Origin of the sequence: Streptomyces sp. NPDC021115 (assembly GCF_044333065.1) — a bacterium.
Classification (GTDB): Bacteria; Actinomycetota; Actinomycetes; order Streptomycetales; family Streptomycetaceae; genus Streptomyces.
In genome coordinates this window covers 113449-226751 of the sequence record NZ_JBIRQF010000007.1, presented here as the reverse complement: position 1 = coordinate 226751, position 113303 = coordinate 113449, and the positions used below count along the sequence as shown (strand labels likewise).

At 71.1% G+C, this 113303-nt stretch carries 104 protein-coding genes, 1 tRNA gene and 2 pseudogenes (2 of these 107 only partly in view); 52 read left to right on the top strand and 55 right to left on the bottom strand.

Annotated features, from left to right (window positions below; translation table 11 throughout):
* The 6 genes from prcA to arc all read right to left on the bottom strand — a co-directional run.
* On the bottom strand, nt 1-700 hold the 5' portion of the coding sequence (prcA, locus tag ACH4TL_RS23410) for a proteasome subunit alpha (RefSeq protein ID WP_398317334.1). 83 nt of this gene lie to the left of the window's left edge; 700 of the gene's 783 nt are visible here — the first part of the coding sequence; it begins with the start codon at nt 698-700; the stop codon falls past the left edge of the window.
* 54 nt (nt 701-754) lie between these two features.
* Entirely contained in the window at nt 755-1600 is an 846-nt protein-coding gene (prcB, locus tag ACH4TL_RS23405) for a proteasome subunit beta (protein WP_398317331.1), read from the bottom strand.
* Nucleotides 1552-2064: an endonuclease VII domain-containing protein gene (locus ACH4TL_RS23400; RefSeq protein WP_398317328.1), complete on the bottom strand. Its 513-nt coding sequence runs from the start codon at nt 2062-2064 to the stop codon at nt 1552-1554. Before ACH4TL_RS23400 ends, prcB begins: the two co-directional genes overlap by 49 nt.
* Nucleotides 2065-2187: 123 nt before the next feature.
* The gene (locus tag ACH4TL_RS23395) at nt 2188-2406 is read right to left on the bottom strand and encodes a ubiquitin-like protein Pup (protein ID WP_055553398.1); all 219 of its coding nucleotides are present in this window, start codon (nt 2404-2406) and stop codon (nt 2188-2190) included.
* Between the two features lie 135 nt (nt 2407-2541).
* Nucleotides 2542-4053 (bottom strand): depupylase/deamidase Dop, encoded by a 1512-nt coding sequence (dop, locus tag ACH4TL_RS23390; RefSeq protein WP_398317323.1) that lies wholly within the window; start codon nt 4051-4053, stop codon nt 2542-2544.
* Between the two features lie 268 nt (nt 4054-4321).
* On the bottom strand, nt 4322-6088 hold the full coding sequence (arc, locus tag ACH4TL_RS23385) for a proteasome ATPase (RefSeq protein WP_398317320.1): 1767 nt from the start codon (nt 6086-6088) through the stop codon (nt 4322-4324).
* 257 nt (nt 6089-6345) lie between these two features.
* Between arc and ACH4TL_RS23380 the strand changes: the two genes are divergently transcribed.
* A complete protein-coding gene (locus ACH4TL_RS23380; protein WP_055553393.1) occupies nt 6346-6636 on the top strand; it encodes a ferredoxin in 291 nt (96 codons plus the stop codon).
* 41 nt (nt 6637-6677) lie between these two features.
* Here ACH4TL_RS23380 and ACH4TL_RS23375 read toward each other — a convergent pair whose 3' ends face one another.
* From ACH4TL_RS23375 to ACH4TL_RS23365, 3 genes are all read right to left on the bottom strand, one after another.
* Entirely contained in the window at nt 6678-7265 is a 588-nt protein-coding gene (locus tag ACH4TL_RS23375; protein WP_398317316.1) for a hypothetical protein, read from the bottom strand.
* A 150-nt stretch (nt 7266-7415) separates the two neighbouring features.
* Nucleotides 7416-8339, bottom strand: a complete 924-nt coding sequence (locus ACH4TL_RS23370; RefSeq protein WP_398317313.1) for a tRNA (adenine-N1)-methyltransferase — start codon at nt 8337-8339, stop codon at nt 7416-7418.
* Between the two features lie 67 nt (nt 8340-8406).
* The gene (locus ACH4TL_RS23365; RefSeq protein WP_398317310.1) at nt 8407-9651 is read right to left on the bottom strand and encodes a site-2 protease family protein; all 1245 of its coding nucleotides are present in this window, start codon (nt 9649-9651) and stop codon (nt 8407-8409) included.
* A 128-nt stretch (nt 9652-9779) separates the two neighbouring features.
* Between ACH4TL_RS23365 and ACH4TL_RS23360 the strand changes: the two genes are divergently transcribed.
* Both ACH4TL_RS23360 and ACH4TL_RS23355 read left to right on the top strand, forming a co-directional pair.
* On the top strand, nt 9780-10673 hold the full coding sequence (locus ACH4TL_RS23360; RefSeq protein WP_398317307.1) for a RecB family exonuclease: 894 nt from the start codon (nt 9780-9782) through the stop codon (nt 10671-10673).
* Between the two features lie 13 nt (nt 10674-10686).
* Nucleotides 10687-11358 carry a response regulator transcription factor gene (locus tag ACH4TL_RS23355; protein ID WP_009719179.1) on the top strand — a complete coding sequence of 224 codons (672 nt, stop codon included), beginning with the start codon at nt 10687-10689 and terminating at the stop codon, nt 11356-11358.
* A gap of 95 nt (nt 11359-11453) precedes the next feature.
* On the opposite strand, the gene ACH4TL_RS23350 is transcribed toward ACH4TL_RS23355, so the two are convergent.
* Nucleotides 11454-12824 (bottom strand): FAD-dependent oxidoreductase, encoded by a 1371-nt coding sequence (locus ACH4TL_RS23350; RefSeq protein WP_398317304.1) that lies wholly within the window; start codon nt 12822-12824, stop codon nt 11454-11456.
* A 151-nt stretch (nt 12825-12975) separates the two neighbouring features.
* On the opposite strand from ACH4TL_RS23350, the gene ACH4TL_RS23345 reads away from it, so the two are divergent.
* Together ACH4TL_RS23345 and ACH4TL_RS23340 are read left to right on the top strand one after the other, a co-directional pair.
* Nucleotides 12976-13950, top strand: a complete 975-nt coding sequence (locus ACH4TL_RS23345) for a helix-turn-helix domain-containing protein (protein WP_398317301.1) — start codon at nt 12976-12978, stop codon at nt 13948-13950.
* A gap of 93 nt (nt 13951-14043) precedes the next feature.
* A complete protein-coding gene (locus ACH4TL_RS23340) occupies nt 14044-14325 on the top strand; it encodes a nitrate- and nitrite sensing domain-containing protein (protein WP_398317298.1) in 282 nt (93 codons plus the stop codon).
* A gap of 289 nt (nt 14326-14614) precedes the next feature.
* Here the strand turns inward: ACH4TL_RS23340 and ACH4TL_RS23335 are convergent, their stop codons facing one another.
* From ACH4TL_RS23335 to metH, 4 genes are all read right to left on the bottom strand, one after another.
* Nucleotides 14615-16210, bottom strand: coding sequence for an ABC transporter substrate-binding protein (locus ACH4TL_RS23335; protein ID WP_398317295.1), 1596 nt, complete (start codon nt 16208-16210; stop codon nt 14615-14617).
* 56 nt (nt 16211-16266) lie between these two features.
* Nucleotides 16267-17871 (bottom strand): ABC transporter substrate-binding protein, encoded by a 1605-nt coding sequence (locus ACH4TL_RS23330; RefSeq protein ID WP_398317292.1) that lies wholly within the window; start codon nt 17869-17871, stop codon nt 16267-16269.
* A 339-nt stretch (nt 17872-18210) separates the two neighbouring features.
* Complete coding sequence (locus ACH4TL_RS23325; protein ID WP_398317289.1) at nt 18211-18912, bottom strand: HAD family hydrolase; 702 nt, start codon at nt 18910-18912, stop codon at nt 18211-18213.
* A gap of 128 nt (nt 18913-19040) precedes the next feature.
* On the bottom strand, nt 19041-22544 hold the full coding sequence (metH, locus tag ACH4TL_RS23320) for a methionine synthase (protein ID WP_398317286.1): 3504 nt from the start codon (nt 22542-22544) through the stop codon (nt 19041-19043).
* Nucleotides 22545-22780: 236 nt separating this feature from the next.
* Here metH and ACH4TL_RS23315 point away from each other — a divergent pair, with 236 nt between their 5' ends.
* The 6 genes from ACH4TL_RS23315 to ACH4TL_RS23290 all read left to right on the top strand — a co-directional run bounded on the left by ACH4TL_RS23315 (nt 22781) and on the right by ACH4TL_RS23290 (nt 29476).
* On the top strand, nt 22781-23545 hold the full coding sequence (locus ACH4TL_RS23315; RefSeq protein WP_398317283.1) for an IclR family transcriptional regulator: 765 nt from the start codon (nt 22781-22783) through the stop codon (nt 23543-23545).
* A gap of 368 nt (nt 23546-23913) precedes the next feature.
* The gene (locus ACH4TL_RS23310) at nt 23914-24708 is read left to right on the top strand and encodes an MIP/aquaporin family protein (RefSeq protein ID WP_398317280.1); all 795 of its coding nucleotides are present in this window, start codon (nt 23914-23916) and stop codon (nt 24706-24708) included.
* Between the two features lie 37 nt (nt 24709-24745).
* Nucleotides 24746-26293, top strand: coding sequence for a glycerol kinase GlpK (gene glpK, locus ACH4TL_RS23305; protein WP_398317277.1), 1548 nt, complete (start codon nt 24746-24748; stop codon nt 26291-26293).
* A 5-nt stretch (nt 26294-26298) separates the two neighbouring features.
* Entirely contained in the window at nt 26299-27909 is a 1611-nt protein-coding gene (locus ACH4TL_RS23300; RefSeq protein ID WP_398317274.1) for an FAD-dependent oxidoreductase, read from the top strand.
* Nucleotides 27910-28211: 302 nt separating this feature from the next.
* On the top strand, nt 28212-28682 hold the full coding sequence (locus tag ACH4TL_RS23295; protein ID WP_398317271.1) for a hypothetical protein: 471 nt from the start codon (nt 28212-28214) through the stop codon (nt 28680-28682).
* Between the two features lie 122 nt (nt 28683-28804).
* Nucleotides 28805-29476, top strand: coding sequence for a FadR/GntR family transcriptional regulator (locus ACH4TL_RS23290; protein WP_398317268.1), 672 nt, complete (start codon nt 28805-28807; stop codon nt 29474-29476).
* 400 nt (nt 29477-29876) lie between these two features.
* On the opposite strand, the gene ACH4TL_RS23285 is transcribed toward ACH4TL_RS23290, so the two are convergent.
* From ACH4TL_RS23285 to ACH4TL_RS23255, 7 genes are all read right to left on the bottom strand, one after another.
* Nucleotides 29877-30725: an amidohydrolase family protein gene (locus tag ACH4TL_RS23285; protein ID WP_398317756.1), complete on the bottom strand. Its 849-nt coding sequence runs from the start codon at nt 30723-30725 to the stop codon at nt 29877-29879.
* Nucleotides 30726-30754: 29 nt separating this feature from the next.
* Nucleotides 30755-31750: an aldo/keto reductase gene (locus ACH4TL_RS23280; protein ID WP_398317265.1), complete on the bottom strand. Its 996-nt coding sequence runs from the start codon at nt 31748-31750 to the stop codon at nt 30755-30757.
* Between the two features lie 55 nt (nt 31751-31805).
* Entirely contained in the window at nt 31806-32846 is a 1041-nt protein-coding gene (locus ACH4TL_RS23275) for an ABC transporter permease (RefSeq protein ID WP_398317262.1), read from the bottom strand.
* On the bottom strand, nt 32843-34453 hold the full coding sequence (locus ACH4TL_RS23270; protein ID WP_398317259.1) for a sugar ABC transporter ATP-binding protein: 1611 nt from the start codon (nt 34451-34453) through the stop codon (nt 32843-32845). The genes ACH4TL_RS23275 and ACH4TL_RS23270 overlap by 4 nt, the downstream gene beginning before the upstream one ends.
* Nucleotides 34454-34455: 2 nt before the next feature.
* Nucleotides 34456-35490, bottom strand: a complete 1035-nt coding sequence (locus ACH4TL_RS23265) for a sugar ABC transporter substrate-binding protein (protein WP_398317256.1) — start codon at nt 35488-35490, stop codon at nt 34456-34458.
* Between the two features lie 91 nt (nt 35491-35581).
* Nucleotides 35582-36373, bottom strand: coding sequence for an SDR family NAD(P)-dependent oxidoreductase (locus ACH4TL_RS23260; RefSeq protein WP_398317253.1), 792 nt, complete (start codon nt 36371-36373; stop codon nt 35582-35584).
* Nucleotides 36370-37767 (bottom strand): enolase C-terminal domain-like protein, encoded by a 1398-nt coding sequence (locus ACH4TL_RS23255; protein WP_398317753.1) that lies wholly within the window; start codon nt 37765-37767, stop codon nt 36370-36372. Before ACH4TL_RS23255 ends, ACH4TL_RS23260 begins: the two co-directional genes overlap by 4 nt.
* 257 nt (nt 37768-38024) lie before the next feature.
* Here ACH4TL_RS23255 and ACH4TL_RS23250 point away from each other — a divergent pair, with 257 nt between their 5' ends.
* On the top strand, nt 38025-39131 hold the full coding sequence (locus tag ACH4TL_RS23250) for a PAC2 family protein (protein ID WP_398317250.1): 1107 nt from the start codon (nt 38025-38027) through the stop codon (nt 39129-39131).
* 626 nt (nt 39132-39757) lie between these two features.
* Here ACH4TL_RS23250 and mshC read toward each other — a convergent pair.
* From mshC to ACH4TL_RS23230, 4 genes are all read right to left on the bottom strand, one after another.
* Nucleotides 39758-40987, bottom strand: a complete 1230-nt coding sequence (mshC, locus tag ACH4TL_RS23245; protein WP_398317247.1) for a cysteine--1-D-myo-inosityl 2-amino-2-deoxy-alpha-D-glucopyranoside ligase — start codon at nt 40985-40987, stop codon at nt 39758-39760.
* A 178-nt stretch (nt 40988-41165) separates the two neighbouring features.
* Nucleotides 41166-42023, bottom strand: coding sequence for an SCO1664 family protein (locus ACH4TL_RS23240; protein ID WP_398317244.1), 858 nt, complete (start codon nt 42021-42023; stop codon nt 41166-41168).
* Nucleotides 41987-42577: a DUF3090 domain-containing protein gene (locus ACH4TL_RS23235; protein ID WP_398317241.1), complete on the bottom strand. Its 591-nt coding sequence runs from the start codon at nt 42575-42577 to the stop codon at nt 41987-41989. Before ACH4TL_RS23235 ends, ACH4TL_RS23240 begins: the two co-directional genes overlap by 37 nt.
* Before the next feature lie 101 nt (nt 42578-42678).
* Nucleotides 42679-43374 carry a histidine phosphatase family protein gene (locus ACH4TL_RS23230; protein WP_398317239.1) on the bottom strand — a complete coding sequence of 232 codons (696 nt, stop codon included), beginning with the start codon at nt 43372-43374 and terminating at the stop codon, nt 42679-42681.
* Nucleotides 43375-43493: 119 nt separating this feature from the next.
* Here ACH4TL_RS23230 and corA point away from each other — a divergent pair, with 119 nt between their 5' ends.
* Nucleotides 43494-44486: a magnesium/cobalt transporter CorA gene (gene corA / locus ACH4TL_RS23225; protein WP_398317236.1), complete on the top strand. Its 993-nt coding sequence runs from the start codon at nt 43494-43496 to the stop codon at nt 44484-44486.
* A gap of 54 nt (nt 44487-44540) precedes the next feature.
* On the opposite strand, the gene ACH4TL_RS23220 is transcribed toward corA, so the two are convergent.
* Both ACH4TL_RS23220 and ACH4TL_RS23215 read right to left on the bottom strand, forming a co-directional pair.
* Complete coding sequence (locus tag ACH4TL_RS23220) at nt 44541-45341, bottom strand: ferritin-like domain-containing protein (protein WP_398317233.1); 801 nt, start codon at nt 45339-45341, stop codon at nt 44541-44543.
* Between the two features lie 222 nt (nt 45342-45563).
* On the bottom strand, nt 45564-46613 hold the full coding sequence (locus ACH4TL_RS23215) for an LLM class F420-dependent oxidoreductase (RefSeq protein WP_398317750.1): 1050 nt from the start codon (nt 46611-46613) through the stop codon (nt 45564-45566).
* Nucleotides 46614-46761: 148 nt separating this feature from the next.
* Here ACH4TL_RS23215 and ACH4TL_RS23210 point away from each other — a divergent pair, with 148 nt between their 5' ends.
* Together ACH4TL_RS23210 and ACH4TL_RS23205 are read left to right on the top strand one after the other, a co-directional pair.
* Complete coding sequence (locus ACH4TL_RS23210; RefSeq protein WP_398317230.1) at nt 46762-47742, top strand: aldo/keto reductase; 981 nt, start codon at nt 46762-46764, stop codon at nt 47740-47742.
* Complete coding sequence (locus ACH4TL_RS23205) at nt 47739-50066, top strand: helix-hairpin-helix domain-containing protein (protein WP_398317227.1); 2328 nt, start codon at nt 47739-47741, stop codon at nt 50064-50066. The genes ACH4TL_RS23210 and ACH4TL_RS23205 overlap by 4 nt, the downstream gene beginning before the upstream one ends.
* A gap of 90 nt (nt 50067-50156) precedes the next feature.
* Here the strand turns inward: ACH4TL_RS23205 and ACH4TL_RS23200 are convergent, their stop codons facing one another.
* Nucleotides 50157-50834, bottom strand: a complete 678-nt coding sequence (locus ACH4TL_RS23200; RefSeq protein WP_398317225.1) for a hypothetical protein — start codon at nt 50832-50834, stop codon at nt 50157-50159.
* 47 nt (nt 50835-50881) lie between these two features.
* Between ACH4TL_RS23200 and ACH4TL_RS23195 the strand changes: the two genes are divergently transcribed.
* Entirely contained in the window at nt 50882-51070 is a 189-nt protein-coding gene (locus tag ACH4TL_RS23195) for a DUF5703 family protein (RefSeq protein WP_079152252.1), read from the top strand.
* A gap of 97 nt (nt 51071-51167) precedes the next feature.
* Here ACH4TL_RS23195 and ACH4TL_RS23190 read toward each other — a convergent pair whose 3' ends face one another.
* Nucleotides 51168-52046, bottom strand: coding sequence for a chaplin (locus tag ACH4TL_RS23190; RefSeq protein ID WP_398317222.1), 879 nt, complete (start codon nt 52044-52046; stop codon nt 51168-51170).
* A 371-nt stretch (nt 52047-52417) separates the two neighbouring features.
* Nucleotides 52418-53758 (bottom strand): M20/M25/M40 family metallo-hydrolase, encoded by a 1341-nt coding sequence (locus ACH4TL_RS23185; RefSeq protein ID WP_398317219.1) that lies wholly within the window; start codon nt 53756-53758, stop codon nt 52418-52420.
* Nucleotides 53759-53997: 239 nt separating this feature from the next.
* Here ACH4TL_RS23185 and ACH4TL_RS23180 point away from each other — a divergent pair.
* Nucleotides 53998-54085: transfer RNA gene (locus tag ACH4TL_RS23180), tRNA-Leu, on the top strand.
* Nucleotides 54086-54173: 88 nt separating this feature from the next.
* Here the strand turns inward: ACH4TL_RS23180 and ACH4TL_RS23175 are convergent.
* Both ACH4TL_RS23175 and ACH4TL_RS23170 read right to left on the bottom strand, forming a co-directional pair.
* Nucleotides 54174-55370 carry a tyrosine-type recombinase/integrase gene (locus tag ACH4TL_RS23175; RefSeq protein ID WP_398317216.1) on the bottom strand — a complete coding sequence of 399 codons (1197 nt, stop codon included), beginning with the start codon at nt 55368-55370 and terminating at the stop codon, nt 54174-54176.
* A gap of 92 nt (nt 55371-55462) precedes the next feature.
* Entirely contained in the window at nt 55463-56014 is a 552-nt protein-coding gene (locus tag ACH4TL_RS23170) for a hypothetical protein (protein ID WP_398317213.1), read from the bottom strand.
* A gap of 127 nt (nt 56015-56141) precedes the next feature.
* On the opposite strand from ACH4TL_RS23170, the gene ACH4TL_RS23165 reads away from it, so the two are divergent.
* The 6 genes from ACH4TL_RS23165 (at nt 56142) to ACH4TL_RS23140 (ending at nt 61007) form a co-directional block, all read left to right on the top strand.
* The gene (locus tag ACH4TL_RS23165; protein ID WP_398317210.1) at nt 56142-56312 is read left to right on the top strand and encodes a helix-turn-helix domain-containing protein; all 171 of its coding nucleotides are present in this window, start codon (nt 56142-56144) and stop codon (nt 56310-56312) included.
* Complete coding sequence (locus ACH4TL_RS23160) at nt 56309-56833, top strand: hypothetical protein (protein ID WP_398317207.1); 525 nt, start codon at nt 56309-56311, stop codon at nt 56831-56833. Before ACH4TL_RS23165 ends, ACH4TL_RS23160 begins: the two co-directional genes overlap by 4 nt.
* A 292-nt stretch (nt 56834-57125) precedes the next feature.
* Nucleotides 57126-57392, top strand: a complete 267-nt coding sequence (locus ACH4TL_RS23155; RefSeq protein ID WP_398317204.1) for a helix-turn-helix domain-containing protein — start codon at nt 57126-57128, stop codon at nt 57390-57392.
* A 45-nt stretch (nt 57393-57437) separates the two neighbouring features.
* Complete coding sequence (locus tag ACH4TL_RS23150; protein ID WP_398317201.1) at nt 57438-58343, top strand: hypothetical protein; 906 nt, start codon at nt 57438-57440, stop codon at nt 58341-58343.
* Between the two features lie 509 nt (nt 58344-58852).
* Nucleotides 58853-59578, top strand: a complete 726-nt coding sequence (locus tag ACH4TL_RS23145) for a hypothetical protein (protein WP_398317198.1) — start codon at nt 58853-58855, stop codon at nt 59576-59578.
* An 82-nt stretch (nt 59579-59660) separates the two neighbouring features.
* Nucleotides 59661-61007 (top strand): DUF3987 domain-containing protein, encoded by a 1347-nt coding sequence (locus ACH4TL_RS23140; RefSeq protein WP_398317195.1) that lies wholly within the window; start codon nt 59661-59663, stop codon nt 61005-61007.
* A gap of 72 nt (nt 61008-61079) precedes the next feature.
* On the opposite strand, the gene ACH4TL_RS23135 is transcribed toward ACH4TL_RS23140, so the two are convergent.
* Entirely contained in the window at nt 61080-62435 is a 1356-nt protein-coding gene (locus ACH4TL_RS23135; RefSeq protein WP_398317192.1) for a tol-pal system YbgF family protein, read from the bottom strand.
* A gap of 165 nt (nt 62436-62600) precedes the next feature.
* Here ACH4TL_RS23135 and ACH4TL_RS23130 point away from each other — a divergent pair, with 165 nt between their 5' ends.
* The 5 genes from ACH4TL_RS23130 (at nt 62601) to ACH4TL_RS23110 (ending at nt 65159) form a co-directional block, all read left to right on the top strand.
* Nucleotides 62601-62879 (top strand): hypothetical protein, encoded by a 279-nt coding sequence (locus tag ACH4TL_RS23130; RefSeq protein ID WP_398317189.1) that lies wholly within the window; start codon nt 62601-62603, stop codon nt 62877-62879.
* Nucleotides 62876-63016 (top strand): hypothetical protein, encoded by a 141-nt coding sequence (locus ACH4TL_RS23125; RefSeq protein WP_398317186.1) that lies wholly within the window; start codon nt 62876-62878, stop codon nt 63014-63016. Before ACH4TL_RS23130 ends, ACH4TL_RS23125 begins: the two co-directional genes overlap by 4 nt.
* Nucleotides 63017-63173: 157 nt before the next feature.
* Nucleotides 63174-63434, top strand: a complete 261-nt coding sequence (locus ACH4TL_RS23120; protein WP_398317183.1) for a hypothetical protein — start codon at nt 63174-63176, stop codon at nt 63432-63434.
* A gap of 283 nt (nt 63435-63717) precedes the next feature.
* Nucleotides 63718-64173 (top strand): NUDIX domain-containing protein, encoded by a 456-nt coding sequence (locus ACH4TL_RS23115; RefSeq protein ID WP_398317747.1) that lies wholly within the window; start codon nt 63718-63720, stop codon nt 64171-64173.
* A 59-nt stretch (nt 64174-64232) separates the two neighbouring features.
* A complete protein-coding gene (locus ACH4TL_RS23110; RefSeq protein ID WP_398317180.1) occupies nt 64233-65159 on the top strand; it encodes a hypothetical protein in 927 nt (308 codons plus the stop codon).
* Nucleotides 65160-65506: 347 nt separating this feature from the next.
* Here the strand turns inward: ACH4TL_RS23110 and ACH4TL_RS23105 are convergent, their stop codons facing one another.
* Nucleotides 65507-66328: a CDP-alcohol phosphatidyltransferase family protein gene (locus ACH4TL_RS23105; protein ID WP_398317177.1), complete on the bottom strand. Its 822-nt coding sequence runs from the start codon at nt 66326-66328 to the stop codon at nt 65507-65509.
* A gap of 182 nt (nt 66329-66510) precedes the next feature.
* Between ACH4TL_RS23105 and ACH4TL_RS23100 the strand changes: the two genes are divergently transcribed.
* The 5 genes and pseudogenes from ACH4TL_RS23100 to ACH4TL_RS23080 all read left to right on the top strand — a co-directional run.
* Nucleotides 66511-67491, top strand: a complete 981-nt coding sequence (locus ACH4TL_RS23100) for a zinc-binding alcohol dehydrogenase (protein ID WP_398317174.1) — start codon at nt 66511-66513, stop codon at nt 67489-67491.
* A 105-nt stretch (nt 67492-67596) separates the two neighbouring features.
* Nucleotides 67597-67995: a 6-pyruvoyl trahydropterin synthase family protein gene (locus ACH4TL_RS23095; protein ID WP_398317171.1), complete on the top strand. Its 399-nt coding sequence runs from the start codon at nt 67597-67599 to the stop codon at nt 67993-67995.
* Nucleotides 67992-69149: a glycosyltransferase family 4 protein gene (locus ACH4TL_RS23090; protein WP_398317168.1), complete on the top strand. Its 1158-nt coding sequence runs from the start codon at nt 67992-67994 to the stop codon at nt 69147-69149. The genes ACH4TL_RS23095 and ACH4TL_RS23090 overlap by 4 nt, the downstream gene beginning before the upstream one ends.
* Nucleotides 69146-70003 (top strand): class I SAM-dependent methyltransferase, encoded by an 858-nt coding sequence (locus tag ACH4TL_RS23085; protein ID WP_398317165.1) that lies wholly within the window; start codon nt 69146-69148, stop codon nt 70001-70003. The genes ACH4TL_RS23090 and ACH4TL_RS23085 overlap by 4 nt, the downstream gene beginning before the upstream one ends.
* Nucleotides 70000-70989, top strand: a pseudogene (locus tag ACH4TL_RS23080) (lysylphosphatidylglycerol synthase transmembrane domain-containing protein); the annotation flags it as partial. The gene ACH4TL_RS23085 and the pseudogene ACH4TL_RS23080, both read left to right, overlap by 4 nt.
* Before the next feature lie 162 nt (nt 70990-71151).
* Here ACH4TL_RS23080 and ACH4TL_RS23075 read toward each other — a convergent pair.
* Nucleotides 71152-71793, bottom strand: a pseudogene (locus tag ACH4TL_RS23075) (RibD family protein); the annotation flags it as partial.
* Nucleotides 71790-72581 (bottom strand): creatininase family protein, encoded by a 792-nt coding sequence (locus ACH4TL_RS23070; protein ID WP_398317162.1) that lies wholly within the window; start codon nt 72579-72581, stop codon nt 71790-71792. The pseudogene ACH4TL_RS23075 and the gene ACH4TL_RS23070, both read right to left, overlap by 4 nt.
* Before the next feature lie 121 nt (nt 72582-72702).
* Here ACH4TL_RS23070 and ribA point away from each other — a divergent pair, with 121 nt between their 5' ends.
* From ribA to ACH4TL_RS23050, 4 genes are all read left to right on the top strand, one after another.
* The gene (ribA, locus tag ACH4TL_RS23065) at nt 72703-73380 is read left to right on the top strand and encodes a GTP cyclohydrolase II (protein WP_009719142.1); all 678 of its coding nucleotides are present in this window, start codon (nt 72703-72705) and stop codon (nt 73378-73380) included.
* Nucleotides 73381-73497: 117 nt separating this feature from the next.
* Nucleotides 73498-74070, top strand: coding sequence for a 2Fe-2S iron-sulfur cluster-binding protein (locus ACH4TL_RS23060; RefSeq protein WP_398317158.1), 573 nt, complete (start codon nt 73498-73500; stop codon nt 74068-74070).
* Nucleotides 74067-75071, top strand: coding sequence for an FAD binding domain-containing protein (locus ACH4TL_RS23055; RefSeq protein ID WP_398317155.1), 1005 nt, complete (start codon nt 74067-74069; stop codon nt 75069-75071). The genes ACH4TL_RS23060 and ACH4TL_RS23055 overlap by 4 nt, the downstream gene beginning before the upstream one ends.
* Nucleotides 75068-77197 carry a xanthine dehydrogenase family protein molybdopterin-binding subunit gene (locus ACH4TL_RS23050; RefSeq protein ID WP_398317152.1) on the top strand — a complete coding sequence of 710 codons (2130 nt, stop codon included), beginning with the start codon at nt 75068-75070 and terminating at the stop codon, nt 77195-77197. Before ACH4TL_RS23055 ends, ACH4TL_RS23050 begins: the two co-directional genes overlap by 4 nt.
* 7 nt (nt 77198-77204) lie before the next feature.
* On the opposite strand, the gene ACH4TL_RS23045 is transcribed toward ACH4TL_RS23050, so the two are convergent.
* The gene (locus ACH4TL_RS23045; RefSeq protein WP_398317149.1) at nt 77205-78041 is read right to left on the bottom strand and encodes an NmrA family transcriptional regulator; all 837 of its coding nucleotides are present in this window, start codon (nt 78039-78041) and stop codon (nt 77205-77207) included.
* Nucleotides 78042-78133: 92 nt separating this feature from the next.
* On the opposite strand from ACH4TL_RS23045, the gene ACH4TL_RS23040 reads away from it, so the two are divergent.
* Complete coding sequence (locus ACH4TL_RS23040; protein WP_398317146.1) at nt 78134-79084, top strand: AraC family transcriptional regulator; 951 nt, start codon at nt 78134-78136, stop codon at nt 79082-79084.
* Here the strand turns inward: ACH4TL_RS23040 and ACH4TL_RS23035 are convergent.
* The gene (locus ACH4TL_RS23035; protein ID WP_398317143.1) at nt 79035-80234 is read right to left on the bottom strand and encodes a glycosyltransferase; all 1200 of its coding nucleotides are present in this window, start codon (nt 80232-80234) and stop codon (nt 79035-79037) included. The genes ACH4TL_RS23040 and ACH4TL_RS23035 overlap by 50 nt on opposite strands.
* Before the next feature lie 302 nt (nt 80235-80536).
* On the opposite strand from ACH4TL_RS23035, the gene ACH4TL_RS23030 reads away from it, so the two are divergent.
* Complete coding sequence (locus ACH4TL_RS23030) at nt 80537-82471, top strand: glycosyltransferase family 2 protein (RefSeq protein ID WP_398317140.1); 1935 nt, start codon at nt 80537-80539, stop codon at nt 82469-82471.
* A gap of 38 nt (nt 82472-82509) precedes the next feature.
* Here ACH4TL_RS23030 and ACH4TL_RS23025 read toward each other — a convergent pair whose 3' ends face one another.
* The 4 genes from ACH4TL_RS23025 to ACH4TL_RS23010 all read right to left on the bottom strand — a co-directional run bounded on the left by ACH4TL_RS23025 (nt 82510) and on the right by ACH4TL_RS23010 (nt 86834).
* Complete coding sequence (locus tag ACH4TL_RS23025) at nt 82510-83577, bottom strand: glycoside hydrolase family 6 protein (protein WP_398317137.1); 1068 nt, start codon at nt 83575-83577, stop codon at nt 82510-82512.
* A gap of 31 nt (nt 83578-83608) precedes the next feature.
* The gene (locus tag ACH4TL_RS23020; RefSeq protein ID WP_398317134.1) at nt 83609-84328 is read right to left on the bottom strand and encodes a cytochrome b/b6 domain-containing protein; all 720 of its coding nucleotides are present in this window, start codon (nt 84326-84328) and stop codon (nt 83609-83611) included.
* A complete protein-coding gene (locus tag ACH4TL_RS23015) occupies nt 84312-85064 on the bottom strand; it encodes a molybdopterin-dependent oxidoreductase (protein WP_398317131.1) in 753 nt (250 codons plus the stop codon). Before ACH4TL_RS23015 ends, ACH4TL_RS23020 begins: the two co-directional genes overlap by 17 nt.
* A 114-nt stretch (nt 85065-85178) precedes the next feature.
* A complete protein-coding gene (locus ACH4TL_RS23010) occupies nt 85179-86834 on the bottom strand; it encodes an FAD-binding dehydrogenase (RefSeq protein ID WP_398317128.1) in 1656 nt (551 codons plus the stop codon).
* Nucleotides 86835-87104: 270 nt separating this feature from the next.
* Here ACH4TL_RS23010 and ACH4TL_RS23005 point away from each other — a divergent pair, with 270 nt between their 5' ends.
* The 4 genes from ACH4TL_RS23005 to ACH4TL_RS22990 are packed head-to-tail and all read left to right on the top strand — an operon-like array spanning nt 87105 to nt 89160.
* On the top strand, nt 87105-87866 hold the full coding sequence (locus ACH4TL_RS23005) for a hypothetical protein (RefSeq protein ID WP_398317125.1): 762 nt from the start codon (nt 87105-87107) through the stop codon (nt 87864-87866).
* 28 nt (nt 87867-87894) lie between these two features.
* Complete coding sequence (locus ACH4TL_RS23000; protein WP_398317122.1) at nt 87895-88431, top strand: NUDIX domain-containing protein; 537 nt, start codon at nt 87895-87897, stop codon at nt 88429-88431.
* 40 nt (nt 88432-88471) lie between these two features.
* The gene (locus tag ACH4TL_RS22995) at nt 88472-88852 is read left to right on the top strand and encodes a YidH family protein (protein ID WP_398317744.1); all 381 of its coding nucleotides are present in this window, start codon (nt 88472-88474) and stop codon (nt 88850-88852) included.
* Nucleotides 88849-89160 carry a DUF202 domain-containing protein gene (locus ACH4TL_RS22990; RefSeq protein WP_398317119.1) on the top strand — a complete coding sequence of 104 codons (312 nt, stop codon included), beginning with the start codon at nt 88849-88851 and terminating at the stop codon, nt 89158-89160. Before ACH4TL_RS22995 ends, ACH4TL_RS22990 begins: the two co-directional genes overlap by 4 nt.
* A 25-nt stretch (nt 89161-89185) precedes the next feature.
* On the opposite strand, the gene ACH4TL_RS22985 is transcribed toward ACH4TL_RS22990, so the two are convergent.
* Both ACH4TL_RS22985 and ACH4TL_RS22980 read right to left on the bottom strand, forming a co-directional pair.
* Nucleotides 89186-90112 (bottom strand): NADP-dependent oxidoreductase, encoded by a 927-nt coding sequence (locus tag ACH4TL_RS22985; protein ID WP_398317116.1) that lies wholly within the window; start codon nt 90110-90112, stop codon nt 89186-89188.
* A 118-nt stretch (nt 90113-90230) separates the two neighbouring features.
* On the bottom strand, nt 90231-90896 hold the full coding sequence (locus ACH4TL_RS22980; RefSeq protein ID WP_398317113.1) for an NADPH-dependent F420 reductase: 666 nt from the start codon (nt 90894-90896) through the stop codon (nt 90231-90233).
* A gap of 123 nt (nt 90897-91019) precedes the next feature.
* On the opposite strand from ACH4TL_RS22980, the gene ACH4TL_RS22975 reads away from it, so the two are divergent.
* The 3 genes from ACH4TL_RS22975 to ACH4TL_RS22965 are packed head-to-tail and all read left to right on the top strand — an operon-like array spanning nt 91020 to nt 93770.
* Nucleotides 91020-91475, top strand: coding sequence for a winged helix-turn-helix transcriptional regulator (locus ACH4TL_RS22975; RefSeq protein WP_398317110.1), 456 nt, complete (start codon nt 91020-91022; stop codon nt 91473-91475).
* 49 nt (nt 91476-91524) lie between these two features.
* Nucleotides 91525-92547, top strand: coding sequence for a phosphotransferase family protein (locus ACH4TL_RS22970; RefSeq protein WP_398317107.1), 1023 nt, complete (start codon nt 91525-91527; stop codon nt 92545-92547).
* Nucleotides 92548-92555: 8 nt separating this feature from the next.
* Entirely contained in the window at nt 92556-93770 is a 1215-nt protein-coding gene (locus ACH4TL_RS22965; protein WP_398317104.1) for an acyl-CoA dehydrogenase family protein, read from the top strand.
* Nucleotides 93771-93935: 165 nt separating this feature from the next.
* Here ACH4TL_RS22965 and ACH4TL_RS22960 read toward each other — a convergent pair whose 3' ends face one another.
* The 5 genes from ACH4TL_RS22960 to ACH4TL_RS22940 all read right to left on the bottom strand — a co-directional run bounded on the left by ACH4TL_RS22960 (nt 93936) and on the right by ACH4TL_RS22940 (nt 101155).
* Entirely contained in the window at nt 93936-94538 is a 603-nt protein-coding gene (locus ACH4TL_RS22960) for a TetR/AcrR family transcriptional regulator (RefSeq protein ID WP_398317741.1), read from the bottom strand.
* Nucleotides 94539-94555: 17 nt separating this feature from the next.
* Nucleotides 94556-96199, bottom strand: coding sequence for a class I adenylate-forming enzyme family protein (locus ACH4TL_RS22955; protein WP_398317101.1), 1644 nt, complete (start codon nt 96197-96199; stop codon nt 94556-94558).
* Nucleotides 96196-96972: an SDR family oxidoreductase gene (locus tag ACH4TL_RS22950; RefSeq protein WP_398317098.1), complete on the bottom strand. Its 777-nt coding sequence runs from the start codon at nt 96970-96972 to the stop codon at nt 96196-96198. Before ACH4TL_RS22950 ends, ACH4TL_RS22955 begins: the two co-directional genes overlap by 4 nt.
* Nucleotides 96973-97138: 166 nt before the next feature.
* Nucleotides 97139-98191, bottom strand: a complete 1053-nt coding sequence (locus ACH4TL_RS22945) for a LysR family transcriptional regulator (RefSeq protein ID WP_398317095.1) — start codon at nt 98189-98191, stop codon at nt 97139-97141.
* Nucleotides 98192-98332: 141 nt separating this feature from the next.
* Nucleotides 98333-101155 carry a penicillin acylase family protein gene (locus tag ACH4TL_RS22940; protein WP_398317092.1) on the bottom strand — a complete coding sequence of 941 codons (2823 nt, stop codon included), beginning with the start codon at nt 101153-101155 and terminating at the stop codon, nt 98333-98335.
* Nucleotides 101156-101342: 187 nt separating this feature from the next.
* Here ACH4TL_RS22940 and ACH4TL_RS22935 point away from each other — a divergent pair, with 187 nt between their 5' ends.
* Both ACH4TL_RS22935 and ACH4TL_RS22930 read left to right on the top strand, forming a co-directional pair.
* Complete coding sequence (locus ACH4TL_RS22935) at nt 101343-101957, top strand: hypothetical protein (RefSeq protein ID WP_398317089.1); 615 nt, start codon at nt 101343-101345, stop codon at nt 101955-101957.
* A 170-nt stretch (nt 101958-102127) separates the two neighbouring features.
* On the top strand, nt 102128-102589 hold the full coding sequence (locus tag ACH4TL_RS22930) for a MaoC family dehydratase (RefSeq protein WP_398317086.1): 462 nt from the start codon (nt 102128-102130) through the stop codon (nt 102587-102589).
* 18 nt (nt 102590-102607) lie between these two features.
* On the opposite strand, the gene ACH4TL_RS22925 is transcribed toward ACH4TL_RS22930, so the two are convergent.
* Nucleotides 102608-103234, bottom strand: a complete 627-nt coding sequence (locus ACH4TL_RS22925) for a TetR/AcrR family transcriptional regulator (protein ID WP_398317083.1) — start codon at nt 103232-103234, stop codon at nt 102608-102610.
* 82 nt (nt 103235-103316) lie between these two features.
* Between ACH4TL_RS22925 and ACH4TL_RS22920 the strand changes: the two genes are divergently transcribed.
* Nucleotides 103317-103835 (top strand): DUF402 domain-containing protein, encoded by a 519-nt coding sequence (locus ACH4TL_RS22920; RefSeq protein ID WP_398317080.1) that lies wholly within the window; start codon nt 103317-103319, stop codon nt 103833-103835.
* Nucleotides 103836-103862: 27 nt separating this feature from the next.
* On the opposite strand, the gene ACH4TL_RS22915 is transcribed toward ACH4TL_RS22920, so the two are convergent.
* From ACH4TL_RS22915 to ACH4TL_RS22895, 5 genes are all read right to left on the bottom strand, one after another.
* Complete coding sequence (locus tag ACH4TL_RS22915) at nt 103863-104957, bottom strand: Zn-dependent alcohol dehydrogenase (protein ID WP_398317077.1); 1095 nt, start codon at nt 104955-104957, stop codon at nt 103863-103865.
* Nucleotides 104954-106282, bottom strand: a complete 1329-nt coding sequence (locus tag ACH4TL_RS22910; protein ID WP_398317074.1) for an MFS transporter — start codon at nt 106280-106282, stop codon at nt 104954-104956. The genes ACH4TL_RS22915 and ACH4TL_RS22910 overlap by 4 nt, the downstream gene beginning before the upstream one ends.
* A gap of 3 nt (nt 106283-106285) precedes the next feature.
* A complete protein-coding gene (locus tag ACH4TL_RS22905; RefSeq protein WP_398317071.1) occupies nt 106286-107731 on the bottom strand; it encodes a CitMHS family transporter in 1446 nt (481 codons plus the stop codon).
* Between the two features lie 119 nt (nt 107732-107850).
* A complete protein-coding gene (locus ACH4TL_RS22900) occupies nt 107851-110106 on the bottom strand; it encodes a molybdopterin oxidoreductase family protein (protein WP_398317068.1) in 2256 nt (751 codons plus the stop codon).
* Nucleotides 110107-110217: 111 nt separating this feature from the next.
* Nucleotides 110218-110862, bottom strand: a complete 645-nt coding sequence (locus ACH4TL_RS22895) for a TetR family transcriptional regulator (protein WP_398317065.1) — start codon at nt 110860-110862, stop codon at nt 110218-110220.
* 77 nt (nt 110863-110939) lie between these two features.
* Between ACH4TL_RS22895 and hmgA the strand changes: the two genes are divergently transcribed.
* From hmgA to ACH4TL_RS22880, 3 genes are all read left to right on the top strand, one after another.
* Nucleotides 110940-112286 carry a homogentisate 1,2-dioxygenase gene (gene hmgA / locus ACH4TL_RS22890; protein ID WP_398317062.1) on the top strand — a complete coding sequence of 449 codons (1347 nt, stop codon included), beginning with the start codon at nt 110940-110942 and terminating at the stop codon, nt 112284-112286.
* A gap of 63 nt (nt 112287-112349) precedes the next feature.
* Nucleotides 112350-113099: a GntR family transcriptional regulator gene (locus ACH4TL_RS22885; RefSeq protein ID WP_398317059.1), complete on the top strand. Its 750-nt coding sequence runs from the start codon at nt 112350-112352 to the stop codon at nt 113097-113099.
* A 106-nt stretch (nt 113100-113205) separates the two neighbouring features.
* Nucleotides 113206-113303 carry the beginning of a type ISP restriction/modification enzyme gene (locus ACH4TL_RS22880; protein WP_398317738.1) on the top strand. Its footprint extends 1069 nt past the window's final position, so only the first 98 of its 1167 coding nucleotides appear in the window; it begins with the start codon at nt 113206-113208; the stop codon falls past the right edge of the window.

Genomic DNA, 113303 nt, shown 5'->3' with positions numbered 1-113303 from the left:
CGGCACCCTCCAGGAGACGGGCCAGCTGACGGCCCAGGACCCGCTTGAACTTCCGCGCCTGAGGCCGCTTGCGGTCCAGGACCGCGACCTCAAGCTGCTCGGCGGTGAGGCTGCGCTCCCCGCCGTTGTTGTCCCGGGCGAGCGAGTCGACAGCCAGCTTGAGGGCCTCGGCCAGCGTCATACCGTCCCGGTGACGCTGGTCGAGATAGCTGCTGATCTGGTCGGCGTTGCCACCGACGGCGACCGAGCCGTGCTCGTCCACGATGGAACCGTCGTGCGGCAGCCGGTAGATCTGGTCGTCGGCCGGACCCTCGCCGACCTCCGCGACGATCAGCTCGACCTCGTACGGCTTCTCGGCGGCGCTGGAGAAGATCGTGCCCAGCGTCTGTGCGTAGACATTGGCGAGGCCACGGGCCGTGACATCGTCGCGATCATAGGTATAGCCGCGCAGATCGGCATAGCGGACGCCGCCGATGCGCAGATTCTCGAATTCGTTGTACTTGCCGACCGCCGCGAAGGCGATCCGGTCATAGATCTCGCTGACCTTGTGCAGCGCACGGGACGGATTCTCGGCGACAAAGAGGATGCCGTCGGAATACTGGAGCACGACCACGCTGCGGCCGCGCGCGATGCCCTTGCGGGCGTATTCCGCGCGGTCGGCCATGGCCTGCTGGGGCGATACATAGAACGGCGTCGTCACCGGTTATCCGTCCCTCTCTGTCATTGGCGAATGCATTCCGGGTCAATCGTCCCCTCAGAGCAGGGCGGCGCGCGGGCCGTCCGGCTCTTCGAGCCGCCGCTCGTGGACGGCGCGGACGATGTCGGCCACCTCTGCCTCGGTGAACCTCTTGAAGCCGTCCTCGGTGATGACCGTGACGATGGGATAGATGCGCCGGGCCAGATCGGGGCCGCCGGTCGCCGAGTCGTCGTCCGCGGCGTCGTACAGCGCCTGGATCACGGTGGTGGCGGCCTGCTCCTCCGTCAGGTCCTCGCGGTAGAGCTTCTTGAGCGCACCACGGGCGAACGTCGAGCCGGAGCCGATGGTCGCGAAGCCGCGCTCCTCCGAACGCCCGCCGGTCACGTCGTAGGAGAAGATGCGGCCCTTGTCGCGGTCGACGTCATACCCCGCGAAGAGCGGGACGACGGCCAGGCCCTGCATCGCCATGCCGAGATTGCCGCGGATCATGGTCGACAGCCGGTTGGCCTTGCCCTCCAGCGAGAGGACGGTGCCCTCGACCTTCTCGAAGTGCTCCAGCTCCAGCTGGAAGAGCTTGACCATCTCCACGGCGATACCGGCCGTGCCCGCGATGCCGACGGCCGAGTACTCGTCCGCCGGGAAGACCTTCTCGATGTCGCGCTGCGCGATGACGTTCCCCATGGTCGCGCGGCGGTCACCGGCGAGCGCCACCCCGCCGGCGAACGTCGCCGCCACGATCGTCGTGCCATGCGGTGCCTCGACGGCGCCCTGCACCGGGGGAAGCGGGCGGCTCCCCGGAAGCAGCCCGGGCTGATGGGCACCGAGGAAGTCCATGAACGACGAGGAGCCGGGTGTCAGGAAGGCAGCTGGTAGACGCCCGGTGCTACGAGTGTTGGCTTCCACACGTTTCCTTCCAGATATGCGGCGGCACGCCGTATGGCATCCGCTCGGTCCTTGAACTGCCCCAATGCCGCATTGCAGCTGAAGCAGAGTACGCCACGGACCCTACCCGTCCCGTGGTCGTGATCCACATGTGCGGCCGGGGCGGCAAGGCATATGCAGCAGACGCCTTGCTGCTCGACCACCAGCACGTCCAACTCCGTCGGCGTGAGGCCGTACTTGCGCTTGAAATAGCTGACTCGGTTCCGCTCCGCCCTGCACTCACGGCAATAGCTCGCCCAGCCGTCCGACGAGGACTTGTTGCGCTCCCACTCGGAGTGCGGCTTTACCTCTTCGCACTGCGGACACCGCTTGTGTCCCGGCGGGACCGGAACCTTCTCCCGGACCCTCTTGCCCTTGGCCTCCTGGCGTTGCCGGTAGTACTCGGCGGAGCACTCCCGGCAGTACGCCTGGAGACCATCGGGCATGGATTTGTTGCTTGCGAAGGCAGTCCGCGGCAGGGCCTGCTTGCAACGCGAACAGCGCCTCGCTTCCGCCTCTTCGTTCACTTCGAGCGACCCCGCGATCTCACCTTGCAATCGAAGGCAAAATCACTCGCCACCCTTCTGAACGAAGGACCTCACGAAATCCTCGGCGTTCTCTTCGAGCACATCATCGATTTCGTCGAGAACGGAATCAACGTCGTCCGAGAGCTTTTCCTGCCGCTCCTTGAGATCCTCCGCGGCCTGCGCGTCCTGCGCCTGCTCCTCGACCTCCTCGGTCGTGCGCGACGCCTTCTGCTGACCGCCGCCGGTGTCCTTGGTCGCCATGTCCCTCACCCCGCTCGGTTCGCCCGCTGATTCGATCGGTCTCAAGATCAGACCCTACAAGCAGGGTCCGACATCGGCCTCCCACTCGCTACAACGCGCGGAGGCCACCACGATGATTCCCGGTCGGAGCCCCTTTCAGCCTCCGGACAGCACCCGGACCAGGTCCTCGGCCGTGCGGCAGCGGTCCAGGAGCTCCTTGACGTGGTTGCGGGTGCCCCGGAGGGGCTCCAGCGTGGGGACCCGTTGCAGAGAGTCACGACCCGGGAGGTCGAAGATCACCGAGTCCCAGGAGGCCGCGGCCACGTCGTCCGCGTACTGCTCCAGGCAGCGGCCGCGGAAGTAGGCTCGGGTGTCCTCCGGGGGCTTGTTCTGGGCCCGGGCCACATCGGAGTCGTCCAGCAGCCGCTTCATCTTGCCGCGGGCCGCCAGCCGGTTGTACAGGCCCTTCTCCGGGCGTACGTCGGCGTACTGGAGGTCCACCAGATGGAGCCGTGCGGCGTCCCACTCCAGGCTGTCGCGCCTGCGGTAGCCCTCCAGCAGCTCGCGCTTGGCCACCCAGTCCAGCTCGCCGGACAGGGACATCGGATCGCGCTCCAGCCGGTTGAGTACGTCCTCCCAGCGGGTCAGCACGTCCCGGGTCTGCTCGTCGGCGTCCGCTCCGAAGCGGTCCTCGACGTACTTGCGGGCCAGCTCGAAGTACTCCATCTGGAGCTGTACGGCGGTCAGCGTGCGGCCGCTGCGCAGCGTGACCAGACGCTGGAGCGTCGGGTCGTGGGAGACCTGGTGCAGCGTGCGGACGGGCTGGTCGACGGCCAGGTCGACGGCGATGAAGCCGTCCTCGATCATCGACAGCACCAGCGAGGTGGTGCCGAGCTTGAGGTAGGTCGACAGCTCGGAGAGGTTGGCGTCGCCGATGATCACATGGAGCCGGCGGTACTTCTCGGCGTCGGCGTGCGGCTCGTCGCGCGTGTTGATGATGGGCCGCTTGAGGGTGGTCTCCAGACCCACCTCGACTTCGAAGTAGTCGGCCCGCTGGCTGATCTGGAAGCCGTGCTCGTGCCCGTCCTGGCCGATGCCGACGCGCCCGGCGCCGGTGACGACCTGGCGGGAGACGAAGAACGGCGTCAGATGGCGCACGATGTCCGAGAACGGGGTCTCCCGCTTCATCAGGTAGTTCTCGTGCGTGCCGTAGGACGCGCCCTTGTTGTCGGTGTTGTTCTTGTACAGGTGGATGGGCTGGGCGCCGGGCAGCTCGGCGGCGCGCATCGCGGCCTCGGCCATGATGCGCTCGCCCGCCTTGTCCCAGAGGACCGCGTCCCGCGGGTTGGTGACCTCGGGGGCGGAGTACTCGGGGTGGGCGTGGTCGACGTAGAGCCGCGCTCCGTTGGTGAGAATGACATTGGCCAGGCCGATGTCCTCGTCCGTGAGCTGGCTGGCGTCCGCGGACTCGCGCGCGAGGTCGAAGCCGCGGGCGTCCCGGAGCGGGTTCTCCTCCTCGAAGTCCCAGCGGGCGCGGCGCGCCCGGTGCATCGCCGCCGCGTAGGCGTTGACGACCTGGGATGAGGTGAGCATGGCATTGGCGTTCGGGTGCCCCGGGACGGAGATCCCGTACTCCGTCTCGATGCCCATTACGCGCCGTACGGTCATGCGGCCCTCCTTGCCCGGCGCGGCCCCAGGCCGGGGCCCGCGCTCAAGTACCGCTCCGCTTCCGGTCCCGTACCGGAACCGGCCCCCGAGCCGCCGTGCCGCGGGATCACTGCGGTACCGATGAGCCTAAAACGGCTGTGCGGTGCTGCGGAGATCATGACAGTCATTGCTCCGGTGGGGCTCGTAGGACTCATACGATGAATGCCGTCCGAAAAGCGCATCCGGCTGCGGATGCCCCGTCCAGGACATCCGCAGCCGGACAGCGGTGTTACAGGTACTGACCGGTGTTCGCCACCGTGTCGATGGAGCGTCCCGTGTCCGCGCCCTGCTTTCCGGTGACGAGGGTGCGGATGAAGACGATCCGCTCGCCCTTCTTACCGGAGATGCGGGCCCAGTCGTCCGGGTTCGTGGTGTTGGGCAGGTCCTCGTTCTCCTTGAACTCGTCCACGCAGGCGGCGAGCAGATGGGAGACCCGAAGGCCCTTCTGGTTGTGGTCGAGGAATGCCTTGATGGCCATCTTCTTGGCCCGGTCCACAATGTTCTGGATCATGGCGCCGGAATTGAAGTCCTTGAAGTAGAGGACTTCCTTGTCACCATTGGCGTAGGTGACCTCCAGGAAGCGGTTCTCCTCGGATTCCGCGTACATCTGCTCGACGACCGACTGGATCATGCCGGCGACGGCCGCCTTCGCGGAGCCGCTGTGCTCGGCGAGGTCGTCCGTGTGGACCGGCAGGCTGGCGGTCAGGTACTTCGAGAAGATGTCCTTGGCGGCCTCCGCGTCCGGACGCTCGATCTTGATCTTCACGTCGAGGCGGCCGGGGCGCAGGATGGCCGGGTCGATCATGTCCTCGCGGTTCGAGGCGCCGATGACGATGACGTTCTCCAGGCCCTCGACACCGTCGATCTCGGAGAGCAGCTGCGGGACGATGGTGTTCTCCACGTCCGAGCTGACTCCGGAGCCGCGGGTGCGGAACAGGGAGTCCATCTCGTCGAAGAAGACGATGACCGGTGTGCCCTCGCTGGCCTTCTCCCGGGCCCGCTGGAAGACCAGCCGGATGTGCCGCTCGGTCTCACCGACGTACTTGTTCAGCAGCTCGGGGCCCTTGATGTTGAGGAAGAAGCTCTTCCCCGCGGGCTTGCCGGTGACTTCGGCGACCTTCTTGGCAAGGGAGTTGGCGACGGCCTTCGCGATCAGCGTCTTGCCGCAGCCGGGCGGGCCGTACAGCAGCACGCCCTTGGGCGGCCGCAGTTCGTGCTCCTTGAACAGGTCGGGGTAGAGGTACGGAAGCTCGACCGCGTCCCGGATCAGCTCGATCTGGTTTCCCAGGCCGCCGATCTTGGTGTAGTCGATGTCGGGGACCTCTTCGAGGACGAGCTCCTCGACCTCGCTCTTGGGCACGACCTCGTAGACGTAGCCGGAGCGGGGCTCCAGCAGCAGGGCGTCACCGGGGCGGATGGTGGTGGCGAGCAGCGGCTCGGCGAGCCGCACCACGCGCTCCTCGTCGGTGTGCCCGATCACCAGGGCCCGCTCACCGTCCTCAAGGACCTCCTTGAGGGTGACGATGTCCCCGGCGCGCTCGAACTCCATGGCCTCGACCACGTTGAGCGCCTCGTTGAGCATGACCTCCTGGCCCTTCTGGAGGTCATCGAGCTCGACGCTTGGGCTGACATTCACGCGGAGTTTACGGCCTCCGGTGAAGATGTCGGCTGTGCCGTCCTCGTTCGCCTGCAGAAAGGCACCGAAACCGGCCGGCGGCTGGGCGAGCCGGTCGACCTCCTCCTTGAGGGCCACGATCTGGTCGCGGGCCTCACGGAGGGTGTTCGCGAGCCGCTCGTTCTGGGCGGAGACTCCCGCCAGATTGGTCTGCAGCTCGACGATCCGCTCTTCGAGAATCCTCGTGTGACGCGGAGAGTCGGCGAGCTTGCGGCGCAGGACGGCGATTTCCTGCTCGAGATAGGCAACCTGGCCGGCGGGGTCGTCAGACCCCCGCCCCGGCCGGATGCCGCGGTTGATGTCGTCGTCGTGGGCTGCCACGGTCCTCACCTCCTCCAAGGGGAGCTGGACGCTTCCTGACCCTACCTGGGCCGGTGCGGGTTGAAACCCCTAGATCACAAACCCGGTCGGCGTGTGTCCGATCTTCACCCTTGCGCACTCCCTCACGCCAGGTGAATACCCACCCAACAACATCGGAAAGCGAGCGGTTGTATCGTCGACCCGGTCAACACCCGCCAGGGCTGGCGATATTTAGTCAATGTTGAATCGCGTATCGAGGGAACGGCAGGCGAAGCACCGTGCGGAACGAGGAGCTCGGCGATCTTGAAGTCTGGATTGACCAGGACCTGTGCACGGGGGATGGGATCTGTGCCCAGTACGCGCCCGAGGTCTTCGAACTCGACATCGACGGTCTAGCCTACGTCAAGAGCGCCGACGACGAGCTTCTCCAGGACAAGGGCGCGACGACCAAGGTGCCGCTGCCGCTGCTCACAGAGGTCGTGGACTCGGCCAAGGAGTGCCCGGGCGACTGCATCCATGTGCGCCGCGCCGCGGACAAGGTCGAGGTGTACGGCCCGGACGCCGAGTAGGGTCCGCGCGCCGGGGCACGCCCGGAGCGCTGGGTGACCGGTCAGACACTCCCCGGGACGGGCAGCGCCTTCAGTACGAACTCGCCGTCCTTCCACTGCCAGTTGACCTTGCGCTGGAGGTCCGGGCAGCACCGCGGGACCTTGGTGGTGGAGTAGCCCAGCAAAGTGGCCGAAACCATCGTTCCGCGCACCGCGAAATCCGTGACACTCATCCCCTCCTTCGGGTCGACGAATGTCGCCACGATCCGGGGGGCCGCACCCTCGCGGGCCGGCTGCGCGAGCACGTAGACGCCGCTGGGCGGGTTGCCGGCCGCGGTGCGGCAGCGTACGACGGCGACGGTTTCCGGCCGCCCGTCGCCGTCCAGGTCGGCGGAGGCGCGGTCCACCACGCCGGGCTCGGCCCGGCCGCAGTCCATCGGGTAGTGCGCGGTGCGCGGGTCGGGCGCCTGTGTCGCCTGGAGGCCGCCGGTGCGGTGGGCGGAGAGGGTGGTGGGAGCCGGTCCCGCCTTGGCGTCGGCGGGCTGGAAGGCCGACGCGCCCGCGACGACGGCGGCTACTGCGGCCGCGGTCGCGATCCAGTGCACCGGACGGGGGTGGGTGTGCGCGAGATCCGGGCCCAGAGACTGCACGCGGGACGACTCCATGAGATGACTGAGGGTGGCTGCGGCGGAGGGGGTGCTCCGCATCGTGCCACATCTCACACCGGCGCGGCCACCGCCCCGCACGGGGGAAGTCGGTGGCCGCGCCGAGTCGTTGACGGTCCGGTGGGGGTGCCGGGGCTAGCCGGTGGCGGCGCCGGTGTCCTTGCCGGTGTCCTTGCCGCTGCCGTAGCCGGGGTAGTCGTCGCCGTACGCGCCCTTGGCGGGGCGGCGGCGGCGCAGCGGGGGCTCGACGCCGTCGGCGAGGCGGCGGGCCGTGAGCAGGAAGCCGGTGTGGCCGATCATCCGGTGGTCGGGGCGTACCGCCAGGCCCTCGACGTGCCAGGTGCGGACCATGGTCTCCCAGGCCGACGGCTCGTTGAAGGTGCCGTGCTCGCGGATGGACTCCACGGTGCGGGCGAGCTGGGTGGTGGTGGCGACGTAGGCGCACAGGATGCCGCCGGGCACGAGCGCCTTGGAGACCGCTTCCAGGCATTCCCAGGGGGCGAGCATGTCGAGGATGACGCGGTCGACGTCGGTGTCGGACAGGTTGTCCTGGAGGTCGCCGACGGTCAGCCGCCAGGCGGGGTGGGGGGCGCCGAAGTAGCGCTCGACGTTCTGGGAGGCGATGTCGGCGAAGTCGGCCCGGCGCTCGTAGGAGTGCAGCATGCCCTGGTCGCCGATGGCCCGCAGCAGGAAGGTGGAGAGCGAGCCGGAGCCGACGCCCGCCTCGACGACGCGTGCGCCGGGGAAGATGTCGGCCATCGCCAGGATCTGCCCCGCGTCCTTGGGGTAGACCACGGCGGCACCGCGTGGCATGGACAGGACATAGTCGGGGAGCAGGGGGCGCAGCGCGAGGTACGCGACGTTTCCCGTGGTGCGCACGACAGTCCCCTCGGGGGCGCCGATCAGCTCGTCATGGGGGAAGGAACCCTTGTGGGTGTGGAAATTCTTCCCGGCTTCGAGCGTGAACGTGTAGTGGCGTCCCTTGGGGTCGGTGAGCTGGACCTGGTCCCCGACCTGGAAGGGCCCGCGACGGCGGGCGGCACCGGTCGGTTCGGACATGTGAACAGCCTACCGGGACCGGGAGCCTGCCCGGGACGGCGGGCCTCGGGGGCCCGCGGGCGTCGGCTCATGCGGTGGGGGTTCGGGCCATGGCGTTGACGAAGGCGCGCTCGACGTCCGCCGTGGAGAGCACGCCGTAGATCTCGCCCGTCTCCTCGACCACCAGGTATTCGGTCGCGGGGGTGGCGCGCAGGGTGTCCAGCAGCTCCTCGCCGGTCAGCTCGGCGGAGACCCGCATGCCGTCCTTGAGGTCCTGGGCGAGGCCGCTGACCGCGACCCAGGGGCGCCGGTGCTCGGGGACGCCGACGATGGCCGCCTCCCGTACGACGGCGGTCGGCGCGCCGTGGCCGTCCACCACGACCAGGGCGCGGGCTCCCGCCTCGTTGGCCCGGCGCAGCGCCTCGGACAGCGGGGTGTCGGCCGCGACGGGCACGGCGCGCCGGGTGAGGTTGCGGGCGCGCAGGTCCGGCAGGCGCTCCCGCAGCCGGGCCATGCGCAGGCTGTTTCCGGCGCCGGTCCAGATGATCGCGGCGAGTATGGCGGCGAGCAGCGCGTCGGTGAGCGAGTCGACGCTGCCGAAGTCCTTGGGTTCGCCGCCGAGGCCGCCGGCCTGGGTGAGCAGGGGCAGCCCGACCAGGACGGCGACGGCGAGCGCCCGGCCGGTCCAGGCGGCGGCGACGGTGCCCGCCATGGGCTTGCCGCTGATCTTCCAGACGACGGCGCGCAGCATCCGTCCGCCGTCCAGCGGGAGGCCGGGCAGCAGGTTGAAGGCGGCCACGATGAGGTTGGAGATCATCAGCCCGGCGAGCAGCACCCCGGGTACGGAGTCGGGGTCCACGACGAGCATGCCGAGGTAGAAGACCCCGGAGAGGATCAGGGAGAGCAGCGGGCCGACGAAGGCGAGGACGAATTCCCGGCCGGGGGTCTCGGACTCCTTCTCGATCTCCGAGACGCCGCCGAAGAACTGGAGCTGGATGCGGCGCACGGGCAGCTTGAAGCGCAGTGCGGCCACGGTGTGCGCCAGCTCGTGCACCAGGACGGAGGCGTAGAAGGCGACCGCGAAGAAGAGCGACACCAGATAGCGGGCGGCGCCCAGCTCCGGCAGGATCCGCTCCAGCTGGCCGCCGAAGACCCAGGTGATGAGGGCGGCCACCAGGAACCAGCTGGGCGAGACGTAGACGGGTACGCCGAAGGGGCGCCCCATGAGGATGCCGCCGCCGGCCTCGGGTGGGCGGCGCGGCTTGTCCGCCTCGGGCTCGGTCGTGCGGTCCGCTCCCCCGTCGCCGGACTGCCGCTGCCCGCTGTTGTCCACGGTGTCCCCTCGTCGGACGCGTCGGTCGCGTCCTGTTTTGATACGGTCCCCACGATCATGCAGTGCGAGGGGCTCGGACGTCGATGGTATGCGTCCGGCTGTCGGTGGCGGGTCGTAGGGTCTTCGCCATGGGAATCACCTCAGGGCAGCCCGAACGGGCGGACGGGGCACCGCAGTCCGGCACCTCCGCGTCGCTGTCGCCGTCGCGTGCGGCGGACTTCATGCGATGCCCCTTGCTGTACCGCTTCCGGGTGATCGACAAACTGCCGGAGAAGCCGAGCGCCGCCGCGACCCGGGGCACGGTGGTGCACGCGGTGCTGGAGCGGCTCTTCGACGCGCCCGCCGCCGAGCGCACCGCGCGGCGGGCCAGGGCGATGGTGCCGGGCGAGTGGGAGCGGCTGGTGGCGGCCAAGCCGGAGCTGGCGGAGCTGTTCCGCCAGGAGGACGGCGAGGAGTCCCCTGAGCGGCTGGCCGAGTGGCTGCTGGAGGCCGAGCGGCTGGTGGAGGGGTGGTTCTCGCTGGAGGACCCGACGCGTCTGGAGCCGGCCGAGCGGGAGCTGTTCGTGGAGACGGCGCTGGAGTCGGGGCTGACGCTGCGCGGGATCATCGACCGGGTGGACGTCGCGCCGGCCGGGGACGTGCGGATCGTCGACTACAAGACGGGGAAGGCGCCCGCGCCGCAGTATTCGGGCGAGGCGCTGTTCCAGATGAAGTTCTACGCGCTGGTGCTGTGGCGGCTGCGCGGCAGGGTGCCGCGGCGGCTCCAGCTGGTCTATCTGGGCAGTGGCGATGTGCTGACGTACGACCCGGAGGAGCGGGATCTGCTCGGGGTGGAGCGCAAGGTGCTGGCCCTGTGGGAGGCGATCCGGCTGGCGACGGAGACGGGGGACTTCCTGCCGCGCCGTACCAAGCTGTGCGGCTGGTGCGACCACCAGGCGCGCTGTCCGGAATTCGGGGGTACTCCCCCGCCGTATCCGCTGCCCGTCGTCCCGGCCCAGTCCGGCAGAATGGACGCGGTCTAGCGAAGGAGATCCCGTGGCGATCCGCGTCCTACTGGTCGATGATCAACCGCTGCTGCGCACCGGTTTCCGGATGATCCTGGAGGCGGAGCAGGATCTGGCGGTCGTCGGTGAGGCGGGGGACGGCCTGCAGGCCCTCGACCAGGTGCGGGCGCTCCAGCCCGATGTGGTGCTGATGGACATCCGGATGCCGCGGATGGACGGAGTGGAGGCGACCCGGCAGATCACCGGCCCGGGGCGGGACGGTCCGGCGAAGGTGCTGGTGCTGACGACCTTCGATCTCGACGAGTATGTGGTGGAGGCGCTGCGCGCCGGGGCCAGCGGCTTTCTGCTGAAGGACGCCCCGGCGACCGAGCTGGTGCAGGCCATCCGGGTGGTGGCGGCGGGTGAGGCGATGCTGGCGCCGAGCATCACGCGGCGGCTGCTCGACAAGTACGCGGGGCATCTGCCCTCGGGTGAGGAGCCGGTTCCGGACACCCTGCACACGCTCACCGAGCGCGAGGTCGAGGTGCTGAAGCTGGTGGCCCGGGGGCTGTCGAACGCGGAGATCGCGGCGGATCTGTTCGTCAGCGAGACGACGGTCAAGACGCATGTGGGCCATGTGCTGACCAAGCTGGGGCTGCGGGACCGGGTGCAGGCCGCGGTGTACGCGTACGAGAGCGGGCTGGTCCGCCCCGGCGCGCAGTAGCCGGGAGACGTACGCCGGGGCGGGGGCGGAGCCGGCGGGCGAGACGTACGGCCCGCCCGCCGGCTTCTTGGCTCAGCTCCGGCCCGTCGTGCCCGTCACCGTGCGGCACCCACCGGAGCGGCGGCCGCGGCCGTGCCCTGTCCGCGTCCCGCCCGGACGGCCCGCAGCAGCGTACGGGGACGGAGGAATATCTTCGTCGGGGAGAGCATGTGCGTGACCTCCAGGAAGCTCCGGTGCACCACCGGGTCGGTCACCGACGCCCGGAGGATGAGGTCGCTGAACCGGGAGGCGGCCCGGAAGCCCCGTGGCCGCGGCTCGGTGACGTGCGGCAGCCTCAGATCGTTGAGGGCGGACGTCTGCCACGCACTGTCCACGACGGCGTTGGCCTCCTTGAAGTACGACCAGGCCGGGCTCCGCCCCGACCGCCCGGATTCGAGGTAGTCCGCCAGGCATGAGGCGTGCATCGCCGCGGAGGACATGCCCTGGCCGTAGACGGGGTTGAACGAGGCGAGACTGTCACCGACCGCGATGAGTCCGGCGGGGAGCCGGTCCATGCGGTGGAAGTCGCGCCGCCGGTTGTCCGGGTGCCGGTAGGTGACCGGCGCCCCGAGGGGCTCGCCCTGCTCGGCCAATTGGCGAAACGGTTCCGCTGAGTCTTCTCGGCACCGGACGAGGAATTCCTCCACGCTCCGTCCGGGACGGTCGTCCGCGTACCCGGCCACCAGGGCGATCCACCGGTCACCCTCGACCCGGCCCAGGGTCGCCAGCCGCATCCGGCCGTCCGGCCAGGTGTCCAGGGACTGTGCCAGCGTCGCGCTCCCCGGTTCGGTGAGGCGGAACAGCGCGGTGGTGTAACCGAGGTCCACCTGCATGCGCCGCATGCGCGGCTCCGGCCAGCCGCCCTCCTTCAGCCAGGCCCCGATCCGGGTGCCGCGGCCGGTCGCGTCGACCACCAGGTCGGCGCCGAGGAGGGTCTCGTCGGCCGCTCCTCCGCCGGGGCCGATGTACCGTACCCCGCTCACCCGGTCGCCGGTGAAGGCGAGCCCGCGCGCGCTGCCGTTGACCAGGCGCAGCTTGTCCAGCGCCAACACCCTGCGGCGAATGTGGGCCTCCAGGAAGGGCCGGGTGGCGCTGATCATCTTTACGCCGCCGACCAGCACCTTGAGCCTCCCGCCGAGATAGCAGTGCACGTCGTCCCCGGTGTCCGCGAGTGCGGCGCCGCCGGCGACGAGTTCCGCGGAGAGGCCGGGGAACCAGTGGTCGATGCGCCTGCGGCCCGCATCCAGCAGGGCGTGCATCTGGGTGCCCTGCGGAACGCCGGGTCGCGGTCCGTCATCGCCTCCGAAGTCGCCCGAGGGGGCGATGTCATCGCGTTCGAAGACAACCACCTCGTCCGCGTGATCACTGAGTACCCGGGCGGCCAGCAGCCCCGAGATGCTGCCCCCGAGTACGACGGCCCTGCGCATGTCCACCTCCTGTTCACAGCCCCCGGACAGGGAGCGGCAGAGAACATATTGACGAGGTATCAAGAAGCGGAATCGACCATCCGCGCACCTGGTATGTACATTTCGGCATCGCTCACGACCAAAATCGATCACCGCAAGGACGGTGCCATCCATGAGCCTGTCCCCAAAGTCCATGAAGCCCGGGGCCGTCGGCGGCGTGCCGCACGATGTCGATGCCTGGCGGGGAATGCTGCACGAGTGCTTCGTCGAACTGGACGCGGTCCCGATCGGCGACACCGGGAACAACGGCGGCTACACGGGCTGGGCTCACCAGCTCGACCTGGGATTCCTCACCCTGACCGACGTCGGCTCCGACCCGGTGCGTGTCGTGCGCGCCCCCCGGATGCTCTCTCGCGACCAGGACGACTTCTATCTGCTGTCGATTGCCCAGGAGACCAGTTCGTGCCTCAACGGAAACACGCGGTCCCAGCTGCGTCGCGGGGACGCGGTCCTGCTCGACAGCACGTCTCCGTTCCAGCTCAGTGCCGAAGGCTTCGCCCATCACCTCGTTCTGATGGTGCCCCGGGCGGACCTCGGACGGTTCGTACCGGTCAGCTGGGACCGCATCGGACGCCGCATCGACGCCGAGAACCCGCTTCTGCGTGTTCTGCGGGCCACGATCGAGGAGATCCGCGCGGGCAGCGAGCGATTCGGCGCGGACACCCTCCCCGCTCTGGGGCACACCGTACGCGAGCTCATGTTCTCCGTACTGCGGTCCGACGAGGGTGAGGACCACACCGAGGTCAACGGCATCCTCGGGCACCAGGCCCAACTGCTGCGCATGCGCGACTTCATACGACGTCACCTCGACGAGCCGTCCCTCTCGGCGAAGACGGTGGCGGCGGCCTTCCGGGTCTCCGTGCGCTACGTCGAGATCGTCTTCCGGGAAAGTGGCACATCACCGGCCAGGTACATCCGTGAGACCCGGCTGGAGGAGGCCCGCAAGACCTTGGCCAGCCCTCACCAGCGGAAGTGTCCGATCGCAGCGGTCGCCAGGTCGGTCGGAATCGAGAACCCGACCGTCTTCGCCCGCATGTTCCGCCACTTCTACGACCTCACCCCCAGCGAGTACCGGAAGTCTCAGTAGGCCCGGCGGACGGTTCGCCGAGAACGGGAGGCATCTCGTCCGACGGTCAACGGGTTCTCTCAGGCACTGAACCCGCGTCAGACCGTGCGCGACGTGAAAAGAGTGGGAGTCAAGAGCGAGACCGCGATGGTGGCGCTGCAGGAGGAGCGCCGGCTGTCGATGGACTACGTCGCCCAGTCCGGCTCGGACCGTGGGACGCTCGACCGGCAACGCGCCGGCACCGACCGGAAACTCGCCGCGATGCGCGAGTCCGCAGCACCGGTGGTCGCACACAACCCGCCCGATCTCAAACGGATCTTCGGGAAGATCAGCAAGCGGGTCGGCGAGTTCCTCGCCGCAGCGCCACGACAGGCACCGGCTGCCGCACCGTCATGAGAACCGCGGAACGCCGTTCGTCGTAGCGGTCAACCGCTTCGACGGAGTCTGTGGCTTCGACAGCGGCCAGATACGCCAAGCCCTCGACCTCGACCCGCACATACCCGTGGTCATGGGCGACGCACGCTCCCGCGAGGCGTGCAAACTCGCCGTCACGACCCTCATCGAACACGCCATGGCGGGCCGGTCACCGGTCACGCGCTGAGCGGCCCGGGGGCCGGGGCGGGCGGGTCGGATGACCACGCCCGCCCCGGCCCCCATGGGCCTCCGCGCCGCGAGGCGCCGGGCGTCAGTCGGTGGGCGACTTCTTGATCTCCCAGAAGCGGAAGACGGTCGAGGCGTCCAGGGTCCACTGGAGTCCGGAGATGGACTCCTGGGCGACCGCGTACTGCTTGCCCTGCCACAGCGGCAGCATGGGCACATCGTCGGCGACGAGGTTCTGGATCTTCTGGAAGTCGCCGACGGTGGCCGCGCGGCTGGGCTGGCCCGCGGTGGCCGGGATGAGCTGCCCGGTGAGCTGCGCCGAGGTGTAGTGGTTGGCCAGCACGTTGCCGGAGCCGAAGAACGGGGCGACGAAGTTGTCCGGGTCCGGGTAGTCGGGCACCCAGCCCTTGACGTAGACGGGGTAGTCGCCCGCGGCCACGCCCTTCTCGTAGGTGGCGACGTCGGTGCTCTTCACGTCGACGTCGAAGAGCCCGCTGGCGTTGAGCTGCTTGGCGATCTCCTGGAGGCCGGGCACGGTGCCGGGGCCATAGCGGATCGGGGTGCCCCACAGGGTGAGCTTGACCTTGCCGGTGATCCCCTCCTCGCGGAGCGCCTGCTTGGCCTTCTCGGGCTGCGGCCGGTCGCCGTACTTGTCGAAGAAGGCCGTGTTGTGGCCGGTGATCCCGGCGGGGACGACCGAGTACAGCGGCTCGGCGGTGCGCTTGTAGACGTCCCGGACGAGGGTGGAGCGGTCGATGAGGTACGCCATGGCCTTGCGCACGCCGAGCTTTCCGGCGACCGGGTCCTCCATGTTGAAGACCAGGTGCTGGACCTCGGCGCCGGTGCCCTCGACGACGTTGAGGTTCTTGCCGCCGCTGAGGGACTCGGCCTGGAGGTCGGCCAGGTCCTTCATGGCCAGCCCGCGGTAGGCCAGGTCCACGTCGCCGTTCTGGACGGCGTCCTTCAGCTGCTGCTGCTTGCCCTGGAAGAACTTCAGGGTCATCCCGGTGTTCTGGGCCTCGGCGGGGCCCTGGTAGTCGCCGTTGACCGAGAAGTCGGCCTCCTTCTTGCTGAAGGAGTCCAGCTTGTAGACGCCGGAGCCGATGGCCTTGTTGTCGGTGCGCAGCTTGTCGGCCGGGTATTCGGCGTGGTCCACGATGGATCCGGCGCCGGAGGCGATCTTCTGCGGGAAGGTGGCGTCCGGGGTCTTCAGGTTGAAGACGACGGTCCGCTCGTCCGGGGTCTTGATGTTCCCGATGCTGGAGAGCATCACCGCCGGGCCGTTCTCGTCGTTGATCCGCAGGGTGCGCTCGAAGGAGAACTTGACGTCCTCGGAGGTGAGCGGGTCTCCGTTGGAGAACTTCAGGTCGTTCCGCAGGGTGCAGGTGAAGACCTGGCTGGAGTTGTCCTTGAAGCCGCACTTCTCCGCCGCCTCCGGCTGCGGGGTGGTGCCGCCCTTGGGGAAGCTCAGCAGAGACTGGAACACGTTGTTGAACAACAGCCAGGAGCCGGGGTCGTACCCGGATGCCGGATCGGTGGCCAGCACCTCGTCCGACATGCCCATGACGACGTGCTCACCGCTGCCCGCGGCGTCCCCGTCCTCGCTCCCACAGCCGGTGAGCAGGGCGGCGGCAAGTCCCGCTCCGAGCGGGGCTGCCAGCCACTGGTCACGTTTCCTCACGGGTCGTTTCCTCACAGTTTGGTCGTCTCGTATTCCGGCCCCCGTCTGGCGTTGCGTCAGCTGTCAGCTCCCCGGCCCAGCTCCCAGAGCTGGAGCATGGTCGAGGAGTCGAATGCGTATTCGGCCCCGGTGATGTTTTCTCGGGCCGCCACATAGGTGTTCCCCTGCCACAGCGGCAGATAGGGCACATCGTCGGCGACGGTGTTCTGGATGGCCTGGAAGTCTCCGGAAGCGCGGGCGCGCTGGCTCTCCTGCCGGGTCCGCGGGATCAGCTGGTCCTGCACGGTGCTGTCGCGGTAGGGCGAGCCCAGGAAGTTGTCCTTGGTCAGGAAGGGCGCGACGTAGTTGTCCGGGTCCGGGAAGTCCGGCAGCCACCCCATGCCGTAGGCGGCGTACGCGCGCTTGGGGAGGTTGGGGCGGAACTCGGTCCAGCGGACGCCCTTGATCCTGACCTGGAACAGGCCGCTGCGGTTGAGCTGGTTCCGCAGCTCCTTGAACTCCTGCGCGGTCTCCGGCCCGTAGTGGTCGGTCGTGTACGTCAGGGTCAGCTTCACCGGGGTGCTGATCCCGGCGTTGCGCAGGGCGCTGCGGGCCGCGTCGGGGTCGGGGTCGCCGTACTCGTTGTAGAACGAGTTGGTGTGCGAGGTGACGTTGTTCGGGATGAGCGAGTAGAGCGGCTCGGCGGTCCGCTTGTAGACGTCCCGTACCAGTGCCTGCCGGTCCACCAGATGGGCGATGGCCTGGCGCACGGCCTTGTTCTTCACCGCCGGGTTGCCGGTGTCGAAGACGAGGTAGCGGATGCCCTGGCCGGAGGACTCGAAGAGCCGGACGCCCTTGACCTCGCCCTTGTTCAGCTTGTCGATCTGGCCGGGCGAGAAGCCGCGGTGCACCGCGTCGATGTCGCCCTTGGCCAGCGCCTTCTCCATGGCAGACGCGGAGTCGAAGAACCGCATCTCGACCTTGTCACTGTCCGGCTCCACGTCGCCCTGGTAGTGCGGGTTCCTGGTGAAGCGCACCTTCACCAGGCGGTTGTTCCGCACCTCGGTCTTCGCCTGGTACGGGCCCGAGCCGATGAGGCTGAAGCCCTTGCGCAGCGCGTTCGCCCGGTAGTCCTCGCTGTCCAGGATGGCCGCGGCCGGGGTGGTGAGCTTGGACGGGAAGGTCGCGTCGGGCGCGCGGAGGTGGATGACGACCTCGCGGGAGGTCGGGGTCTCCACCTTGTCCACGCCCGAGAGCAGGGAGACGGGGCCGTTGCGGTCCTTGATGCGCAGCATCCGGTCGAGGGAGAACTTGACGTCCTCGGAGGTGAGCGCGTGGCCGTCGGAGAACTTCAGCCCGCTGCGCAGGGTGCAGCGGTACTGCTCGCTCTGCCGGTCCTGGAAGCCGCATTTCTGGGCGGCGTCGGGTATCGGCTCGGTTCCGGAGCGGGGCAGCCGCATCAGCGTCTGGAAGGCGTTGTGGAGCACGCTCCACGAGGCGAAGTCGTATGCCTGGGCGGGGTCCAGCGGGGCGGGTGCCGCCTTGGACGCCTCGATCCGGTCCGTACTCCCCAGGACGATGGCGCCGTCGCCGGAACCCGAACCGTCGGATCCACCGCATGCGGTGAGCGCTGACGTCAGTAGGCCCGCCACGGCCGGCAGCGCGAGCGACTTGCGCTTCATTGTCGGGAGTCTCCCTGCGATCGATCAACCACTCGCGACGAGATTAGTCCGCAGCGCCAGCCATGCTCGGACACAACGAAGTTGAGGCGTTATCACGCACCGATAACGGATAAGGTCCGCCCGATATCCGAACGCGGTCGCGTTTCGTACGGCATGTCATCAATCCGGACACAAGGGCTCGCCCACATCGCATCAAACGGGACGCCCAGCAGATACCCACCCGATCTGTCGACGGCATATGCAGTGATAAACATCACGCCCGAAATGCCGCTGCCGACACACAAAAACGGGGAGCGCGTTATTCAGTCTGCAATTTACAGACATACGCTCAGTGTGCGATCAGTGCATTCCTGTGACGAGTCCGCGCAGAAATGGAAGATCGACTTCTTCCAGCGATCCGACGACCGTACGGCCCGCCGCGGGCTCGATCGGAACGATGGAGGGCACCGCCACCACCCGGCACCCGGCCGCCTCGGCGGCGGTCACCCCGGTCGCGGTGTCCTCGATGACCACGCACCGCGCCGGTTCGGCGGCGAGCCCCGCGGCGGCGAACAGATACGGGTCGGGGTGCGGCTTGGTACGGCCGATCTCGTCGCCCGCGACCGTCAGGGCGAAGTTCTCCGGCCCGATCGACCGCAGCAGCCGGTCCATGACCCGCCGGTGCGAGGCGGAGACCAGGGCGGTCGGCACCCCGTGCGCGGCCAGTTCGGTGAGCAGCCGCCGCGCTCCGGGCAGCATGGGCACGGTGCCGTCGAGCAGCTCGGTGAAGCGGCTGTTCAGCAGGCCGGACAGTTCAGCGAGCGCGATGTCGGCGCCGGTGGCCTCGATGAGGAACGAGGCGCTGCGGGCCATCGGGCCGCCGACCACCACCTCGCGGTACTCCTCGGCGAGGGCGTGGCCCAGCTCGGCGAAGATGGACACCTCCGCGTCCCACCAGATGTCCTCGGTGTCCACCAGGGTGCCGTCCATGTCGAGCAGGACCGCCTGGAGGGCGGAGCCTCCGGCCGAACGGGTGGCGACGGCGGGGATGCTGCTGGTCATCCAAACACCTCCGGATACGGGGCACGAAGGCCGGCCCCCTTCCACGATGTGGAAGACGACCGGCCTCTACCGGATCGACCAGTCTACGACGCGGCGCGCCGCGGCGCCTCCTGTCGTGCGCCCGACGATTACCGGGCGTTGAAGTACTTGGCCTCCGGGTGATGGATGACGATCGCGTCGGTCGACTGCTCGGGGTGCAGCTGGAACTCCTCGGAGAGCTTGACCCCGATGCGCTCCGGCTCCAGCAGCTCGGCGATCTTCGCCCGGTCCTCCAGGTCGGGGCAGGCGCCGTAGCCGAGCGAGAAGCGCGCGCCGCGGTACTTCAGCGCGAACATGTCCTCGATGTCACCGGGGTCCTCCCCCGCGTAGCCCAGCTCGGCCCGGACCCGGGCGTGCCAGTACTCGGCCAGCGCCTCGGCGAGCTGCACGGACAGCCCGTGCAGCTCCAGGTAGTCGCGGTAGGAGTTGTCGGCGAACAGCTCGGCGGTGGCCTCGCCGATCTTCGAGCCGACGGTGACCACCTGGAGGCCGACCACATCGGTCTCGCCGGACTCCTCGGGCCGGAAGAAGTCCGCCAGGCACAGCCGGCGGCCGCGGCGCTGGCGCGGGAAGGTGAAGCGGGTGCGCTCGCTGCCGTCCTCGTTGAGCAGGACGAGGTCGTCGCCCTTGGAGACGCAGGGGAAGTAGCCGTAGACCACGGCGGCCTCCAGCAGGTTCTCCGTGCGCAGCTTGTCCAGCCAGCCGCGCAGCCGCGGGCGGCCCTCGGACTCCACCAGCTCCGCGTAGCTCGGGCCGTCGCCGGTGCGGGCCTCCTTGAGCCCCCACTGGCCCTTGAACAGCGCGCCCTCGTCCAGCCAGGAGGCGTAGTCGACCTGCTGGATGCCCTTGACGACGCGGGTGCCCCAGAAGGGCGGCTCGGGCACCGGGTTGTCGGTGGCCACGTCGGAGCGCGACGGGCCCTCCGGCTCCGGGTCGCTGAGCGCGGTGTCCCGCTTGGGTACGCGGCGCTGCTTGAGGGCGGGCAGCTCCGCGCCGGGGACGCCGCGCTTGACGGCGATGAGGGCGTCCATGAGCCGCAGCCCCTCGAAGGCGTCGCGGGCGTAGCGGACCTCGCCCTCGTAGATCTCGTGGAGGTCCTGTTCGACGTAGGCGCGGGTGAGGGCGGCGCCGCCGAGGATGACGGGGTAGTCGGCGGCCAGGCTGCGCTGGTTCAGCTCCTCCAGGTTCTCCTTCATGATCACCGTGGACTTCACCAGCAGCCCCGACATGCCGATGACGTCGGCGCGGTGCTCCTTGGCGGCCTCCAGGATCGCGGAGACCGGCTGCTTGATGCCGAGGTTGACGACGTTGTAGCCGTTGTTGGAGAGGATGATGTCGACGAGGTTCTTGCCGATGTCGTGGACGTCGCCGCGGACGGTGGCGAGCACGATGGTGCCCTTGCCCTCGTCGTCCGACTTCTCCATGTGCGGCTCCAGATGGGCCACCGCGGTCTTCATCACCTCGGCGGACTGGAGGACGAACGGCAGCTGCATCTGGCCGGAGCCGAAGAGTTCGCCGACGACCTTCATGCCCTCCAGCAGCGTCTCGTTGACGATGTCGAGGGCGGGCCGCTCGGTGAGGGCTTCGTCGAGGTCGGCTTCCAGGCCGTTGCGCTCACCGTCGATGATGCGCCGCTGGAGGCGCTCGTCGAGCGGCAGGGCGGCCAGCTCCTCGGCCTTGCCCGCCTTGAGGGACTTGGCGGTGGCGCCCTCGAAGAGCGCCATCAGCTTCTGGAGCGGGTCGTACCCTTCCGCGCGCCGGTCGTAGATCAGGTCCAGGGCCGTGGTGACCTGCTCCTCGTCGAACCGCGCGATCGGCAGGATCTTGCTCGCGTGCACGATCGCCGAGTCCAGACCGGCCTTGACGCATTCGTCCAGGAAGACGGAGTTGAGCAGGATGCGGGCGGCCGGGTTGAGCCCGAAGGAGATGTTCGACAGGCCGAGGGTGGTCTGCACGTCCGGGTGGCGGCGCTTGAGCTCGCGGATCGCCTCGATGGTGGCGATGCCGTCCTTGCGGGACTCCTCCTGCCCGGTGCAGATGGTGAAGGTGAGGCAGTCGATGAGGATGTCGGACTCGTGGATGCCCCAGTTGCCGGTCAGGTCGTCGATGATCCGCTCGGCGATCTCGACCTTGTTCTCCGGGGTGCGGGCCTGGCCCTCCTCGTCGATGGTCAGCGCGATCAGCGCGGCGCCGTGCTCCTGGGCCAGCCGGGTGACCTTGGCGAAGCGGGAGTCGGGACCGTCGCCGTCCTCGTAGTTGACCGAGTTGATGACCGCGCGGCCACCCAGCTTCTCCAGGCCCGCCTGGATGACGTCCACCTCGGTGGAGTCCAGCACGATGGGCAGGGTGGAGGCGGTGGCGAAGCGCCCGGCCAGCTCCTCCATGTCGGCGACGCCGTCGCGGCCGACGTAGTCGACGCACAGGTCGAGCAGGTGGGCGCCCTCGCGGATCTGCTCGCGGGCCAGCTCCACGCAGTCGTCCCAGCGGCCGTCCAGCATGGCCTCGCGGAACTTCTTGGAGCCGTTGGCGTTCGTCCGCTCGCCGATGGCCAGGTACGAGGTGTCCTGGCGGAACGGCACCGTCTGGTACAGCGAGGCGGCGCCCGGCTCGGGGCGCGGCTCGCGCACGGTCGGGGTCAGGTCGCGGACCCGCTCGACGAGCTGGCGCAGATGCTCGGGCGTGGTGCCGCAGCAGCCGCCGACCAGGGACATCCCGTACTCGCGGACGAAGGTCTCCTGGGCGTCGGCCAGCTCGCCCGGGGTGAGCGGGTAGTGGGCGCCGTCCTTGCCGAGGACGGGCAGGCCCGCGTTCGGCATGCAGGACAGGGGGACGCGGGCGTGGCGGGCGAGGTAGCGCAGGTGCTCGCTCATCTCGGCCGGGCCGGTCGCGCAGTTGAGGCCGATCATGTCGATGCCGAGCGGCTCCAGGGCGGTCAGCGCCGCGCCGATCTCGGAGCCCAGCAGCATGGTGCCGGTGGTCTCGACGGTGACCGAGCAGATGACCGGGAGGCTGACGCCGGTGGCGTCCAGCGCGCGGCGGGCGCCGAGGACGGCGGCCTTGGTCTGGAGCAGGTCCTGGGTGGTCTCGACCAGGAGGGCGTCCGCACCGCCGGCGATCATGCCTTCGGCGTTCTGCTGGTAGGCGTCGCGCAGCGTGGTGTACGGGGCGTGGCCGAGGGTGGGGAGCTTGGTGCCGGGGCCCATCGAGCCGAGCACCCAGCGGGGGCGCCCGTCGGCGGCGAACTCGTCGGCCACCTCGCGGGCGATCCGGACGCCCGCCTCGGACAGCTCGTAGACCCGCTCGGGGATGTCGTACTCGCCCAGCGCGGCGTGGTTGGCGCCGAAGGTGTTCGTCTCCACACAGTCCACGCCGGCCGCGAAGTACTCCTCGTGGACCGAGCGGACGATGTCGGGGCGGGTGATGTTGAGGATTTCGTTGCAGCCCTCGAGCTGCTGGAAGTCGTCGAGACTGGGGTCCTGCGCCTGGAGCATCGTGCCCATCGCGCCGTCGGCGACCACGACGCGGGAGGCAAGTGCCTCGCGAAGGGCGTCGACTCGGGCGGCGGATGCGGACGATGACGTGTGCGAGGCCATGGATGTGCTCCCTGGAGTGCGACGGCTGTCGGCTTTGCGCCCTCGGTTCGGCAAGGGCGCACCAGGCCAGCCTAGCTGCCGGGGGCAAGAGGGAGGGGGCCGTCCCATCTGCCGGACCGAGATCGTCCGGTCGGCCGCGGCCGACTCGTGATCATTTACGTTTGGCTCTGTGTACCGCGGAGTCGACATGGACCGATAGTGTTCAGCATTGTCGAACCGCAGTCAGGAGGTTGGCGATGGCACGGAACATCCAGTCGTTGGAGCGGGCTGCCGCGATGCTACGCCTGCTCGCCGGGGGCGAGCGACGGCTGGGACTGTCCGACATCGCCTCCACCCTCGGACTGGCCAAGGGGACCGCCCACGGCATCCTGCGCACCCTCCAGCAGGAGGGGTTCGTCGAACAGGACGAGAACTCGGGCCGCTATCAGCTGGGCGCCGAGCTGCTGCGTCTCGGCAACAGCTATCTGGACGTCCACGAGCTGCGCGCCCGCGCCCTGGTGTGGACGGACGACCTGGCGCGCTCCAGCGGCGAGAGCGTCTACCTCGGGGTGCTGCACCAGCAGGGCGTGCTCATCGTCCACCATGTCTTCCGCCCCGACGACAGCCGTCAGGTGCTGGAGGTCGGCGCCATGCAGCCGCTGCACTCCACCGCCCTGGGCAAGGTGCTGTCCGCGTACGACCCGGTGGCGCACAGCGAGGCGGCGGAGGGCGAGCGGAAGCCGTTCACCAAGCGCACGGTGACCGAGGAGGACGCGTTCGAGGGCGTCCTGGCGCTCACCCGGGCGCGCGGCTGGGGCTCGGACGTGGAGGAGACCTGGGAGGGCGTCGCCTCGGTCGCGGCCCCGGTGCACGACCGGCGGCGGCTGCCGGTGGGGGCGGTGGGGATCACCGGCGCGGTGGAGCGGGTGTGCGAGGACGGGGAGCTGCGCTCCGAGCTGATCGCCGCCGTGCGGGACTGCGCGCGGGCGGTCTCCCGCGATCTGGGCGCCGGGCGCTTCTGACCCCGGGCCCGCGTCCCCGGACCGCCCCGGCCGCTCCCCGGCCGCCGGCCCCGCCTCCGGCCTGCGGCGGGAGCGGGGCCCGGACCGGGAATCCGTGCAGGACTGTGACCCTGACCAGGACCTTTGGCCAGGTCTATGGTCCTTCATCACGGTTTCACATCCTCCCGAGTTTTCCTCCACCCGACCCTTGACGGGGTCTTCGCCGTGAAGAAAACTGCCGTTCATCGGTCGGCATTGTCGAACACCTGACGACAATATTCGCTATGGTGGACTCGCCGCGGGCCGACCAACGCCCTCCCACGAGGGCGCGGATCCCCGGCGGGACCGGGGGTTCGCCTTCCCCTGGACGAAGGACAAAGGAGTCGCGGGTGTCCAGCTCCGACATCTTCATCGGCGAGACCATCGGTACCGCCGTGCTCACCCTGCTCGGCTGCGGTGTCGTCGCAGGCGTTCTCTTGAAGCGATCCAAGGCGTTCGACGCGGGATGGCTGGCGATCACCTTCGGGTGGGGCTTCGCCGTCCTCGCGGGCGCGTACATATCGGGGCCGCTCTCCGGCGCGCACCTGAACCCCGCGGTGACCATCGGTATCGCCATCAAGGGCGGTATCGAGTGGGGCGACGTACCCATCTACTTCCTCGGGCAGATCACCGGCGCCATCCTCGGCGCGGTGCTGATGTGGCTCGCGTACGCGGGTCACTTCCAGGCGCATCTCACGGACCACGAGCTGGTCGGCGGTCCGGGTGCCCAGGAAACGAAGAAGGCCGACGCCGCCCAGGCGGGTGACGCGGGCCCGGTGCTGGGGGTCTTCTCCACCGGCCCGGAGATCCGCAACACGGTGCAGAACCTGGCCACCGAGGTCATCGCCACCACCGTGCTGGTCCTCGCCATCCTCACCCAGGGCCTGAACGGCGAGGGCAAGGGTCTCGGCGTGATCGGCGCCCTGATCACCTCCCTGGTCGTGGTCGGCATCGGCCTCTCGCTCGGCGGCCCGACCGGCTACGCCATCAACCCGGTACGTGACCTGGGCCCGCGCATCGTGCACGCCCTCCTGCCGCTGCCCAACAAGGGCGGGTCGGACTGGGGCTACGCCTGGATCCCCGTCGTCGGCCCGCTCCTCGGCGGAGCGCTCGCCGGCGGCATCTACGAGATCGCCTTCGCCTAGCCCCCACCCCCTCGGACTCGCAGGAGAGCAATCCACCATGACCGACACCCACACCACGAGCGCCTCCTCCCACGGACACGGTCCGTTCATCGCCGCCATCGACCAGGGCACCACGTCCAGTCGCTGCATCGTCTTCGACCGGGACGGGCGCATCGTCTCGGTCGACCAGAAGGAGCACGAACAGATTTTCCCCAAGCCGGGCTGGGTCGAACACAATGCGGCCGAGATCTGGCAGAACGTGCAGGAGGTCGTGACCGGCGCGATCACCAAGGCCGAGATCACCTCAGCCGACGTCAAGGCGATCGGCATCACCAACCAGCGCGAGACCACCCTGCTGTGGGACAAGAACACCGGCGAGCCGGTGCACAACGCGCTTGTCTGGCAGGACACCCGCACCGACGCGCTCTGCCGGGAGCTGGGCCGCAACGTCGGCCAGGACCGCTTCCGCCGCGAGACGGGCCTCCCCCTGGCGTCCTACTTCGCCGGGCCCAAGATCCGCTGGCTGCTCGACAACGTCGAGGGGCTGCGCGAGCGCGCCGAGGCCGGTGACCTGCTCTTCGGCACCATGGACTCCTGGGTCATCTGGAACCTCACCGGCGGGGTCAACGGCGGCGTGCACGTCACCGACGTCACCAACGCCTCCCGCACGATGCTGATGAACCTGCACACCCTCGACTGGGACCCCAAGATCCTGACGTCGATGGACATCCCGGCCGCCGTGCTGCCGGAGATCCGCTCCTCCGCCGAGGTCTACGGGCACACCGCCGACGGCATCCTCGCGGGCGTGCCCGTCGCCTCCGCGCTCGGCGACCAGCAGGCGGCCCTGTTCGGCCAGACCTGCTTCGGTGAGGGCGAGGCCAAGTCCACGTACGGCACCGGCACCTTCCTGCTGATGAACACCGCCGACAAGCCGGTCAACTCCTACAACGGCCTGCTGACCACCGTCGGCTACCGGATCGGCGACCAGAAGCCGGTGTACGCCCTGGAGGGCTCCATCGCGGTCACCGGTTCGCTGGTGCAGTGGATGCGCGACCAGATGGGGCTGATCAACAGCGCCGCCGAGATCGAGACCCTGGCCAGCTCGGTGGACGACAACGGCGGCGCGTACTTCGTGCCCGCGTTCTCCGGTCTGTTCGCCCCGTACTGGCGTGACGACGCGCGCGGCGTGATCGCGGGCCTGACCCGTTACGTCACCAAGGCGCACATCGCGCGGGCCGTGCTGGAGGCCACCGCCTGGCAGACCCGCGAGATCGTCGACGCGATGACCAAGGACTCCGGCGTCGAGCTGACCGCGCTCAAGGTCGACGGCGGTATGACCTCCAACAACCTGCTGATGCAGACCCTCTCGGACGCCCTCGACGCACCCGTGGTGCGCCCGATGGTCGCCGAGACCACCTGCCTCGGCGCCGCCTACGCCGCCGGCCTGGCCGTCGGCTTCTGGCCGGACACCGACGCGCTGCGCGCCAACTGGCGCCGGGCCGCCGAGTGGACCCCCCGTATGGACGCGGACGTACGGGACCGCGAGTACAAGAACTGGCTCAAGGCCGTGCAGCGGACCATGGGCTGGATCGAGGACGAGGAGTAATCTCAATGACCCCCCTGCAGAGCGTTCCTTCCCTCGGGACGCACCCGGCTGCCGGTTCGCACCCGACCCGCGCCGAAACCCGGGAACAGCTGTCCAAGGCTTCGTACGACCTCCTGGTGATCGGCGGCGGCATCCTGGGCATCACCACTGCCTGGCACGCCGCGCAGTCCGGACTGCGGGTGGCCATGGTGGACGCCGGCGACTTCGCCGGCGCCACCTCCTCCGCCTCCTCCAAGCTGCTCCACGGCGGCCTGCGCTACCTCCAGACCGGCGCGGTCAAGCTCGTCGCCGAGAACCACTTCGAGCGGCGCGCCGTCTCGCGCAGCGTCGCACCGCACCTGTCCAACCCGCTCACCTTCTACCTGCCCGTCTACAAGGGCGGCCCGCACGGTGCGGCCAAGCTGGGCGCGGGCGTCTTCGCGTACTCGGCGCTGTCCGCGTTCCGCGACGGCGTCGGCCATGTGATCAACGCCGAGAAGGCCGCGCGGGACGTCCCGGAGCTGCGCACCGAGGGGCTGCGGGCCGTCGCCGTGTACGGCGACGGGCAGATGAACGACAGCCGCATGGCGCTGATGACGGTCCGGGCCGCGGTCGACGCGGGCGCCACCGTCCTCAACCACGCCGAGGTCACCGGGCTGCGCAAGACCGACGGCCGGGTCACCGGTGCGGAGCTGAGGGACCGTACCGACGGCACCGAGTTCGGCGTCGACGCCCGGCTGGTGCTCAACGCCACCGGCCCCTGGGTGGACCACCTGCGCCGGATGGAGGACCCGAACGCGGCGCCGTCCATCCGCCTCTCCAAGGGCGCGCACCTGGTCCTCAAGCGCACCTCCCCCTGGCGGGCCGCGCTGGCCACGCCCATCGACAAGTACCGCATCACCTTCGCCCTCCCCTGGGAGGACATGCTGCTGCTCGGTACGACCGACGAGCCGTACGAGGGCGATCCGGCCGATGTCGCGGTCAACGACGCGGACATCACCCAGATCCTGGACGAGGCCGCCTTCTCCATCCGCGACCAGCAGCTCTCCCGCGACCTGATCACCTACTCGTTCGCGGGGCTGCGGGTGCTGCCGGGTGGTCCCGGCGACACCGCCAAGGCCAAGCGGGAGACGGTGGTCACCGAGGGCAAGGGCGGCATGCTCTCCATAGCCGGCGGCAAGTGGACCACCTTCCGCCACATCGGCCGCACCGTGATGAGCAAGCTCGCCCAGCTGCCGGGCCGTCCGCTCGCGGACGACATGGAGCCGGTCAAGCAGCTGCCCAAGCACATGCCGCTGCCCGGCCTCGCCAATCCGCACGCGGTCGCCCACCGGCTGCTGGTGGACGGCGGTACGCCCGGCCCGCGCATGGCCGCGGACACCGCGCGCCACCTGGCGACCCACTACGGTTCGCTCTCCTTCGACATCGCGCGGCTGGCGAGCGGCGACGCGGCGCTCGCCGAGCGGATCCACCCGGACGCGCCGGAGATCTGGGCGCAGGTCGTCTACGCCCGTGACCACGAGTGGGCGCAGACGGCGGACGACGTGCTGCGGCGCCGCACCACGCTGACGATCCGCGGGCTGGACGACGACGCCATCCGCGGGCGGGTCGAGGAGCTGCTGGCCAAGCGCGGCTGAGGCCCCCCGCTCCTGCCCCTGCCCCTGCCCCTGCGGACGGCCGGGTGAGAAGAAACGTCTTCTCACCCGGCCGTCCGGCTGTTGAGGGGCTGCTGGTGGGCTGTTGAGCGACTGTTGTGCGCTGCTGACGGGCCGAACGCGAAACTTACTCAACAGTTAAAAAGTTGCGGAATCACTCTTGCCTTCTTCGGCTGCGCGCGCATCAATGGCTTCCGCCGCCCGCGCATGACGGTCAGTCAGGAAGTGCGGGCGCACCCCCCACGAGCCCACCGCTCACTTCCCCCACCCCGGAAGGCAGTCCCATGAGACGCATGAAGCTCGGGATCGGCACGGCAATGGGAACAGCAGCACTGGCGGCCGGCGCGCTCGCGCTGGCGCCGAGCGCGGTCGCGGTCACCCCGACCACCGCGACCCTGACGGCCGACTGCGGAACCTACGGTTCTGGTCTGGCGACGCTGACGGCCACGCAGAGCGGCACCGCCGCGACCATCACCCTCTCCTCGGGGGCCATCAAGGCGCCGATCGACGTACCGGCGGGCGCGGTCAGCTCGACCCTGACGCTGTCGAAGAACGGCTCCGGCACCACGACGTTCACCGGCAACTCCAACCCGGCCATCAAGACCGGCGCCGATGTGACCACCGGCCCGCTCAAGGGCACCGTGGCCGCGGGCGACGTACTGGAGGCCAAGTCGCTCAAGCTGGTGATCTTCGGCCTGATCACGGTCAACTGCACGGCCACGTCGGCCCAGTCCCCGGGCCCCTTCACCTTCTGAGTCCGCTCGGCGAAAGCCGACAGCGAAACTTACAGCGGACCGGCGGCGTCCCCCGAAGACGCCGCCGGTCCGCGCGCGTCATAATGGACCCATACATCGGATGTTTGACCCGGAGGTCCATCATGGCGGTCACCGACGAGGCGATCGAAAAAATCAAGGGCATGATCGTCTCGGGTGCGCTTCGCCCGGGTGACCGGCTTCCCAAGGAGAGCGAGCTGGCCGCGGATCTGGGCCTGTCCCGCAATTCGCTGCGCGAGGCCGTCCGAGCGCTGTCCCTGATCCGCATCCTCGACGTACGGCAGGGCGACGGTACGTACGTCACCAGCCTCGACCCCCAGCTGCTGCTGGAGGCGCTGAGCTTCGTCGTGGACTTCCACCGGGACGACACCGTCCTGGAGTTCCTGGCCGTGCGCCGCATCCTGGAGCCGGCCGCGACGGCGCAGGCGTGCAGCCGGATCAGCGACGCCGAGCTGGACGCGCTCGGCGTCCAGCTGGACGCGCTGGGGCAGACGCCGTCGGTGGAGGAACTGGTCGCCTGCGACCTCGAATTCCACCGCGGGATCGTCCGGGCATCGGGCAACTCGGTGCTCTGCTCCCTCCTCGACGGGCTCTCCGGTCCTACGACCCGCGCGCGGGTCTGGCGCGGTCTCACCCAGGAGGACGCGGTCAGCCGCACGCTCCACGAGCACCGGGCGATCCTGGGCGCGCTGCGGGACCGGGACGCGGAGGCGGCGCGGTCGTGGGCGACGGTGCACGTCGCGAGCGTGGAGCAGTGGCTGCGGTCGACGCTCTGACGCCCCGGGGCTCGCCCCCGGACCCCCGACCCGGGGTCGAGGGGTCGGCCGGGCCGGGTAGAGGTCCGTACCCGGCCCCCGGCCCGGGTACCGGGGACCAGCCGTGCTGGGACTGCCGGGGCCGGTAGGAGGCCCGCGTCCCGCAGCGCGGGCTGCGGGGGCTCCGCCCCGGACTCCGGGTCCGAGGACCGGCCTCGTTGGAAGCGCGGGGGTCGGGGCGGCCGTGTGGCGGGGCACAGCCGCGCCGGGGCTCGGCCCGGGCCCGTCAGCCCACGGCTGAGGAACGGCCGTACTCGGCCACCTCGCTCGCCGGGCGAAGGCCCGTCGGGGCGCAGCCTCGGACCCCGTCAGCCCGAAGCTGGGGAAGGGGCGGGCTTGGCCGCGTCGCGGGGTGGGGGCGTCAGACGTCCAGGCCGTAGGTTCGGGTGGCGGTGGTGGCGAAGACCGCGGCGCGTTCGGGGGTGGTCAGGTCGGCGGTCGCCTGGTCGGCCAGGGCCACGACGTCGGCGTACGTCGCGGCCAGTTCGCACACCGGCCAGTCCGAGCCGAACAGCACCCGGTCCGGGCCGAACGCCTCCAGGACGTGGTGGGCGTACGGCAGCACCTGTTCCGGTTTCCAGGTCGACCAGTCGGCCTCGGTGACCAGCCCGGAGAGCTTGCAGTCGACGTTCGGCAGCGCGGCCAGTCGCGTCAGGAGGCCGGTCCATGGCTCGCGGTCGCCACTCGCGATCGGCGGCTTCGCCGCGTGGTCGAGGACGAAGCGCACCTCCGGCAGCTCCCGTACCGCGGCGATCGCGGCGGGGAGCTCGCGCGGGGTGACCAGCAGGTCGTAGACGAGCCCGGCGTCGGCCGCGGCGGCGAGGCCGCGGCGTACGTCGGGGCGGGCCAGCCAGTCCGGGTCCGGCTCGTCCTGCACCTGGTGGCGCAGCCCCACCAGCCGGTCCCCGCCCGGGCCCGCGGCCAGGGCGGCGAGGACCGCGGACAGCTCGGGGTCGGTGAGGTCGGCCCAGCCGACGACGCCCGCGATGCGGTCGGAGGCACCCGCCAGGGCGAGGAGTTCACGCGTCTCGTCGTACGAGGAGCTGGACTGGACGACGACGGTGGCGCCGATGCCATGGGCGTCCAGGTGCGGCAGCAGGTCCGCGGCGGTGACGGTGCGGGCGATGGGGTCGGCCCAGGGGCCGTCCATCCACGGCTGCGGCCTGCGGGACAGGTCCCACAGGTGGTGGTGGGCGTCGATTCGGCTCAGCGGCACGGAAGTTCCTCGGGATCGGGGCGTCAGATCGGCAGCGGGATGTCGTCGTCGAGCAGGCCGCGCTCGACCAGCGCGTGCCACAGCTCGTCGGGGATGTCGTGGCCGAACATCTCGGCGTTGTCCCGCACCTCGGCCGGGGAGGCGCAGCCGACGACGGCGGCGGCCACGGACGGGTGGCCGAAGGGGAAGCGGAGGGCGGCGGCCCGCAGCGGCACCCCGAACTCGGCGCAGACGGCGGCGAGCCGGCGGGCCCGCTCGGCGATCTCGGCGGGCGCCTCCTCGTAGTTGTAGCGCGCGCCGGGGCGGGGGTCGGCGAGCAGCCCGGAGTTGTAGACGCCGCCGACCACCACAGAGGTGCCGCGCCGCTCGCACACCGGGAGCAGGTCGTCGTAGGCGGTGCGCTCCAGCAGGGTCCAGCGCCCGGCGCACAGGACGACGTCCACGTCGAGGTCGGCGACGAAGCGGGCGAGGATGTCGCTGTAGTTCATGCCGAAGCCGATGGCGCGGACGAGCTTCTGGTCGCGCAGTTCGGCGAGGGCGGGGAAGGCCGTCTCGTACACCTCGCGGATGTGGTTCTCCGGGTCGTGGACGTAGACGATGTCGAGGGCGTCGACCCCGAGGCGTTCCAGGGAGGACTCCAGGGAGGCGCGGATGCCGTCCCGGGTGAAGTCCCATTCGCGGACCCGGTCGGGGGTGTCGGCGAACCCGTCCGGCTGGGCGGGCTCGCCGGGTGCCCGGTCCCGCAGCCGCCGCCCCACCTTGGTGGAGAGGGTGTACGCGGCTCGGTCGCGCCCGGCGAGCGCGCGGCCCAGCCGCTCCTCGGAGAGGCCGACGCCGTAGTGCGGGGCGGTGTCGAGGTAGGTGCAGCCGAGTTCCAGGGCGGTGTGGACGGTCGCCAGGGCGCGTTCCTCGGGCACCGCGGCGTACAGATTGGCCAGCGGGGCGCAGCCGAGCCCGAGGGGTGGTACGTGGACGCCCGAGCGCCCCAGTTCGCGCGGTCCGCGCGGTACCTGCGCCATGATTTCTCGCCTCTGTTCCTGTCTGTGCTGTTCCTGGGTGGTGTCAGTGGTGGTGTCAGTCCTGCTTCTCGCCGCTCGCGTAGCGGGAGATGATCAGCGCGACGATGATGATGGAGCCGTTGATGAACTGGTTCCACAGTGGCGGAACGCCGCCGAGGGTCATGACATTGACGACTAATTGCAGCGTAAGCACACCCGTGAGGGCTCCGAAGAGCGTGCCGCGGCCGCCCTTGAGGCTGATGCCGCCGATGACCGCGGCGGCGAAGACCTGGAAGATCCAGCCGTTGCCCTGGGTCGCGGCGACCGAGCCGTAGTGGCCGGTGTAGAGGATTCCGGCGAAGGCGGCCAGGACGCCGCCGACGCTGAGCACGATCCAGGTGATGCGGTCGACGCGGATACCGGCGGCGCGCGCCGCCTCGGGGTTGCCGCCGATCGCGTACAGGGCGCGGCCGTGGCGCAGATAGCCCAGCGCGAGGCCGCCGATCGCGTACAGGCCCAGGCACAGCCAGACGGCGGCGGGCGCGCCCAGCCAGTCGGCCTTGCCGAGGTAGCGGAACGACTCGGGCACGTTGACGATGGACTGGCCCTCGGCGATGCCGACCTGGAGCCCGCGCAGCATGGTGAGCATGCCCAGGGTCGCGATGAAGCCGTTGACGCGCAGCTTGAGCATCAGGAAGCCGTTGGCCGCGCCGATGAGGGCGCCGACCGCCAGGCACAGCGGTATGGCGGTCCATACGGGCAGCAGCCCGAGCCCTTCGAAGCGTGCGCCGTGTGAGGGCAGCACCAGCCAGAGGGCGATCACGGGCGCCACGGCGATGGTGGACTCCAGGGAGAGGTCCATCCGCCCGCTGATCAGGATCAGCGCCTCGCCCAGCACCAGCAGCCCCAGCTCGGTGGACTGCTGGACGACGCCGATCAGGTTGTCCTCGGTGAGGAAGGCGGGCGAGACGATGAAGCCGATCACGCCCAGTACGAAGATCACCGGGACCAGGGACAGATCGCGCCAGCGGGCGATGTCGATCCGCGGACGGTTCCGGTCCCCCGCCGCCCCGTCCGCCACCGCCTCGGCGGGCTGCTGCCGTGCGGTACCGATCATGTCTGTGGTCCTCCCGTGCGGTCTTCGGTTCCCCCGGCCGTGCCGTGCGTGTCCGGTTCCGTCATGCCTTCCATCGCGGCGACCAGCTGGCGGTCGCTCCAGCCGCTGCCGAACTCGGCGACGACGCGCCCGTGGAAGAACGCCAGGACCCGGTCGCAGACCCTGAGGTCGTCCAGCTCGTCGGAGACGATCAGCGCGCCGCTCCCGGCCGCCGCGACGTCCCGTACGACGCCGAGCAGCGCGTCCTTGGACTTGACGTCCACCCCGGCGGTCGGCCGGATCGCGACCAGCACGCTCGGTTCGCGGGCCAGCGCCCGCGCGATGACGACCTTCTGCTGATTGCCGCCGGACAGGCCCGAGACGGGCTGCGAAGGGCCCGAGGTCTTGATGTCGAGCGAGGTGATCATGCGCTGGGCGAACGCGCGGGTACGGGACGGCAGCACCGTGCCGTACGGCCCGAGCTGGTCGGTGACGGTCAGCGTGGCGTTCTCGGCGACGCTGCGGCCCAGGACGAGCCCCTGGTCGTGGCGGTCCTCCGGGACGTAGCCGATGCCCGCGTCGATGGCGTGCGGCACGCTGCCGGGACGTACCGGTCTGCCCCGTACGGAGACCCGGCCGCCGCCCGGCTTGCGCAGGCCCACCAGGGTCTCGCCGATCGCCGTGTTGCCGCTGGCGGTCGCCCCGGCCAGGCCCAGCACCTCGCCGGGCCGCACCACCAGGTCCAGCGGCGCGAACTCGTCCTCCAGGGTGAGCCCTTCGGTGCGCAGCACCGGCTCGCCGCCCAGGTCGGCCTTCCTGGCCGTCACGGGCGCGCGGACGGGGGCGCGGACCGCGGCCCGGGAGTCGCCCCCGGGGGCGCGCTCGCCGTCGCCGGTCATGGCCGCGACCAGGTCCTCCTTGGGCAGGTCGGCGACCGGGGCGGTCAGCACGTGCCGGGCGTCGCGGAAGACGGTGACGGTGTCGCAGAGGTCGTAGACCTCCTGGAGGTGGTGCGAGATGAACAGGAACGCGACGCCCTGCCCGCGCAGTTCGAGCAGCTTGGTGAAGAGCCGGTCGATGCCGCCCGCGTCGAGCTGTGCGGTGGGCTCGTCGAGGATGATCAGCCGGGCGCCGAAGGACAGGGCGCGGGCGATCTCCACGAACTGCCGCTGCTCGACGCCGAGGTCCTTCGCCCGGGTGCGCGGGTCCACGTCCACCCCGTACTCCCCCAGCAGCTCCCGGGCCGCCTCGCGCAGCGCGTGCCAGCGGATGCGGCCGGTGCCCTGGAAGCGGCCGAGGTACAGGTTCTCGGCGACCGTCAGATGCGGGACCACCATCGACTTCTGGTAGACACAGGCGACCCGGCGCTGCCAGGCCGCGGTGTCTCCGAAGCCGGGGGCGGGTTCGCCGGAGAAGGTCACCTCGCCCTCGTCCGGGCGTTCCATGCCGGTGAGGACGGACACCAGCGTGGACTTGCCCGCCCCGTTGCGCCCGACGAGGGCGTGGGCCTCCCCGGGGCGCACGGCCAGGTGGGCGTGGTCCAGGGCGACGGTCGGCCCGAAGCGTTTGACGATGCCCTGCGCGCGGACCACGGTGGGCGGCCCCGCCGCCGGTTCTGCCTGTGTCATCGCTACTTCTTTTCGAGCTGGTTGGCCCACAGCTTCGGGTCGTCGACGTTCTCCTTGGTGACCAGGGGCGCCGGAAGCTGGTCCTCCAGACCGTTCGGGATCTTGACGATCTTCGAGCCGTGGTTGGTCGGTCCGGGCTTGAACTTCTCGCCGTTGAGCGCCGCCTTGGCGTAGTTCAGGGCCCACTGGGCGTAGAGGTCGGCGGGCTGGGAGAGGGTCGCGTCGATCTTCCCGGCGCGGATCGCGTCCAGCTCCTCCGGTATGCCGTCGTTGGAGATGATGGTGATGTGGCCGTCCTGGCCCGCGGGCTTGAGCAGCTTCTTCTGCTCCAGCAGCGCCAGGGTGGACTGGAGGAAGGCGCCGCCCGCCTGCATGTAGATGCCGTCGATGTCGCGGTGCTGGGCCAGCAGGCTCTGGAGCTTGGCGGAGGCGACGTCGCCCTTCCAGTCGGTGGGCAGCTCGTGCACCTTGATTCCGGGGTACTTCTTCTTCATGCACGAGGCGAACGCCTGGGACCGGTCCCGGCCGTTGATCGAGCTGAGGTCGCCCTGGAGTTCGGCGACCCGGCCCTTGCCGCCGAGCTGACGGCCGAGGTATTCGCACGCCTTGGTGCCGTACGCCCGGTTGTCGGCCCGCACCACCATGTAGATCTTGCCGGAGTCGGGGCGGGTGTCCACGCTGACGACGGGGATCTTCTTCTCCTCCAGCTGCTCCAGGGTGGAGGAGACGGCCCCGGTGTCCTGGGGGGCCATGACGATCGCCTTGGCGCCCTGGTCGGTGAACGCCTGGACGTTGGAGACGAGCTTGGAGATGTCGTTCTGCGAGTTGGACAGGGGCAGCGCGGAGACCGTGCCCTTGTCGATGCCCTTCTCTAAGTACTGCTGGTAGGAGTTCCAGAAGTCGGTGTCGGTGCGCGGCATGTCGATACCGACCTTGCCGCCGCCGGAGCCGTTGCTCTCACGGTTGCAGCCGGCCAGCCCGGCGACGGCGAGCAGCACGGCGCAGGCCGCGGCTCCGGTGGTGCGGAGTCTCGTCATCGAGTCCCGTCCTCAGTCGAATGGTGCGACGTGCGTGGTGCGGGCGCGCGGTGGTGCGGCAGCGCCGCGTGGTGCTCGGGTGGCATGGTGCTCAGGTGACGGGGCGCAGGCGCAGCCCCTGCATTCCGCCGTCGACGGCCAGCGCGGTGCCGGTGACGGCCGCGGCGGCGGGGCTCGCCAGATACGCGACGGCCGCGGCGACCTCCTCGGCGGACACCAGCCGCCCGGTGGGCTGGCGGGCCTCCAGGGCGGCGCGTTCGGCCGCCGGGTCGGCAGCCTGGCCGAGCAGCCGCCCCACCCAGGGGGTGTCGACGGTGCCGGGGTTGACGCAGTTGACGCGGATGCCCTCGCGTACGTGGTCGGCGGCCATGGCGAGGGTCAGCGACAGCACCGCGCCCTTGCTCGCGCTGTACGCGGCGCGCTGCGGCAGTCCGGCGGTGGCCGCGATCGAGCACGTGTGGGTGATGGAGACGGCGCCGGGCCGGTCGGCCGCCGCGGCGCGCAGATGCGGCAGCGCGGCCCGCGCGGTGCGCACCAGGCCCAGCACGTTGACGTCCAGCAGCCGGTGCCACTCCTCGTCGGAGTTGTCCTCTACGGTGCCGATCGCGCCGATGCCCGCGTTGCCGACGACGGTGTGCAGGGTGCCGAATTCGGCCACCACCGCCTCCACCGCGGTCCGTACGCCCTCGCCGGAGGTGACGTCGGTCTTGACCGGCAGGGTGCCGGACGGGGCGCCCGACGGGTCCCGGTCCAGCACGGCGACGCGCGCGCCGCGGTCGCGCAGCGTGGCGGCGATGGCGGCGCCGATGCCCGAGGCGCCGCCGGTGACGAGCGCGGTCAGCCCTTCGAAGTCGCCGGTGGGGCTCTCGCCGGTGGGGCTCAAGAGGTCTCCTCCTGTCGTGCGGACTGCGGTGCGGTGTTCTGTGGTGCGGTGTTCTGCGGTGCCGTGTTCTGCGGTGTGGCGTTCCGGGCCTGCCATTCGGGCCCGTCGGGGTAGCGGTAGGCGGCGATCGACTCGGGGAGCATCCGGGCGGAGAAGCCCGGGGCGGCCGGTGCGCGGTAGCGGCCCGCCTCGATCACAACCGGATCGGCGAAGTGTTCGTGGAGGTGGTCGACGTACTCGATGACGCGGTCGTCCCAGCTGCCGGAGACGGCCACGAAGTCGAACATGGCCAGATGCTGGACCAGTTCGCACAGCCCGACGCCGCCCGCGTGCGGGCAGACCGGCACCCCGTGCTTGGCGGCGAGCAGCAGGATCGCCAGGTTCTCGTTGACCCCGGCGACGCGGGCGGCGTCGATCTGCACGAAGTCGACGGCTTCGGCCTGAAGCAGCTGTTTGAAGACGACCCGGTTGGCGACATGCTCACCGGTGGCGACCTTGACCGGCTGTCCGGCGCGGATGGCGGCGTGGCCGAGGACGTCGTCCGGGCTGGTCGGCTCCTCGATCCAGTGCGGGTCGTACGGCGCCAGGGCGCGCAGCCAGCGCAGCGCGTCCGCGACGTCCCAGCGCTGGTTGGCGTCGACGGCTATCCGGATGTCCGGGCCGACCGCCTCGCGGGCCAGCCGCATCCGTCTCAGGTCCTCGTCGAGGTCGCCGCCGACCTTGAGCTTGATCTGATCGAAGCCCTCGGCGACCGCCTCCTGCGCCAGCTTGATCATTTTCTCGTCGGAGTAGCCGAGCCAGCCCGCCGAGGTGGTGTACGCGGGGTAGCCGCGCTCGCGCAGCAGCGCGGCGCGCTCGGCGCGGCCGGGCTCGGCGGCGCGCAGGAGGGCCAGCGCCTCGTCGCGGGTGAGGGCGTCGCTGAGGTAGCGGTAGTCGACGAGGTCGGCCAGCTCCTCGGGCGACATGTCGGCCAGGAACTGCCACAGCGGCTTTCCGGCGTGCCGGGAGGCGAGGTCCCAGGCGGCGTTCACCACCGCCCCGGCCGCCATATGCATGACGCCCTTCTCCGGGCCGAGCCAGCGCAGCTGGGAGTCATGGGTGAGGTCGCGGTAGAGGTCGGCGAGACCGGCCGCGGTGAACGGGGCGGGGCGGCCGACGACCTGCGGGCGCAGGGAGCGGATGGCGGCGGCGGTCACGTCGTTGCCGCGGCCGATGGTGAAGACGAAGCCGTGCCCTTCCGCTCCGGCGGCGGTGGTGTCGTCGGCGTCCGTACGGAGCACCACATAGGCAGCGGAGTAGTCGGGGTCCGGATTCATCGCGTCCGAGCCGTCGAGCTGCTCCGAGGTGGGAAACCGGATGTCATGGACCTCGAACTCAGTGACGGTCGGGCGCAGACTCAATGGGGACTCCCTGAACGACGCGCGTTAGAACATCGGACCTTTGACGATGATCCGATGTATAGCGCTGACATGGGGGTCTCGTCCAGAGGTGTGCCGGAACTTTCGGGAAACAGGTCGGATGAATGAGTGTGGGTTGCGATACGGGGGCTGCGTCGGAGGCCCCCTGAAGCCGTAGGCTTGGGGCGCACGCAACAAGAACTGCAACCGGGGGCGGCGCCAACCCGTTCGCCCCGGTCGGAAGGAGGCGCTGGGTGATCGAGCTTGAGGGGGTTCCCGAGCTGATCGACCCGGTCATGATCTGTGCCTTCGAGGGCTGGAACGACGCCGGAGACGCCGCCTCCACCGCGGTCGGGCACCTGGACCGGGAGTGGAAGGGCGAGGTCTTCGCCTCTCTCGACGCCGAGGACTACTACGACTTCCAGGTGAACCGGCCCACCGTCGCGCTGGACAACGGGGTCCGCAAGATCACCTGGCCGACCACCCGGCTCTCCGTGGTCCGCGCGGAGAACGGCGAGAAGACCCGCGACCTGGTGCTGGTGCGCGGGATCGAGCCGAGCATGCGGTGGCGGTCGTTCTGCAACGAGATCCTCGGCTACGCCCATGAGTTGGGCGTCGAGATGGTCGTCGTCCTCGGGGCGCTGCTCGGCGACACCCCGCACACCCGGCCGGTGCCGGTCAGCGGCGTCACCTCCGACCCGGACCTGGCCCGCAGCCTCGACCTCGAGGAGACCCGCTACGAGGGCCCGACCGGCATCGTCGGCATCCTCCAGGAGGCGTGCACCCACGCCGGTGTGCCCGCGGTGAGCCTCTGGGCGGCCGTCCCGCACTACGTGTCCCAGCCGCCGAACCCGAAGGCGACCCTGGCCCTGCTGAACCGCCTCGAGGACCTGATCAGCGTCCGTATCCCGCTCGGCGAGCTGACCGAGGACGCGCGGGCCTGGCAGCTGGGCGTGGACCAACTCGCCTCGGAGGACAGCGAGGTCGCCGAGTACGTCCAGTCGCTGGAGGAGGCCCGGGACACGGCGGAGCTGCCGGAGGCGTCGGGCGAGGCGATCGCCCGCGAATTCGAGCGCTATCTGCGCCGCCGGGACGGCTCCCCCGGTACGCCGGGCGGCCACGCGACGGAGACGGGCACCGGCGGCGTGGCCGACGCGCGCGAGGGTGGCGCCCCCTACCTCCGCGACCCGGGCACCGGTCACCCCCGCCCGCGGAAGGCATCAGCGAAGGACGACGAGGGCGGCGACGACGCCTCCCCCGGTGACGAGCCCGGCGGCAGCGAGGCGGACGCCGGGAGCGGCGGCAGCGGGGGAAGCGCTGAGAGCAGCGACGCGGAGGACCGCCCGGACGACCAGGGCTGAGCGGCGGGGCGGTGGCGGGGTCTCTCCCCGGCCCCGCCCCTTCCCGAAACCGGGGCCGCGCCCCGGACCCCGCGCAGCGGAAGCGGACGGGTGACGGCTCGTGCGTGCCGACGGCCCGCTCCGGGCGCTCCGTGGAGGTGGTGGACGCGAGTCGGTTCCAGCGAAGTGCGCGGGCTCGCCCCGGAGGGCAGGTCGTGCCGGTCTCGGCCCAGGCGAGCTGGGACGCCGTGCTCGGAGCGCGGCCCGAGGCGGCTCCCCCGCGTCCCCGAGCCCGGCCCGGGGTCCAAGGCCGAAGCAGTCGGCCCGGGTTCGCGGTGGCCACCGGAATCGGAGTGCGGAGGCCAGCAGAGCCTGGCCGGGGCACGAGCCCGGCGGGCCGGGCGCGCCTGACGTCGAGACCGCGGAGGCGGCGGCCCGGTGTCCGAATGGGCTCGGCCCGGCCCAGTCCCTCGCGCGGGCTCCGTGCCGCTGACGCCGTGGCCGTCACGGGGCGCCGTGGCCGTCATAGGGCGGTGCGGCCGTCACAGGGCGGTACGGGACGCACTGCCACGTACGGGCGCCCGCGGCGCCCCAGGCGCACACCCCTCGAACCCGGGGCGGAGCACCGGGTTCGAGGAGGGGCTTGGCTACAGGGCTACGCCCAGGAGGGCGTCCACCGCTCGGGTCGCCAGGCCCGGGGCGCCCTCGTCCTCACCGCCGGTCGCGGACTGGGCCTCGGCCCAGCGGTCGACGGCGGCCAGGGCGGCGGGCGAGTCGAGGTCGTTCGCCAGGGCCTCGCGCACCTCCTCGACCAGGGCGTCCGCCGACGGCCCGTCCGGGCGGGAGACGGCGGCGCGCCAGCGGGCGAGGCGGGCCTCGGCGTCGCGCAGGACGCCGTCGGTCCACTCCCAGTCGGAGCGGTAGTGGTGGGCCAGCAGGGCGAGCCGGATGGCTGCCGGGTCGACGCCGTCGCGCCGCAGCGCGGAGACGAAGACCAGGTTGCCCTTGGACTTGGACATCTTCTCGCCGTCCAGCCCGACCATCCCGGCGTGCACGTACGACTGCGCGAACGGCCGCTCGCCGGTGAGGACCTGGGCGTGCGAGGCGCCCATCTCGTGGTGCGGGAAGGCGAGATCGGAGCCGCCGCCCTGGACGTCGAAGCCCATGCCGAGGTGGTCGAGGGCGATGGCGACGCATTCGATGTGCCAGCCGGGGCGGCCGGGGCCGAGCGAGCCGCCGTCCCAACTCGGCTCGCCCTCACGGGCGGCGACCCACAGCATCGGGTCGAGCGGGTTCTTCTTGCCCGGGCGCTCCGGGTCGCCGCCGCGCTCGGCGGACAGCAGCCGCATGGCCTCGGCGTCGAGACGGCTGACCGAGCCGAAGGCGGGGTCGGACTCCACGGAGAAGTAGATGTCGCCCTCGACCTCGTACGCCGCGCCCGCGTCCCGCAGCCGCTCGACGAGCGGAACGATCCCCGGTATGGACTCGACGGCACCGATGTAGTGGCGCGGGGGCAGCATCCGCAGGGCCGTCATGTCCTCGCGGAAGAGGGCCGTCTCGCGCTCGGCGAGGACGGTCCAGTCGTCGCCGTTGGCCACGGCCCGCTCCAGCAGCGGATCGTCGATGTCGGTGACGTTCTGGACGTAGTGGACCTGGCGCTTGGTGTCGAGCCACACGCGCTGAACGAGGTCGAACGCGTTATAGGTCGCCGCATGACCCATGTGGGTCGCGTCGTACGGCGTGATGCCGCAGACGTAGATGCGGGCGACGGGACCGGGGGTCAGGGTGACGAGTCCCCCGGTCGCGGTGTCGTGGATCCTCAGGTCGCGGCCACTGCCAGGCAGGGCGGGAACCTCAGAAGCGGGCCAGGCATACATGCAATGAGCGTAACCGGATGCCAGTTCCGGATACGAACCGGACCGGCCCTGCTGACCGTTTGTTGGCCGGATAGACGGTCTTGCGCAGACGCCCGTGAGCTGCTTAGTCGCCGTCCCGTAAGCCTTCGGGCAGCCATCGGGCAGCCATCGGCTCAGACCGGCGGCTCAGACCGGCGGCTCAGACCGGCGGCCAGGGAATGGCGGGCCACTGGCCGCTGGGCGCGGGGTGCGTCCCGGTCCGCAACAGCGCCGCCACCCGGGCCCGCAGCGCCTCGATCTCAGCGCCGGTGATCAGCTTCGCCAGCCGGGCGCACAGCGGGCCGTCGTCGGCGAGCTGGTCGGCCAGGCGGCGCAGCACTTCCAGCACATCGTCCGGCAGCGGCTCCCCGGCCCATCCCCACAGCAGGGTGCGCAGCTTGTCCTCGGCGTTGAAGGTCACACCGTGATCAATCGCATAGAGGCGGCCGCCGGCGGCGGGCAGCAGGTGGCCGCCCTTGCGGTCGCCGTTGTTGATCACCGCGTCGAGTACGGCCAGCCGCCGCAGCCGTACGTCGTCGGCGTGCACCAGCAGCGCGGTGCGGCCCTCGTCGACCTCAGCGAAGCCGACCGCCTTCCAGCCGGGGCCCGGCTCGTCGCCCTCGACGAGGGCCAGCAGCTCGCCCCCGTCGGCATCGGGGTCATCGGAGCCGTCGCCGTCGGCCACCTCGACCCACAGCTGGCACATGCCCTGCCCGTACGGCCCGTCGCGCAGCACGGTGGGCGGGACCAGGCCCCACCCCGTGGCCTCGGAGATCTCGTACGCCGCGACCTCGCGCTGGGCGAGCGTGCCGTCCGGGAAGTCCCACAGCGGCCGCTCACCGGCCACCGGCTTGTAGACGCACGGGGCGCTGTGGCCCTCGTACTCGACCGTGCAGTAGAGCACCGCGTTGGACGCCTCCCGGACCCGGCCGCGCACCGTCAGCTCGCCCAGGGCCAGCAGCTCGGACGGCTCGGGGGGCGTCAGGTGTCGCGGCGGTATCCGTTCTGGCGCGGACATACGTGTCCTTCCGGGTCGAGCGGCAGGCTGCACAGCGGGCAGGGCGGCCGACCCGCGTTGACGACGTCGAGCGCCCGCTTGGCGAAGGCGCGCGCCTGGGTGCCGGTGAGCCGCACCCGCAGCATGGGCGGCCCGTTCACGTCGTCCTGGAGGAGCCGTTCCTCGGCCTCGGCCAGGTCCTCCTCGGACTCGGCCTCCAGCTCGACGAGCGCCTGCGCCTCCACGATCATGCGCTGTTCTTCGCCGTCCCAGGCGAGGGCCATGGTGCCGACGCGGAACTCCTCTTCGACGGGGGCGTCGAGGGGCGCGGTGTCGCTGAGTTCGGAGGGTGCGACGGCCGGTACAGGGGCGTTGCCGCCGGTGCGCCGCACCACCTCGTCCAGCAGCTCGTCTATCCGCTCGGCAAGCGCCGCGACCTGGGTCTTCTCCAGCGCCACACTGGTGGTCCTGCCACCCGCTGACGCCTGGAGGAAAAAGGTACGGCGGCCAGGCAGCCCGACCGTACCGGCGACGAATCGGTCCGGCGGGTCATAGAGGAACACCTGACGGGACAACGTCCTGCTCCATTTGCGTCGACTGGTCGGCTGGTTGACTACTTAGGTCGCGGCTGCCGCGGCGCGGCCGCGCCGCGGGACCACCCTACTGCGCCCGGAGATCATGGTGCCCCCGCGTCACCGCCGACCGCGGCGTCCCCGCCGCGGTCGGCGGGGGCGTCCTCCCGGGGCGCGAGCCCCGCGAAGTCGCCGGTGTCGCCCAGCCGTACGACGAAGGGGCGGGCCGGGGTGTAGCGGATGGCGGTGACCGAGCAGGGCTCGACGGAGATCCGCTGGAAGAGGTCGAGGTGGAGGCCGAGCGCGTCCGCGACGATCGCCTTGATGATGTCGCCGTGCGAGCACATCAGGTAGAGCGCGTCGGCGCCGTGCTCCTGCTCGATCCGGGCGTTCCAGTCGCGCACCGCGTCGACCGCGCGGGCCTGCATGGCGCGCATGGACTCGCCCCCGGGGAAGGCGGCGGCTGACGGGTGCTGCTGGACGATGTTCATCAGCGGTTCATCGGCCAGCTCGGCGAGTTTGCGGCCCGACCAGTCGCCGTAGTGGCACTCCCCGATGCGCTCCTCGGTGTGCGTCGGCAGGTCGGGGCGGGCGGCGAGGAGCGGCGCCAGGGTCTCCTGGCAGCGCTGGAGCGGGCTGGTGACGGCGGCGGCGAGCGGCAGCCGGGCGAGCCGCCCGGGGAGTTCCGCGGCCTGCGCGTTGCCGCGCTCGTCGAGGGCGACTCCGGGGGTCCAGCCCGCGAGGACGCCGGCCGTGTTCGCGGTGGACCGGCCGTGCCGGACGAGGATCAGCGTGGGCATGCCTGCCAGCCTACGGCCCCTCCGGGCCCGCTCAGGGAGGGTGTGTGCCCGGCTTGTGCGCTTCTCCCGCCGGTGCCCGCGGGCGCCCGCTCGTGCGCTTCTTACCCGGGCGAGGCACAATGCCCCGCGTGATCGTGGATTGTGCCATCTACCAGGACGGGTGCCGCACCGAAGGGCCCGCCGACTTCTCCGACGCCCTCGACCAGGCGCGGCTGGCCGGGGACTCCTTCCTCTGGATCGGGCTGCACGAGCCGTCGGAGAAGGAGTTCGAGCTGGTCACCAGCGAGTTCGGGCTGCATCCGCTGGCCGTGGAGGACGCGCTGACCGCGCACCAGCGGCCCAAGCTGGAGATCTATGACGACTCGCTGTTCCTGGTGCTCAAGCCGGTCCAGTACGAGGAGAAGGCCGGGACCGTCACCGCCGGTGAGCTGATGGTGTTCGTCGGTGACTCCTTCGTGGTGACCGTGCGGCACGGCGGGGCCAATCCGCTCAGCTCGGTGCGGGAGCGGCTGGAGAACACCCCCGAGGTGCTGGCGCACGGCCCGACGGCGGTGATGTACGCGGTCGCCGACGCGGTCGTGGACCACTACCTGGACGTCGCGGACGCCCTCCACGAGGATCTGGACGAGCTGGAGACCGAGGTGTTCGCGCCGGACGGCAGCGGGGGCCAGAACACGGCGGGCCGGATCTACGCCTTCAAGCGCGAGGTCCTCGAATTCCGGCGCGCGACGGGCCCGTTGGCGGAGCCGATGACGCGGCTCGCGGGGGCCGGGGTGCCGTTCGTCCACGAGGGGTCGCGGCCGTTCTTCCGCGACGTCAGCGACCATCTGACCCGGGTCAACGAGCATGTGGAGGGCCTGGACCGGCTGCTGTCGGACATCCTCTCGGCCCATCTGGCGCAGATGGGGGTGCGGCAGAACGACGACATGCGGAAGATCTCGGCGTGGGCGGCGATGGCGGCCGTGCCGACGCTGATCGCCGGGATCTACGGCATGAACTTCAAGCACATGTGGGAGCTGCACCAGCCGTGGGGGTATCCGGCGGCGGTGGCGCTGATGGCCGGGGTGATCGGGCTGCTGTACCGCATGTTCAAGCGCCGCGGCTGGCTCTGACCGGGCCCCGGTGGGCCCGCGCGGCCTGACGGTCCTGTGGCGGGGGGGCTCGGGTCAGGCGAACTCGGGCTCCTCCGGGGTGGCCGTCTCCGTACCGCCGCCCAGCGCGTCCCGCCGCTCGGGCATCCGCAGCGTCACCATGCGGCGCCAGCCGCCCAGCCGCTCGTACCCGTACCCGGCCTTGATGCCCGCCGTCAGCACCGCGGACTTCCGCTTCGGCCAGCCGAGGATGCGCGCCATGCGCGCCATCACGGCGAGGCTGACGCACCGGTGGACCTCCATTTCGACGAGCGCGCACTCACGCAGCGCCCGCTGGATGGTCCGGCCGTATCCGGCGGCGGCCAGCCGCAGCAACTCCTCGTGGCAGTAGGCGAGGTGGTTCTCCTCGTCCTTGGAGATCATCGTGACCGCCCGGCCGACCTCGGGATGGTCGCCGAAGCAGCCGCGCAACATGGCCATCTGCGCGGCGGCGCGCTGCTCGGTGACGCGGCTGTGGGCGAGGTAGACGACGATGTCGTGCTCGGTGAGCGGTTCGTCGCGGCGCAGCTTCTCGTGGGCGAGGCCGACGCCGCGGGCCTCCAGCAGCACCGTGTAGTCCGTCGCGCGCGGCACCTCCACCGGCTCCAGGCCGCGCTTGCGGAGCAGGGCGTTGAAGATCCGGCCGTGCTTGTCCTCGTCCGCGCCATGGCGGGCGATCTTGGGCGCGAGGTCGCGTCGGCTGTCGGGCACGAGCGCGGCGATCCGGCCGTTCTCCCAGCCGCCCTGCGCCTCGCCGCTGGCCGCGATGGAGCAGAACAGCCGGAACGACTCGTCGTTGCCGAGGATCTCCTGGAAGACACTTTTCGCCGAGAGCACCACTGCCCCACCTCCGTTAAAAAGTGAAATGCCGGGTATCGGAAGTGGCAACAGCTGGGGTGTTCGGCTCATCCGTACGAGGGAATCACGAGCGAATACGGAGGGTCCCGCCGGACGCGTAACCCGTGCGGCGCGGAGGCGTTGTGCTCGATGACGGCCGTGGCGGGGAAGACCCCCGAGCCCCCACCACGGCCGCGGAACCCTCCGCGTACGCACCCGCTGCTAGGCGAGCCCGGCGCGCTCCAGCGCCTCGACACCGGCGCGCAGCCCGGCCACCCGCTCCTCCAGCGTGAAGCCCGCGGGGCTGAGCGACAGGGTGGTGACCCCGGCCTCGGCGTACGCCTTCATCCGCTCGGCGACGCGCTCGACCGGGCCGAGCAGCGTGGTGGAGTCGATCAGCTCGTGCGGGACGGCGGCGGCAGCGCCCTCCTTGTCCCCGGCCAGGTACTTCTCCTGGATCTCGGCGGCCTCCTTCTCGTACCCCATGCGCTGCGCGAGCTTGTTGTAGAAGTTCTGCTTGGCGCTGCCCATGCCGCCCACGTAGAGCGCGGTGTACGGGCGGAACTGGTCGGCCAGCGCGCGGACGTCCTCGCCGACCGCGAGCGGGACGGTGGGCACCAGGTCGAAGCCGTCGAGGGTCTTGCCCGCCTTCTCCCGGCCCGCCCGCAGCGGGGCGAGTGTGGTGGCCTCGGCGTGCTCGGGGGCGAAGAAGACCACCAGCGCGCCGTCGGCGATCTCGCCGGTCTGCTCCAGGTTCTTCGGGCCGATGGCCGCGATGTAGAGCGGGATGTACTCGCGCACCGGGTGCACGGTGAGCTTGATGGGCTTGCCGGGGCCGCCGGGCAGCGGCAGCGTCCAGTTCGCGCCCTCGTGGGTCAGCCGCTCGCGCGACATCGCCTTGCGGATGATCTCGACGTACTCGCGGGTGCGGGCGAGCGGCTTGTCGAACCGCACCCCGTACCAGCCCTCCGAGACCTGCGGCCCCGAGACGCCGAGGCCGAGGCGGAAGCGGCCGCCGGAGAGGGAGTCGAGGGTGGCGGCGGTCATCGCCGTCATCGCGGGCGTACGGGCCGGGATCTGGAAGATGGCGGAGCCGACGTCGATGCGCTCGGTCTGCGCGGCGACCCACGAGAGCACGGTGGCGGCATCCGATCCGTACGCCTCCGCGGCCCAGCAGACCGCGTAGCCGAGCCGGTCGGCCTCGCGGGCGACCGCGAGGTTGTCCGCGTCCATCCCGGCGCCCCAGTAGCCGAGGTTGATTCCGAGCCGCATACCCATGCCGCACCGCCTTACTGATCAGTAACGTCGCTGTTCCGGGGACTCTAGCGCGCGGACCCCCGGTACGTCAGGGGTGGGTTATCCACAGGCTGACACGGCCCGCTTTCCGGCCAGTAATCTCGATGTTCATGGAGCGACGTACATGGAGCTAAGGCACCTGGGCCGCACCGGCCTGCGCGTATCCCGGCTCGGGCTCGGCACGCTCACCTGGGGGCGGGACACCGGCGAACACGAGGCGGCGGACCAGCTCAAGGCGTTCTGGGAGGCGGGCGGCACCCTGGTCGACACCGCCGATGTGTACGCGGACGGGGAGGCGGAGTATCTGCTGGGGCGGCTGCTGGAGGGGCTGGTCCCGCGGCGCGATCTCCAGATCGCCACCAAGGCGGGCAGCGTCCCCGACCCCGACCGCCGCTTCGACGGCTCCCGCGGCCATCTCCTGGCTGCCCTGGACGCCTCGCTGGAGCGGCTCGGCACGGACCATGTCGACCTGTGGCAGGTGCACGCCTTCGACCCCGTCACCCCGCTCGAGGAGACCCTTCAGGCGCTCGACATAGCCGTCAGCAGCGGGCGGGCGCGGTATGTCGGCGTGTCCAACTTCTGCGGCTGGCAGCTCGCCAAGGCCGCCACCTGGCAGCTGGCCTCCTCCGGTGCCCACACCCGGCTGGCCAGCACCCAGATGGAGTATTCGCTGCTCCAGCGCGGCGTCGAGCGCGAGGTGCTGCCCGCCGCCCTCGACCTCGGCATCGGGCTGCTGCCGTCGTCGCCGCTGGGGCGTGGCGTGCTGACCGGAAAGTACCGCCACATGACGCCCTCCGACTCCCGAGGCGCCTCCGAACTCGCCGCCTTCGTCGCCCCGTACCTCGACGAGGAGGCGAGCCGGATCGTCGACGCCGTGGCCATAGCCGCCGACGGCCTGGCCACCAGCGCCCTGCACATCGCCCTCGCCTGGGTGCGCGACCGCCCGGGAGTGACCGCGCCCATCGTGGGCGCGCGCAACGCCCAGCAGTTGCGCGCGGCGCTGTCGGTGGAGGCCCTTAGTCTTCCGGACGAGATCTGCCAGGCGCTCGACGATGTGTCGGCGCCCGTGCACCGCTATCCCGATCAGGACTGGAGCACGCTGTGACGACCGACCACCTCGCCGGCGACCCCCCGCCCGAGGAGGCCAAGGCGACCCCGCAGGCGCCCGCCGCCGACGGCGCGTCAGACGCCGCCGACGCGCCGGGGGGTTCGGCTCCGGCCGACGCCACGGGGACCGACGCGCGCGCCGAGGCGGAGGGCCCGGCTGCATCTGGCGCCCCCGGGCAGCCGCCCGCCGGAGCCGCTACGGCGGCCGTGGAACGCGCCGTAGCCGAAGCGGTGCAGCCCGACGCCGACAGCGCCGCCTCCGAGGCGGAGCCCGATGCCGCCGGGCCCGGCGCGCATGCCGCCGCCGGAGCCGGGGCACCGGCCGCGGAGGGCGCTGCGGCAGGACGTGTCGGGGGCGGCGCCGCAGGGGCGGGGCCCGGCTCCTCCGCGTCTGGCTCTCCCGGAGCGTCGGGGGGCGGGCGGTCGGCGGCGGCTGAGGCGTTGGCGGCTGCCGTGCGGGCCGTGGAGAGTGGCGAGCGGTCGGCGGCTTCGTTCTTCAACGAGCCCCGACCGGCGCCCGCCCGGCCGCAGCCGGCCGCCGCCCCCGCGCGGGAAGCTGCCCGGCCCGTTCCCGCACCGGCGCGGCCCGCGGCGGTGGGGGTCGGCGGGGTCCGGGAGGTGCTGGCGGCCGGTGGGGCGCCCGAGGCGCTGGCCGTGCCGGTCGCCGAGACCCTGGGCGAGCGCGCCGCCGAGGCGCTGCGGGAAGACCCCTGGCAGCTGCTCGCCGTCCCCGGGGTACGCCCCGAGCAGGCCGATGGGTTCGCCCGCGCCCTGCTGGGGCCGGAGTGCGGGCCGGGCGACGAGCGGCGTTCGCAGGCGCTCACCGGGTGGCTGCTGGAGCGCGCCGCGCTCGAAGGGCACACCGCGCTGGAGTCCTCCGCACTGCGCGCCGCCCTCGCCAAGGTGTCCGTGCCGGACCCGGACGAGGCGCTGCGGGCGGCCATCTCGGGCGGCGGGGTGCTGGTCTTCCAGGACGCCCTGGAGACGCCCGCCGGGGCTGCCGCGCCTGCCGCGTCCGGCGGCGAGGACGACGAGCAGCCGGTCCGGATGCTGCTGGGGCTCGACCGCTACGCGCTCGCGGAGGAGAGCCTGGCGGACGGGTTCGCCCGGCTGATCAGCACCTTCGCCGATGTACAGAGGGACGAGCCGGACTGGGAGGCGGCTGCCGCCGCCGCGCCGTCCCCCTCCGCAGCGGAGCTGATCCGTACCGTCGCGGCGCACGGCCTGGTCACGCACAGCGGCGGGGAGGCGGCCCGCGCGGAACCGGCGGCGCTGGTCGCCGCCGCGCAGTCGTCGGGGCTGCGGGTGTGCGCCGCCGCGCACAGCGAGGACGGCAGGCGGCGGCTGGCCGCCGAGGTCGGCGCCGACGTGGCCGTCACCGTCGCCGGGCTGCTGTCCGGCGGCGAGGGCCCGGGGCGCGACGAGGACGGCGCGCTGGCGGTCGACCTGATCGCCGTGTTGGACGCGCCCCAACTGGACGTGGAGACGGCGGCCGTCCTCGTCGAATCCCTGCCGGACGGCGTCCGGCTGGTGCTCAGCGGGGACCCCGGCGTGCTGTGGTCGGCCGGGCCCGGCCGGGTCTTCGCGGATCTGGTGGCGTCCCGCCGCTGCCCGCAGGTCGTCTCCCGTACGCCCGACCCGGGGCCGATCGGCGAGCTGGTCTCGGGCATCGGCATCGGTGAGCTGAACCAGGTGGAGGCGCCGGGCAAGGAGGTCGTGATCGTCCCTGTGCGCGACGCGGGCGAGGCCGTGCACCGGACGGTGCAGCTGGTCGCGGACTCGGTGCCGCGCGCGATCGGCGTGCCGCCGGAGCAGACGCAGGTGATCACGCCGGGCCATGGCGGCGCGGCCGGGACGCGGGCCCTCAACGCGGCGCTGAAGGAGCGGCTGAACCCCGGCCCCGGCCGGTTCGCCGGTTTCGACCCGGGCGACCGCGTCGCGTACACCCCGGCGCCGGGCCGTGCCCTCCCGGGCACGGTGGTGTCGGCGGACGCCGAGGGGCTGCGGCTGGACTGCGCGGGTGCGCCGGTCGTGGTGGAGCGGGAGCAGGTCGGCGACCTGGTGCGGCACGGGTGGGCCCTCACCGCGCATCAGGCGGCCGGAATGCGCTGGCCCGCAGCGGTCGTGGTGCTGCCGGGAGACGCGGCCGCCGGGCTGACCCGGGCGTGGGTCTACACCGCCTTCAGCCGGGGCGAGCGGCATCTGTCCGTGGTGCACGGCGCGGAGGCGGCGCTGCCACGGGCGGTCGCGGAGATCCCGTTCAAGGACCGCACCACACGCCTGCGGTCCCTGCTCCAGGGCCAGGACCAGCCCATGGGGTGACGTGCGCGTCCACGGGGTGACGGGCGAGACGGGCCCTCGGGCCGCGGGGAGCGCGGCCGGAGGGCCCGGGGTGCGGCGGTGCGGCCGGGTTCAGCTCCCCGGGCCCAGCACCTCGAGATCCTCCTCGTCCTCGTCGTCCAGCTCCTCGTCGAAGACCGAGCTGACGTCGAAGCGGCACACGATCTGCTCGGGGTCGGCCTGGTCGAACGGGGCGGACAGCCACTCGCCCGGCTCGGCGGGCTCTTCGAGGGCCGAGACCCAGAGCGTCGAGTCGCCCTCCTCCAGGCCGAACTCCTTGTGCCGGGAGGCGATCTCGTCCGGCTCGAACTCGCCGAACACCACGCCGAGGGCGGCGTGGACGCTTTCCCCGGCACCGGCCGTCCCGCCGCCCAGGCGGCCGCTCCCGGTGTCGAGGTCCGGGTCGAGGTCGACGATGCGCTGGGCCTGCGACAGCAGCCGCTGCGGTTCGACGACCGCGTAGTCCCGGCGGATCAGCACGCTGAGCGCGCTGGGTTCGTCGGGTCCCGCATAGGCGGGCAGGCTGTCGTCGCCCGGGATCTCGAAGGGCGTGACCTCGTCGTAGGTGTCGTAGAGCAGTTCGTCGTAGACCTCGGCTGCCGCCGCCAGTTCGTTGAATGCGGCGTAAACGGCCGGGTCGCCTTCCCCCGACCGGCGTTCGACGGCGTCGAGGTGACGGTCCAGTGCGGCTTTCACCGCTTCAGCGGCGGCGCGTACCTCGGCAGCGGATGGCTGCGCAGCATCAGACATAGTGCAGACGCTATCCGTACCAGGGCAGTTCCCGCACAATAGATGCGATGCCGGAATACGAATTCTGCGACGTGTATGTGCCACGCGGGGTGTCCCGCAACGCCACTACCCGCCTGCTCACCGACCATGCCGAATACGGACACTGGGAGTTGGATCGACTGAGACTCAACCCCGACGGCAGCCGAAGAGTGAGGCTGCGGCGTCGAATCATCCGCCAGCTCCGCGCCACCTGGTGACGCACAGCGGGCCCCGCACGAGGCGGGGCCCGCTGCGATCGGACCGGATCTGGCCGCATCCGACCAGGTCAGGCCGGGTCAGCCGGAGTGGGCGGGGTCAGCGCCGCGCGGTACGCGCCCGGCGGTAGAGCACCGTGCCCGCGAGCAGCATGCCCGCGGCGGCCGGAATGGCCAGTTCCACCGGTCCGGCACCGGTGTGGGCGAGCTGCTCGCTGCCCGTGAGGTGGGAGCCGCCGAGGTTCGCGGCCGCACCGGCGCCGTGCGATCCGTTCTGGCCCTGACCGTTGCCATGGTTGCCGTTGTGGCCGTTGTTGCCGGGGGTGTCATCGCCCGGGTTGTTCGGCTGACCGGGGTTGCCGGGGTTACCCGGCTGACCCGGGTTACCGGGGTTGCCAGGGGTGCCGGGGTTCCCAGGATTCCCGGGGTTTCCCGGGTTGCCGGGGTTCCCAGGGTTGCCCGGGTTACCTGGATTCCCGGGGTTTCCCGGGTTACCAGGATTCCCCGGGGTCTCCGGCACGGCCTCGACCAGGCCGGGGCAGTTGCCCCCACCGCTGTTCCCGGCGGCGATCACCCCGATGCTGTTCCCGCACACATTGACCGGAACGTGCACCGGGACCTGGACGTTGTTGCCGGAGCCGACCCCCGGAGAGGTCTGGGTGCTGCCCTCGGCGGAGGAGCTCCCCGCCTGCGAGCCGCTGCCGGACGAACTGCCGGAGCCGCTGGAGCTGCCGGAGCCCGCCTGCGCACCGCTGCCGCAGTGGGCGTCGTTGAGGACCCCGAGGACGTTCACGGTGTTTCCGCACAGGGTCACCGGCACGTGCACCGGGACCTGGATGTTGTTGCCCGACACGACCCCGGGCGAGTTCCCGGCGCTGCCGTTCGCCCCCGAGTCCGCGTGTGCGTAGCCCCCGGTCACGGCCAGCATGCCGCTCGCCGCCGCTACGGTGATCAGGCTCTTTTTCGCAACCTGTCGCATAACTCTTCGCTCCCCTGCCTGTGGCCCGGCCGGAACGCGTGCGGGCGGTGTCCGCCCGCACCCCCATGCCCGGACGGCCCCGGAGCGTGTGCCTCACGCTCCGGGCCGCCGGGATCACGTTCCGGTGGACCGTGACTCGACGTCACGTGATCGATGCGGTAGTCGCCGAAGGCCGGGGTTCAACGTCCCGCCCCCTTTTCGGCTTGGCGGCCCGGTCACGAGCCGCACACCCCATGTAACGAGGAGGGAGCAATCAAGCTATCAAGCTACGACAGCATTCACCCTTTGTGATGCATTCGGTATGTGTGAACGATTAGGCCATTCAAGGCACTCCTCAGCGCGCCTCCCAGGGATCCCAGAGATCCGGGGGATCAGCACGCGTCGAGGAACCGGTCCAGGACCCGCACACCGAACTTCAGCCCGTCCACCGGCACCCGCTCGTCCACCCCGTGGAACATCCCGGCGAAGTCCAGCTCCGGGGGCAGCTGAAGCGGCGCGAAACCGAAGCAGCGGATGCCGAGGTCGTCGAAGGACTTGGCGTCCGTACCGCCGGAGAGGCAGTACGGCACGGCCCGCGCGATCGGGTCCTCGGCCTTGAGCGCCGTCTGCATGGCCTCGACCAGCGCCCCGTCGAAGCTCGTCTCCAGCGCCTTGTCCGCGTGCACGTCCTCGCGCTTGACCCGCGGGCCGAGGATGCGGTCGAGGTCGGCCAGGAACTCGTCCTCAAGACCCGGCAGGAAGCGGCCGTCCACATGGGCCGTCGCGTGCCCGGGGATGACGTTGACCTTGTACCCGGCGCCGAGCATGGTCGGCGCGGCGGTGTTCTGGAGCGTCGCCCCGATGAGCTTCGCGATGCCGCCGAGCTTGGCCAGCGTCTCGTCCATGTTCTCCGGGTCGAGCGGGGTGCCGAGCGCGTCGGACAGCTCGTCCAGGAAGGACCGTACGGTCTTGGTCACCCGGATCGGGAACTTGTGCCGACCGAGCCGCCCGACGGCCTCCGACAGCTCGGTGATCGCGTTGTCGTTGTTGGTCATCGAGCCGTGGCCCGCGGTGCCGTCCACCGTGAGCCGCATCCAGTGCATGCCCTTCTGGGCGGTCTCGATCAGATACAGCCGCAGGTCCTCGTTGACGGTGAAGGAGAAGCCGCCGACCTCGCCGATCGCCTCCGTCACGCCCTCGAACACCTCGGGGTGCTCGTTGACCAGGTGCCGCGCCCCGAACACGCCGCCCGCCTCCTCGTCGGCGAGGAAGGCGAGCACGATGTCGCGCGGGGGCTTGCGGCCGGTGCGCAGCCGCTCCCGTACGACCGCGAGCGTCATCGCGTCCATGTCCTTCATGTCCACCGCGCCCCGGCCCCAGACGCAGCCGTCGGCGATCTCGCCGGAGAAGGGGTGGTGAGTCCAGTCCTCGGCGTTGGCCGGTACGACGTCGGTGTGACCGTGGATGAGCAGCGCGGGCCGGGACGGGTCCTCGCCCTCGATACGGGCCACGGTCGAGGCGCGGCCCTTCCGCGATTCGAAGATCTGCGGTTCGAGCCCCACCTCGGCGAGTTTCTCGGCGACGTACTCGGCGGCGGCCCGCTCGCCGGGTCCTGAGTGGTCGGGGCCGTAGTTGCTGGTATCGATCCGGATCAGATCACGGCACAGATCGACGACCTCGTCCTCGCCTGTGACCGTTCCGGCTTTCGTCCCGCCCGCTTGCGACGCACTCACGCTGCCTCCTCATCGTTCTCTGCCCCCGGGCCGGGTCCACCCGGACCCGACCCACCGCGGGGCTGTTCCGCCATCCTCCACCTCCCGACGCCGCAGCCCAAGGCCGCAATACCACCGTCATGCCCCCGTCACACTGCGAGGGACCGGCCACCGCGGCCGTCCACGTGATCGAGCACGCTCTGATGTTTGCTATGGTTTTCCACGTCGGAACGGCCGCGGGCCGCACCGGCAGACACCTGGTCCGGGTGGCGGAATGGCAGACGCGCTAGCTTGAGGTGCTAGTGCCCTTTATCGGGCGTGGGGGTTCAAGTCCCCCCTCGGACACCAGCTAAGACCCCTGTTAATCAGGGGTTTCTTGCTTTTCTGGGCTGTGGCGTGACCAACCACGTGACCAACGGCCCAGCGAATCCCCAGGTCAGACCAGGGACGACAGGCCGAGTCGGCCCGCACCGGAGGCGGCCAGTCGGCGCGCTCCGTCCTTACGAGAGTGGCCGTACCGGGCCATGGTGTAGCCCGGCGAGTGATGCCGGACGTTGGCGGAGACCTCTACGGGGTTCTCCCCGGCCTCCAGATCGTTCGTGACCTTGCTGTGCCGCCAGTCGTGAATGCGGAAGTCCTCCGGCAGCTTTAAACGGGTGCGCAGGGTGCGCCAGCGCGCAGAGACCTTCTCGGGGTCCTGCGGTCTTCCTGCCTCGCCCCGGTAGAGCTTGAAGCCGTCACGGGCGAAGACAAGGTCATGGTCCACCCACCCGGCCCCGAGCCGTTCGCGCTCGGCGTCCTGGCGCTGCTTCTGCCACTTCAGGACGTTCATCACGGACTGATCGACATAGATGACGGCGTTGTCGTCACCGTCCTTGGTCAGCTTCCGTAGACGGTAGGCGTTGCCCTCCTCGACCACGACCCACCCCAGTTCGATGGCACCCTCTTCCCAGCGGACGAGGGACCACTTCATACCCAGGGCCTCACTGCGCCGGACACCCGTGGCCGCGTAGACGGTCCACAGCGGGGCGTCCCGAAGACAGTGGTGGGTCAGACCCCCGTCACAGGCCCGGTTGCCGCACGGCTCCCATACCGTCCCCAGGAACCGGCCGGTCTGGTCGTCGTCCAGCGTCGGGTACTTCTGTTCCTGGGCTCGTATCTGCCGGGCGGTGGGCGGGTGCGCGGTGGCTGCTGGGTTGGTGGGTATCAGCTTGGGCACCGCCGCCCCGAGAGCGCCGGACAGGATGTTGTGCACGTGCCGGACCGACTTCGCGCCCAGGGGCTCGTCCTTGTTGGTCGGGCAGGGGACGGACTCCAGGAGCCGGTACAGGTCGTCAAGGGTGTCGTCGGTGACCTCACACAGCTTGACGCCGCCGATGTGCGGCTTGATGTGCAGACGGACCTTCGTTTCGTACCCGGCCATGGTCGTTCCCTCCTTCCTGTGATTCGCCAGCCACTTGTCCAGCCAGTCCCCCAGCTTCATGTCCGACCGGGCCGCGATCTTCCCGGCCTCGTGGTCGTTGTGCCACTGCCGCAGCGCCTTCTCTGCCTCGGTCTTGGTCTTGAACTCGCGTCCTATCCAATAGCGCTCCTTCTTCCCGGTCGCCTTGTTGAAGTGGAGGGGCGTACGCACCCCCCACGTGTTGGGTCTGCCCTTGCGCGGGATCTCCACTGGAGTCCCCCCGAGCCCGTTACCGCGCTTTGCCACGTGTGTGGGTTGCCTCTCTAGTCGTTACCCATGAGGTAGTCGGTGATCTTGTCGAGGTATTCGCCCGTGGTGATCTCCCTCCCCCTGGAGGTGAGTTGCCCTCCGGCCTTCCCCGGTACGGTGGTGAGCAGGTCCCGCTTCCGGGCCTCCTTCAAGTGGCCCCGGATCGTCTCGGGTCGCTTGTTGGTTAGTTCGGCCAGGTGTGCGGTGACGTTGGGCACGGCTTGCGCGACCGCCCGGACGTATGCCTCAGCCAGGAAGGCCAGGTAGGCGTCCGAGATGCCTTCGGTAGTCAGCAGCCACCGCAGAACCTCCCCTTCTGACTCCTGCGCTACATCGCGTTCGGTGGCGGCCGGTCGGGCTGCTCGGAACTGCTCGCCCGCCTTCTTGAAGTCGATCTGCCGCAGCACCGTGGAGGCCACCCCACCGTCAGTGGCGGCGGGGTCGGCGTCCGGGTGGGGAGTGATCAGTACACGGGTAGGGCCGCTGGCCGGGTCGGCGTCAGCAGCCCACCGCATGAGTACGCGCCACGGGCCCACGTCTTGAGTGATCTCGATACCTTCGTTCACACCCCAACCTTAGCACCCCGGGTCGTCACACCTAGGTTTGACAGAGAGGGTTGGTGAGCGTACTTCTGAGATTAGGCCGGACAGGAACGGGCGGGAGGTGCCGCCCACCGGCAGTAGAGGAGACGCGTTGACCAAGCTCATGACCGTTGACGACGTGGCGGCCTACCTGGGCAAGCCGCGTTCATGGGTGTATGGCAACTGGCGGCGAGAGCAGATCCCGTTTCGGAAGGTGGGTCAGGCGCTGCGCTGCCGCCCTGCCGACCTGGACCGCTGGCTGGACGCCCAGGAGGCCCAGTGAGCTACCACTTTGCGAAGGTCTACCGTCCGGCGCACTCGAACCCCGCCATTGGAAGCGCCGTACTGCACCTGGAAACCCGGATGTGGCTACTTGCCCTGGACCGGATGCAGCGCGGCGGGCATGCGCCGCTGAAGTCCGGGGAACTTCAGCTCGTCCTGACCAACGAGAAGGGGGAGGCGTACAGCCCGGCCCGCTACCGGCAGGCACGACTGAGCCTCACCAGGGCGGGGCTACTCGCGCCGTCAGCCTCGGCGCGCTGCCTGCTCATCCCCAACACGGTGGCGTCGATGGATGCTCCGTCAGGCGAGCGGGAAGAGTGCGCGACACATGGCCACAACGTGCCCTGGGACGGTCGGCACGAGTCGTGGCTGTTCACTACCCCGGAACGGACACGGCACTGGGAAGCCGAGTGCGACAACATCGCCAGGGGCGGTCACCCCTTCCCTACGGGCCAGTGGGCACAGGAGATCCGTTCGCGCTCCGAGGGAGGCGTTAACGAAACGGAGCCCTCCGCCGCGTGACAGCAAGGGCGAGTCCTACGCGTCTTCTTAAAAGAGAGTTGATTTCAGCCGGGGCGGCCTGAGTCCCGGCTGTTCCCATGCAGACGATAGGGGCCGCCTCACGGGGGCGGCCTTCTGAGGTGTTCTACATCTCTCTTGATACCTCACCGCGCATTTGTGCGTGGAGTGACACATACATCATTAGTGAGAGTGTTCCTCACGGTCTCTCCACCAACCCCCGGCCTCTTGCGGCCGGGGGTCTCTCTTTTTTGCCTGCCACCGTGCACGTGCGCACGGGCTGATTGGAGCCGTCATGTTCGATCGTCACTTCTTCGCCGCTCGTCGTACCGCCCTGGGCCTCTCTGTCGAAGCGCTGGCTGACGAAATGCTTGTCGCCCCCTCCACCATTCGCCGCTGGGAGTCCGGGGAGACTTGCCCGAGCCTGCGCATGCTCGTTCTGGTGTCCCGTCACCTGTGCACTCCACTTCTGTCACTCATCAGCGGCGAGGACACCCAGGACCGGCGCAAGGCCCAGGCTGTGGCGGATCTTCTGAATGAGCAGGCCCAGGAAGCCGCCTGACAGCGGCATTAGTTAGTTCCACCCTTCTTGACGACAGGAGTACCTATGACCACTTACGGCTATCAGCAGACCGGGACCACCACATTCATTCCGGAGGTGTGGGACGCTGAACTGCTTGTCCAGTTCGACCCGTTGCTGGTTTGGGCATCGCCGATCGTGTCCAACAGGAAGTATGAGGGCAACATCAGCAAGGCCGGTGATGTCGTCCACATCAACTCCTTGATCCGCCCCTCTGTCGGTGACTACACCGTGGCGGACGGCATGACGGCCCAGCGCCCCGAAACGGTGGATCAGAAGCTCACCATCACCGAGGCGAAGTACCTTCAGCTTTTGATTGAGGACGCCGAGCAGGTACAGGCGATCGGCGATCTCAACTCCCCGATCAATCAGCAGATGATCCGGGCCCTGGCCCGGGAAGCGGACACCTTCATGGGCGGGATCATCACAGCCGGGGCAACGGCCGTACCGAACATCTCCGCTCCGGCCGCCAGCGCCCCGCAGGCGCTCTACGGCGGCATCCTTGACCTGATGCTGGCCTTGGACGACGCCGACATCCCTGGAGGCCGCTACGCGGTCGTCTCGCCCCGCGTGAAGCGGCACCTGATCGAGCATCCGGCCATCTCGAACGCCGCCGCCTACGGTGAAGGCGGCGTCACCGCAAACGGCGTCGTGGCCCGCCTGGCAGGCTTCACGCTGCTGACCACAACTGCCATGCCTGCCGGGGTGGATATCGTCGCCGGTCACTCGGAGTTCGCCACCTACGCGAGCCAGTTCACCGGTTTCCGCCAGGGACAGTCGGAGAAGTACCGGGCCGACTACATCGACACTCTTCACCTGTACGGCGGGAAGATCGTTCGCTTCCCCGAGCTGGACACTCAGCTTCCGGACAGTTCCTTTGATGAGACCAAGCCCACGAAGGGAATCGTCAAGGTCGCTGTGGACTGGTCCTGATCAAGCAGGCCGCGGGATCTATACTCCCGCGGCCTCGTTCTTGTCACTCCTCGTGGATGGCCGGCGGGGGTGTTTGGGCGCGCACGGTCACCGAAACCGGCACCCTGAATCCGCACAGGTGTCCATCTCCCCGCTCCCGGACAGAGAAGTTCGAAAGAGTGACACATCTCATCGATTCAGGGGCGCAAAGCGGGTAAACGTGCCCCCCTCGGCAGTGACTTTGGATGCCGAATCCGCTCGCGCCTTCCAATTTAGCCGCTACGCCGAAAGAATAGAAACCCGTACACGGTCGGAGAACCGCACCCCCGGTGGGTCCTGCGGAAACGAATTAAGATATTACCCCCGCTATTAGATTCACGAGCATAATCGTTTAGTTATGTGTTAGTTATCGTTTCGTGATAGAGGTTGGGCAGGATGTTGGCCGGTACCGCAACACCGAATGCGGCGGCCGTAAGAGCGACGCTCCGGCTGCTTCTGAGACTTCCGGCCTAACGAATCAAGGGGGGACCGTGCTCAAGACGGTTCAGATCATCACTTTCGAAGAGCGCACCGTGTGCGATGCGTGTCACGCGAAGAACGGCGGGGAAATCGAGGCGTGCGACGTGCTGAGCCTTGGTGACCGTTCCTGGGACTTGTGCGCGGATCACTCCAAGAGATTCGGGGCATGGCTGGCCGATGCCCTGGATGCCATCGAGACACCGGACGCTGAGAGCACCCCTGATGTCTCGCCTGCTGAGCCGACTGAGGACACGATCGAGGCGGACCCTGAGCCGCTGCCCACCGTGATGATCAGTGGGGAGATCGAGGGGTACGACTGGGACGACGCGCGGAACGCAGTCCGGAACCTGGGCTACGAGGTGGTTGGCCGTGCCGATGACAGCACCGTGTTGATCATCTGCGGCAAGGGGGCGGAGCGGAACAGCCACAAGCTGAGGGACGCGAGGGAGCGTGGCATCCCGTGCATGGATGCCACCGTGCCCGGAGTCTTCAAGGCCGCTGTCCGTGCGGGGGCTTTGAAGGGTGGCGACACGTTGCCGGAGCCTGTCCGCAAGGATGCCTCGGCTGTCATCAGTGAGCGTGAGCAGAACCGGCTGATCCGGGCTTGGGCCAAGTCCAATGGATGGGGGGACGTCGCTGCGCGCGGTCGTATCCCGATGGCACTGCGGTACGCCTACACCCAGGCCCAGCAGCAGCGTGAAGCGGCGGACGCTCAGGAGTGCCACACAGCGGCGTGACCTCGGTGCCGACCGCTGCCAACGGCGGTCGGCACTCCCGGCCCGAACACACACAACTGACGTTCACAGACATCGAGGCGGCATGAGCACCCCCGACATCCGAACCCTGGCCACGGGCCGACTCCGCGCAGTCGTCACCTCTCTTGCGCCGCATGGGGAATGGTCCCCTGTGGGTCTCCTCGGCGGTCTGCTGTGCGCGTTCTCCGCGATGCTGCCGGAAACCCGCGTCCAGCGCGGGAGTGGTCACATGCCGCTGATGCTTCATGTGCTCCTGTGCGGCGGTACAGGGGAAGGCAAGGGACAGTCCTGGTCCACTGCCGCAGCGGTCGCCAGAGACGCGAACAGCGGCTTCATGGCAGGGAACATCATCAACGGCGTGACAGGTGGGGCAGGGCTCATTCAGGCCGTGGCCGACCGCGACGGGCACGCGCTGATCCTGGACACCGAATACGCCCGTGTGCTCCGGGCCGGTCGTCGTCAGGCGAACCTGTCTCAGGTACTCCGCGATCTGTGGGACGGGGCCACGGTTGCCACCTCCCGTGCCAAGGAACCGGTTCAGGTCGATGATCCGCGCGTGTCCATCATGGGTCACATCACCCCCGAGGAATTCCGGGCCTCGATGTCCAGCACTGAGCGGGACGGGGGCAGTTACAACCGGCTGCTGATCCTGCCCGTGCAACAGGTGCGATGGCTCAGTGAACGCGACCGGATGCCCGCCCACCTGATCCCCGAGGCTGGAGAACTGTTCGCCCGTGCGATCCGGCACGGGCGCAGAGTCGGAACGGTCACCCTGTCCGATGATGCCTACGACGTTGCCGACGTCATCCGGCAGGACCTTCTAACTAAGGCCCGTGAATCGGAGGACTTGAAGCCGTTCGCCGCCCGGTGCAACGAACAGACACGACGTATCGCCGCATTGTTCGCGCTGTTCGATCTGTGCTCCGAGATCACGCCTGATGATTTGGAAGCTGCCGCACGTCTGGTCACCTACTCCATGGAATCGGTTGAGACCATCACGACCGGCGCCGGGAGCAAGAGCAACCGCCGCCAGCCGCTGAGCCTCGCTGAGAAGGTCCGGGCCCGCATCGAGCTGCATGGCGGTCGCGCCACTTCATCGCAGATCCTGCCCTACGTCGGAGCGACCGCAGCAGAGGTCAAGGCACTGCCCGGAATCGTCGTCACCCAAGACCGTTCCGGAGTCGGCCGACCGGCCACCGTTTTCACACTTCGCCATGACAGTTCTTCTCACGCTGAGGCCCAGCCGGCCAGCACGGAGCGTGAGGAGAATGGAGACGCGGACCCGCCCGCAGTTGCCCCGGTCGAGCGGCCCCGCCTCCGACTGGTCGCCGCCGCCCCGCCGCCCCGACCGGTGAAGCTGTCGGCGGCTCCCGCCCCCGTCCAGGGCAATCCGTTCCGCGACCTGCTCTAATAAATGAATCAGGTGCACCAGTCGGAATGGTCGACTGGTGCACCTTGCCTTTTGCCGAATCTTAGATAACGGCTAGCGAGATGCGCGCGCTTGAATGAGAGGCGCGGGGGTCACTACTCGCGCCCGTTCGTAAAGCTCCCGAGCCGTCTGGTTCTTGAGGTGGGGGCGAATGCGGGAATGCATATTCGAAATGCTTTGGTCGCATTGCCCTGATTGCACGTGCGGGTAGATGTCCACGACTTTCGTCCATGTGTCGCATGCAGCTTCGAGGTGGCCAACTTCTAGCTGTCGTTCGGCGAGCATGGAAAGGTAGCGGATCCGGTTCCGGCGAAATGACGTGTGCCGCAGTTTGTCGGATTCCTCCAGTGCCGCGATGGATCCGGGGACGTCACCCAATTCGTATCGCACCTGGCCAATGTGATACGTGAGCGATGACGGATTATATGAACCGAATGTTTTCGATTGAGATTCAGCCTTCTCCATGGCGACCTCTGCCTCTTTGAGGTACCTATGGGCGCTGTCACTCTCTCCGAGCTGTGCCGCAGCGTGTGCCTGTTGCCCAGCAAGGAAGGCCCGCATTCTCGGCCCTGCGTTGGGAGAGGCAGCGGCAGCAGAATTCGCTAGCCTCATAGCCTCTCGGCCGTGCCCGAGATCAACCGCTTGAACGCTCATTCCCCGTAGCGTTGTGCAGTAGGTGAGGTGGTCTTCTGAGGCTCCGGCAAGTTCTAGGGCTTTCACGTAATATTGCTGCGCCGCACCGTGAATACCCTCGTCAACTGCCATGTACCCCGTTAGGTAGCACAGGTCAGACGCTGCGGACATCATCGCTTTACGGACCGCTTCCGTAGCGTCGGCCCGGAGATATGGGGCAACCGTGTTCACGAGAAATGCTGCGGCCATGGGGCGCGCATGTCGACCACCGAACTGATCATCAAGGTCTGAGATTCGTTCGGTCATGGCCACGACTGTTTGGACATCAGGCATTCCGACGCGCTGCACCTGTCCTGTCTGAACAGCTTCCATGCGGCCCACAACATCCGGCCAGTTGGGCACCGTTAACGCAACAGAGAAGAGACTCGCGCCAAGGACGCTGCGACGCGAGGGGTCCATGTCGTGCCTCCCCAAGTCGATCAACGCCTCCACGGTACCCGGCTTTGCGTTCGACTCGACGGCAGGCGGGGAGAACCCCGCCTCAGCGTGCGTGATCGGTCGGCCCAGCTTCCGGGCAAACGCCTCCAAGATCAGCGGCCGGACAGCCACTCTGGGCATGTGCCCCCGAAGCCACTGATGAACGGATGGTTCCCGGTACTTCTGCGGCGTTCCGCGTTCGGTGCCGATGCGGTTGACCTCCTGCGCGAGCTGACGCAGCGTCCATCCGGTCTCTTGGAACAGCCGTTCCAGGCCCTCGTTCGGCTCCCGCTCACTCACTTTGCGCTCAACTCCTCAGCTAAAGCAGGCGCTTAAAGCTCTTAAAAACTGCCGCCTTCGCCACGGTACCGCGATGCGTAGCGGAGCGGTTGCCTAGAGCGAGAAAGACCCCCGCGACCGTGCGACCGGCCCGGGGGCATGGTCAACGCTGTAGGGAGCGTCAACATGAGAGATCGTATCGCCCGGTCCATGGAGCGGTGGCTACGGAAGTTATTCCCCGCCTCCGGCCGCCATCGGACAGTCGATGCCTCGCCCACACCGGCCTCAGCCGCTGTGGCCGTACCCGGCCCGGCCTGCGTGGCCACCGGCATCGAAGACCCGCCCACGCTTCAGCTCCCGCGAATCCCGACCGCAGAGCGCTTCCCCATCGCATGGGACACCGACCCCGTGCCGCTGTACGTGGTCCGGTACGAGCAGCAGCGAGCGCTGGGGGCCTCGCGGTGAGCGCGGACACGTCCCCGACGCAGCCACAGGGGACGCAGCAGGCCCCCAAGCACCCCACTCCGAAGGACCTGGACGCGCGTGCCGAGGAGCTGAAGAAGAAGATCGACAAGCACCTTGGGCGGGGGAAGCGAGCATGACCGACCAGGACTGCGAGGGATGCCGGAAGTACACGGCGTTGCGCGACGAGGCGAAGCAGGCAGGGAACTACCGCGCGGCGGCCGACTATGAACTGTTGCGCCGTCGACACCCGACCCACGATGACCCCGGTAGGACCGCTCGATGGGGGCTGCCCGCATGAGCCAGCCGACGCCGTACAAGGGCCCCAAGCGTGGCCAGGAAGCCTACGACGCTGCGACGGGACGCATCGGCGTAGTACAAGACGTCTGTCACGTCGATGTACTCGCTTTCGACCACCAGATGCCGGGACCGCTCGTCGCGTTCCTCCGCCCCCGGAAGGGCGGACAGGAATGGATGACTGACTCCAGGAACATCCGCTTCCCCGAGGAATCGACAACCCATCCCGCCTCGGAAACCGACACGAACGACAACTTCTGACAGCCGGATAGCGATGCGCACCCCTTGTGGTGTCAGGAGGAACCCTGTAGCGCGTGTGGCCTCATCACTCTCGCGCGCTCAGGGGACTCCGGTTCGAGTCCGGGCAGGGGGCGGTCCCGCAGCGAACGCAGGCGCTGTGCGCGCGTTCGAAGTGAGTCATCAAGCGGGGCGACGTGATCAATGCCTGACGGCCCACCTGTCGATTGGACGCCGTCGTACTGGTTCCGACATCGTTAGCGGCCACGGCGCCGACGATGACGCCGAACCACTGAAAGGACACAGTGTGAAAAGGCTGATCGCCCGAATCTGGCGCATCATCCGGGGGCCGATGCAATGGCGGATCCTGTGGTTCGCGCACGCCAAATTCATGATTGGCGTGACGGGCGTAGTACGGAACGAGGCAGGGGAAGTCCTGCTCCTCAAGCACCGAATGTGGCCCGCAGACCGGCCATGGGGACTTCCAACCGGCTACGCAATCAAGAGCGAAGAGTTCCCGAAAACCATCATTCGGGAGGTTCGGGAAGAAACTGGCCTTGAAGTCGTTCCGGGGCGGCTGGTTCAGGTAACCAGTGGCTACAAACTCCGCGTGGAAATCGCCTACGAAGCGCTTCACGTGGGTGGAACTCTCAAGCTCGACGGCTTCGAGATTCTGGAGGCGAAATGGTTCAACCCGGACGCGCTCCCGGAGGGGATGCAAGAGTCCCACATTCAGCTCATCAAGGCGGGCACGGCGACTTAACGGAACTCGCCCCGAATGAGTCCGTAACCGGCGCTAGGGCAATGGCGGCGCTGGCGGCCATGCGCACCGACGCGTCCCCGCTCACGGCGAAGCACCCCGCACACGTGTTCCGGCCGCTGTCGGAAATGCTCAGCCGGTGGGCGGCAGACGGCATCGACACCACCCCTTTCCATGCGGGCGTCGAAAGCACGAAACGCCGGTACGCCGGGTACGGGCTGGCGAAGATGCTGCCGCTTGGCCGTGTGTTGGTCGGCTGTGAATCCTCGCGGGTCGGTGCCTTCGGTGGATTCCACCACCCGGACCAGGGGTACCGGCACCTTCAAATGGTGGCCATCATCACCATGTACGGACCCATGGAACGCCGGAACCCCGAGCGCCCCGCGCTGGCCCTTCTCGACCTGCTGCGCGCGTACGCGCATGACTGCCTTCACTACGGGTCGCGTCGGCGTTACGTAGAAGTGGCAGGGGTGCCCGTCCGCACTCAGTACGGGATCAACTACCGCCGCACAAGCGGACAGTCCTACTCGGCTGCCGACCAGCGCGGAAGCCACCACACGCGGAACCTCGGAATCGTCATGGAAGGCGCGTGCGACAAAGAGGCGCGCTCCATCACCCGGAAGACGGCAGAACGCTTCGGCGTGACGGAACCCTCAGACGTTCTCGGCGCACTGGCGTTCCGAGATGTGACGGGAACGCTGAGGGAGGAGGACGCCGACCGCGCTGCGGGGGTGCTGGGGAGCGAAGAGCAGACGCGATACGCGGCGGCCCTCGGGGGCTACGAGAAGGGTGTCAACCGCCGCTACACGCACCTCCTTGAGGAGTTCGCCCCTGGGGAAGAGAGCGAGTGCCACACGCGCCTTCTCGCGTCCATCATCAGTGGTGACGTGACGGCGCTGGGGGTGTGGTTGGACGAACGGCATGGCCCCGGCACCTTCATGGGCCTGTTCCGAACGCCGGGGTACTTCGACCCCGGCCTGACCGTCTGAGCGGTCCCTCAGCGGCCCCCGTCGTGTGCTTCCCCCGGTGGCGCATGGCGGGGGCTTTCCGCTGCTCAGAGCCGGTTGGTCACGTGACCAACGCATGACCAACAGCGGGCAGGAACGGGCAGAAACAGCAGGTGAGCATGGCCAACCCTCACGGACCTCAAAGGGGCCCGAAGAGTACATCTCCGCAGGTCAACTAACTAATGGGCTGGTGCCCGAGTGGAGAGTTCAAGTCCCCCCCTCGGACACATCACGCAAACGCCGGTCGATGCGCGCATCGGCCGGCGTTTCGCGTTCCCGGGTATTCCCGGGAGGGCCCGGGCGGCCCCGGGCGGGGGCCCGGGGGCCGCTCACGCGCTGCGCGCGGGGACCGGGTCGTCGTGGATCACCCGGGGCACCGGGCGGGCGGCGAGGTGGGTGACGCGGGCGACGGGGCGGGCGGGGACCGTGCGGGCCTCGGCGCGGGCGGTGCTCCACAGCCAGCCGATGTCGCGGGCGAAGGACCAGATCAGCGAGGTCAGGGCCAGCAGCACGACGGCGAGGTTCGCGGGGGCCGGGAGGAGGCCGGTGGCGGCCACGAGGAGGGCTACGCCCTGGAGCGCGGCCACCGTCTTGCGGGCCATGCTGTGCGGCAGGGGCGCGTTCATCCAGGGCAGGAAGCGGGCGGCGGCGACGAAGGCGTAGCGCATGGCGCCGATCAGCAGCACCCAGGGGCCCAGGGCGGTGGCGACGTAGACGCTGAGCACCAGGATGAGGACGGCGTCGACCTCCATGTCGAACCGTGCGCCAAGCGGTGAGGAGGTTCCGGTGCGGCGGGCGACCTGGCCGTCGACCCCGTCGAGGATCAGGGCCACCGCGGTGAGCGCGGTGAGGACCGCGACCCGGGGCGGGCTGGTGAAGGAGTCGGCGACCAGCGCGGTCACGCCCCCGACGAGGGTGGCCCGGGCCAGGGTGACGCGGTTGGCGGCCCCGAAGGAGGACAGCCAGGAGCGGGAGACGGCGCGGGTGAGCACGGCCCAGGTGACGGCCGCGAAGGCGAGGCCGGTGAGCCAGCCCGCGGTTCCCAGGTCGAGCGAGGCGCCCAGGAGCGTCAGCAGGAGGATCTGCACGCCCGCCCCCGCGGCCGTCTCCGTCCGCAACAGCCTCGCGTTGTGTGTGTGGTTCAGGGCCACCGGGCACCCCTCCGGCTGTGTGACAGTGTCGATTGGCGCCGCGTAGCGTGTGCGCGGCTTGATGATGTCCCGTACGTGGCGCCTCCCCTGTTTGTTCAGCGTGATGTGCGGCCCGTTTGTTCAGCGCAGGATTTCCGCTCGATTCCTTTCGTTTTCTGAGAGATCTGAGAGAGAGGACGCCGATGAAGCGCGTCGCCCGTGCTTTCTGGCTCGACTCCCCCGGTCACGGCGGGATACGGGATGTGGTGCTGCCCGAGCCCGCGGAGGGCGAGGTGGTGGTGCGCACGGTGTGCTCCGGTGTGAGCCGTGGCACGGAGGCGCTGGTGTTCCGGGGCGGGGTGCCGGAGAGCCAGTACGGGGCGATGCGAGCGCCGTTCCAGGAGGGCGACTTCCCCGGCCCGGTGAAGTACGGCTACCTCAATGTGGGAGTGGTCGAGGAGGGGCCGCGGGAGCTGGTCGGCCGCACGGTCTTCTCCCTGTTCCCGCATCAGACGCGGTACGTGGTCCCGGCGAGCGCCGTCACCCCCCTACCGGAGGGCGTGCCCGCGGAGCGGGCGGTGCTGGCCGGGACGGTGGAGACCGCGGTGAACGCCCTGTGGGACGCGGCGCCGCTGCTCGGCGACCGGATCGCGGTGGTGGGGGCGGGGATGGTCGGGGCGTCGGTCGCGGCGCTGCTGGCCCGCTTCCCGGCCGTACGCGTGCAGTTGGTGGACGCCGATCCGGCGCGCGCCGATGTCGCCAAGGCGCTGGGCGTGGACTTCGCGCTGCCGGAGGACGCCGAGGGCGACCGTGATCTCGTGGTGCACGCCAGCGCGAGCGAGGCGGGTCTGACGCGTTCCCTGGAACTGCTCGCCCCGGAGGGCACGGTGATCGAGTTGAGCTGGTACGGGGACCGGCGGATCAGCGTGCCGCTGGGCGAGGCGTTCCACTCCCGCCGGCTGACCGTGCGCAGCAGTCAGGTGGGGACGGTGTCCCCGGCCCGGGGCGGCCGCCGCGGCTATGCGGACCGGATGGCGATCGCGCTGGAACTGCTCGCGGACCCGGCGCTGGACGCGCTGGTCACGGGGGAATGCGCGTTCGATGAACTGCCGGGGGTGATGGCCCGGATCGCGGCGGGTGAGCTGCCGGGGCTGTGCCACCGGGTGCGTTACGAGGGTGCGTAGGACCGGGCGCGAAAACCCGTCCGAACAAGGCTGAGCTGGGGCTGAACACGGGGAAGGCATCGGCCGTACTAGAAGCCGAGATGTGCCGCCGGACCGGGAGGGCCGTTGTTCAGCATCACCGTCCGCGATCACCTGATGGTCGCCCACAGCTTCAGCGGAGAGGTCTTCGGACCCGCGCAGCGTCTGCACGGCGCCACGTTTCTGGTGGACGCCACCTTCCGGCGCGCCGCGCTGGACGACGACAACATCGTCGTCGACATCGGCCTGGCGACACAGGAGCTGGGCGCGGTGGTCGGCGACCTCAACTACCGGAACCTCGATGACGAGCCCGCCTTCAAGGGGATCAACACCTCCACCGAGTTCCTGGCCAAGGTCATCGCCGACCGGCTCGCGGAGCGGGTGCACGCCGGGGCGCTCGGCGAGGGCGCGCGCGGCCTGTCCGGGATCCAGGTGACCCTGCACGAATCGCATGTCGCCTGGGCGAGTTACGAGCGTGACCTGTGACCGCGCACGTGGAGAGTCCGGGGAGCCTGCTGGGTCTCAGCGGCGGTGCCGTCCCGCCGCCGGCCCGCGAGGTGCACGTCGTCATGCCCGGCGGGGTGGACGACCCGGCGACACCGAGCGGCGGCAATACGTACGACCGGCGGATCTGCCGGGAGCTGCCCGGCATCGGCTGGGACGTCCACGAGCACACGATCGCGGGCAGCTGGCCGCAGCCCGGGCCCGCGGCGCGCGCCGAACTGGCCCGGCTGCTGGCGGAGCTGCCGGACGGCGCCATCGTGCTCCTCGACGGGCTGGTCGCCTGCGCCGTCCCCTATCTCGTCGTTCCGGAGGCGGAGCGGCTGCGGCCCGCGGTGCTGGTGCATCTGCCGCTGGGTGAGGAGACGGGGCTCGCGCCGGGCCGGGCGGCGGACCTGGACGCGCTGGAGCGCAAGACGCTGAACGCGATGCCCGCGGTCGTGGCCACCAGCGGCTGGGCTGCCCGGCGCCTGGTGGCGCACCACGGGCTGGCCCCGGGCCGGGTCCATGTGGCCGCGCCCGGTGCCGATGTGGCGCCGCAGGCGTCCGGTACGGACGAGGGCACCCGGCTGCTGTGCGTCGCCTCGGTGACCCCGCGCAAGGGCCAGCACCGGCTGGTGGAGGCGCTGGCGGAACTCACCGACCTGCCGTGGACGCTGGAGTGCGTCGGCTCTCTCGGCCAGGAGCCCGGCTACGTGGAACGGCTCCGCGAGCTGATCGAGACCTCCGGGCTCGGCGACCGGGTGCGGCTCACCGGCCCGCGCGGCGGTGCGGAGCTGGAGGCGAGCTTCGCCGGTGCCGATCTGCTGGTGCTGGCCTCGTACGCCGAGACGTACGGGATGGTGGTCACCGAGGCGCTGGCGCACGGCGTTCCGGTGCTGGCCACCGCCGTGGGCGGGGTTCCGGAGGCGGTCGGGCACGCGCCCGAGGGCAGCGTGCCGGGGCTGCTCGTCACCCCGGAGGACCCGGCCGCGCTCGGGGCAGCGCTGCGCCGCTGGCTGGGCGATCCCGATGTACGCCGCCGGCTGATCACGGCCGCCCGTGGCCGGCGCACCGCGCTGGACGGCTGGCAGACGACCGCGACCGATCTGGCCGGTGCGCTGGAACGACTTCGCCGCGAACCCCGGAGGGCCGCGTGACCACCACCGATACGCCCCGATACGCGCCCGAGTGGCTGGAGTTGCGCGAGGGCGCGGACGCCGCCGCCCGCGCGCCCGAACTGCTGGAGCCGCTGCGTGCCCGGCTGGCCGAGTCGGCCGGGGCGGCCGGGGCGGTGATCCATGACCTCGGCTGTGGCACCGGCTCGCTGGGCCGGTGGCTGGCGCCCCGGCTGGAGGGGCCGCAGGAGTGGGTGCTGCACGACCACGATCCGGGGCTGCTGGAGCTGGCGGCCGAGCGGGCGCCGCGTACGGCCGCCGACGGCAGCCCGGTCACGGTGCGCACGCGCCGCGGTGACCTGGGCTCGCTGACCGCGGACGATCTGGCGGGGGCGTCGCTGGTGACGGCCTCCGCGCTGCTGGACGTGCTCACGGCCGAGGAGATAGATGGGCTCGCCGCGGCCTGTGCCGGGGCGGGGTGTCCGGTGCTGCTCGCGCTGTCGGTCGCGGGGCGGGTCGAGCTGGCCCCGGAGGATCCGCTGGACGCGGAGATCGCGGAGGCGTTCAACGCCCATCAGCGCCGTTCCGGTCTGCTGGGCCCGGACGCCGTAGCGGTGGCCTCCGAAGCCTTCGCCCGGCACGGTGCGACGGTACGGACGCACGCCAGCCCCTGGCGCCTGGGCTCCGGGGAGTCGGCGCTCGCGGCGGAGTGGCTGCGGGGCTGGGTGGGCGCGGCGGTGGAGCACCGGCCGGATCTCGAACCGCGTGCCGAGACGTATCTGCGGCGCAGGCTCGCGGAGTGCGCGGCGGGCGAGCTGCGGGTGGTGGTGCACCACGACGATCTGCTCGCGCTGCCCCGCCCTGTGGGCCCCGGGTCGACGGGCGGAGTGTCATGAGCGCGACGGTCCGAGCCCGGCTCGGCACACTCGCCGGAGCGGCCATCATCGCGGTGCTGCTGTGGCAGATGGGCACCGGCGCCTTCGTGGCGGGGCTGCGCCGCATCGACGGCCTCACCCTGCTGGCCGCCCTCGGCCTCGGCCTGCTGACCACCGTGTTCAGCGCCTGGCGCTGGTGCGTGGTGGCGCGGGCGCTGCGCATCCGGCTGCCGCTCGGCCAGGCCGTCGGCGACTACTACCGCTCCCAGTTCCTCAACGCGGCGCTGCCCGGCGGCGTCCTCGGCGATGTGCACCGCGCGGTACGGCACGGGCGCACCGAGGGCGATGTCGCCCGGGGCGTGCGCGCCGTGGTGCTGGAGCGGACGGCGGGTCAGGTGGTGCTGGTGATGCTCGGCGTGGCGCTGCTGTGCGCCCACCCCTCGCTCGCCCTGTCCGAGGCCCGCCGGGTGCTGCACGCCGTGGCCACGACGCCCGGCGCCGCACCCGCGCTGATCGCGGTGTGCGGGCTCGGGGCCGTGGCCGTGGCCGTCGTACGGCTGCGCCGCAGGTCCGGCAGCCGGTCCGGGGGCGAGCGGGGTAGCGGGTCCGGCGCCTCGCGGGGGCGCCGGGCGCTGCGCGCCGCGCTCACCGAGGCGCGGCTCGGGCTGCTGGCCCGCGCGAGCTGGCCGGGGGTCGTGCTCTCGTCCGCTGTGGTGCTGGCGGGCTATCTCGGGATGTTCCTGCTGGCCGCGCGGGCGGCGGGATCAACCGCCCCGGCGGTCGAGCTGGTGCCCATCATGGTGCTGGCCCTGCTCGCCATGGCGCTGCCGCTGAACGTCGGCGGCTGGGGCCCCCGCGAGGGCGTCACCGCGTGGGCCTTCGGCGCCGCGGGCCTGGGCGCCGCCCAGGGGCTGACAGTCGCCGTCGTGTACGGGGTGCTCACCTTCGCCGCGAGCCTGCCCGGTCTGGGCGTGCTGGTCGGCCAGTGGGCCGTCCGGCTGCGGCGTCCCCAGGTCCAGCTCGAAGAGGGTGTCCTCGCCGAGGCGGGCCCGGCGGGTACGGGGCCGCAGGGCGTCGCGCATGACGGGGGTGCCGTCGAAGCGCAGTCCGGGGATGCCGTCGCCGAGCAGAACCGGTGCCACGGTGACATAGAGCCGGTGCAGCGCGCGGTCATGAAGAAAGCGCGACACCGTGACGCCGCCCCCCTCGATCAGCACCCGGCCGAGCCCGCGCGCCGCAAGCGCCTCCACCAGGCGCTGCGGCGTGAACGCGGCACGGTCCGGCAGGGTCAGTACGTCAACTCCGTCCGGCGCCGCCCGCCCGTCGCCGGCTTCCGCTCCCACCACCCACAGGGTCGGCGCTGAGCCGTCGGTGAAGACCCGGCGATGCGGAGGTACCCGGCCGTGCGGATCGAGGACGACGCGCACCGGATGCGGTCCGGAGCAGGCGCGCACGGTGAGCTGGGGGTCGTCCGAGACGGCGGTCCCGGCCCCGACCACCACGGCGTCGGTGAGGGCGCGCAGCCGGTGCAGATGACACCGGTCCTCCTCGCCGGTGACGTAGTCGGCGTCGCCGGTGCGGGTCGCGATGAAGCCGTCGAGGCTCTGGCCGAGCTGGGCGATCGTCAGCCGCGGCCCGGCCAGGCAGAGCGGCAGATAGCGGTCGGCGAGTTCGTCTGCCCCGGGGGTGGCGTCCTGCCGCCAGCGCACCGCGCCGCCAGCGTCGCGCACCAGCCCGGCGGCCCGGGCCTCGGCCGCGGTCCGTATGGAGCGCAGACGCCCCCATGCCTGCTCCGTGTCCAGCGTCGTCATCGCGTCTCCGTTTCCTGTCGCTCGCCGACCGCGGAATCGCCGACCGCGGATTCGCCGACCACGGAAAGGTACTCGGCGAAGGATTCGGTGAGTGCGGCGAGTAGTTCCTTTCCCTTGGCGGCGGATGCCAGGGAAGGGCGGCCGATGACACCGGACTCGGTGTACTCGGCCATACCGAGAGTCAGCAGATGCTTCCGGTCGTCGGCGAGACAATCGGAGGTTTCATAACCGGGACGGACGAGTTCGGGATGAGCATGCAACAGGATGGAGGTCTCGACTTCTCCGGCGTGCATATCGCTGTACGACGGGGTGCGGACACCGGCCCTGCTGCGGGCCGTGTCCCAGTCGGCCGAGCCCGGGAAAAGCGCCATGCGGGTACCGGTGCCGGCGGATTCCTGAACAATGTTGCGCAGGACGTAATTTCCGCCGTGCCCGTTCACCAGAATCAGCGAGCCGATACCGGAGCGGCGGAGCGATCCGGCGATGTCGCGCACCACGGAGTACAGGGTCGCGGCGGAGATGGAGACGGTGCCCGGCCAGTCGGCGTGCTCGTGCGAGCAGGACACCGTGACCGGCGGCAGGAGTTGGACCGGGTACGCCGCGGCGATCTCCCGGGCGATGGTGCAGGCGATGACGGTGTCCGTCACCAGCGGGAGATACGCGCCGTGTTGCTCGAAGCTGCCGATCGGCAGGACGGCGACACCGGCCCGCAGGGCCCGCACCTCCTCGGTGGTCGTCTGCGGCAGGAGCCCCGAGGCCCACTGCTCCGGCGTTTCCGAATCACTCATGTTCCACGGGCCTTTCGTTCTTCGTGCTGCGTACTTCGTACTACGGATGCGCGGTCCGTCACCCGGCCGACTTTGCCATTTTCCCCTACGCCACCCGGCGTTTACCAGATAGGGTTGCAACATGACAGCAAGTGATAGCGTGTTGGTCGACAGCGCTCGTCGATCGGATGTCGAACGAGTGGTGAATCTCCGGCTGTCCACCGTGCACGGCGATTTTCTCGCCTACGGCTACCAGGACCATAATCGCGGAGATGAACAGATCGCGCTGGTATACGGCGACGTCAAGGGCGAGGACGCACTGACGCGTGTGCATTCCGAGTGCCTGACCGGAGACGCCTTCGGCTCCCGCCACTGCGAATGCGGCGACCAACTGTCCGCGGCGCTGCGCGCCATCGTGAGCGAGGGGCGGGGCATCCTCGTCTACCTCCGCGGCCACGAGGGCCGGGGCATCGGCCTGCTGGCCAAGCTCCAGGCGATGCAGCTCCAGGCGGAGGGGCTCGACACGGTCGAGGCCAACCTCGCGCTCGGCCTCCCGGACGACGCCCGCGACTACCAGGTGGCGGCGGAGATGCTGCACGACCTCGGGGTGCGCTCCATACGGCTGCTCTCCAACAACCCGCGCAAGCGGGAGGCGCTGCTGCGCCACGGCATCAAGATCAGCGAGCAGGTTCCGCTGCTGATCCAGCCGTGCGAGGAGAACCTGCCGTACCTGCTGACCAAGCGGGAGCGGATGGACCACTACCTGCCGCATCTGGACGGTGTGCTGTCGTCCGTCGACGGCGGCGCCGAGCGGTCCTGAACAGCGCGCGGAGCAGGTGGCGCCGACGGCGCGGCGGGCCTGCCGCGCCGTCGGTGATCTTCGGTGCGCCGGGTCGCGAACGGGCGATCAGCGCACATTTGTCCGATGATGTGAAGCATGGACGTGGAGATCACGCTCCGGGTGGACGGTACGGACCACCGGCTCACCGTCGACACCCGTACGACGCTGCTGGACGCCCTCCGCGAGCGGCTGGGGAACACCAGCCCCAAGAAGGGCTGTGACCACGGCCAGTGCGGCGCCTGCACCATCCTGCTCGACGGCCGCCGCGCGCTGTCCTGTCTGGCGCTGGCGGTGGCGCACCAGGGTGCCGACGTCGTCACGGCCGCCGGTCTCGTGAACGGCGGAGGCGGTGGTGACGGGGAGGGCGACGGCCTGCATCCGCTCCAGCGCTCGTTCATCGCCCATGACGCCTTCCAGTGCGGCTACTGCACCCCCGGCCAGATCTGCTCGGCGGTGGGCATGCTGCGCGAGGCGGCGGCGGGCTGGCCGAGCGCCGTGGCCAAGGATCTGGGCGCCGCCGATGTGGTGCTGGACGACGAGGAGATCGCCGAGCGCATGAGCGGCAACCTGTGCCGCTGCGCCGCGTACGCCAACATCGTCCCGGCCATCGCCGATGTGGCCCACCGGGACGAGGCGGCGGCCCACCGGGACGAGGTGGGGCCGCGATGAAACCGTTCCGCTACGCACCCGCCGACACGGTCGCGGCGGCCGTGACCGCTCTGGCCGAGGAGCCGGAGGCGGCGTATCTGGCCGGGGGCACCAACCTGGTGGACCTGATGCGTCTCGAGGTGGCGACGCCCGAGGTGCTGATCGACGTACGGCGGCTCACCTCGGACCGGATCGAGGAGCTGCCGGACGGGTCGCTGCGCATCGGTGCCGCCGTCCCCAACAGCGATCTGGCCGCCGACCGGCGGGTCCGGCGGCGCTATCCGGTGCTCGCGCAGGCCGTGCTGTCGGGCGCCTCGGGCCAGTTGCGCAACCTCGCCACCACCGGCGGCAACCTGTTGCAGCGCACCCGCTGCGCGTACTTCCAGAACGTGACCACCCCGTGCAACAAGCGCGAGCCGGGGTCGGGCTGTTCGGCGCTGGAGGGCTATCAGCGCGACATGGCGATCCTCGGTGCCTCGCCGTCCTGTGTGGCCACCCACCCCTCCGACATGGCGGTCGCGCTGGCGGCGCTCGACGCCGTCATCTGCGTCCAGGGTGGCGGAGGCGGCCCGGACGGCGAGCGGCGCATCCCGCTGACCGAGCTGCACCGGCTGCCCGACGACACCCCCGAGCAGGACACGGTCCTCGCCCACGGGGAGCTGATCACGGCCGTGGAGCTGCCGCCGCCCGACTTCACCGCCACCTCCCGCTACCGCAAGGTGCGCGACCGCGCCTCGTACGCCTTCGCGCTGGTGTCGGTCGCCGCCGCGCTGGACGTCGCGGACGGCGGGACCGTACGCGACGTACGCATCGCGTTCGGCGGCGTGGCGCACAAGCCGTGGCGGGCATGGAAGGCCGAGGAGTCGCTGTGCGGCGCGCCCGCGACATGGGACAGCTTCCGGGACGCCGCCGCGGCCGAGCTGGCCCAGGCGGATCCGCTGCCGGGCAACGCCTTCAAGGTGGCGCTCGCCCGCAACACCCTCGTCGCCACGCTGCTCGATCTGCTGGAGGACGCCCGATGAGCGAGGTCAGGGAGCGGCCCCGGGCGGTCGGCGCGCCGCTGCGCCGGATCGACGGCACGCTGAAGGTCACCGGCACCGCCACCTACGCCTACGAGTGGCCCGTCGAGCACGCCGTCCATCTCCATCCGCTCCAGGCCACCATCGCTGCCGGGCGGATCACCGGAGTGGACACGGCCGCCGCGGAGGCCGAGCCGGGAGTGCTGGCCGTGCTCACCCATCTCACCGCGCCGCGGCTGACCGTGCCGGACGATCCGGAGCTGGCGGTGCTCCAGTCCGACGAGGTGGCCTGGCGCGGGCAGTTCACCGGCGCGGTGGTCGCGGAGACCCCGGAGGCGGCCCGGTACGCGGCGGGCCTGGTGCGGTTCACCTATGAGCAGCGCCCGCCGGATGTGGCGCTGCGCGAGGACCGCGACGACCTCTACAAGCCGGTGGACGCGGCCCAGTTCGGCCAGGGCGGGGGCGAACTCCAGGACGGCTCCCCCGCCGACAGCGCCGTCGGCGACGCCGATACGGCTCTGGCCGCCGCGCACACCGTGCTGGACGCCGCGTACACCACGCCGATGTACCACAACAACCCGATGGAGCCGCACACCGCCGTGGTCAGCTGGACCGACGGCGAGCTGCTGGTGCACTGCTCCACGCAGGGCGCCACGATGAGCCGCGATCTGATCGCCGCCACCCTGGGGATGGCACCGGGCCGGGTGCGGGTGGTGTCCCCGCACGTCGGCGGCGGCTTCGGGTCGAAGGTGTATCCGCACGCGTACGCGGTACTCGCCGCGATGGCGTCGCGGACCGTGCGCAGGCCGGTCAAGTTCGCGCTGACCCGCCAGCAGATGTTCGCGCTGGTGGGCTTCCGCCCCGCGTCGATCCAGCGGATCCGGCTCGGCGCCGACGCCGGGGGACGGCTGACCGCCGTCACCCATGACGTGGTCGAGCAGACCGCCCGGGCCAAGGGGTATGCCGACCAGACCGCCGTGTGCACCCGGCTCATGTACGCCGCACCGCACCGGCGCACCACCCACCGGCTCGCCCCGCTCGACATCCCGGTGCCGACGATCATGCGGGCGCCGGGCGAGGCGCAGGGCATGTTCGCGCTGGAGTCGGCGATGGACGAGATGGCGCTCGCGTGCGGCATGGACCCGGTGGAGTTCCGCATCCGCAACGAGCCGGACGTCCACCCCGAGTCCGGGCTGCCGTTCTCCAGCCGCCATCTGGTCGCCTGTCTGCGCGAGGGCGCCCGCCGCGCCGGGTGGGAGCGGCGCGATCCGACGCCCCGGGCACGCCGCACGGGCCGCTGGCTGATCGGCACCGGCGTGGCCGCCTCCACCTACCCCTCGCCCCGCCTGCCGGGCAACGCGGCGACGGCCCGGATGGCGCCGGACGGCCACTGCACGGTGCTCATCGCCGCCGCCGACCTGGGCACCGGCACCTGGACGGCGCTCACCCAGATCGCCGCGGACGCGCTCGGCGTGCCGGTCGAACGGGTGGAGCTGCTGATCGGTGACACCACCCTGCCGAACGCCTCCCCCGCCGGTTTCTCCTCCGGCATCAACAGCTGGGGCTCGTCCATCGCCGAGGCCGCCGGCCGCCTGCGCACCCGCCTGGAGACGGACCACGGCGGCGCGATCCCGCCGAACGGCCTGGAGGTCACCGCCGACATGCCCGCGAACCCCGACGCCGAGCGGTACGCGATGCACAGCTTCGGCGCGCAGTTCGCCGAGGTCCGGGTCGACGCGGACACCGGCGAGATCCGCGTGCCCCGGCTGCTCGGGATGTTCGACGTGGGCCGCGTCATCAACCCCAGGACCGCGCGCTCGCAGCTGCTGGGCGGCATGACGCAGGGCATCTCGATGGCGCTGTACGAACACAGCGTGCTGGACCCGCGCTTCGGCCATGTGGTCAACCAGGACTTCGCCCAATACCACATCGCCGCCAACGCCGATGTGCACACGGTCGAGGCCCACTGGGTGGACGAGACGGACCCGCACACCAATGTGATGGGCGCCAAGGGCGTCGGCGAGGTGTGCATCGTCGGCACGGCCGCGGCCATCGCCAACGCGGTGCACCACGCGACGGGTGTGCGGGTGCGCGATCTGCCGATCACCCTGGACAAGCTGCTGCCCTGATCCCCCTTCAGGCCCAGGTGCCGTCCGCGGCGGCCTCGCGCGCGAAGTCGGCGATGTCGCGCGGCTCGCGGCCGAGGGCGCGGCGGGCGCCGTCCGTCACCTGCGCGTTGCGGCCGTCCAGGAGCGTGCCGAACAGCTCGGTCAGGAAGGCGACGAGGTCCTCCGGAAGCCCGGAGCCGCCCAGCATCGCCCCGTATTCCTCGACGGAGACCGGCCTGTAGCGCACCGCGCGGCCGCTCGCCCGGGCGATCTCCCCTGCCGCCTCGGCGAAGGTCAGCGGCCGCGGTCCGGTGAGGTCGTGGACGCGCCCCGCGTGCCCGTCCCCGGTCAGGGCGGCGACCGCGACCTCCGCGATGTCGTCGGCGTCGATGAAGGGCTCCTCGACGTCCCCGGCGGGGAAGACGATCTCGCCGCCGAGCACCCCGTCCCGCAGGATTCCCTCGCTGAAGTTCTGGAAGAACCAGCTCGCCCGGATGACGGTCCACTCGGCGCCGTCCACCGCGACGGCCCGCTCGGCGGGCAGCGTCGCGTCCACGCCGCGCGCGGAGAGCAGCACCAGCCGCCGGGTGCCGCCCCGGACGGCCTGTTCGGCGAAGGCCCGGAGGGTGGCGGCGGCGCCCGGATCGGCGACATCGGGGTAGTACGCGAGGTACGCCGCGCCGGTACCGCGCAGTGCGGGCGCCCAGGTGGCGCGGTCCTCCCAGTCGAAGCGCGGCTCGCCGCCGCGGGAGCCGATCCGCACCGGCCGTCCGGCGGCGGTCAGCCGCTCGGCGATCCGGCGGCCGGTCTTGCCGGTGCCGCCGAGCACCAGGACGGTCTGCCGTGTGTTCTGAGGCGTTGTCATACGGACAGTCAACTGAGCCGTGGTGAGACGGGCCATGGCTGAAAGGCTCGTCCGCATACGCGGGCGTCTACGCTGTGCCCCGGGGGTGGGACATGGACGCGCTGGCGAACCTGCTGGACGGGCCGCGGGCCCGGGAGGCGTTTCTGCTGCGGGCCGTGATGGAGCCGCCCTGGTCGGTGCGGATCGAGGACCGGGCTCCGCTGTGTGTGCTCACGATGGCGCGCGGCGAGGCGTGGGTGGTGCCCGACGCCGGTGAACCGCGGCGGCTGCGCCCGGGGGACGTGGCGGTCGTACGCGGTCCCGATCCGTACACGGTGGCGGACTCCCCTGACACCCCGCCGCAGGCGTGGATCCTGCCGGGCGAGGCGTGCCGGACGGCGGACGGCCGGGATCTGTCCGAGGCGATGGCGCTGGGGGTCCGCACCTGGGGCAATCACGCGGACGGCTCGACGACGATGCTCATCGGCACCTATCTGCTGGAGGGGGAGATCAGCGGGCGGCTGCTGGACGCGCTGCCGCCGCTGCTGGTGCTGACTCGCGAGGTGTGGGACTGCCCGCTGATGCCCTGGCTCGGCGAGGAGATCGTGAAGGACGAGGCGGGCCAGTCGGCGGTGCTGGACCGGCTGCTGGACCTGCTGCTGATCGCCGTGCTGCGAGCCTGGTTCGCCCGGCCGGAGGCGCGGGCCCCGGCCTGGTACCGGGCGCTCGGCGATCCGGTGGTGGGCCGGGCGCTGCGGCTGCTGCAGAACAACCCGGCGCATCAGTGGACGGTGGCGGGGCTGGCCGCGGAGGCGGGTGTCTCGCGTGCAGCGTTGGCCAGGCGGTTCACCGCGCTGGTGGGCGAGCCGCCGATGGCGTATCTGACCGGCTGGCGGCTGGCGCTGGCGGCCGATCTGCTGCGCGAGCCGGACACGACGCTGGCGGCGGTGGCCCGGCGGGTGGGGTACGGCAGCGCCTTCGCGCTGTCGACGGCGTTCAAGCGGGAACGGGGGGTCAGCCCGCGGGGGCGCCGCGTTCGCCGCGGGGTGCCGTTCGGAGGCTGAGCGGGGGGACGCGGAGGCAGCCGTCGGGGCCGCAGGTGGTGGTGCGGTCGTAGAGGTCCATGAGGCGGCGGACGCCGCGGGCGATGTCGTAGCGCTCGACCGCGTCCGGCACCGGGTGCCGTCGGGGGCCGGTGGCGACGTGGCGGCGCAGTTCGTTGGCGAGGGGGGCCGCGCCGGGGGCGAGGCGGCGGGCGGCGGGGGCGGCGTCGGAGGGGAGTTCGTCGAGGGCCGGGCAGACGGTGTACAGCACGGGCAGCCCGGCGGCGAGGGCTTCCAGCGCGGCGAGTCCGAACGCCTCCTCGGCGGACGGGGAGACCAGGACGTCCATGGCGGCCAGCAGCCCCGGCAGCCCGGCGGGGCGGTCGTCGGGGGTGGCCACGGCGCCGTCCCGTTCGCCCAGCAGCCGGACGCGGTCGGCCGCGCCGAGCCGGGCGGCCAGGTCCTCCAGGGCGGGGCGCTCGGGGCCCTCGCCGACCAGCAGCAGCCGGGCGCCGGGGACGGCGGCCACGGCGCGGACCGCGATGTCGAACCGCTTGGCCGGCACCAGCCGTCCGACCGCGCCGACGACGAAGGCGCGGTCGGGGACGGCCAGGCGGGCGCGGGCGGCGGTGCGGGCGGCGGGGGTGAAGCGGAAGTGGCGGGGGTCGAGGGCGTTGGGCACCAGGTGGATGCGGTGGTTGGGGACGCCCCAGTCGCGCAGCCGGTCGGCGACGACGGCCGAGACGGCGACGGTCGCCGAGCCGAGCCGTTCGGCGGCCAGGTAGCGGGCGCGGACGGCGGGGGTCAGGGGGTGACCGTCGAGGCTGCGCTCGCCCAGGGCGTGTTCGGTGGCGATCACGGCCCGTACGCCCGCCAGCCGGGCGGCGATCCGGCCCAGGACGCAGGCCCGGTAGAGGTGGGTGTGCACCAGGTCGTAGCCGCCGGAGCGGATGGTGCGCACCAGAGCGGGCAGCGTCCGCAGCTCGCCCGCGCGGCCGTCCACCGGCAGATGGGTGACCGGGATGCCATCGGCACGGATGCCGTGAGCGGTTCTGCCCGGTGCGGCGAGGGAGACCACGTCGCAGCGCACCGGCACATGGCGCAGCAGCAGCCTCAGTTGCTGCTCGGCGCCGCCCGCGCCGAGGCGGGAGATGATGTGCAGAACTCTCATCGGGCGACCCCGCCCCATCCTCCGTCGTTCCGCCGTCGTATCGCGTTTTTCACGCGATCTCCGACCTTGCCAGAGGGCGGGATGTAAATCACGTAAGACGCGCGCCGATAGGCCGTCAGGGTGGCTTTTCCGTGGCCTCACACCAGCGGCCTCACACCAGGGGCGCGCCGAAAATCCGATGTGCGCAATACCGCCACATCCGATTGTTACCTTCTCATCTCGCGCGATGACATGACGAATGTGGTCCGTCCGGGTCATCGCGGCGCGACATCCGGTTTCCAGACAGCCCCGCGGGAGTGCCCATGTCTGCACAGACCCCCGTCAGAGATTCGAGAAACGCACGAGATCCGCGTCGTGGAGCCGCCCCCGCCGCCGCGCGCCCCGCCGGAAAAGCCGCCGGGCGTAATCCCGGGCACGCCGCCGCGCCCCCGCACGCGCGCACCGCTCCGAAGGCCGCGCACCCCCGCCCGGCCGCGGTGTACGAGTACAAGCGGTACAGCGAGCTGGCGGGCCCGCTGACGGCGCCGCCCGCCGACGGCCCGTACCGGGTGCGCAGCCGCAGCCTGCTGGCGCAGGAGCCGCACCGGCTGCGGGCGGCGCTGCTGCTGTGCGGGGCGCCGGTGTGCTCGGCGCTGCTGCTGTTCTGGCTGCTGCGTCCCGACCACTGGGCGTCGCGCCCCCAGGTGGCGGCGTGGGAGACCGCGGCGGATGTCGCGATGCTGGTCTCGATCGCGCTGATCGAGACGTTCCGGCTGGTCACGGTGGTCTCCAACGCGCATGCGACGCTGGTGGCCCGGGACCCGGTACCGGTGACCCCCGAGCCGGGCACGCGGGTGGCGTTCCTGACGAGTTTCGTACCCGGCAAGGAGCCGATCGCGATGGTCAGGGCCACGCTGGAGGGCGCGGTGCGCATCCGGCACCAGGGGACGATGCACGTCTGGCTGCTGGACGAGGGGGACGACCCGGAGGTCAAGGAGCTGTGCGCGCGGCTCGGCGTACATCACTTCTCCCGCAAGGGCGTCGAGAAGTGGAACCAGCCGAAAGGCGCTTTCCGGGCGAAGACGAAGCACGGGAATTACAACGCCTGGCTGGACGCGCACGGCGACGATTATGAATTCATGGCGTGCGTGGACACCGATCATGTTCCGCTGCCCAACTTCCTGGAGCGGATGCTTGGTTACTTCCGCGATCCGGACATCTCCTTCGTGGTGGGTCCGCAGGTGTACGGAAACTACGACACGGCCGTCACCAAGGCCGCCGAAAGCCAGCAGTTCCTGTTCCACGCGCTGATCCAGCGGGCCGGGAACGCGTACGGAAGCCCGATGTTCGTCGGCACCAACAACGCGGTGCGGATCAGCGCGCTGCGATCCATCGGCGGGCTGTACGACTCGATCACCGAGGACATGGCGACCGGCTTCGAGCTGCACCGCCACCGCAACCCGGCGACCGGCAAGAAGTGGCGCTCGGTGTACACCCCGGACGTGCTCGCGGTCGGCGAGGGCCCCAGCTCCTGGACGGACTTCTTCACCCAGCAGATGCGGTGGAGCCGGGGCACCTACGAGACGGTGCTCAAGCAGTTCTGGAAGGCGCCGTTCACGCTGTCGCCGGGGAAGCTGCTCAACTACGCGCTGCTGATCACGTACTACCCGATGACCGCGGTCAACTGGGTGCTCTCGGCGCTGTCCTGCACGCTGTTCCTGATGCTGGGCGCGGCCGGGCTCGACATCCCGGCCGAGCTGTGGATGATGCTCTACGGCGACGCCGCCATGCTCCAGATCGGGCTGTACATCTGGAACCGCCGCCACAACGTCTCCCCGCACGAGCCCGAGGGGTCGGGCGGACTCGCCGGAATGCTGCTCTCCGCGCTGTCCGCGCCGATCTACGTCAAGTCGCTGTTCGACGCGGTGCTGCGGCGGAAGAGCCGGTTCGTGGTCACGCCCAAGGGCGACTCGTCCAGCCCGGACCGGCTCTCCACGTTCCGCATCCACCTGCTGTGGGGCGGGCTCTTCGGCAGCTCGCTCGCGGCCTCGTTCTACCTCGGGCACACCCACGCGGCGATGCGGACGTGGGCCGTCCTCGCGCTCGCGCTGTGCCTGGCGCCGGTGGTCATCTGGTCCGGCGGGGTGCTGCGGGACCGGCGCCGCCCGGTGGCGGCGCCGGCCGTACCGACCGCGCGCGCGGACAGCCCCTGCCCGTGCACCCCGGCGAAGGACCCGGACGCGGTGTGCGCCCTGTGACGCCGGGGGTGCGGTGACGGCGGACGCGGCAGCGCGTCTCAGTGGTGGCCCGGGCCATGCCCCTGACGGTGGCCCGGGCCGTGTGCGTTACGGGCCAGGCCGAGCGCGTACTCGGGCCACCAGCGGCCCGCCGGGGGGCCGCCGTTGCACATCCCGTCGGATTCGCCGGGCCGCTTGATCCACAGGTACGCGTCCACCAGCCGGTCCCCGGTGCGGGTGCTCGGCGGATGGCCCAGCGCCCGCCCCGGCGGGTTGCACCAGGCACCCGCCGGCCGGGCCGAGTGCCGGGCGGCGCCCTCGCGCCGCAGCGGGCCGTTGCCGTTGCGGCTGGTGTCGATGACGAAGTGCGATCCGCCGACCGCGCGGGACAGCCGGTGGCCGTAAGCCTTGGTGCGGCCGGTGCGCTGGAAGTTGGCGACGTTCAGGGAGAAGCCGTCCGCCTGCTCGATGCCGCTCTTGAGCAGCGGCACCATCAGCCGGGCGGGGTTCTTGATCCAGCCCGCGTTCCCGGCATCCAGATACACCCGTACGCGGGGCAGCGCGGCGAACGCGGCGACCGCGTCGCGCAGCATCGTCAGCCGGGCGCGGACCATGCGGCGGGGCACACAGCGGTCGACGACCTGCGCCACCGCGTCCGGCTCCAGCACGACGAGCGCCTTCCGGTCGCCGATGCCGAGCGCGATCTGCTCGATCCACCTCCGGTAGGCCGCGCCGTTCGCCGCGCCGCCCGCCGAGTGTCCGCCGCAGTCCCGGTACGGGATGTTGTAGGCGACCAGCACCGGGATGGTGCCGGTCCGGGACGCCGATTCGGTGATGAAGCGCACCCGTTCACGAGGGGGCTGCGGGCCGAGCCATTCGGCGACCGGCTGCTGTGCGATCCGGCGGATCAGCTCGGCGTCACCGTTCCCGCTCCCGTTCTTCCCCTCGTCCTGTCCCGCACGGACCTGCCGGGCGGCCGGGCCGTCCGGATTCACCCAGAGCCCGCCCCGCCGCGGCGGCGGGTCGAGCATCTGGCATCCGCTCAGCGGCACCATCGCCACGACACCACATGCGGCGACTGTCACCAATCGCCGCATAACCGACATTTTTGGATCTTTTTCGCGCATGCGAGGCATCATGGCACCGTGTGCCGTCGGTTCAGCGGACGCGGCGTACGGGGTGTCCGCCGTCGCGGTCGGGGTCGTGGCCGCCGTCGCCGTCGTCCTCCGTACGCCACAGCGGATGCTCACGGGCCGCCCACCGCGGGTCGACCCGCCCGGTGCGCATCCCGCGCCGCGCCTCCGGATCGGCGAGTGCCTTCCCGATGTGCCCGATCACCACGATGCCGACGGCCAGCGCCAGCCAGTCGTGGACGAACGTGGCGCTGGTGCGCCACATCAGCGGGGCGAGCCCGGTGAACCACATCAGCGATCCGGTGGCCGCCATCACCAGGACCGCGCCCGCGGTCCAGGCGGCGTACACCTTCTGGCCCGCGTTGAACTTGCCCGCCGGGCGCTCGACGGGGCTGTGGTCGCGGCGCAGCGCGGCACGCAGCCAGCGGCGGTCGTGCGGTCCGAAGCGGTTGAGGCGGCCCAGATCGGCCCGGAAGGCGCGGGAGGCGAGGCCGATGAGGGCCGGGACGGGCGTCAGGATGCCGGTCCACTCGTGGACGGTGACCACGAGGAAGCGGCGGCCCACGAGTTCGGCCAGGGCGGGCACGTACAGACAGGCCGCGCTCACCACGCACACGCCCAGCAGCGCTGCCGTGGTGCGGTGGATCCAGCGCTCGGCGGGGCTGAAGCGGCGCACCGTGCGCGCGGCGACCGCCGAAGGCGCCGTGGCGGCCTTGGGCAGCCGGGGTTCAGACAGTGGGGGCATCGTCGCGTCCGTTCGACTTGCCGACCCAGGCGTCCACGTCGTATCCGCGGTCCTCCCAGTAGCCGGGGCGCACCTCGTCGGTGACGGTGATGCCGGAGAGCCACTTCGCCGACTTGTAGAAGTACATGGGCGCGACATAGAGCCGGACCGGGCCGCCGTGCGAATGGCCCAGCGGCTTGTCCTGCATCCGCAGCGCCACCAGGACGTCCGGGCGGCGCGCCTGGTCGAGGGTCAGGCTCTCGGAGTACGCGCCGTCGAAGCAGGTGAACCGGACCGCCTTGGCGCGCGGGCTCACCCCGGCGGCGTCCAGCAGCGTCGACAGCCGCACCCCCTCGAACGGTGTCTTCGGCACCCGCCACCCGGTGACGCACTGGACGTCCCGGACGAGCCGGGCCTGCGGGAGCGCGCGCAGCTCGGCGAGCCGGTAGGCGGCGGGCTTGTCGACGAGCCCGCCGACGGTGAGGCGGTAGTTGGTGGCGTCCTTGTGCGGGACGGAGGAGGTCACCGAGTAGTAGCGGAACCCGCCACCGTTGGGCAGCAGCCCGGTCACCCCGGTGGGGTCCTTGTCGGACAGGGCGCCGAGCGTCTCCTCCAGGCCGCGCTGGGCCCAAGGGGCGACGGCCATACCGGCGGCGCCGAGGCCGAGCATGGAGAGGAGGATGCGGCGGCCGACGGGGGCGCCGCTGTCGTCGTGCTCGTCACCGCCGGGTACGCCGTCGGCGGGGGTTGCGTCCATGTCCTGATGACACCACCGGGTGGCGCGGCGCGCCATCGTCTGTGGCTTTTCGTCAGACTTCCGTCAGATGTGAACGCGCCCGATGACCGTGTCCGGTCACGACACCGCGTCCGGTCACGACACCGCCCTGGCCGCCGCGCGGCCCGCCGTCCGGCCCGAGAAGAGGCAGCCGCCCAGGAAGGTGCCCTCCAGCGACCGGTAGCCGTGCACGCCCCCGCCACCGAAGCCCGCCGCCTCGCCCGCCGCGTAGACGCCGGGCAGCGGCTCCCCGCCGTCGGTCAGCACCCGCGACGACAGGTCCGTCTCCAGACCGCCCAGCGTCTTGCGGGTGAGGATGTTGAGCCGCACCGCGATCAGCGGGCCCGCCTTGGGGTCGAGGACGCGGTGCGGGGCGGCAGTGCGGATGAGCCGGTCGGCGACGTACTTACGGGTCCCGCGCAACGCGGTGACCTGGAGGTCCTTGGTGTAGGGGTTGGCGATCTCGCGGTCCCGGGCGACGATCTCGCGGCGCAGCTCGGCCTCGTCGATGAGCGGTTCCCCGGTCAGCGCGTTCATCCGCCGTACGAGGGCGGGCAGCGAGCGTTCGACGATGAAGTCGGCGCCGTGGTCCATGAACGCCTGGACAGGACCCGGCGCCCCGGCCCGGCCGCGCCCCAGCACATCGCGGACGCTCTTGCCGGTCAGGTCCGGGTTCTGCTCGGAGCCGGAGAGCGCGAACTCCTTCTCGATGATCTTCCGGGTGAGGACGAACCAGGTGTAGTCGTACCCGGTGCGCATGATGTGTTCGAGGGTGCCGAGGGTGTCGAAGCCGGGGAAGAGCGGGACCGGGAGCCGCCGTCCGCGGGCGTCGAACCAGAGGGACGAGGGGCCGGGCAGGATGCGGATGCCGTGCCGGGGCCAGATCGGGTTCCAGTTCTCGATGCCCTCGGTGTAGTGCCACATCCGGTCGCGGTTGATGAGGCGGGCCCCGGCGGCCTCCGCGACGCCGAGCATCTCGCCGTCCACGTGGGCCGGGACGCCGGAGATCATCCGCTCGGGCGGGGAGCCGAGGCGCTCGGGCCAGTTGGCGCGGACGAGGTCGTGGTTGCCGCCGATGCCGCCGGAGGTGATGATCACGGCCTGGGCGCGCAGCTCGAAGGAGCCGGTCACCTCGCGGCTGCTGGCCGTGCCCCGCTCGGCGTGGCTCGGCTCCAGCACCTCCCCGGTGACGGTGTCGACGGCGCCCGCGCTGCGCGCGAGCCCGGTGACCCGGTGCCGGAAGCGCAGATCGACCAGGCCGCGGGCGGCCGCGGCGCGCACCCGGCGCTCGAAGGGGGCGACGACGCCGGGTCCGGTGCCCCAGGTGATGTGGAAGCGGGGTACGGAGTTGCCGTGCCCGGTCGCGTCGTAGCCGCCGCGCTCGGCCCAGCCGACGAGGGGGAACAGCCGCAGCCCCTGGGCGTGCAGCCAGGACCGCTTCTCGCCCGCCGCGAAGTCCACGTACGCCTCGGCCCAGCGGCGCGGCCAGTGGTCCTCCTCGCGGTCAAAACCGGCCGTGCCGAGCCAGTCCTGCCAGGCGAGTTCATGGCTGTCGCGGACGCGCAGGCGGCGCTGTTCGGGCGAGTCGACGAGGAAGAGGCCGCCGAAGGACCAGTGGGCCTGGCCGCCGAGCGACTGCTCGGGCTCCTGGTCGAGCAGGATGACCTTGCGGCCCGCGTCGGCCAGCTCGGCGGTGGCCGCGAGGCCCGCCAGGCCCGCCCCGACCACGATCACATCCGCGTCGTACGCCATGGTTGGTGGTGTCCCGTCCTCGTCAGCCGGTCGACGGTGTCGTCGGTGCGATCCTGCCTACCGGTCAGTACGGCGTCAACTGGTGCGGATGCAGGGGTGAGAGCGCTTTCCGGACACGGTCGACCCCGGGCGATAGCTCTCTTGTGCAGCAAAACGGAACAATCCCTCATCACTATTGGACAGGGTTCAGCCAAAGCGGCATCATCAACGACCATGGCTGACCGCTCCGTTGAGCAACCCGGGCCGCCTTACCCGGCGGACAAGCGCATCGTGAATCCGACACTTGTCACCCCCGGTCCCCAGCCTCTCGAGGCGGGTGACTCCCCCGTCGCCCCGCACATCCTCCAAGGCGAGGTCCTGGGACCCCGGCACGCCCGCGCCCGCCGTCGCGGTATCGACCCGCGGCGCAAGGCTGCCGCCGGGGCGATCCTGCTGTCCGCCACCGGCGCGGCCACCGCGCTGTTCATGCTCATGGGCAAGGACGCGCGCGAGGCCCAGGCCGCCGGCCCGGGGCACGACTCCTCGTCCGCCGTCCCCGACGATCCCGAGCCGAAGGCCGCCGCGTACGGCGACTCCGCCAAGGGCGACAAGCCGCTGCGGGGTACGCGCACCTCCGAACCCGCGGCCCCGGCGCCCGCCGCGAAGCCGACGACGCAGGCCCCGGCCGCCCCCGCAGCCGAGCGCCGCGCCCCGTCGTCCGGCCAGCAGTCCAGGCCCGCCTGGCCCGCGGCGGCCGAACAGTGGCGGGAACGGGCCGAGAAGTGGCGGCAGTGGGCCGCCGAGCAGGCCAGGCAGCGGGCGGAACAGCAGGCCAACGGCCAGGGACAGGGCCAAGGGCAGGGCCAGGGACAGGGCCGCTGGGGGAACGGCCAGGGCAACGGCGGCTACCCGGGCGGCGGCTCCGGCCCGTACGGCCAGGGCGGCCAAAGCCAAGGCCGAGGCCAAGGACAGGGCGGCCCGGGCTCCGGGTCCGGCCCGTACGGGGGCCACGGCGGCCAGGGCGGGCCCTACGGCGGTGGCCCCTCGCGCTGACCGCGGCGCGATCTGCTTGTATGGCTGCATGCCTGACCAGGAGCCGCTTTCCGCCGACGAACTGCTGGACATCGTGGACGAGCAGGACCGGGTGATCAGCCAGGCCCGTCGCGGTGACGCCACCGCCCACCGGCTGCGCCACCGCTGCGCCTTCGTCCTCGCCCGCGACGCGGAGGGCCGCGTCTTCGTCCACCGCCGCACCGACCGGAAGCTCGTCTTCCCCTCCCTGTACGACATGTTCGTCGGCGGGGTCGTCGCCGCGGGCGAGAGCTACGACGAGGCGGCGCTGCGGGAGGCGGAGGAGGAGCTGGGCGTCCAGGGACTCCCCGCGCCCGTACCGCTGTTCTCCTTCCTCTACGACACTCCCGAACACACCTGGTGGTCCCGGGTCTACGAGGTCCGCTGCGACCTTCCGGTCTCACCGCAGGCCGACGAGGTCGCCTGGCACACCTTCCTCACCGAGGAGGAGCTGGAGCGGCGGCTCACCGAGTGGGAGTGGGTTCCGGACGGCGCGGAGGCGTACCGGCGGCTGAAGGAATGGCGCGGCGAGAGGCCCACCCCGTGACCGGAGGACGACCGTGACCGGGGGCAGACTCGCGGACACCATGGCGAACGTCCGGCTGTGGTTCGCGCCCGAACGGCTCCGCGAGGAGGGCGACACCCCCGACTACCGCTTCTCGCTCGCCAACGAGCGCACCTTCCTGGCCTGGCTGCGCACCGCGATGGCCCTGGTGGGCGGCGGTTTCGCGGTCGACCAGTTCCTGCCGGACACCGGCCGGGCACTCCGGCTGACCCTCGCGCTGGTGCTGCTCGCGGGCGGTGCGGTGTGCGCGCTGCGCGCCATCAACCACTGGATCCGCTGCGAGCGGGCCATGCGGCGCGGCGAGGATCTGCCGGTGTCGCGCTTCCCGGTGATGCTGGGGCTGGCCGTCGGGGTGGTCGCGCTGCTGATGGTGATCGTCGTCGCCGTGGGCTGGGGCGGATGACCACGCCGGTGCGGGACCCCGGGCTCCAGCCGGAGCGCACCCGGCTGGCGTGGCGGCGTACGACGCTGGCGTGCGCCGTGGCCGCCTCGCTCGCCGGGCGGCAGACCCTGCACGCGGGGCTGGGCCCGCTCTCGGTGCTCGCCCTGTCCCTGGTCGTCCTGTCCTGGCTGGCCTTCGTGGCGGTGGCCCACCGCCGCATCCGCCGGCTGCACGCCGCGCGCCCGCCCCTGCTGGCCTCGCGCGCGGCGGCGGCCGCGGTGGGCTGTGTGCTGGCGGCGGCGGTGTGCGGTGCGGCGATGCTGCACTAGGGGATGTGCCAGGGGCCTTTGCCGATCAGTCGACCGTGATGACGATCTTGCCGCGGGTGTGCCCCTCCGCATTGCGCGCCTGCGCCTCCGCCGTCCGCTCCAGCGGGTACGTCGCCGCCACCTCGACCCCCAGCGCGCCGCGCTCGGCGAGGTCGGTCAGGTCCTGGAGGTCGGTGGGGTCGGGGCGGACGAAGACGTAGTGGCCGCCAAGGCCGAGGACCGCGGGGTCGGCGATGGACGCCAGCCGCCCACCGGGGGCCAGCACCTCCGTGGAGGCGGTGAGGGCGTCGCCGCCGACCAGGTCGAACGCGGCCTGCACCCCGTCCGGGGCGAGCGCCCGCACCCGCTCGGCGAGCCCGTCCCCGTACACGGTCGGCTCGGCGCCCAGCGTCCGCAGATAGTCGTGGTTGCGCTCCCCGGCGGTGCCGATGACGCGGGCGCCCAGATGCCGTGCCAGCTGCACCGCCATCGAGCCGACGCCCCCGGCGGCCGCGTGCACCAGCACCGTCTCGCCCTCGGCGACCCGCAGCGCGCCGACCAGCGTCTGGTAGGCCGTCAGCCCGGCCAGCGGGATGCCGGCGGCCTGCTCGAAGGAGAGGTTCCGCGGCTTGCGGGCGATCGTGCGCAGGGGCGCGGCCACGTATTCGGCGCAGGTGCCGCGGGACAGGAAGTCCTCGCGCACGTACCCGATCACCTCGTCCCCTGGCCGGAACCCGGTCACCGCAGGCCCGGTCTGCTCCACCACCCCGGCGACGTCCCAGCCCGGGATGACCGGGAAGACGGCGTCCAGCACGGGGTCGAGATAGCCCGCCTGCGCCTTCCAGTCGACGGGGTTCACGGCGGCGGCCCTGACCTTGATCAGCACCGAGTCGGGCCCGACCTTGGGGTCCCGGACCTCGCCGAATTCGAGGACCTCGGGGCCGCCGTAGCGGCGGTAGCTGATGGCCTTCATGGTGGCTGCTCCTCGCGGTGCTCGGGGTTTCTGCGGTTCCTGGTCGCGTTCGCCGGGCGATCTCTCCCTACGACGCTCCTGCTCGCGAACCGCCACCGCAAATCCACCCGGCGTGCCATCAGGCATACGTGCGATACGGGACCTGGGCCGCGGCCGGGGGCAGCGCGGCCCGCGGCTCCGCGCCCGCGAACCAGAACCCGAGCAGGAACGCGGCCGTGGCCTCCAGATGGCGGGCCCGCTCCAGCGGCCCGCCGTCCAGCGGTACGCACCCCATGTCGCGCACGAGGGTCCGTACGGCCTCCAGCGCGCCCTCGTCGTCCCCGCACAGCGGCACCGCGAGCGGGCCGTCGGCGAAGACCGGCGGGGTCATCCGCCACACCGAGTCCGCGCACAGGTTGAACCCCTTCACCACGTGCGCGCCCACCGCCTGTTCGGCGATCCGCTCCGCCACCCCGGGGCCGCCGTCGGTGGCGAGGACGAAGCGGCCGGGGACGATCGCGTTGGTGCAGTCGATCAGCGCCCGGCCGCGCAGCGTCCCCTCCCCCGCGCCCGCCGCCTCCAGCGTGGCCGACACCCCTTCGTACGCGACCGCGAGCAGCGTCACCTCGCCGGACCCGGCGGCCTCGCGCAGCGATCCGGCGCGCGCCCCGTGGCCGATCCGCTCCGCGAGGGCCTGTGCGGCGGCGGGGTTGCGGCCGCCGACGCACAGCGTGTGGCCCGCCCGCGCCCACTGCCCCGCCAGCGCCTCGGCCATGGTTCCCGTGCCCAGCACTCCGATCCGCATCGCGCGGCCTCCTCCTCGCTCATGAGGCGGCGGGTGCCGCCTGCTGGAGAAGGACACTAGGAAGTCCGTTGCGCACCCCGCGGTGTCCAACGGATCGGCTAGGACGGCCACCAGGAGGCATATATGACGACCACCCCGCGCCCCTTGCCCACCGGCCGGTTCATCGCCGACTGCCGGGCCCGGATCGGGTTCGACCTGCTGACCCGCACCTGGACGGCCGTGGTGCTGTTCGGGCTGCGCGAGGGGCCGCGCCGCCCCGGTGAGCTGCGCGCGGCGATCGGCGGTATCAGCGCCAAGGTGCTCAACGAGACGCTGCGCAGGCTGGAGGACGACGGGCTGGTGGAGCGGCACCGGTACGCGGAGGCTCCGCCGCGCGTCGAGTACGGGCTGACGCCGCTGGGCCGCACCCTGCTGGGGCCCGTCGAGGCGCTGGGCGCCTGGGGGATCGCGTACGGCGACGCGGTCGTCGCGGCACAGGAGCGCGCCGAGCTGCGGCGGGAGGGACGGGAGGGAAACGGGGACGGCCGCACACTGGACTACATACCGACTGGTCGGCATCATGAGGTGGACATGGAATGAGCGACCGGGAACGCACCGTCCGCCCGCCTCCCAGGGAAGAAGAGACTCGATGAACGCAGGCAATCCGCCAGGACTCGACCTGACGCGGCTCCGCGCCCATCTCGACCGCGAGCGGCCGGGGCTGGTGGGCGGCGAGCTGAGTGCGGAGCTGATCGAGGGCGGGCGGTCGAACCTCACCTACGCCGTCACCGACGGCGCCGCCCGCTGGGTGGTCCGCCGCCCGCCGCTCGGGCACGTACTGGCCACCGCCCATGACATGCGGCGCGAGCACCGGGTGATCAGCGCGCTGCATCCGACCAGCGTGCCGGTGCCGGAGCCGGTGCTGATGTGCGAGGACGAGGCGGTGGTCGGGGCGCCGTTCTACGTCATGGAGTTCGTGGCGGGCACTCCGTACCGTACGGCCGAGCAGCTGGCCGCGATCGGTCCTGAGCGCACCCGGGGCGTGGTGCTGTCCCTGGTGGACACGCTCGTCGCGCTGCACTCCGTCGATCCGGACGAGGTCGGGCTCGGCGACTTCGGGCGGCCCGACGGCTTCCTGGAGCGCCAGCTGCGGCGCTGGGGCAAGCAGCTGGACGCCTCGCGCAGCCGCGACCTGCCCGGCATCGACGAGCTGCACGCCCGGCTCGCCAAGGCGCTGCCCGCCTCCCCCGCGCCCACCGTGGTGCACGGCGACTACCGCCTGGACAACGTCCTCGTGGGCGCCGACGACCGGATCAAGGCGATCCTCGACTGGGAGATGTCCACGCTCGGCGATCCGCTGACCGACCTCGGCCTGATCGTGATGTACAGCGAGCACCCCACGCTGGACGACGCGCCCATCTCCTCCACCCAGGGCGCCCCCGGCCACCCGGGGACGGACGAGCTGGTCCAGCGGTACGCCGAGGGCTCGGGCCGGGACGTCGGCGGCATCGCCTGGTACACCGCCTTCGCCTACTTCAAGCTCGCGGTGATCTTGGAGGGCATCCACTACCGCTTCACCCTCGGACAGACCCTGGGCGCGGGTTTCGACCGCATCGGCGCCATCGTCCCGGGCTTCATCCACAACGGCCTCACCACCCTCCAGGAGAGCTGAGACACCTCATGGACTTCGCATTCGACGCCCGTACCGAAGAACTCCGCGCCAAGCTGCTGGCCTTCATGGACGAGCACGTCCACCCGGCCGAGGCGGTCGTCGGCGAGCAGCGCGCCCGGCTCGACTCCCCCTGGGACACCCCGGCCGTCGTGGAGGATCTGAAGGCCGAGGCCCGCAAGCAGGGGCTGTGGAACCTGTTCCTGCCGGACTCCGAGTACGGGGCCGGGCTGACCAACCTCCAGTACGCCCCGCTCGCCGAGATCACCGGCCGCAGCCCCCAGCTCGCCCCCACCGCCCTCAACTGCGCCGCGCCGGACACCGGCAACATGGAGGTGCTGGCCCAGTTCGGCAGCGAGCAGCAGCGCAAGCAGTGGCTGGAGCCGCTGCTCGCGGGCGAGATCCGGTCCGCCTTCGCGATGACCGAGCCGGAGGTGGCCTCCTCCGACGCGACCAACATCGAGACCCGGATCGAGCGGGACGGCGACGACTACGTCATCACCGGGCGCAAGTGGTACATCTCCGGGGCGATGAACCCCGACTGCAAGATCTTCATCGTCATGGGCAAGACCGATCCGGAGGGCGCGGATGTGCGCCGCCAGCAGTCGATGCTGCTGGTGCCGCGCGATACGCCCGGGGTCGAGGTGCGGCGGGCGATGACGGTGTACGGGTACGAGGACCACTACCACGGCGGCCACGCCGAGGTCGTCTTCGACGGGGCCCGGGTCCCGGCCGCGAACCTCATCGGCGAGGAGGGCGGCGGCTTCGCCATCGCCCAGGCCCGGCTGGGCCCCGGCCGCATCCACCACTGCATGCGGCTGATCGGCATGGCCGAGCGGGGCATCGAGCTGATGTGCCGACGGGCCGTGGCCCGGCAGGCGTTCGGCAAGGCGCTCGCCCAGCAGGGGCAGGTGCACGAGTGGATCGCGGACGCGCGGGTCGCCGTCGAGCAGCTGCGGCTGCTGGTACTGAAGACGGCCTGGATGATGGACACGGTGGGCAACCGGGAGGCGCACACCGAGATCCAGGCGATCAAGATCGCGACGCCGCGGACGGTGGTGGGGATTCTCGACCAGGCGGTGCAGTTGCATGGGGCCGGTGGGGTGAGCCAGGACTTTCCGCTGGCGGAGCTCTGGGCGGCGGCGCGGACCCTGCGGCTGGCCGATGGGCCGGATGAGGTGCATCAGCGGTCGCTGGCCCGGCGGGAGTTGAAGCGGTACCTGTAGGTGGGGGCGGGCGGGGGCTTTCCCCACCCCGCCCCTTCCCGTAACCGGGGCTCCGCCCCGGACCCCGCACGCCCTCCGGGCGTGTGTCCTCAATCGCCGGACGGGCTGGAAAATCCAGCCCGTCCGGCGATTGAGGACCGGGGTCCGGGGCGGAGCCCCGGGGGGTCAGGGCCGCAGGGCGCGCAGTAGCAGGCCCGCCAGGTGGTCGGCTACCTGCTGGGGGGCCAGGGGGCCGCCGGGGCGGTACCAGGTGCCCAGGTGGTGGACGGAGCCGAAGTGGTAGTCGACCACCAGGTCCGCCGGGGTCTCGGCGCTGAACACCCCCGCCCGCTGGCCCTCCTCGACCAGCGCGCGGAACCGCTCGTGGTAGCGGCGCCGCTCGGCCCGTACCTGCTTGTACTTCTCCGGGCTCAGATGGTGCATCGACCGGAAGAAGATCGTGGTGTCGTCGAGGTTCTCGATGGTGGTCACCACGACGTCGGCCGCCGCGTCCCGCAGCCGCTGCTCCACGGGGGCGTCCGCGTCCGCGAAGGAGTCGAGCCGTTCCTGCTGGAGGCGGAGCACCCGGCCGTAGATCTCGTGGAGCAGATCGTCCTTGGAGCCGAAGTAGTGGTACAGGGCTCCCTTGGTGACGCCCGCGGCCTCCACGATCTCCTGGACGGACGTCCGGTCGAAGCCGCGTTCCGCGAAGAGGCGGGTGGCAGCGGCCAGCAGCCGCCGCGGCACCGGCTGTCCGTCGCCGTTCGTCGTTCTGGCCATGGTCGCCACCCGCTTCTCTTCCGTTCTCATCCTCGCAGTTCTCGTCGGAGGATCTTGCCACTGGTCGTCTTCGGGAGGTCGGGCAGGATGTCGACCTCCCGGGGGTACTTGTACGCGGCGAGCCGGTCCGCGCAGTACGCGGACAGCTCGTCCGGCGTGGTCTCGGCCCCGGGCCGCAGGCTCACGTACGCCTTGACCGTTTCGCCCCGGTAGGGGTGCGGCTTGCCGACGACGGCCGCCTCGCGGACGGCGGGGTGAGTGTAGAGCACGTCCTCGACCTCGCGCGGCCACACCTTGAACCCGGACGCGTTGATCATGTCCTTCTTGCGGTCGACGACGTACAGCCAGCCGTCCGCGTCCATGAAGCCGATGTCCCCGGTGCGCAGTTCGCCCCCGGGCATACCGGCCTCGGTGGCGTCGGGGCGGCGCCAGTAGCCGGGGACGACCATGGGGCCGCTCACCACGATCTCGCCGGTCTCGCCGAACGGCACGTCCTTGCCGTCGTCTCCGGCGATCCGTACGACGGTGTCGGCGCCGGGCACACCGACGGCCAGGGTGCCGGAGGCCGGATCGACGGGAGCCCGTACGCCGGGCGGGACGCTGGCGCAGGGGGCGGTGCACTCGGTGAGCCCGTAGCCGTTGTGCAGATACAGGCCGAGGGCCGACTCGAACCGCTCGACCAGCGCGGGCGGCAGCGGGGCGCCGCCGGAAGAGACGATCCGGAAGGACGAGAAGTGGTCGCGGGTCGCCTCCGGATGGGCCATCAGCGCCATGAAGGCGGTGGAGGGGCCGACGGTGTACGCGGGGCGGTGCTCGGCGAACGCGTCCAGGACGACACCGGTCTCGAAGCGGTACGCCAGCGCGAGCGTCCCGGCCCCGGCGAGGCTCGCGCCCAGCTCGCAGACCATGCCGGTGATGTGGAACAGCGGCGCCAGCGCGAAGATCGCCGAGCCCTGGGGCAGCTCGTGGAGGAGGTGCTGCCGGTCGGCGTTGTAGGAGATGTTGCCGTGGGTGTTGGTGGCGCCCTTGGGGGTGCCGCTGGTGCCGGACGTGTAGCTGATCAGCGCGATGTCGCCGGGCGCGGGCTCGGGGACGGCGGGCGGCCGGGCCCCGGCGCGGGCGGCGGCGAGGAGGTCGTCGGTGTCCCCGGGGACCGGGATGCGCTCGTCGCGCAGCACCCGCTCGTCGTCCCGGGTCTGGAAGTCGTACGCGTCGGCCGTGAGCGCGATGCGCACCGGAGTACCGGCGGCCGTCTCCCGTATGTACGCCTCCCAGCCGGTGCGGGCGCACACCAGCGCGGTGACCTCGGCGTCGGTGAGGATGTGGGCGAGTTCGGCGCCCTTGTACATGGGGTTGACGGGGACCACGGCCGCGCCCGCCTTCCACGCGCCGAGCAGCGCGATCACGAAGTGCGGGGTGTTCTGGAGCATGATCGCGAGCCGGTCGCCTGGGGCGAAGCCGCGTCCGGCGAGGTGGCCCGCGAGACCGTCCGACAGCTCGTCCAGCTCCCGGTAACTGACCCGGCCGTCGAAGTAGGCGATCGCCGGGTGGTCCGGGGCGTCGCGCACGGCCTCCCGGAAGGCGTGCAGCACGCTCGGCCGGGGGGTGATCGGCCGGCGCTGCTTCTCGGTGAGCTGAGCGAGCCACGGCTGGTCCTGGTACGACGTCATCGGGGCGGCCTCTCTTCGGTCTCTTCCAGGGTGCGCTGCACGCGGTTCATGCCCCGCAGCCACCGCTCGGTGTCGGTGGCGCGCTGGGCGTAGTACTCGGCCACCTCCGGGTGCGACAGGATCAGGAACCGATTCTCGGCGATGCCTTTCAGTACGGCGTCGGCGACGTCCTCCGGTTCGACCGCGGTGGGCACCAGCACCAGGTCCCCGGCGGTGCCACTGTCCACCAGCATCTTGGTGCGCACGCCCTGCGGGCACACGGCGTGCACCTGGATGCCGCGGTGGCGGTAGGTGGCGGAGAGCCATTCGGCGAAGCCGAGCGCCGCGTGCTTGGAGACGCTGTACGGCGCCGAGCCGACCATGGTGAGCAGCCCGGCGGCGGACACGGTCGACACGAAGCGGCCCTCGCCGCGCTCCAGCCAGTCGGGCAGCAGCGCGCGGGCGGCGCGGACATGGGCCATCACATTGACGTCCCAGGACGCGGCCCACAGTTCCTCATCTGCCTCGGGGCCACCGCCGTGGCCGACGCCCGCGTTGGCGCAGAAGATGTCGATGCCGCCGCCGAGCGCGTCCCGGGCGGCGGGCACCACCGCGGAGGCGTCGCCGGGGACGGCGGTCCCGCCGATCTCGGCGGCGACGGCCTCGGCCCCGGCGGCGTCGAGGTCGTTGACCACGACCTCGGCGCCCTCGGCGGCGAAGCGGCGGGCCAGGGCGGCGCCGATGCCGCCTCCCGCCCCGGTGACGACAACTCGCGCTCCACGCACGGTATCCACGATTGAGACGCTCCTCGGATGCGGCGCGGCCGTCGGCCCGGATCGGCCCGGCCGCACCGGCAGACTAACCAGTCGGTATGTAGAACGGAAGAGGGCGTGGAGCTGACCGGCGGATGACGTCGGACCGGCCGGACAGGCCGGCTACCGGCCGCGCGGGCCCCGGGCGCTACCGGCCGCGCGGGCCCCCGGGACGCTGGTCGCCGATGACGCGGCGCCAGCGGGCGTTCTCCCCGGCGAGGGCGTTCCACAGCACGTTGAGCGGATGGTCGCCGTCCTGCGCGGCGCGCTCCCCGGCCCGTACGAAGACCCCGACGAGCACGTCCAGCTCCGGCGCGATGTCGTCGGTCAGCTCCAGCGTGCGCAGCCCGGCGCCGGTGCGCAGTCGTCCGTCGGCCACCGCGTCGCCGATCCCCTGGGTGACGAGCACCGCGCCGCGCAGCACGCCCGAGGAGAGCAGTTCGAGGCCGTACTGCACGGTGTCGATCTCGGCGGCGATGTGCAGCTCCTGGCGGTAGCGGCCGCCGAACCAGCCGCGCAGGAAGCCGGGGATGAGGCCGTCGGCGGAAACCGCGAGCGGCACCCCGGGCAGGGCGCTCACCGCGACGGAGGGGCCCGGCAGTTCACCGGCGCCGAGGTTGGTGACCAGGGACAGTCCGCTGCGCCGCCACTCCATCACCTCGAAGCCGTCGAGATCGCCGTTCCGGCGGCCGTCGGCGAGCACGCTGCCGCAGACGAGGTCGAGTTCCTTGGAGCCGAGCCGGTCGAGCAGGTCCCTGGTGCGGACGTGCTCGACCTTCAGCTCGACGCCGCGGCTCTCGAAGTCGGCGGTGACCAGTTCCACGGCATTGAGCAGAAAGCCGAGGGTGTAGCGGGTGGAGCCGACGGCCAGTCGGCCGCCGAGCCGGTGGCGGCAGTCCCGCAACTCCTCCTGCCATCCCTCCAGCGTGCCGCGGGCGAGTTCGGCAAGGCTCTCCCCGGTGGCGGTGAACAGCACATTCCGGCTGCGGCCGCGCTTGAGGACGAGCGGTTCTCCGCACAGGTTGCCGAAGTTCCGGTTCATCGTGTCGAGCTGTTTCTGAACGCTGGACTGCTCGCGGCCCAGGAGCCGGGCGGCGCCCAGCGCCGTGCCGGTCTCATGGACCGCGAGCAGCGTGCGGAGTTGATCCATCGTGGTGTCCAGCAGCGCCGCGGGGTACTGCCACCGATCGCTTGAGGACATTCCGGTCTTCTGCTCCCCCGTACAAGAAAACGCCTCGTGACGATTCGAAGCATAGTGCAGCCTCTTCGGCGCTATTCCTGGTACGGATCTGTCAGAGATATTCCGGAATTCACGACGGATACAAATGACGGGGCTACTCGCTCAGCGGTGGCGTGCGAACTCCACCACTTGCTGGAAGGTGGGACGGTTCTGCCAGCTGATCTTGTCGTGGGTCAGTCCGCCGACCACGCGCTGGATGATGGAGTCGGCGCACCACTGGTCGCCCGCCGCGCAAGTGTCGTCGCCGGGGTAGACCTCGGTGGCGGGCTTGGCGGCGGCCGTCTTGAGGCTGGAGAGCAGGGCGTCGCGGCAGGCGCTCAGCTCGCCGCCGCCGCAGTACCGCTCGGCGAGCGGGCCCTTGACGTCCTCGCCGAGGACCGCGCGCAGGTCCTTGTCGACGTAGGACCACCAGCCGTACTGGAAGGACGATCCGGCGTGCGAACCGGTCGGCCCGTGGCCCGCCGAGGGCGATTCGTCGACGCTCAGGTTGGTGCGCAGCGCGTCGTACAGGTCGCCGCCGAGGCCGGGCTTGAACTCGGCCTCGACCAGCAGCGGCCACCACGCGTCCATGATGCGCACCGCGTCCGCGTGCCCGTAGGTGTGCGAGCCCGCGCTCGTCTCGCGGCGCTGGGAACCGGCCGCCTGCCAGGATTCGAGCCGCTGGACGGCGGTGGTGAGCGCCGGGTCGTCGATCGGCTTGCTGCGCAGCACCTTCAGCAGCTCCGGCAGCACGTCCTCGCCGCGCAGATCGGTGACGGCCGCCTCGCCCATCGCCCGGGTGAGCGCGGCGCGGGTGACGCCGCCCTTCTTGACCAGGGCGCGCACCCGGTCGTCGAGCAGATTGCCGCGGTGCACCGAGCCGTTGCCGAAGCCCGCCGCGCTGTAGTCCTTGGCGAGCTTGTTGTTCCAGCTGATGTAGTAATCCTGGTCGACGGACTGGGGGTGTTCGGCGACCGGGGTGTACGCGGCGGTGTTGTCCGCCGGGTCGAAGTCCTGCCACTCGTACGCCGGCTCGGCCTTGACCGGCAGCGACGGGTCGACGCCGTCCGCGCGCCGCATGTTGAGCCCGCTGTTGTAGTAGGCGGTCTGCCGGGAGTCGGCGTAGAACCAGTTGAAGGTGTAGTTGACGTGCTGGGCGGCGCGCTGGAACGACTTCGCGTCGGTCACGTAGCCCGGGTCGTTGAACATCTGGAAGCCGACGATCGAGTCGGCCTCATGGCGGTAGGTGGCGCGCAGCGAGGTGTAGGCGACGGGCTTGCCGCCGACCGTGGCGCGATGGGTGACGAGGCCGTACTTGGTGCGGTACACCTGCATCCGGTAGGAGCCGGCGGCGGTGGAGTCGGCGACGGTGGGCTTCCAGGCGTTGCGCCGCTCCAGCTTGTCCATGGGCAGGCAGTCGCCGTGGTAGCGGTAGTACGTCGAGTCCTTCTGCGGAGCGGAGCCGTCCGGTGAGCACAGCTCGACCGCGTAGGTGTCGGTGACGTCCTGCGCGGAGGTGGTGGCGCTCCACGCGTAGTCCTGGCCGCGCCCGAGCTGGACGTACATGCCGACGCCCGCGAAGGAGGCGCCGCGGGCGCTGATCCCGGGGCCCTGGATCTCCTGGAGCATCAGCAGCTGCGGGGCGAAGTAGCCGGTCTGCGGGCCGAAGACGGCGACCGGGTGGCCGCTCGCGGTGTACTTGCCGGAGACCACGAGCGCGTTGGACATGCCCTTCTTGCGGCTGAACAGGTCGCGGGGCAGCACCCCGTCGTCGTAGATGCCGCGCAGCTTGTCCAGCTTGGCGGGCGCCTTCACCTTGGTGCGGGCGTCGGCCTTGGCCGCGGTGGCGCTGCCCTCGCGGTCGTAGACGAGCTGTTCGGGGGTGACGGAGCCGGGGTCGGGCATCGCGGTGCCCTTGGGCGTAGCGGGCTTGTCCGCGTACGGGAAGGCGGCGTCGCGGACGGTCAGCACGGCCTCCGGGTCGTTGCGCTGCCGGAAGGACTCCCACACCTTGGTGCCCTCTTCGAGCCCGTACTTCTGCTGGGCGGCCAGCATCGACAGCGCGCCCTCCACCTCGCCGCCCCCGCCGTTGCCGAAGAGCGCGCCGACGACGGAGGCCAGGGCTATCAGGTCGGTGAGCTTGAACGGCTGGATCTCACCGGCGTTGGTGATCGCGTCGATGTGCCCGGTGAGCACGTACTCGCCGGGGAAGTTGCGGGCGTCCTTCGCCTTCTTGGCGTAGGCGTTGATCCCGTCGACATACGCCTGGGCATCGGCCAGCGCCTGCTTCCCGCGCTCGCCGCCGGTGGCCAGGATGTAGTCGATCTGCGCCTGGTAGTCGGCCTCGGCGTACGGCGCCTGGCGGAAGAAGTCCTGCTCCAGGCCCTGGTTGGCGGGCGCGCCACCGGCGAACGAGGTCAGCTCGCCGCGTCCCACGTGGCGGAACAGGTCCATCAGCCACAGCCGGTCCTGGGCGGCGGCGTATCCGGCGCCGTATTCGGTGCCCTCGCGGGTGGTGCCCTGGATGTGCGGGACGCCGGTCTTCTTGTCGCGGGTGATCGTGACGTCGTCGCGGGGCTTGGTGACCGACTCGACCTGGTCCGCGGGGACCCCGAACGAGGAGTCGTTGAAGAAGGTGTTCAGCTTGTCGTCGGTGAGCGTCGGATAGCCCTGGGCGAGGTTGGCGTACGGGCCGAGCTGGTCGGCGCTGTGCGCGGGGCGGGTGCCGAACACCCGGTTGGCGAGGATGTCGGCGAGGGTCGCGTTGCCGGTCGCGCCGGGCGGCAGGATGTCGGAACACTGCCCCCCGCAGTAGTCGGTGTCGGCCGCGGCGGCGGGCGCCGCCTGGGCCTCTTGCGGCAGCGGGGCCGCGAACGTGGCGCCGAGCGCCAATACCGCGGCCGCGGCGACCGCGACACGGGTGAGCTTGCCGGTTCTGAAACGCATATCCGCTCCTCCCGGATGCAGTTGAGGGGGAGGTTACCGGCGGTACAACAACGCCGGAAGGTGAGCGGCCGTCAACTTCCTTCTTTTGATTGCCCCTCGACTTTCTGGAAACACGATGGATCCGGATCGCGCTGCGTTACGTCCATTCGACAACGAGTCGGGTCCGCACTCGCGGAGGTGGTAAGAAGTGGCCGGTTTCAGAGCACTCGCACGAGAGGTTCGCAATCCACGCAGACACGTCACCGCCCGGCGCACCTCGCTGCGCAAATGCCTGGAGCGCTTCGCTCCGTACGGGCACCGGGCGACCTGGCACCATCTGTGCGCCAGGACCGGGATCATCCCGGAGGACCGTCAGCCTGAACCCACACGTTTGATCACGGCACTCGAAGAACTCGAGGAGGCCCGCACCCTGTGGCTCGCGTACGAGGCGGACTTCGCCGCCCGGCGCAGGCTGGAGAAACACCACGGCATCCGTCAGCCCAGCGCCGTCGACGACTGGCACCTGCACACCTGGGGCGGCTGCGACATCATGCCGTGCGAATCTCCTTCGACCCATCCCGACGGCCGCCTCGCCGACGTCCTGCGGCGGCTGATCGTGGCGATGGAGGCGGGGCCTGGATCGGCCTGCCCGGTCTGCGCCCAGGAACAGCTGGTCTGGCGGGAGGACCTGGACCGCTGTCCCGTGGCCGGACCGGTCTGCGAGGACTGCGGCATCGTGGTGCCGGTCCCGCTGCTCACCACGGAGGCCCTGGCGGCCTCCCGGCGCGCCGGACGCGCCACCACGCGGTACCTGGCGGCCTGAGGCCGCCAGGCCCGGACCGGGGGCGCGCCCGCCGACGCGTGGCGGGCGTGCCCCGAACCGCACCGCCGAACACCGGGCGCGCGCGCACGGCGCGTTGACAGGACGCAGGTCACCCGAGCATGCTGAGCAGTCGCTTAGCCGCATCGCGAGTCGCCCGGGAGGCAGCACACATGGCAGAGCCCAGGATCTTCACCTCGCCAGAGGAACTGCGCGCCGCGGTCGGCGAGGAGCTCGGTCCCACCGACTGGCTGGAGATCGACCAGAAGCGGATCGACCTGTTCGCCGACGCGACCGGCGACCACCAGTGGATCCACGTCGACGCCGAGAAGGCCGCCGCCGGCCCCTTCGGCACGACCATCGCCCACGGCTATCTGACCCTGTCCCTGCTGCCGCACTTCAGCCCGCGGCTGCTGCGCGTCGAGGGCGTGACGATGGGCGTCAACTACGGCACCAACAAGGTCCGTTTCCCCTCCCCCGTCCCGGTCGGATCCCGGCTGCGCGCCACGGGCCGCATCGCCGAGGTGGCCGAGGTGAAGGACGGCATCCAGCTGACCCTCACGGTCACCGTCGAGCGCGAGGGCGGCACCAAACCGGCCTGCGTGGCGGAATCGGTCTCCCGGTTCTACTTCTAGCCGCCGCGGTTCCGGCCGCTAGCCTTCCGCGCCGACCATGCGCAGCACCAGCCCGGCGTAGAGGTCACCGACCTCGTCGGGGGTGCTGCGCCCCCGCGCGTTGAACCAGCGGGCGACGTCGATGCACAGCGACAGCACCGCGACCGTGGTGCCGCGCACATCGGGCACGTCGAAGTCGCCCGCCGCCACCCCGTCCTCGATGATCGAGCGCACCGCGGCATCCGTGGCCCGGCGGATGGCGATGACCTCGGCGTGGTGCTCCTCCCCGAGCGCGCCCAGCTCGTACTGCACCACCCGCGCGGTCGTGTGGTGCTCGGCGTGCCACCGCACGAAGGCCCGCACCGCGGCGGCCAGCCGCTCGGCGGGCGTACCGTCCCCGTCCCGCGCCTCCTCCAGGATGTCCAGCGCGAGCCGGTGGCCGACCTTGCTGATCTGGTAGAGCAGCTCTTCCTTGGTCTTGTAGTGGATGTAGAGGGCGGCCGGACTCATCCCGGCGCGCCCGGCGATGTCCCGCGTGGTGGTGGCGTGATAACCCCGCTCGGCGAAGGCGTGCACGGCGGCGCTCACCAGCCGCCGGGCCGCGTCCGGCGTGATGTCCCCCCACACCTCGGCCCGGCCCTCGGCGTTCTTCCGCTCCACGTCCATGGCGGACACCCTACACGGAGGGTGAGCAAGCGCTTAGGACCGTCTCCGGGCGGGAGATCGGGCGGACGTTAGGATCGCTTGCATGTCGCCTTTGGTCCAGGTCAACTACCGGAAGTACGACGGCTCTCTGCACTGGAACATGCGCATGCGCAGGCTCGGTGAGGACGAGCACGGGGTCTGGCTGGGGCTGCCCGCCAACTCCGTGTCGCGCAAGGGGTACGGCCCCGAGGTCCCCATCGAGTGCCCGTATGTGACCCTCTTCCCGCGCGGGACGTGGTGGACCGCGGTGTTCAACGCCCCGCCGCGTTCGACGGAGGTGTACTGCGACATCACCACGCCGGTGGAGTGGGTCTCCCCGGACGAGGTCACCATGGTCGACCTGGATCTGGACGTGCTGCGGAAGCGGGCCGACGGGGCGACGCTGCTGGTGGACGAGGACGAGTTCGCCGAGCACCAGGTGCGGTACGGGTATCCGGCGGACGTCATCGCGCAGGCGGAGGCGGCGGGGCAGTGGCTGATGGAGGCGGTCCGGGGCGGCGCGGAACCGTTCGGGCAGGCGTACCGGCCGTGGCTGGCGATGGTGGACGGGCAGACGGCTTAAGAAGACGACGGCCCGGAAGACCACGGCTCAGAAGACGACGAGGGCCCGGCCGCCGCGGCCAGCGGTCATCGCGTCGAAGGCCGACGGGATGCCGTCCAGGCCGATCCGCTCGGTCACCATCGCCGACAGGTCGAGCCGTCCCGCGCGGATGTGTTCGGCGAGCACGGGGAGGTCGCGGGCGGGGTCGCTGTTGCCGTAGACGCAGCCGGAGAGGGTGCGGCCGAAGTAGAACAGCTCCAGCGCCGAGAAGGTGACCTGCTGGTCCTTGCCGCCGATGCCGACGACGGTCGTCCGGCCGCCGCGGCGGGTGGCGGACCAGGCGGTACGGATGGTGTCGGCGCGGCCGACGCATTCGACGGCGGCATCGGCGCCGTGGCCGCCGGTGAGGGCGCGGACGCGCTTGGCCGGGTCGCCGTCGCCGGTGTCCCCGGCGAGGACGAAGTCGGTGGCGCCCGCGGCGCGGGCCAGCTGTTCCTTCTCCGGTGACACGTCCACCGCGACGACCGTCCCGGCGTCCGCGATGCGCGCCGCCTGGAGGACGGCCAGCCCGACCCCGCCCACGCCGAAGACGGCGACGGACTCGCCGGGGCGCACCTGGGCGCTGTGGTGGACGGCGCCGTACCCGGTGAGCACGGCGCACCCCAGCAGGGCGGCCTCGACGAGCGGGACGCCGTCCGGCAGGGGGAGCACGGCGTGCGCCGGTACGACGGTCTCCTCGGCGAACGCGGCCGTGCCGAGCCCCGGGTACAGCTCGGCGCCGTCGGCGGCGAGCGTGGCGTACGGCCGGGTCGCGGCGTCCCCTGCCCTGGCGCACAGCCAGGGCTCGCCGAGCCCGCAGTAGTGACATCTCCCGCAGGACGGGGCCCAGTTGAGGACGACGGCGTCACCCGGGGCGATCCCCTTCACGCCGTCGCCGACGGCCGTCACGGTGCCCGAGCCCTCGTGGCCGAGGACGGCGGGGACGGGCTGGCGGAGCGTTCCGTTGGACAGCGACAGATCGGAGTGGCACACCCCGGCCGCGGCGAGCCGGACCCGCACCTGTCCCGGTCCGGGGTCGGGGATCTCGATGTCCTGGACGCGCAGTGGCGTACGGAGGGCGGGGAGGACGGCGGCGCGGGTCATGGGGTGGGCTCCTCGGGGTCGGTGCGGGCCGATGTTTCCTCCCCCGGCCCGCACCTCCCCGAAACCGTGCTGCGCTCCGTATCGGGGCCGCGCCGGGGGGTGCGCGCGGCGGGCAGGGACACGGCGGTGCCGGGGGCGCGCCGGAGGGGCCGTACGGCTATCGCCGCCGAGGCGAGCAGCAGCACGCCGAGCATGGCGAAGGGCGCGGCGGTGCCCGCGAGCCCGGCGAGCACTCCGGCCGAGGCGGGCGCGGCGACCTGACCGAGGCGGTTGCCGGTGAGCCGCAGCGCGAGGGCGGTGCTGCGCGCCTCGTCGGGCGCGGCCTGGACGACGGTGGTCATGGACAGCGGCTGCCCGACGCCGAGGCAGAAGCCGAGCGCGGCGAGCAGCACGCCGAGGGCCCACGCGGGCAGCGGCAGGGCGACGGCCGCGCACAGCAGCCCGGCGCCCAGGCAGCTGACGGCCATCAGCACGGTGCGGCCCATCAGCCGGATCATCGGCGTCATCACCAGGCGGCAGGCGACGGTGGCGGCGGCCCGCAGGCTCAGCAGCAGGCCGACGACGGCGGGTGAGATGGCGCGCTGTTCGCCCACGACGGGCAGATAGGCGGTGAGGACGTCGGTGGCGGAGAGCACGGCGAGGCTGATGAAGATGCCGGAGGCGACCCCGCGGGTGCGCAGGATGCGGAACACCGGTACCCGCGAGGAGGGGGCCGCGGCGCCGGGCTTCTTCACCCAGCCTCCGGCCGGGCGGTGCTCGATCCGCCACAGCGAGGTGAACGAGCAGGCCGCCACCGCGGCGGCGACGAAGAGCGCGGCGGCGCTGGTGCGGGCCAGCGCGCCGTCGTGACCGGAGACCAGCTGCCCGGCGGCGATCGGCCCGATGAGCTGGCCGAGCGAGGCGCCGACGGTGAAGTGGCCGAAGTTGCGGTCCTGGTCGGCCGGGGCGCTCTGACGGGCGACGAGTGACTGCGCACCGATGACGAATGACAGATGACCAAGTCCCATCACCCCACTCCACGCGGCCATCTCCGGCAGCGAGTCCGCCGTGCCGCTGAGCCCGCATCCGGCGGCGATGAGCACGACGCCGACCGGCAGCAGCGGGGCGCAGCGGCCGTGGTCGGTGCGCCGCCCGAGCGGTACGGCCGCGAACAGCGGCAGCAGCGCGTAGATGCCCGCGATCACACCGACCGCGCGGGCGTCGGCGCCCAGCGCGAGAGCCCGGTAGGAGACGGCCGGTCTCGCCATGTTCACCGCCCCTTGCGCGAACGCGAAGGCGATGACCAGGCGCAGCAGCCAGCCCCTACCGGGCTCCGAAGTCGTCACGGGTCAGATGATGCCGAACGCCAGCCCGGCTGCCAGCACCACCAGGGAGGTGAGCACCGCCCACTTCACCGTGAACCGGGTGTGGTCGCCGAATTCGACCTTGGCCATGCCGACGAGCACATAGACGGCGGGGACCAGCGGGCTCGACATGTGGAGGGCCTGCCCGACGAGCGAGGCACGGGCGATCTCCAGCGCGCCGACGCCATGGGCGTGACCGGCCTCGGCGAGGATCGGCACGATGCCGAAGTAGAAGCCGTCGTTGGACATGAAGTACGTGAGCGGGATCGACAGGAGGCCGGTGACCAGGCCCATCTGCGGGCCCATGGCGTCGGGGACGCCGTCGACCAGCCAGCGGGCCATGTGCTCGACCATGCCGGTGCCGGTGAGGACGCCGGTGAAGACGGCCGCGGCGAAGACCATGCCGGAGACGTTGACGACGTTCTCCGCGTGGGCGGCGACACGGGCCTTCTGGTCGGCGATGCGCGGGAAGTTCACGGTGAGCGCGGTGGCGGCGGCCAGCAGGAAGAGGACCGGGATGTCCAGCGTCTCGGTGATCATCAGGGCCAGCAGCGCGATGGTGAGCGCCGCGTTGAACCAGTAGAGCTTGGGGCGCAGGGTGGCGCGGTTCGGGTCGAGGCCCTTGAACTCGTCGTCGCCCTCGGCCGCGTCGCCGGCCGCCGGACCGCCCGCGGGGGCCTCCGCGTCCGTACCGCTGCCGGAGCCGCCGGAGCCCTTGCCCAGGCTGACGCGCTCGCCCTTGCCGCCCTCGGCTCCGGCGCCCGCGCCGACCAGCACCGTCTCCGGGTCACCTGCAGTGACCTCGTCGAGGGTCAGCACGCCGAGGCGCTTGCGCTCACGCAGCCCGAGGCCGTACGAGAGGGCGAAGACGAAGAGCAGACCGACCGCGAGGGCGGGGATCATCGGGACGAAGATGTCGCTGGCGTCGACCTTGAGCGCGGCGGCGGCGCGGGCGGTGGGACCGCCCCAGGGGAGCGTGTTCATGACACCGTTGGCCATGGCGGCGACACCGGTCATCACGACCAGGCTCATCTTCAGCTTCCGGTAGAGCGGCACCATGGCCGACACCGTGATCATGAAGGTGGTGGAACCGTCACCGTCGAGCGAGACGATCGAGGCGAGCACCGCGGTGCCGACCACGACCCGCATCGGGTCCGCTTTGCAGAACCGCAGGATGACGCGGACGATCGGGTCGAAGAGGCCGACGTCGATCATCACCCCGAAGTAGATGATCGCGAACATCAGCATGGCCGCGGTGGGCGCCAGATCGCCGACGCCGTCGAGGACGTAGTCCCCGAGATGCGCCCCCTTCCCGACGAGGACGCAGAAGAGCGCCGGGATGAGCACCAGCGCACCCATCGGGGTCATCTTCTTCATCATGATCAAAACAAGGAATGTAGCGATCATGACGAAACCGAGGATTGTCAGCATGTGGCTACCTCACGTTCGCCTTTGAACTCCCCCAGATTTGGCGGTCGGGGCGACGTTAGGTGGCGCAACTTGGCGTTAACAAGGTCTTGACGTGTGAGCAATAAGCGCAAAACCCCAGGTCAGTCCCCTTGGGCGGCCGCCGTCACGGTGAGCGGAAGGGCCGTCACCCGAACCGGGCACCCGTTGAGCACCGCCGTACCGGAGAGCGGGTCGAGCCGGGAGCCGTCGATGAGCTGATTGACGTTCACCCCCGGATCGGCTTCCGCGACCGCGAGCCGGGTGCCGGGGCGGCCATGGCCCCAGCCGTGCGGCAGGCTCACCACCCCGGGGCGCACCGCGTCCGTCACCTCCACCGGGACCTCCAGCTCGCCCCCGTCGCCGGTGACCCGGGCGAGCCGGGCAGAGGTCAGCCCGAGCCGCGCCGCGTCGTCCGGGTGCACCTGGAGCGTGCAGCGGTTGCTGCCGCCCATCAGCGCCGGGACGTTGTGCATCCAGCTGTTGTTGGAGCGCAGATGGCGGCGGCCGACCAGCAGCAGTTCGCCGGGGCGCGCGGTCAGCGCCCGGCGCAGCCGCTCCACATCTGCGGCGATCGGCTCCGGGCACAGCTCCACCGTCCCGCTGCGGGTCTTCAGCAGCGCGGGGAGGCGGGGGCGCAGCGGTCCGAGGTCGATGCCGTGCGGCTGGGCGAGCACCTTCTCCAGGGTGAGGCCGTCCGTGTCGGCGCCGAAGCCGTCGCCGTACGGGCCGAGGCGCAGCATCATGTCCAGCCGCCGTTCGGCACCGGTGAGCCCGGTCAGCCGGGCGGCGAGTTCGGCGGTGTCCCGCCCGTACACCGGCGCGGTGGGATCGGCGACGGCCTTGCCGAGCGCCGACTCGATCACCATGGCGTCCACGCCCGCCGGATCGGCGTCGGGCTGGCCGCTCAGACACAGCGCCAGCCGCGCCAGGATCTCGGTCTCGCACATCCGGCCGGGTTCGAGCGGGACCGCGGGGCGGGTGTAGCGGACCTGGTTGCGGATGGCGAAGCCGTTGAAGACGTAGTCGAAGTGCGGGCTCTGGCTGGGCGGGGGCGGCGGCAGGACGACATGGGCGTGGCGCGAGGTCTCGTTGAGGTACGGGTCGACGCTGACCATGAAGTCGAGCCCGGCCAGCGCCCGGTCGAGCCGGTCGCCGTCCGGCGCGGAGAGCACGGGGTTCCCGGCGATCGCCAGCAGCGCCCGTATCCGCCCCTCGCCCGGCGTCTCGATCTCCTCGGCGAGCGCGACGGCGGGCAGCTCGCCCCTCGCCTCGGGGTGGCCGCTCACCCTGCTGCGCCAGCGGCCCAGCGCGAACCCCTTCCCGGGCGCCGCCACCCGCTCCCGCGCGCCGGTCGCGGAGAGCGGGAACATCATGCCGCCGGGCCGGTCGAGGTTCCCGGTGAGGGCGCCCAGCACGTCGACGAGCCAGCTGGTGAGCGTGCCGAACTCGACCGTCGTGGAGCCGATGCGCCCGTACGCCACGGCCCGGGGCGCGGCGGCGAACTCGCGGGCCAGGGTGCGGATCTCCGCCGCCGGCACGTCACAGACCCCGGCCACGGCCTCCGGGGTGAAGTCCGCGGCCAGGCCCTTGACCTCCTCGATGCCGCTGAGGTGGGCGCCCACCTCCCCGGGGGCCACCAGACCCTCGTCGAACAGCACCCACACCATCGCGAACAGCAGCAGCGCGTCCGTGCCGGGCCGGATCGCCACATGGCGGTCGGCCAGCCGGGCGGTCCTGGTACGCCGCGGATCGACCACGACCAGCTTGCCGCCGCGCCGCCGCAGGGCGCGCAGCCGGCCGGGGAAGTCGGGGGCGGTGCAGAGGCTGCCGTTGGAGTCCAGCGGGTTGGCGCCGATCATCAGGACGTGGTCCGTACGGTCCAGATCGGGCACCGGGATGGCGAAGGCGTCCCCGTACAGCAGCCCGCTGGAGATGTGCTTGGGCATCTGGTCGAGGGTGCTCGCGGTGAAGAGGTTCGGGGTGCGCAGCGCGCCGAGCAGCACCGGCGGATAGAGCGCCCCGGCCACGGTGTGGACGGTGGGGTTGCCGATGAAGACGCCGGTGCCCTGTGGCCCGTGCGCCCCGAGGACCGCCCCGAACCCCTCCGCCACGGCGGCGAACGCCTCGTCCCATCCGGCCTCCCGCAGCTGCCCGTCCCGCCGCACCAGGGGGACGCGCAGCCGGTCGGGGTCCCCGTCCAGCTCCCCGAACGAGGCGCCCTTGGGGCAGATGAAACCCCGGCTGAACACGTCCTGGGCATCGCCGCGCGCATGGGTGACCGCGCCGTCCTCGATGGTCAGGGTGAGCCCGCAGGTGGCCTCGCAGAGCGGACAGATACGCAGTGCGGTACGGCTCATCGGTCCCTCCCGGGGACGGCGTGGCGGCAGCGGCGCCTCACCATACCGCCCGGTATGCCGCCGGGGTACCGCTCGCGCACCCCGAGGAGCCCCTAATCCCGTACCCGCGTCCTAATCCAGTACGCGCGCCAGATACGCCCGCAGCAGCTCCTTCGTCTCGGCCACGACCGCCGGATCCCCTTCCGGGTCGACCCGGAAGGCGAGCCGCAGCAGAGCGTCCGCCGCCTCGACCGCGAGCAGGAAGGCGACCCGCAGGTGCTCGTCGGCCTCGGCGGTGCCGTCGATGCCCAGGGGTTCGGCGAGGATGGCGCGGAGGCGGTCGGCCACCAGGTGGTTGGGCTGGTCGGGCAGGCCGGTCGCCGGGACCGGCATGCCGAACTCGACCAGCGCGAAACCCGGCGCGCCGCGCTTCATCTCCAGGTATTCGTCCACCACGACGTCCATCGCGGCCCGCCAGTCGCCCTCGCCCGCCCCGGCCCCGGCCAGCCGCCGGGTGATGCGGGCGGCGTACTCGTCCAGGTTGCGGTGGGCCAGGGCCTCGGCCATCGACCGTTTGTTGGAGAAGAAGCGGTAGACGGAGCCGATGGGCACCTGGGCGCGCTCGGCCACCGCGCGGGTACTCAGCTGCTCGTAGCTCATCTCGTCGAGCAGCTCGGCGCAGGCGTCGAGGATCCGGCCGAGGCGTTCGGCGCTGCGGCGCTGGACCGGTGGGCGGCGGAGAGGCGGTATGGGCACGCCACCATCCTGCCCGATCATTGACGTACCCCGTCTTCGATTCCTATCGTCGGACAGAGGATTCAACGGAGCGTCGGTCGCAGCGTCGGGAGCACGCCATGGGCGAGGGCACGGGGATCGAGTGGGCGCGCAAGACGGCCGAAGGGCTGGGCCATTCCTCATGGTCTTCCGGGTTCGGCAATGAGCACAGCAGCGAGGCGGTCCCCGGCGCGCTGCCCGTCGGCCGCAACGCGCCCCAGCGCGCGCCGCTCGGGCTGTACGCGGAGCAGCTGAGCGGCACCGCCTTCACCGAGCCGCGCGCCCACAACCGCCGCTCCTGGCTGTACCGCATCCGCCCCTCGGCCGCGCACCCGCCGTATCTCCGCGTCGGCAACGGCACCCTGGGCGGCGCCCCCTTCACCGACACCGTCCCGGACCCCAACCGGCTGCGCTGGGACCCGCTGCCGGACCCCGCCGGCCCCACAGACTGGCTGTCCGGCCTGTGGACGATCGGCGGCAACGGGGACGCCACCCAGCGCACCGGCATGGCGATCCACCTCTACGCCGCCAACGCGCCCATGACCGACCGGGTCTTCAGCGACGCGGACGGCGAGCTGCTGATCGTCCCCGAGCGCGGCGGGCTGCTGATCCACACCGAGCTGGGGCTGCTGCGCGCCGAACCGGGCCACATCGCACTCATCCCGCGCGGGGTGCGGTTCCGGGTCGAGCCGCTGGACACTCTCGTCCGCGGCTACGTCTGCGAGAACTACGGCCGCCCCTTCGTCCTCCCCGACCTCGGCCCGATCGGCGCCAACGGGCTGGCCAACGCCCGCGACTTCCTGGCCCCCGTCGCCGCGTACGAGGATGTGGAGCGCCCGGTGGAGGTGGTCAACAAGTTCTGCGGCAACCTGTGGGCCGCGACGTACGACCACTCCCCGCTCGACGTCGTCGCCTGGCACGGCAACCACGTGCCGTACGTATACGATCTGCGGCGTTTCAACGTCATGGGCACCATCAGCTACGACCACCCCGACCCGTCCATCTTCACGGTGCTCACCTCCCCGTCCGACACCCCGGGGCTCGCGGGCGTCGACTTCGTGGTGTTCGCGCCGCGCTGGCTGGTCGGCGAGGACACCTTCCGGCCGCCGTACTTCCACCGCAACGTGATGAGCGAGTACATGGGCCTGATCGAGGGCGCGTACGACGCCAAGGCGGCCGGTCCCGGCGGCTTCGTCCCGGGCGGCGGCTCGCTGCACAACATGATGTCGGCGCACGGCCCCGACCACGACACCTTCGAGGCGGCGAGCGCGGCCGAGCTGACGCCGCGGAAGCTGGACGACGGGCTGGCCTTCATGTTCGAGACGCGCTGGCCGGTCACGGCCACCCGGCAGGCGCTGGAGTCGGACCGGCTTCAGCGGGCCTACGACGCGGTGTGGCAGGGGCTGGAGCGCCACTTCCGCGCATGACGTCATGCCTGAGGCCGTCCGTAGCCCCGAGGCCGTCCGTGACCGTGACCGGAGATCCGCGTAGTGACCACCTTCGCCCCCGACTCCCTCGCCCTCAACCGCAAGCTGCCGCTCTGGTACCAGGTCTCGCAGTCGCTGCGCGCCTCCATACTCGGCCGCGGGCCCGATGAGCCGCTGCGGCTGCCCACCGAGGACCGGCTCGCCGAGCACTACGGGGTCAGCGTCCTCACCATGCGGCAGGCGCTGAAGGAGCTGGAGTCGGAGGGCCTGATCAGCCGCCACCGGCGGCGCGGCACCTTCATCGAACCCAGCGCGCGGCGCGGCACCCCGGTGCGGCTGCTGGGCTCGGTGGACGCGATCGTGGCCCAGCAGTCCGGCGAGCGCACCACGGTGCTGGAGCACGGCCCGGCGCCGGTCCCGGCGGAGCTTGCCGGGTACTTCCCCGGCCTGGACGAGGCCGCCTCCTACCGCCGGCTGCGCCGGGACGAGCGCGGCGACGAGCCCACCAACTGGGCCGAGAACCTGGTCCGCCCCGACCTCGCCCCCCGCATCGACCTCGCCGACCTGGCGCGCTGGCCGATGACGAAGGTGCTGCGGGACGCGGTGGGGGTGCGGATCAGCCGCATCACCGACACCGTGGAAGCGCGCCTGGCCGACCCGGAGACCGCCCGCCTCCTCCAGATCCCGCTGCTCAGCCCGATCCTCCACTACACGGGGGTGACGTACGACGACACGGGCCGCGTGGTCGACGTGGCCCGCATCCACTACCGCGGCGACCGCTTCTCGTTCTCGGTGACGGTGGACGCCGACTGACCGCGGCACTTCGCGCGGTTACGATGCGTTGGCTGACCGACGTACATGCCGGGTGAAAGGCGGCAGGGTGACGGCAACCCGAGACGCATCGCTGCTGGCGGACCTCATGCCCTGGTCCGTGCGGCCGCCACGGTTCGGGCGGGGCTGGGTCGCGGGGCCGGACGCGGGGGCGCTGCGGGCCCGCTGGGCGCGGCTGGTGGGCGC

Bases quoted from the DNA above. Each gene is read 5' to 3' on its own strand.
- ACH4TL_RS23400 (WP_398317328.1), bottom strand. From the start codon at position 2,064: ATGCCCGATGGTCTCCAGGCGTACTGCCGGGAGTGCTCCGCCGAGTAC.
- ACH4TL_RS23395 (WP_055553398.1), bottom strand. From the start codon at position 2,406: ATGGCGACCAAGGACACCGGCGGCGGTCAGCAGAAGGCGTCGCGCACG.
- dop (WP_398317323.1), bottom strand. From the start codon at position 4,053: ATGACCGTACGGCGCGTAATGGGCATCGAGACGGAGTACGGGATCTCC.
- ACH4TL_RS23370 (WP_398317313.1), bottom strand. From the start codon at position 8,339: ATGTCCGAACCGACCGGTGCCGCCCGCCGTCGCGGGCCCTTCCAGGTC.
- ACH4TL_RS23360 (WP_398317307.1), top strand. From the start codon at position 9,780: ATGGGAATCACCTCAGGGCAGCCCGAACGGGCGGACGGGGCACCGCAG.
- ACH4TL_RS23350 (WP_398317304.1), bottom strand. From the start codon at position 12,824: ATGCGCAGGGCCGTCGTACTCGGGGGCAGCATCTCGGGGCTGCTGGCC.
- ACH4TL_RS23345 (WP_398317301.1), top strand. From the start codon at position 12,976: ATGAGCCTGTCCCCAAAGTCCATGAAGCCCGGGGCCGTCGGCGGCGTG.
- ACH4TL_RS23330 (WP_398317292.1), bottom strand. From the start codon at position 17,871: ATGAAGCGCAAGTCGCTCGCGCTGCCGGCCGTGGCGGGCCTACTGACG.
- ACH4TL_RS23325 (WP_398317289.1), bottom strand. From the start codon at position 18,912: ATGACCAGCAGCATCCCCGCCGTCGCCACCCGTTCGGCCGGAGGCTCC.
- metH (WP_398317286.1), bottom strand. From the start codon at position 22,544: ATGGCCTCGCACACGTCATCGTCCGCATCCGCCGCCCGAGTCGACGCC.
- ACH4TL_RS23315 (WP_398317283.1), top strand. From the start codon at position 22,781: ATGGCACGGAACATCCAGTCGTTGGAGCGGGCTGCCGCGATGCTACGC.
- glpK (WP_398317277.1), top strand. From the start codon at position 24,746: ATGACCGACACCCACACCACGAGCGCCTCCTCCCACGGACACGGTCCG.
- ACH4TL_RS23300 (WP_398317274.1), top strand. From the start codon at position 26,299: ATGACCCCCCTGCAGAGCGTTCCTTCCCTCGGGACGCACCCGGCTGCC.
- ACH4TL_RS23295 (WP_398317271.1), top strand. From the start codon at position 28,212: ATGAGACGCATGAAGCTCGGGATCGGCACGGCAATGGGAACAGCAGCA.
- ACH4TL_RS23290 (WP_398317268.1), top strand. From the start codon at position 28,805: ATGGCGGTCACCGACGAGGCGATCGAAAAAATCAAGGGCATGATCGTC.
- ACH4TL_RS23280 (WP_398317265.1), bottom strand. From the start codon at position 31,750: ATGGCGCAGGTACCGCGCGGACCGCGCGAACTGGGGCGCTCGGGCGTC.
- ACH4TL_RS23275 (WP_398317262.1), bottom strand. From the start codon at position 32,846: ATGATCGGTACCGCACGGCAGCAGCCCGCCGAGGCGGTGGCGGACGGG.
- ACH4TL_RS23270 (WP_398317259.1), bottom strand. From the start codon at position 34,453: ATGACACAGGCAGAACCGGCGGCGGGGCCGCCCACCGTGGTCCGCGCG.
- ACH4TL_RS23265 (WP_398317256.1), bottom strand. From the start codon at position 35,490: ATGACGAGACTCCGCACCACCGGAGCCGCGGCCTGCGCCGTGCTGCTC.
- mshC (WP_398317247.1), bottom strand. From the start codon at position 40,987: ATGTATGCCTGGCCCGCTTCTGAGGTTCCCGCCCTGCCTGGCAGTGGC.
- ACH4TL_RS23240 (WP_398317244.1), bottom strand. From the start codon at position 42,023: ATGTCCGCGCCAGAACGGATACCGCCGCGACACCTGACGCCCCCCGAG.
- ACH4TL_RS23230 (WP_398317239.1), bottom strand. From the start codon at position 43,374: ATGCCCACGCTGATCCTCGTCCGGCACGGCCGGTCCACCGCGAACACG.
- corA (WP_398317236.1), top strand. From the start codon at position 43,494: ATGCCCCGCGTGATCGTGGATTGTGCCATCTACCAGGACGGGTGCCGC.
- ACH4TL_RS23215 (WP_398317750.1), bottom strand. From the start codon at position 46,613: ATGCGGCTCGGAATCAACCTCGGCTACTGGGGCGCCGGGATGGACGCG.
- ACH4TL_RS23210 (WP_398317230.1), top strand. From the start codon at position 46,762: ATGGAGCTAAGGCACCTGGGCCGCACCGGCCTGCGCGTATCCCGGCTC.
- ACH4TL_RS23200 (WP_398317225.1), bottom strand. From the start codon at position 50,834: ATGTCTGATGCTGCGCAGCCATCCGCTGCCGAGGTACGCGCCGCCGCT.
- ACH4TL_RS23195 (WP_079152252.1), top strand. From the start codon at position 50,882: ATGCCGGAATACGAATTCTGCGACGTGTATGTGCCACGCGGGGTGTCC.
- ACH4TL_RS23190 (WP_398317222.1), bottom strand. From the start codon at position 52,046: ATGCGACAGGTTGCGAAAAAGAGCCTGATCACCGTAGCGGCGGCGAGC.
- ACH4TL_RS23155 (WP_398317204.1), top strand. From the start codon at position 57,126: ATGTTCGATCGTCACTTCTTCGCCGCTCGTCGTACCGCCCTGGGCCTC.
- ACH4TL_RS23150 (WP_398317201.1), top strand. From the start codon at position 57,438: ATGACCACTTACGGCTATCAGCAGACCGGGACCACCACATTCATTCCG.
- ACH4TL_RS23140 (WP_398317195.1), top strand. From the start codon at position 59,661: ATGAGCACCCCCGACATCCGAACCCTGGCCACGGGCCGACTCCGCGCA.
- ACH4TL_RS23130 (WP_398317189.1), top strand. From the start codon at position 62,601: ATGAGAGATCGTATCGCCCGGTCCATGGAGCGGTGGCTACGGAAGTTA.
- ACH4TL_RS23120 (WP_398317183.1), top strand. From the start codon at position 63,174: ATGAGCCAGCCGACGCCGTACAAGGGCCCCAAGCGTGGCCAGGAAGCC.
- ACH4TL_RS23110 (WP_398317180.1), top strand. From the start codon at position 64,233: ATGCGCACCGACGCGTCCCCGCTCACGGCGAAGCACCCCGCACACGTG.
- ACH4TL_RS23100 (WP_398317174.1), top strand. From the start codon at position 66,511: ATGAAGCGCGTCGCCCGTGCTTTCTGGCTCGACTCCCCCGGTCACGGC.
- ACH4TL_RS23070 (WP_398317162.1), bottom strand. From the start codon at position 72,581: ATGAGTGATTCGGAAACGCCGGAGCAGTGGGCCTCGGGGCTCCTGCCG.
- ribA (WP_009719142.1), top strand. From the start codon at position 72,703: ATGACAGCAAGTGATAGCGTGTTGGTCGACAGCGCTCGTCGATCGGAT.
- ACH4TL_RS23060 (WP_398317158.1), top strand. From the start codon at position 73,498: ATGGACGTGGAGATCACGCTCCGGGTGGACGGTACGGACCACCGGCTC.
- ACH4TL_RS23055 (WP_398317155.1), top strand. From the start codon at position 74,067: ATGAAACCGTTCCGCTACGCACCCGCCGACACGGTCGCGGCGGCCGTG.
- ACH4TL_RS23050 (WP_398317152.1), top strand. From the start codon at position 75,068: ATGAGCGAGGTCAGGGAGCGGCCCCGGGCGGTCGGCGCGCCGCTGCGC.
- ACH4TL_RS23045 (WP_398317149.1), bottom strand. From the start codon at position 78,041: ATGACAACGCCTCAGAACACACGGCAGACCGTCCTGGTGCTCGGCGGC.
- ACH4TL_RS23040 (WP_398317146.1), top strand. From the start codon at position 78,134: ATGGACGCGCTGGCGAACCTGCTGGACGGGCCGCGGGCCCGGGAGGCG.
- ACH4TL_RS23035 (WP_398317143.1), bottom strand. From the start codon at position 80,234: ATGAGAGTTCTGCACATCATCTCCCGCCTCGGCGCGGGCGGCGCCGAG.
- ACH4TL_RS23030 (WP_398317140.1), top strand. From the start codon at position 80,537: ATGTCTGCACAGACCCCCGTCAGAGATTCGAGAAACGCACGAGATCCG.
- ACH4TL_RS23025 (WP_398317137.1), bottom strand. From the start codon at position 83,577: ATGCGCGAAAAAGATCCAAAAATGTCGGTTATGCGGCGATTGGTGACA.
- ACH4TL_RS23020 (WP_398317134.1), bottom strand. From the start codon at position 84,328: ATGCCCCCACTGTCTGAACCCCGGCTGCCCAAGGCCGCCACGGCGCCT.
- ACH4TL_RS23015 (WP_398317131.1), bottom strand. From the start codon at position 85,064: ATGGACGCAACCCCCGCCGACGGCGTACCCGGCGGTGACGAGCACGAC.
- ACH4TL_RS23010 (WP_398317128.1), bottom strand. From the start codon at position 86,834: ATGGCGTACGACGCGGATGTGATCGTGGTCGGGGCGGGCCTGGCGGGC.
- ACH4TL_RS23000 (WP_398317122.1), top strand. From the start codon at position 87,895: ATGCCTGACCAGGAGCCGCTTTCCGCCGACGAACTGCTGGACATCGTG.
- ACH4TL_RS22995 (WP_398317744.1), top strand. From the start codon at position 88,472: ATGGCGAACGTCCGGCTGTGGTTCGCGCCCGAACGGCTCCGCGAGGAG.
- ACH4TL_RS22990 (WP_398317119.1), top strand. From the start codon at position 88,849: ATGACCACGCCGGTGCGGGACCCCGGGCTCCAGCCGGAGCGCACCCGG.
- ACH4TL_RS22985 (WP_398317116.1), bottom strand. From the start codon at position 90,112: ATGAAGGCCATCAGCTACCGCCGCTACGGCGGCCCCGAGGTCCTCGAA.
- ACH4TL_RS22980 (WP_398317113.1), bottom strand. From the start codon at position 90,896: ATGCGGATCGGAGTGCTGGGCACGGGAACCATGGCCGAGGCGCTGGCG.
- ACH4TL_RS22975 (WP_398317110.1), top strand. From the start codon at position 91,020: ATGACGACCACCCCGCGCCCCTTGCCCACCGGCCGGTTCATCGCCGAC.
- ACH4TL_RS22970 (WP_398317107.1), top strand. From the start codon at position 91,525: ATGAACGCAGGCAATCCGCCAGGACTCGACCTGACGCGGCTCCGCGCC.
- ACH4TL_RS22965 (WP_398317104.1), top strand. From the start codon at position 92,556: ATGGACTTCGCATTCGACGCCCGTACCGAAGAACTCCGCGCCAAGCTG.
- ACH4TL_RS22955 (WP_398317101.1), bottom strand. From the start codon at position 96,199: ATGACGTCGTACCAGGACCAGCCGTGGCTCGCTCAGCTCACCGAGAAG.
- ACH4TL_RS22945 (WP_398317095.1), bottom strand. From the start codon at position 98,191: ATGTCCTCAAGCGATCGGTGGCAGTACCCCGCGGCGCTGCTGGACACC.
- ACH4TL_RS22940 (WP_398317092.1), bottom strand. From the start codon at position 101,155: ATGCGTTTCAGAACCGGCAAGCTCACCCGTGTCGCGGTCGCCGCGGCC.
- ACH4TL_RS22930 (WP_398317086.1), top strand. From the start codon at position 102,128: ATGGCAGAGCCCAGGATCTTCACCTCGCCAGAGGAACTGCGCGCCGCG.
- ACH4TL_RS22925 (WP_398317083.1), bottom strand. From the start codon at position 103,234: ATGGACGTGGAGCGGAAGAACGCCGAGGGCCGGGCCGAGGTGTGGGGG.
- ACH4TL_RS22920 (WP_398317080.1), top strand. From the start codon at position 103,317: ATGTCGCCTTTGGTCCAGGTCAACTACCGGAAGTACGACGGCTCTCTG.
- ACH4TL_RS22915 (WP_398317077.1), bottom strand. From the start codon at position 104,957: ATGACCCGCGCCGCCGTCCTCCCCGCCCTCCGTACGCCACTGCGCGTC.
- ACH4TL_RS22905 (WP_398317071.1), bottom strand. From the start codon at position 107,731: ATGCTGACAATCCTCGGTTTCGTCATGATCGCTACATTCCTTGTTTTG.
- ACH4TL_RS22900 (WP_398317068.1), bottom strand. From the start codon at position 110,106: ATGAGCCGTACCGCACTGCGTATCTGTCCGCTCTGCGAGGCCACCTGC.
- ACH4TL_RS22895 (WP_398317065.1), bottom strand. From the start codon at position 110,862: ATGATCGGGCAGGATGGTGGCGTGCCCATACCGCCTCTCCGCCGCCCA.
- hmgA (WP_398317062.1), top strand. From the start codon at position 110,940: ATGGGCGAGGGCACGGGGATCGAGTGGGCGCGCAAGACGGCCGAAGGG.